General features: G+C 69.0%; 74 protein-coding genes and 2 pseudogenes. 26 read left to right on the plus strand and 50 right to left on the minus strand.

Annotated elements, in window-relative coordinates:
• The 4 genes and pseudogenes from AN216_RS23010 to AN216_RS23025 all read left to right on the plus strand — a co-directional run.
• On the plus strand, positions 1-467 hold a 467-nt coding region (locus tag AN216_RS23010; protein WP_070198633.1), incomplete at its 5' end, for an ATP-binding protein.
• Between the two features lie 195 nt (positions 468-662).
• Positions 663-848 (plus strand): annotated as a pseudogene (locus AN216_RS31150) (DUF2637 domain-containing protein); the annotation flags it as partial.
• 437 nt (positions 849-1,285) lie between these two features.
• Positions 1,286-1,630, plus strand: a complete 345-nt coding sequence (locus AN216_RS29440) for a plasmid mobilization protein (protein WP_079166888.1) — start codon at positions 1,286-1,288, stop codon at positions 1,628-1,630.
• Entirely contained in the window at positions 1,627-3,324 is a 1,698-nt protein-coding gene (locus AN216_RS23025) for a relaxase/mobilization nuclease domain-containing protein (RefSeq protein WP_070198635.1), read from the plus strand. The genes AN216_RS29440 and AN216_RS23025 overlap by 4 nt, the downstream gene beginning before the upstream one ends.
• A gap of 513 nt (positions 3,325-3,837) precedes the next feature.
• Here AN216_RS23025 and AN216_RS23030 read toward each other — a convergent pair.
• Genes AN216_RS23030 through queC form a run of 4 tightly spaced genes read right to left on the minus strand, consistent with a single transcriptional unit; the run spans position 3,838 to position 6,298 of the window.
• Positions 3,838-4,605, minus strand: a complete 768-nt coding sequence (locus tag AN216_RS23030; protein WP_070198636.1) for a GTP cyclohydrolase I FolE2 — start codon at positions 4,603-4,605, stop codon at positions 3,838-3,840.
• A gap of 2 nt (positions 4,606-4,607) precedes the next feature.
• Positions 4,608-4,964 (minus strand): 6-carboxytetrahydropterin synthase QueD, encoded by a 357-nt coding sequence (gene queD / locus AN216_RS23035; protein ID WP_070198637.1) that lies wholly within the window; start codon positions 4,962-4,964, stop codon positions 4,608-4,610.
• On the minus strand, positions 4,965-5,600 hold the full coding sequence (queE, locus tag AN216_RS23040) for a 7-carboxy-7-deazaguanine synthase (RefSeq protein ID WP_070198638.1): 636 nt from the start codon (positions 5,598-5,600) through the stop codon (positions 4,965-4,967).
• Between the two features lie 2 nt (positions 5,601-5,602).
• Complete coding sequence (gene queC, locus AN216_RS23045; protein ID WP_070198639.1) at positions 5,603-6,298, minus strand: 7-cyano-7-deazaguanine synthase QueC; 696 nt, start codon at positions 6,296-6,298, stop codon at positions 5,603-5,605.
• A gap of 109 nt (positions 6,299-6,407) precedes the next feature.
• Between queC and AN216_RS23050 the strand changes: the two genes are divergently transcribed.
• From AN216_RS23050 to dbpB (AN216_RS23065), 4 genes are read left to right on the plus strand one after another with little or no spacing between them, the layout of a single operon-like run.
• Positions 6,408-7,322 (plus strand): hypothetical protein, encoded by a 915-nt coding sequence (locus tag AN216_RS23050; RefSeq protein WP_070198640.1) that lies wholly within the window; start codon positions 6,408-6,410, stop codon positions 7,320-7,322.
• Positions 7,268-8,461 carry a DGQHR domain-containing protein DpdB gene (gene dbpB / locus AN216_RS23055; protein WP_244502609.1) on the plus strand — a complete coding sequence of 398 codons (1,194 nt, stop codon included), beginning with the start codon at positions 7,268-7,270 and terminating at the stop codon, positions 8,459-8,461. Before AN216_RS23050 ends, dbpB (AN216_RS23055) begins: the two co-directional genes overlap by 55 nt.
• Positions 8,458-9,681 carry a tRNA-guanine transglycosylase DpdA gene (gene dpdA, locus AN216_RS23060; protein ID WP_070198642.1) on the plus strand — a complete coding sequence of 408 codons (1,224 nt, stop codon included), beginning with the start codon at positions 8,458-8,460 and terminating at the stop codon, positions 9,679-9,681. Before dbpB (AN216_RS23055) ends, dpdA begins: the two co-directional genes overlap by 4 nt.
• A 47-nt stretch (positions 9,682-9,728) precedes the next feature.
• Complete coding sequence (gene dbpB, locus AN216_RS23065; protein ID WP_070198643.1) at positions 9,729-10,823, plus strand: DGQHR domain-containing protein DpdB; 1,095 nt, start codon at positions 9,729-9,731, stop codon at positions 10,821-10,823.
• Positions 10,824-10,889: 66 nt separating this feature from the next.
• Here the strand turns inward: dbpB (AN216_RS23065) and dpdD are convergent, their stop codons facing one another.
• Genes dpdD through dpdE form a run of 8 tightly spaced genes read right to left on the minus strand, consistent with a single transcriptional unit; the run spans position 10,890 to position 28,514 of the window.
• On the minus strand, positions 10,890-12,923 hold the full coding sequence (dpdD, locus tag AN216_RS23070) for a protein DpdD (RefSeq protein WP_070198644.1): 2,034 nt from the start codon (positions 12,921-12,923) through the stop codon (positions 10,890-10,892).
• Entirely contained in the window at positions 12,920-13,438 is a 519-nt protein-coding gene (dpdK, locus tag AN216_RS23075) for a phospholipase D-like domain-containing protein DpdK (protein ID WP_244502610.1), read from the minus strand. Before dpdK ends, dpdD begins: the two co-directional genes overlap by 4 nt.
• Complete coding sequence (dpdJ, locus tag AN216_RS23080) at positions 13,435-17,952, minus strand: protein DpdJ (RefSeq protein WP_070198645.1); 4,518 nt, start codon at positions 17,950-17,952, stop codon at positions 13,435-13,437. Before dpdJ ends, dpdK begins: the two co-directional genes overlap by 4 nt.
• Positions 17,949-18,635, minus strand: coding sequence for a hypothetical protein (locus AN216_RS23085; protein WP_070198646.1), 687 nt, complete (start codon positions 18,633-18,635; stop codon positions 17,949-17,951). The genes dpdJ and AN216_RS23085 overlap by 4 nt, the downstream gene beginning before the upstream one ends.
• Positions 18,632-21,724, minus strand: a complete 3,093-nt coding sequence (dpdH, locus tag AN216_RS23090) for a protein DpdH (RefSeq protein ID WP_070198647.1) — start codon at positions 21,722-21,724, stop codon at positions 18,632-18,634. The genes AN216_RS23085 and dpdH overlap by 4 nt, the downstream gene beginning before the upstream one ends.
• The gene (gene dpdG / locus AN216_RS23095; protein WP_070198648.1) at positions 21,717-22,649 is read right to left on the minus strand and encodes a protein DpdG; all 933 of its coding nucleotides are present in this window, start codon (positions 22,647-22,649) and stop codon (positions 21,717-21,719) included. The genes dpdH and dpdG overlap by 8 nt, the downstream gene beginning before the upstream one ends.
• Positions 22,649-25,246 carry a protein DpdF gene (gene dpdF, locus AN216_RS23100; RefSeq protein WP_079166889.1) on the minus strand — a complete coding sequence of 866 codons (2,598 nt, stop codon included), beginning with the start codon at positions 25,244-25,246 and terminating at the stop codon, positions 22,649-22,651. The genes dpdG and dpdF overlap by 1 nt, the downstream gene beginning before the upstream one ends.
• The gene (dpdE, locus tag AN216_RS23105) at positions 25,239-28,514 is read right to left on the minus strand and encodes a protein DpdE (protein ID WP_079166904.1); all 3,276 of its coding nucleotides are present in this window, start codon (positions 28,512-28,514) and stop codon (positions 25,239-25,241) included. Before dpdE ends, dpdF begins: the two co-directional genes overlap by 8 nt.
• A gap of 472 nt (positions 28,515-28,986) precedes the next feature.
• Between dpdE and AN216_RS27520 the strand changes: the two genes are divergently transcribed.
• Complete coding sequence (locus AN216_RS27520; RefSeq protein WP_244502612.1) at positions 28,987-29,349, plus strand: hypothetical protein; 363 nt, start codon at positions 28,987-28,989, stop codon at positions 29,347-29,349.
• Here AN216_RS27520 and AN216_RS23110 read toward each other — a convergent pair.
• Positions 29,346-30,329: an IS481 family transposase gene (locus AN216_RS23110; RefSeq protein WP_079166890.1), complete on the minus strand. Its 984-nt coding sequence runs from the start codon at positions 30,327-30,329 to the stop codon at positions 29,346-29,348. The two genes, AN216_RS27520 and AN216_RS23110, sit on opposite strands and share 4 nt — an antisense overlap.
• 46 nt (positions 30,330-30,375) lie before the next feature.
• Between AN216_RS23110 and AN216_RS28385 the strand changes: the two genes are divergently transcribed.
• A complete protein-coding gene (locus tag AN216_RS28385) occupies positions 30,376-30,621 on the plus strand; it encodes a hypothetical protein (protein ID WP_212732745.1) in 246 nt (81 codons plus the stop codon).
• 60 nt (positions 30,622-30,681) lie between these two features.
• Here the strand turns inward: AN216_RS28385 and AN216_RS30745 are convergent, their stop codons facing one another.
• Together AN216_RS30745 and AN216_RS23120 are read right to left on the minus strand one after the other, a co-directional pair.
• Complete coding sequence (locus AN216_RS30745; protein ID WP_275522482.1) at positions 30,682-30,810, minus strand: hypothetical protein; 129 nt, start codon at positions 30,808-30,810, stop codon at positions 30,682-30,684.
• Positions 30,807-31,079: a hypothetical protein gene (locus AN216_RS23120; protein ID WP_070198651.1), complete on the minus strand. Its 273-nt coding sequence runs from the start codon at positions 31,077-31,079 to the stop codon at positions 30,807-30,809. Before AN216_RS23120 ends, AN216_RS30745 begins: the two co-directional genes overlap by 4 nt.
• 929 nt (positions 31,080-32,008) lie before the next feature.
• Here AN216_RS23120 and AN216_RS23125 point away from each other — a divergent pair.
• The 3 genes from AN216_RS23125 to metG all read left to right on the plus strand — a co-directional run bounded on the left by AN216_RS23125 (position 32,009) and on the right by metG (position 36,077).
• Positions 32,009-33,349 carry a TrkH family potassium uptake protein gene (locus tag AN216_RS23125; protein WP_079166905.1) on the plus strand — a complete coding sequence of 447 codons (1,341 nt, stop codon included), beginning with the start codon at positions 32,009-32,011 and terminating at the stop codon, positions 33,347-33,349.
• Positions 33,350-33,383: 34 nt separating this feature from the next.
• Positions 33,384-34,031, plus strand: a complete 648-nt coding sequence (locus AN216_RS23130) for a potassium channel family protein (RefSeq protein ID WP_244502613.1) — start codon at positions 33,384-33,386, stop codon at positions 34,029-34,031.
• Between the two features lie 324 nt (positions 34,032-34,355).
• Positions 34,356-36,077 (plus strand): methionine--tRNA ligase, encoded by a 1,722-nt coding sequence (metG, locus tag AN216_RS23135; protein ID WP_070198652.1) that lies wholly within the window; start codon positions 34,356-34,358, stop codon positions 36,075-36,077.
• A 107-nt stretch (positions 36,078-36,184) separates the two neighbouring features.
• Here the strand turns inward: metG and AN216_RS23140 are convergent, their stop codons facing one another.
• From AN216_RS23140 to AN216_RS31160, 10 genes and pseudogenes are all read right to left on the minus strand, one after another.
• Complete coding sequence (locus AN216_RS23140; protein ID WP_070198653.1) at positions 36,185-36,685, minus strand: Pycsar system effector family protein; 501 nt, start codon at positions 36,683-36,685, stop codon at positions 36,185-36,187.
• 50 nt (positions 36,686-36,735) lie between these two features.
• Positions 36,736-36,948: a hypothetical protein gene (locus AN216_RS28390; RefSeq protein WP_244502614.1), complete on the minus strand. Its 213-nt coding sequence runs from the start codon at positions 36,946-36,948 to the stop codon at positions 36,736-36,738.
• Between the two features lie 500 nt (positions 36,949-37,448).
• A complete protein-coding gene (locus AN216_RS23150) occupies positions 37,449-38,474 on the minus strand; it encodes a recombinase family protein (protein WP_070198655.1) in 1,026 nt (341 codons plus the stop codon).
• A 190-nt stretch (positions 38,475-38,664) separates the two neighbouring features.
• The gene (locus AN216_RS29445) at positions 38,665-38,832 is read right to left on the minus strand and encodes a hypothetical protein (RefSeq protein WP_170843204.1); all 168 of its coding nucleotides are present in this window, start codon (positions 38,830-38,832) and stop codon (positions 38,665-38,667) included.
• Between the two features lie 67 nt (positions 38,833-38,899).
• Positions 38,900-39,208: a putative quinol monooxygenase gene (locus AN216_RS23155; RefSeq protein ID WP_070198656.1), complete on the minus strand. Its 309-nt coding sequence runs from the start codon at positions 39,206-39,208 to the stop codon at positions 38,900-38,902.
• 544 nt (positions 39,209-39,752) lie between these two features.
• Entirely contained in the window at positions 39,753-40,946 is a 1,194-nt protein-coding gene (locus AN216_RS23165; protein ID WP_070198658.1) for an alcohol dehydrogenase catalytic domain-containing protein, read from the minus strand.
• A gap of 470 nt (positions 40,947-41,416) precedes the next feature.
• Positions 41,417-41,974, minus strand: coding sequence for a type 1 glutamine amidotransferase domain-containing protein (locus tag AN216_RS23170; protein WP_070198659.1), 558 nt, complete (start codon positions 41,972-41,974; stop codon positions 41,417-41,419).
• A gap of 234 nt (positions 41,975-42,208) precedes the next feature.
• Entirely contained in the window at positions 42,209-42,574 is a 366-nt protein-coding gene (locus tag AN216_RS23175; protein ID WP_070198660.1) for a GlcG/HbpS family heme-binding protein, read from the minus strand.
• Positions 42,575-42,670: 96 nt separating this feature from the next.
• A complete protein-coding gene (locus AN216_RS31155) occupies positions 42,671-42,862 on the minus strand; it encodes a hypothetical protein (protein ID WP_070198661.1) in 192 nt (63 codons plus the stop codon).
• Between the two features lie 31 nt (positions 42,863-42,893).
• Positions 42,894-43,130, minus strand: a pseudogene (locus AN216_RS31160) (alcohol dehydrogenase catalytic domain-containing protein); the annotation flags it as partial.
• Between the two features lie 233 nt (positions 43,131-43,363).
• Between AN216_RS31160 and AN216_RS31330 the strand changes: the two are divergent.
• Positions 43,364-43,504 (plus strand): hypothetical protein, encoded by a 141-nt coding sequence (locus AN216_RS31330; protein WP_244502615.1) that lies wholly within the window; start codon positions 43,364-43,366, stop codon positions 43,502-43,504.
• Positions 43,495-43,668 carry a hypothetical protein gene (locus AN216_RS31335; RefSeq protein ID WP_244502616.1) on the plus strand — a complete coding sequence of 58 codons (174 nt, stop codon included), beginning with the start codon at positions 43,495-43,497 and terminating at the stop codon, positions 43,666-43,668. Before AN216_RS31330 ends, AN216_RS31335 begins: the two co-directional genes overlap by 10 nt.
• Positions 43,669-44,036: 368 nt before the next feature.
• Here AN216_RS31335 and AN216_RS23190 read toward each other — a convergent pair whose 3' ends face one another.
• The 4 genes from AN216_RS23190 to AN216_RS23205 all read right to left on the minus strand — a co-directional run bounded on the left by AN216_RS23190 (position 44,037) and on the right by AN216_RS23205 (position 52,050).
• Positions 44,037-48,137 carry a Tn3 family transposase gene (locus tag AN216_RS23190; RefSeq protein ID WP_070198662.1) on the minus strand — a complete coding sequence of 1,367 codons (4,101 nt, stop codon included), beginning with the start codon at positions 48,135-48,137 and terminating at the stop codon, positions 44,037-44,039.
• On the minus strand, positions 48,134-50,275 hold the full coding sequence (locus AN216_RS28395; protein ID WP_070198663.1) for a hypothetical protein: 2,142 nt from the start codon (positions 50,273-50,275) through the stop codon (positions 48,134-48,136). Before AN216_RS28395 ends, AN216_RS23190 begins: the two co-directional genes overlap by 4 nt.
• Positions 50,272-51,201: a hypothetical protein gene (locus AN216_RS23200; protein ID WP_070198664.1), complete on the minus strand. Its 930-nt coding sequence runs from the start codon at positions 51,199-51,201 to the stop codon at positions 50,272-50,274. Before AN216_RS23200 ends, AN216_RS28395 begins: the two co-directional genes overlap by 4 nt.
• 165 nt (positions 51,202-51,366) lie before the next feature.
• Entirely contained in the window at positions 51,367-52,050 is a 684-nt protein-coding gene (locus tag AN216_RS23205) for a Crp/Fnr family transcriptional regulator (RefSeq protein WP_070198665.1), read from the minus strand.
• A 205-nt stretch (positions 52,051-52,255) separates the two neighbouring features.
• Between AN216_RS23205 and AN216_RS23210 the strand changes: the two genes are divergently transcribed.
• On the plus strand, positions 52,256-52,552 hold the full coding sequence (locus AN216_RS23210; protein WP_070198666.1) for a glutaredoxin domain-containing protein: 297 nt from the start codon (positions 52,256-52,258) through the stop codon (positions 52,550-52,552).
• A 45-nt stretch (positions 52,553-52,597) separates the two neighbouring features.
• On the opposite strand, the gene AN216_RS23215 is transcribed toward AN216_RS23210, so the two are convergent.
• Positions 52,598-53,800, minus strand: a complete 1,203-nt coding sequence (locus AN216_RS23215) for a saccharopine dehydrogenase family protein (RefSeq protein WP_070198667.1) — start codon at positions 53,798-53,800, stop codon at positions 52,598-52,600.
• A gap of 383 nt (positions 53,801-54,183) precedes the next feature.
• Positions 54,184-54,840: a hypothetical protein gene (locus AN216_RS23220; RefSeq protein WP_070198668.1), complete on the minus strand. Its 657-nt coding sequence runs from the start codon at positions 54,838-54,840 to the stop codon at positions 54,184-54,186.
• A 627-nt stretch (positions 54,841-55,467) separates the two neighbouring features.
• Here AN216_RS23220 and AN216_RS23225 point away from each other — a divergent pair.
• Positions 55,468-57,324, plus strand: coding sequence for a S9 family peptidase (locus AN216_RS23225; RefSeq protein WP_070198669.1), 1,857 nt, complete (start codon positions 55,468-55,470; stop codon positions 57,322-57,324).
• Between the two features lie 186 nt (positions 57,325-57,510).
• On the opposite strand, the gene AN216_RS23230 is transcribed toward AN216_RS23225, so the two are convergent.
• The 4 genes from AN216_RS23230 to AN216_RS23245 all read right to left on the minus strand — a co-directional run bounded on the left by AN216_RS23230 (position 57,511) and on the right by AN216_RS23245 (position 62,043).
• A complete protein-coding gene (locus AN216_RS23230) occupies positions 57,511-58,437 on the minus strand; it encodes an SURF1 family protein (RefSeq protein WP_070198698.1) in 927 nt (308 codons plus the stop codon).
• 37 nt (positions 58,438-58,474) lie between these two features.
• Positions 58,475-59,695: a hypothetical protein gene (locus AN216_RS23235; protein ID WP_079166896.1), complete on the minus strand. Its 1,221-nt coding sequence runs from the start codon at positions 59,693-59,695 to the stop codon at positions 58,475-58,477.
• Positions 59,692-60,270 carry a SigE family RNA polymerase sigma factor gene (locus tag AN216_RS23240; protein ID WP_070198699.1) on the minus strand — a complete coding sequence of 193 codons (579 nt, stop codon included), beginning with the start codon at positions 60,268-60,270 and terminating at the stop codon, positions 59,692-59,694. Before AN216_RS23240 ends, AN216_RS23235 begins: the two co-directional genes overlap by 4 nt.
• A gap of 483 nt (positions 60,271-60,753) precedes the next feature.
• A complete protein-coding gene (locus tag AN216_RS23245; protein WP_070198670.1) occupies positions 60,754-62,043 on the minus strand; it encodes an aspartate kinase in 1,290 nt (429 codons plus the stop codon).
• Between the two features lie 459 nt (positions 62,044-62,502).
• On the opposite strand from AN216_RS23245, the gene AN216_RS23250 reads away from it, so the two are divergent.
• The 3 genes from AN216_RS23250 to AN216_RS23265 all read left to right on the plus strand — a co-directional run bounded on the left by AN216_RS23250 (position 62,503) and on the right by AN216_RS23265 (position 65,711).
• Positions 62,503-62,937: a hypothetical protein gene (locus AN216_RS23250; RefSeq protein ID WP_070198671.1), complete on the plus strand. Its 435-nt coding sequence runs from the start codon at positions 62,503-62,505 to the stop codon at positions 62,935-62,937.
• A gap of 720 nt (positions 62,938-63,657) precedes the next feature.
• Positions 63,658-64,092 carry a class F sortase gene (locus AN216_RS23260; RefSeq protein WP_244502617.1) on the plus strand — a complete coding sequence of 145 codons (435 nt, stop codon included), beginning with the start codon at positions 63,658-63,660 and terminating at the stop codon, positions 64,090-64,092.
• 326 nt (positions 64,093-64,418) lie between these two features.
• Positions 64,419-65,711, plus strand: coding sequence for a YeeE/YedE family protein (locus AN216_RS23265; RefSeq protein WP_070198673.1), 1,293 nt, complete (start codon positions 64,419-64,421; stop codon positions 65,709-65,711).
• 12 nt (positions 65,712-65,723) lie between these two features.
• Here the strand turns inward: AN216_RS23265 and AN216_RS23270 are convergent, their stop codons facing one another.
• The 6 genes from AN216_RS23270 to AN216_RS23295 all read right to left on the minus strand — a co-directional run bounded on the left by AN216_RS23270 (position 65,724) and on the right by AN216_RS23295 (position 70,031).
• On the minus strand, positions 65,724-66,308 hold the full coding sequence (locus tag AN216_RS23270; RefSeq protein WP_070198674.1) for a Uma2 family endonuclease: 585 nt from the start codon (positions 66,306-66,308) through the stop codon (positions 65,724-65,726).
• A gap of 159 nt (positions 66,309-66,467) precedes the next feature.
• Complete coding sequence (locus tag AN216_RS23275; protein ID WP_070198675.1) at positions 66,468-67,040, minus strand: Uma2 family endonuclease; 573 nt, start codon at positions 67,038-67,040, stop codon at positions 66,468-66,470.
• A 130-nt stretch (positions 67,041-67,170) separates the two neighbouring features.
• Positions 67,171-67,749, minus strand: coding sequence for a Uma2 family endonuclease (locus AN216_RS23280; protein WP_070198676.1), 579 nt, complete (start codon positions 67,747-67,749; stop codon positions 67,171-67,173).
• A gap of 56 nt (positions 67,750-67,805) precedes the next feature.
• Complete coding sequence (locus AN216_RS23285; protein ID WP_244502618.1) at positions 67,806-68,741, minus strand: hypothetical protein; 936 nt, start codon at positions 68,739-68,741, stop codon at positions 67,806-67,808.
• Between the two features lie 232 nt (positions 68,742-68,973).
• Positions 68,974-69,222, minus strand: a complete 249-nt coding sequence (locus tag AN216_RS23290) for a DUF397 domain-containing protein (protein ID WP_070198677.1) — start codon at positions 69,220-69,222, stop codon at positions 68,974-68,976.
• Positions 69,219-70,031, minus strand: coding sequence for a helix-turn-helix domain-containing protein (locus AN216_RS23295; protein ID WP_070198678.1), 813 nt, complete (start codon positions 70,029-70,031; stop codon positions 69,219-69,221). The genes AN216_RS23290 and AN216_RS23295 overlap by 4 nt, the downstream gene beginning before the upstream one ends.
• 118 nt (positions 70,032-70,149) lie before the next feature.
• Between AN216_RS23295 and AN216_RS23300 the strand changes: the two genes are divergently transcribed.
• From AN216_RS23300 to AN216_RS23310, 3 genes are read left to right on the plus strand one after another with little or no spacing between them, the layout of a single operon-like run.
• Positions 70,150-70,368 (plus strand): hypothetical protein, encoded by a 219-nt coding sequence (locus AN216_RS23300; protein WP_070198679.1) that lies wholly within the window; start codon positions 70,150-70,152, stop codon positions 70,366-70,368.
• Positions 70,369-70,426: 58 nt separating this feature from the next.
• Positions 70,427-70,654, plus strand: a complete 228-nt coding sequence (locus tag AN216_RS28775; protein ID WP_070198680.1) for a ribbon-helix-helix protein, CopG family — start codon at positions 70,427-70,429, stop codon at positions 70,652-70,654.
• Positions 70,651-71,085: a type II toxin-antitoxin system VapC family toxin gene (locus AN216_RS23310; protein WP_070198681.1), complete on the plus strand. Its 435-nt coding sequence runs from the start codon at positions 70,651-70,653 to the stop codon at positions 71,083-71,085. The genes AN216_RS28775 and AN216_RS23310 overlap by 4 nt, the downstream gene beginning before the upstream one ends.
• Positions 71,086-71,095: 10 nt before the next feature.
• Here AN216_RS23310 and AN216_RS23315 read toward each other — a convergent pair whose 3' ends face one another.
• The 3 genes from AN216_RS23315 to htpX all read right to left on the minus strand — a co-directional run bounded on the left by AN216_RS23315 (position 71,096) and on the right by htpX (position 73,816).
• Entirely contained in the window at positions 71,096-72,148 is a 1,053-nt protein-coding gene (locus AN216_RS23315; protein WP_070198682.1) for a baeRF2 domain-containing protein, read from the minus strand.
• Positions 72,149-72,256: 108 nt separating this feature from the next.
• Positions 72,257-72,844 (minus strand): PspA-associated protein PspAB, encoded by a 588-nt coding sequence (pspAB, locus tag AN216_RS23320; RefSeq protein ID WP_070198683.1) that lies wholly within the window; start codon positions 72,842-72,844, stop codon positions 72,257-72,259.
• Positions 72,845-72,907: 63 nt separating this feature from the next.
• The gene (gene htpX, locus AN216_RS23325) at positions 72,908-73,816 is read right to left on the minus strand and encodes a zinc metalloprotease HtpX (protein ID WP_070198684.1); all 909 of its coding nucleotides are present in this window, start codon (positions 73,814-73,816) and stop codon (positions 72,908-72,910) included.
• A 139-nt stretch (positions 73,817-73,955) separates the two neighbouring features.
• On the opposite strand from htpX, the gene AN216_RS23330 reads away from it, so the two are divergent.
• A complete protein-coding gene (locus AN216_RS23330; RefSeq protein WP_070198685.1) occupies positions 73,956-74,861 on the plus strand; it encodes an AraC family transcriptional regulator in 906 nt (301 codons plus the stop codon).
• Entirely contained in the window at positions 74,858-75,274 is a 417-nt protein-coding gene (locus AN216_RS23335) for a VOC family protein (RefSeq protein WP_070198686.1), read from the plus strand. Before AN216_RS23330 ends, AN216_RS23335 begins: the two co-directional genes overlap by 4 nt.
• A 64-nt stretch (positions 75,275-75,338) precedes the next feature.
• Here the strand turns inward: AN216_RS23335 and AN216_RS23340 are convergent, their stop codons facing one another.
• Complete coding sequence (locus AN216_RS23340) at positions 75,339-77,018, minus strand: catalase (protein ID WP_070198687.1); 1,680 nt, start codon at positions 77,016-77,018, stop codon at positions 75,339-75,341.
• A 268-nt stretch (positions 77,019-77,286) separates the two neighbouring features.
• Positions 77,287-78,633, minus strand: a complete 1,347-nt coding sequence (locus AN216_RS23345) for an MFS transporter (protein ID WP_070198688.1) — start codon at positions 78,631-78,633, stop codon at positions 77,287-77,289.
• A gap of 43 nt (positions 78,634-78,676) precedes the next feature.
• Between AN216_RS23345 and AN216_RS23350 the strand changes: the two genes are divergently transcribed.
• Positions 78,677-80,095, plus strand: a complete 1,419-nt coding sequence (locus AN216_RS23350) for an ROK family protein (protein ID WP_079166899.1) — start codon at positions 78,677-78,679, stop codon at positions 80,093-80,095.
• Positions 80,096-80,190: 95 nt separating this feature from the next.
• On the opposite strand, the gene AN216_RS23355 is transcribed toward AN216_RS23350, so the two are convergent.
• The 4 genes from AN216_RS23355 to AN216_RS23370 form a co-directional block, all read right to left on the minus strand.
• Positions 80,191-80,862 (minus strand): DUF5063 domain-containing protein, encoded by a 672-nt coding sequence (locus tag AN216_RS23355; protein ID WP_070198690.1) that lies wholly within the window; start codon positions 80,860-80,862, stop codon positions 80,191-80,193.
• Positions 80,855-81,454 carry a recombination mediator RecR gene (gene recR / locus AN216_RS23360; RefSeq protein ID WP_070198691.1) on the minus strand — a complete coding sequence of 200 codons (600 nt, stop codon included), beginning with the start codon at positions 81,452-81,454 and terminating at the stop codon, positions 80,855-80,857. Before recR ends, AN216_RS23355 begins: the two co-directional genes overlap by 8 nt.
• Positions 81,455-81,645: 191 nt before the next feature.
• Positions 81,646-82,005 (minus strand): YbaB/EbfC family nucleoid-associated protein, encoded by a 360-nt coding sequence (locus AN216_RS23365; RefSeq protein WP_079166900.1) that lies wholly within the window; start codon positions 82,003-82,005, stop codon positions 81,646-81,648.
• Positions 82,006-82,141: 136 nt separating this feature from the next.
• Positions 82,142-83,140: universal stress protein (locus tag AN216_RS23370; protein WP_139140981.1), on the minus strand; the 999-nt coding region annotated here is incomplete at its 5' end.

Consider the following 83,140-nt stretch of genomic DNA (forward strand, 5'->3'; position numbering starts at 1 on the left):
GCCGCAGCCCCGGTGGCACGCCGGGCATCGCCCACGGCCCGTCGCTGCTGATCGCCGGACCCACCGGCACCGGCAAGACCCACCAGGCCTTCGGCGCCGTCCGCTCGCTCCTAGCCGCCGGGGTCCGACTGCGCTGGCAGGCCGTCACCGCCGCCGATCTGCACGCCAGCCTGCGCCCCCCGCCCGGTCACGACCCCGAGCGCGAGCTCCAGGCCCTGTGCCGGTGCCCGCTGCTGATCCTGGACGACCTGGGTGCGGCCAAGCAGTCCGAGTGGACCGAGGAACTCACCTACCGGCTGATCAACCGCCGGTACACCGAGCTCCTCCCCACCCTGATCACCACCAACCTGCCCACCGACGAGCTGCGCGCCGCCGTCGGCGACCGCGTCGCCTCCCGCCTGGCCGAGATGACCGACCGCGTGGTGCTCAGCGGAAACGACCGCCGCCGCACCGCAGCCGCCAAATAACAAGCCCTGGCGCCCACCTTCCGCTCAACCCGCGCGCCACCCTGCCGGCCGCGGCGCTGCTTCGGAGACTCCTCCATGACGCAACTCGCCCTGCCCGCACACGAGCCCGGTCACCGCGTGACCGGATGGGACCGCGCCGCGGTCACCGCTCTCGGCACCGCGGGCTTCGCCCTCTCCTACGATGCCCTGCAGCAGATGGCCCTGGCCGTCCACGTCCGCGGAGTACTCAGCTACCTCTTCCCGCTCCTGATCGACGGGTTCATCGCCTACGGCATCCGGGCCCTGATCCTCCTGCGCACCGCCGCCTTCCGGGCCCGCCTCTACGCCTGGACGCTCTTCTCCGCCGCCACCGTCGCCAGCATCTGGGCCAACGCCCTGCACGCCGTCCGCCTCAACCAACGGACAGCACACGGCGGGGTGCACCTGGGCGACGCCGCCGTCGGAGCCCTGTCCACCCTCGCCCCGCCCGCCCTCGCCGGCGCCGTCCACCTGTACATCCTCATCGCCCGCCAACCCTCAGGCGGACACCGCTCACCCGCACCGGCCGAGCAGCCGCTCGGGCCGACCGACTTCTGCTCACCCGCCACCGTCCCTGAGCTGTCCGGTGAGCAGAACGAGCACGGCGACGACGAACCGGGAACGCCAACCGGCCCGTCTGGTCAGCATTCCGATCAGCCCCTGCTCCCGCTCACCCCTGCCGTCCGGGAGCTGGAGGCGAGGTGGCGGCGGCCGCCGACTCGCCGCAGCCCGGTGCGTCCGGGCGCAGGGCCAAGGGCACAGCGCGTCTCCGCGATCGCACCCGGCGGCCCGCCCACAGCGTGCGCCTCAACGAGCGCGAGCACGCCCTGATCACGGCTGCCGCTCAGAGCGCGGGCATGAGCGTGGCCGGTTTCCTCGCCCACGCCGCGCTCGTCGCCGCCCGCGACCGCTCCCGCACCGCGGCCGCCGTCGCCACCGAACGCGAAGTCCTCACCGAGCTGTTCGCTCTACGGCGGCAGCTTGGCCGGGCGGGAAGCAACCTCAACCAGGCCGCCCGTGTGCTCAACTTCGGCGGCGACGCCGCCGACATCAAGGCCGTGCTCGACGACGTCCACAGCGCTGTGGACAAGGTCCAGCAGGTCACTGATCGGATGACCACCCCCGGCGAGGGGAGGTCCACTTGATTCCGCGCGTCCACCAGCAGGGCAAGCGCACCGCCGGACTGCTCCACTACCTCTACGGGCCCGGCACCCACGAGGAGCACATCGACCCGCACCTGGTCGCCTCCTTCGACGGCACCGCACCCGACCCCGGCCGCGATCCCGCCGCCACCCGCATCGAACTCAAGAAGCTGCTCGACCAACCCCTGCACCTGCTGGCGGAGGACCAGCGGCCCGAACAGCACGTGTGGCACTGCTCCGTGCGCGCAGCCCCCGGCGACCGCACCCTCACCGACGCCGAGTGGGGCGAGATCGCCCGCCGCACCGTGGCCGCGACCGGCATCGACACCGGCGACGGCGCCGGATGCCGCTGGGCGGCCCTGCGGCACGCCGACGACCACATCCACATCGTCGCCACCTTGGTCCGCGAGGACGGCCACCGCCCCGACCACCATCGATCCGGCAAGCGCGCCCAGGCCGAGTGCCGCCTCATCGAAGCCGACTACGACCTCACCCCCGTCCAGCCCGGAGACGGGACCGCCGCCCGCCGCGCCACCAGCCCCGAACGCCACAAGGCCCAACGACAGGGCCGGGAGCGCCCCGTACGCGAGGAGCTGCGCGAAGGCGTCCGCCGGGCGGCTGCCGGTGCCGGCGACGAGGCGGAGTTCTTCACCCGGCTCGCCGAAGCCGGATTCCGGATCCGCACCAAGCAGGGCACTTCCGGCGACACTCTCGGCTACGCCGTCGCCCTGCCCGGCGACCGCAACAAGGCCGACCAGCCCGTCTGGTTCTCCGGCTCCAAACTCGCCCCCGACCTGTCTCTGCGCCGCATCCAACAGCGCTTCGCCCAGGAGCCGGGCCAGAATTCCCCTTCCACAGAGGAGACCACCCCGCGCATGCGCCCCGCGGCCGCACGCCGGATGGCCGGCGACGCCGCCTGGAACACGCTCCGCGGATTCGAGACGGTCGAGGACCGCGCCGCAGCCGCGCAGATCTCCGCCACCGGCGAAGTTCTCGATGCCCTGGCCACCACCAGCGCCGCGTCCCACCGCACCGAACTCCGCTCAGCGGCTGCGGCGTTCGAACGCGCTTCCCGCTCCCACACCCGCGCCGCCCACCAGCACAGCCAGGAGCTGCGCCGAGCCGCCCGCGCCTTGGCCCACAGCGGCCCCGCCTTCGGCCGCGGAGAGGACGGCGGCGCCACGGCGATGGCGCTGAGCACGCTGGTCTTCCTGACACTGGCCGCCGCACGGTGGCACGCCCAACGGCAGCAGGCCCAACAGGCCGCCGCCGTGCAGCAGGCCGCCCAACACCTGCGCGACGCCTACCGCGTCACCGCCACTCCCGTGCTACGAGCCCTACACGACCACGGGAAGCAGCTGCCGCACACCGTCCACGAACAGCTCCGCGAAGCGGTGCGCGCCGCCCTGCCCCACCTCGCTGACACCGTCCTCAGCGAACCCGGCTGGCCCGCCCTGGCCGCCACCCTCACCGAAGCCGAACACGCCGGACACAGTCCCAGCTCGGTGCTTCCGGAGGTCGCGAACCAACGCGAGTTGCACAGCGCCGACTCCACCTCCGACGTACTGGTCTGGCGCATCCGCCAGACCACCGACCTACCCGCCGCCCCCGCACGGCCCAACACCAAGCCCGGACTCCCCGCGGCAGCAGCCGCAGTCCAGCCCGAGCAGCGCCACGCTCACAGTCGCCGCCGATGATGCAACAAGAGAATGATATGGAATGGTGGTTACGTAGTTGCAGGCCAGGGCCGATGCGCAGGACCTGATCGCCTGGGAGGTGTCGGTCGACTCCACCGTCGCCCGCGCCCATTAGCACGCGCCCGGAGTCCTCAAAAAGGGAGACCTACCGCGGGAACCGCCCAGTGGGCTGCACGCAGAACCAGACGACCACGGACTCGGACGCTCCCGCGGGGGACTGACCACCAAAGTCCACCTTGCCGTCGAGCCCACCCAGCGGCCCATGACGCTGGTGATCACTGCCGGGGAGAACGGGGACTCCCCGCAGTTCCAAGGGGTTCTCGAGCGCATCCGGGTACCCGGCTGGGGAAGGCGCGGCCGCGCACCCGGCCGTCCAAAGTGCGCGCGGACAAGGCCTACAGCTCCCGCGCAAACCGCGCCTGCCTGCGCCGACACGGCATCGGCTGCACCATCCCGGAAAAGCGCGACCAGATCGCCCACTGCCGTAATCGCGGCTCCCGCGGGACTGGGTGGCTAACCAGAGATGAAGGCGATGGCATCGTGGCTGTGGATGCTCTCCAGATTGCGGATACTCACCGCGTGCCGAAGGCCTCGATCTCGGCAGGAGGCACTGACCTCACGGGCCATGTCCTCGACGAACACCGGACTGTCGTACGCCTGCATGGTCAAGACACGCTCGTCGGCGCGCTTGACCAAGGGCACCACTGGCGCCGAGGCGGAGGACGACAGCAACCGCACGGCGCCGTGAACCGGCAGGGGGTAGGGGGTGTCGCCCTGGCTGGTCACGGTGAGCATGACCTTGCTGCGTTGATTGTGTGCGCCGTAGTCGGAGATGGCCTTGGAACACGGGCAGAGGCTGGTCACCTCCGTGGTCACGGCCGTCTGGACCGTCACGTTGCCGTTGTCCCAGTGCCCTTCGATGCGGATGTCGTGCACCTGCTTTGACTCACGGCCGCTTGCGGGGGCGACCACGGTCGTGCTGACAGGCATGGCCATCGCCACGGTGATGGCGGGCGCATCCAGCAGATCCGCGCCGGTCTTGAGGACAGTAGGCAACCGCCGCGGGTCGAACCTCTGCAAGTGCTCATGCACGAGGGCGACCATGCGGCTCATATGCGTGCCGCGCCGGTCGCTCTGGAGGCGCACCGTCACCTCGAAGTTCGCGATGCCCTCCTGGCGGAGGTGGCCGTCTTCGAAGGACACGGGGTATCGGACACCGTCGATACCGACCCGGTCGAGTTCGATACCCCGGGAGTCGGTCTCGTTTTGGATGTCGTGCATGCTCACTCGCCCCGGTACGTGCAGCCCGACGTGCACGTCTCACGGACCGTCAGGGCCGAGAGCCCCGACAGGTTGGGCTGGAGGCGTTCCCAGATCCAGCGGGCCAGGACCTCGCTGGTCGGGTTCTCCAGGCCCTCGATGTCGTTCAGGTAATAGTGGTCGAGTTGCGACTCGATCGGCTTGAACGTCCGCTTGAGGTCACCGAAGTCCATGACCCAGCCCGCCTCGGGGTCAACCGGCGCCTCGACGTGCACGATCACCTTGTAGGAGTGGCCGTGCAGCCGGGAGCACTTGTGGCCTTCGGGGACGTTGGGCAGCCGGTGCGCCGCCTCGAAATTGAACTCGCGAAAGATTTCCATTTACTGAATTCCCAGATACTTGTGCGTCTGGAGAGAGAGAATCCAGCGCGGGTTTTTCATGCAGTAGTCGACTGCTGCACGGGTGTTGGCCTCCAAGTCGGGGCCATCCATTGCTTGAAGGCGGAAGAACCTGAAGTCCAGATTTTCAAACTGGGAGGGAATTCCGCCCAGTTGGGGGTAGACCAGCTTCAACTCGTCGCCCTTAGTGACCACAAGTTCGGAACCAATCTTGGGGCTCACACACAGCCAGTCGATGCCCGCCGGCGGCACACGCGTGCCGTTGGTCTCGACCGCGACCTCGAAGCCCCTGGCATGCAGGGCCTCGACGGCCGCCTCGTCGAGTTGCAGGAGCGGCTCGCCGCCAGTGCACACAACAAAGCGGTGGTCGGCGGACTCCGAAGGCCAGGCATTCTCCACGGCTTGGGCGAGGTCCTCGGGCGTGGCGAACCGGCCGCCGCCTTCGCCGTCGGTGCCCACGAAGTCGGTGTCGCAGAACTGGCAGATGGCGCGGTGGCGGTCCTTCTCCAGGCCCGTCCACAGGTTGCAGCGTGAGAAGCGGCAGAAGACCGCCGGGCGGCCTGCATGGCTGCCCTCGCCTTGGAGGGTGTAGAAGATCTCTTTGATCAGATACGTCATTCTCAGGCGTCCTGGTACCGCACGGGGTCGGTGGAACCGGCCTCGGCGAAGCCCTTCAGGCGAAGCAGGCAGGTCTCGCAGCAGCCGCAGGCACGTCCCTGCTCGTCGGGGTCGTAGCAGCTGGAGGTGATGGAGTAGTCCACACCCAGGCGCAGACCCTCACGCACGATGTCGGCCTTCGACATCTCCACGAGCGGCGAGTGGATCTTGAGCTGCTGGGTGCCCTCGACGCCGGCACGGGTCGCGAGGTTGGCCATCTTTGCGTACGCGTCGATGTACTCCGGACGGCAGTCCGGGTAGCCGCTGTAATCGACGGCAGTGACACCGGTGAAGATGTCACTCGCGTTGACAGTTTCGGCGTATGCCAGCGCGAACGACAGGAAGATCGTGTTGCGTGCAGGCACATAAGTGATCGGCACGCCGCCCCCCTCGGTGTGGTCCAGAGAGTCGTGCTTGGGCACCTCGATGTCAGAGGTCAGCGCGGAGCCGCCGAAAACTCGCAGGTCAATGTCAGCAATGACGTGCCGAGCCGCGCCCTGGGCCTCGACCACGCGCTTCGCGGCCTCGAGCTCCACGCTGTGGCGCTGGCCGTAGCGGAAGCTGAGGGCGTACGGCGTGTAGCCCTGGTCCTTCGCGATGGCCAGGACCGTGGTCGAGTCCAGACCGCCGCTCAGCAGAACGATCGCAGGACGTGCCATGCCTTACTCCCTAGTTAGGCCGGTGTGTATGCCTGAAGCCTAGCGTGGAAACTGACAGGTAGAGTAATCGCCAGCAAGTACGAGTTATGACTGTCGGGAGTCGAACCGCGTGGGGCAACTATCGCTGGTGGTTACGTGCACTGACCGCAAGGTCGAGAGGCCGGACGCGGCCCTGTGCGCCAGGAACCTGCCGGAGGGCAGCGTGAAGCAGCGCTCCGACAACTGGCAGGAGCGCCTGCGGGGGGCGACCGCCCACGGAGGGCCCTCTCTGCACTCCCTCTCGGACCTCTACCGCGGTGATCATTGGACTCGGTCGCGCCGACTAGTGACGACGGCCTCGGCCGCGGGTTACCAGGCGGAACTGTGGGTGGCCTCGGCCGGGCTGGGCCTGCAGCAGGTGGAGCCCGAAGTGCATAAGGCACCCGTCTATGCGGCAACGTTCAGTACGCGGCACGCCGACGCCGTTGCCACGTCAACGGAGGAGAACGCCCGGTGGTGGGGTCACCTTCAGGCGAGAACCGGTCGGGTCACGCTGCAGGAACTCGGCCGCCGGGGGCCGGTGCTGATGGTGCTGTCCGAGGTCTATGCGGGCGCCATGGAGGAGGAACTGCTGGCCCTGGGGGAGCAGGGCGGTGAGGCGCTGCTCATCGGGGGCGTGCGCGAGATTCCCGGGGTTCACCGGGTTCGGTCCGACGCCGGACTGAGCCATGCGGTGGGCGGCACGTTGACGAGCCTGAACGCGCGCATGGCCTCGGCGTGGCTCGAGCACGCCGGAGACCATGCACTCACCTCGCCGGAGGCGCAGAAGGCGTGGAATGCGTGGTCGGCCGCCACCACGAAGCCGGTGCAGTACAACCGGGAGCCAATGTCGGATGATGACGTGATCACTTTTATCAGACGGGAGACGGCGAAGGTGCCGGACATCTCCCGCACCCGGCTGCTGCGGGCCCTGCGTGACAGCGGCCGAGCATGCGAGCAGAGCAGGTTTGCCAGTCTGTACAAGAGGACCATGGGGGAGCGGTGACAGAAGACGTCCTCAAACGCAGGGCACTGCGGATCGAGCAGAATCCGGGCATCCCGCTGTACGTGTTCGCGCTCGAAGCGGGTGAGATTGACCGGGTGGCCGATGTCGCACGGATCTCCCGGGACGAAGCGGGCAAACTGTTCGGGTACCAGAGGCCCGAGAAGAAGCAGCACGTGAAGCAGATCCTGGAGTACCTCGACAGCGAGGATGTGCTGTTCCCCAACGGCCTCATCCTTGCCCTTCCGACCTCGGTGCGGTTCCGAGGCAGCCGCGGGCCGAACAGCACGGACGGTCTTTCCACCATCGGGACGCTGGAGATCTCCCTGCCCGAGTCGCCCAGCGCGCCCCGGCCTGCCTTCATCGTGGACGGGCAGCAGCGGAGCCTGGCGCTCGCGCGCACCCGCAGATCCGGGCTGCCCGTCATGGTGGCCGGCTTTGTCGCCGAGGACATCGAGGTGCAGCGGGATCAGTTCCTGCGCGTCAACACGGTGTCGCCACTGCCCGGCAATCTGGTGACGGAGCTTCTCCCCGAGGTGCACACCAAACTCCCGACGAAGCTGTCCGCGAAGAAGCTCCCTTCAGTCCTGGTGAATGCTCTGAACCAGGACGCCGATTCCCCCTTCAAGGGACTGATCAACCAGGCGTCGACCATCACGGACAAGCGATCCAGCGCCGTGGTGAAGGACAACAGTCTGATCTCCGCTATCGAGGAATCCCTGAAGCCGTCGGGCGCTCTTTTCCCGTACAAGAATCTCTCGAACGGGACGGTCGAAACCGCCACGATCCGCAGCATCCTCATCACCTACTGGAGCGCGGTACGGGACACCTTCCCTGACGCCTGGGGCGTATCACCGACCAAGAGCCGCCTCATGCACGGCGTCGGTATCCGCTCGATGGGGCGACTCATGGACCGAGTCATGGACCGGGTCCTCGCTGTCGCCGAACCGGGTTCGCCCGAGGCCCACGAGCAGGCCAAGGCCGAGTTGGCGCTCATCGCTCCCCACTGCCACTGGACCAAGGGGCGCTGGCCGGAACTCAACACCCCGTGGGACGAACTCCAAAACACACCACGGCATATCAGCACCCTTTCGAACCTTTTGATTCGTATCTACTTCCAGTCAAGGACCAGCGCGTCGTGAAGTTCTATTTTCCGGACAGTCAGGACCAAGTCAGCCCGAGTTACGACTTTTTTAGCGATGAATACTCCGACTTTCGTGTCCGGCAACGCGATGACCGCTATGCGCACCAGGTAGTCACTCCCGCCCCCTACAAGGGCATACTGGTCAGCAAGGCCATCGTTGACGGCTCTGTTAAGGGTGCCGGAAAGTACACCGCTCCCCAGCGTCAGCGGCTCTACCGCCTCGGCGTCCGCGACTTCTTCCGGCTCCCCGAAGGAATGGACAGCCTCGGAGACTGCGGCGCATTCAACTATATCGACGAGAAGATCCCTCCGTACTCAGTTGAAGAAGTTCTCGATTTTTATGAAGAATGCCAGTTCGACGAGGGCGTCAGCATTGACCACGTGATCTTCGGCTACCAACCGAAGGCCACCGACACCGAGGTCGATCCGGCGTGGGCCGAGCGCCGACGCATCTCGCTTAGGCTCGCCGAGAAATTCCTTGCCGGCATCGAGGACCGCAAGAGCAAGGTCATCCCCTTCGGTGCCGCCCAGGGATGGAGCCCGGCCAGCTACGCAGATAGCGTGGCCCAACTCCAGGACATGGGGTACAAGCGCATCGCCCTTGGCGGCATGGTTCCCCTCAAGACCCACGAGATCATGGCCTGCCTTGACAAGATCGAAGAGGTCCGCGACAAGGACACCACCAAACTGCACCTGCTGGGCATCACGCGCATCGGCAGCATGGAAGAATTCTCCAAGCGCGGCGTGGCCAGCTTCGACAGCACTTCTGCCTTCCGGCAGGCCTTCATGGACGAGCGCAACAACTTCCACACCGCCAAGGACACCTACACGGCCGTCCGGGTCCCCCAGGTCGACGGGAATCCCACTCTCAAGAGGCAGATCCTGGCGGGGGCGGTCTCCCAGTCAGCCGCCATCAAGGCTGAGCGCGAATGCCTCCACGCCTTGCGTGCGTACGGCAACAAGCAACTGGAACTGACCGAGGCCATGGCGGCGTTGGAGACCTATTTGACTCTCGTTGACGAGAAAAAATGGACCAAGTACCACGATAAATACAAGAAAACCCTGGATGACCGTCCCTGGGAGGACTGCTCCTGCCTTCTCTGCAGGGACCTAGGCGTCGAGATCGTCATCTTCCGCGGCACCGAACGGAACAAGCGCCGCGGATTCCACAACATGACCGTCCTCCAGGCGAAGATGAGCCAGCTCAACTTCACGTGAACACCTGAACCGCCCGATGTCTACGAACTGCCCACCTAGGAGATGATGTGGCCGACCGATACGCGTTGCGACTCCCCGCCCTGCAAGTAAATCAAGGCGACAAGCAGATCTACTGCTTCGCGGTCGACGGCAAGGAGTTGCACGACTTCACCGCCGTCTCGCGCATCCGCCGCGATGACGAGAAGCAACTGCAGGGGTATCAGCGGCCCGAGGCCCTCAGTCACATCCGGGCAATCCGCCGCTACCTCGAGTCCGACGGGGCGATGCTGCCCAACGCCCTGGTCTTTGCGTTCGACGACCGGGTGGAGTTCGTTGCGGGCCGGCCGACCAAGGGCATCGACTACGCCGTCCCGGGCGAGTTGGTCATCCCCGTCGACGAGTCGCTCGCCGAGCACGAAAAGCCGGCCTGGCTCGTGGACGGCCAGCAGCGCAGCGCAGCAATCCGGGACGCCAACCTGGCGGAGTTTCCCGTCGCCGCGGTGGGATTCATTGCCTCCCAGGAAGAGCAGCGGTCGCAGTTCATCCTGGTCAACTCGACCAAGCCTCTGCCCAAGGGCCTCGTCTACGAACTGCTGCCCGAGACCACCGGTCAGCTGCCGCGCTCGTACGCGCGCCGTCAACTCGCGGCGAAGATCATGGTCCTGCTGAACATGGGGGATGGCCCCTTCAGTGGAAGGATCAGCAGCCCCACGTCGCCCGGCGGCAACATCAAGGACAACAGCGTTCTGAAGATGCTGGAGCACAGCATCTATGAAGGCGCCCTGTACCAGTACCGCAACGCCGAGGACGGTACCGGCGACGAAGAGGCGATGCTGGCGCACCTGCTGTCCTTCTGGACGCCTGTGGCGAGCATGTTCCAGGATGCGTGGGGCAAGCCTCCCAAGGAGTCGAGGCTGACCCATGGTGTGGGTATCCAGGCCATGGGGTTCGTCATGGACCGGCTCACCGCGGACGTCCACTACAGCAAGGTCAACTGGGACAAGGTCCGCAGCGCCCTGCGCGGGCTGGAAGGCCATGTGGCCTGGACGTCGGGCAAATGGATGTTCTCGGATGGCCAGGAACGCAACTGGAACAGCCTCCAGAACACGGCCGGCGACGTGCGGCTGCTCAGCAGCCACCTGCAGGCCTGCGCCGACAAATAGCCACATCTCCCTGCTCACCCACCGATGGCCTCCTCCCCGAAAGCGGGGGGGAAGACCACCGGTGGGTCAGCGGCCTCCCGCAGCAGAGCGCAGGCCGGTGACCGCCGCCCGCAGCATGGATGCCGATCCGCTGCCGTCCGCATAGAAGATGTGCTGGGTACGCGCGTGCTGCGTGATGAATCCGGTAGCCGCGTGCTTCGCACAGCGAGTCGCGATGACGACCAGATCAGCGGAGCGAGCCTTCTGCCGGAGTTGCGCACTGCCGACGTGGTCGCTGGATCGGGCGGCGTCAACCCCGGGGGCCAGTTGCTTGATCTCTTCGACGCAGCGCGTGAGCACGGCTTCGTCCAGGGAATACAGCAGCACCTTCATGGGCGGAAGGTCGGAGAGCGGCAACTCCTGGTCGCCGTCGGAGGCAGCCCGCTCCTGCCAGGAGAACGGGACGTCCATTTCTCCGGAAAGACGCTTGGCGAACGCCAGGTCTGCTTCGTTGAGCCGTTGCTGGTGACGCCACAGCGGTTCCAGCAGGTCGTAGGCGAGCGTGGCGCGGGCCTGCTGGTCCGGGCAGGCCGCCAGGAGCAGCCGATCGACAAAGTCCAGCGCAATTGCGGCTCGTTCGGGGGAGACCCATCGACTGCGATAGGCGCCGATCTCATCGAGCAGTTCTGCGTAGGTCTGTGCGGAGGGGGCGGCGCGCAGTGCGATCTCCGCCAGTGCCTGGAGCGCGGCGAGGTCGCCGGGGCCGAACCGGTCGAAGGCGACCGCGTTCCGGACGAACGCCTGGGCCGTCAGGCCGGCAGGGGCCGCATATCCGACAGCTTCGATGAACGCCCCGACCGCCCGCCAGGCCGCCTCGGCGGCCTGATTCTCCAAACCGTCCAGCAGGTTGGCCAGTACTGCATCGTGGTCGGCCGGCGGGGGCCATGCGCTCCAACTGCGCTCCTCGATGGCTGCGGTGCCCTCGCTGCTCCCCACGGCTACGGCGGCGAGGAAAGCCGGCCAGGAGTCAACGCTCTGCCCGGATTGCGGCGTGTTGTCGGCAGCAACCTGGGGCCCGGGATCCGCATCGGCGCGAGGCTCTGCGGCTGCATCGCCGTCGGCCAGGACGCGCTGGGCTTCCTGCCACAGCAGCGGGGGCAACGCATCTGTGCGGGCTTGGCCCTGCACGGCATCCGCGAGACGGCGCAGGGCAGGGAGGTCCCCAAGGACGGTGGCCGCCAGCAGAAGCGCGGAGAGGGCCGGGGTGCCGAGGTCGCCTACAGCGGTGTGCAGCAAGGCAGGGACGAACCGTCCCCTTTCCTCCAGCTGTGCCCGCGCAGCTGGCAGATCGCCCTCCGCCAGGGGCTGTTCCAGCGCCGTGTGTACGGCGTTCAAGATTGCTTCCCTGACCGGGAGAGGAAGGTCTTGCTGGACGACGTCGGCCAGTTCGGGGAGTTGGAGGAGTTCCTCGCTGCGGCCGAGCCGGTCAAGCCGCTTGATCCTCAAATTGGCCAGGTTGGCCGCCGTGACACCCGCCGCTGCCAGATGGTCGAGGACCACGCTCGAGGCGGTCTCGGCTCCCGCGGACAGGGCAGCGTCGAACTCGGCCAGAAGCCGGCCGATCGGCTTGGCCACCCGCCACATCCTGGGTGGACGGCGCGCCTGGGTCCTTTGCATCAATTCCAGGGCCCCGGCCAGATTCCGGCGGTGCTCAAGGGTGCGCCCCGTCTCCAGACGGAACGTGGCCCGCTCACCGGCGTATTCGCGGATGGCCTGCTCGACGGGGTCAGTAGGGTCGAGCCAGACGGGCTGGATACCTACCTGCTCGTCATACGTGATGTAGGTGGGGCCGGCGAAGGCACGGATCAACTCGGCTGTCTTGGCCCGTTCCCCGGGTTCCCGCGCGATGACATAGACAACGAAGCGGTCGCGGTCCGTATAGGCGCGCGGAAGTACGGCGGGGGCATCGTCGCCGCGGCGAAGGGCCTCGACGAACGGCAGGGTGCGATCCTTGAAGCGGTGGTCCGGATCGAGGTCCGGCCAGACGCCGTTCCCTGCACCGAAGAAGCGTTGCAAGAACGCTTCGAGGGCCTCGTGCTGCTCAGACTGATTCTGCGTCACGCGCCACTCCTCCACCGCTGTGCCAGGTCCAGCCGCGCCTGGCCGGCGTCCGGCCCGCCCACCTTGTAGGTGACCAGTTCATCGTTCTTGGCCATGCCGCGCACCGTGTAGTTCATCGACCCGGTGAGAATCCACTCCTGCCCGCACAGGGTCTTCTCGTGGACGTCGAGGTCGCGCTGGATATGTACACGCTCTACGCCGGGTGCGCTGATCCGACGCAGGAAGGCATCGTTGTGCGGGTCCGGGCGCGTGATGACGTGTACATGGGCGCCGGCGCCGGCGATGCGCAGGAGGGTGTCAGACAGCCGCCATCCGCTGGGTGGGATGTCGCCGAAGAAGGCGTCGTAGGTGCCGTGGCTGTTGTCGATCACCTGAATGTCGGTGATCCACGGCGAGACCAGCCACAGGTCGTTGCTCGGGTCGAGTATCTCGGCCATCAGCACAGCGGACAGTGTCGAGTCGATGCGCAGCCCTGTGCGGGCGCTGGTGCGCACGGTTCTGGTCAGCTCGTTCACTGGGTTGCCTCCCGCAACTCCACCCGTACACGGAGTTCGTCTCGATGCCTGGCGTAGCCGCGGATCTCGCCGTGGACGACCATGACGTCCCGGTGTATCGGGAGGGCCGGTACGCGCACCAGGGCCTTGGCCAGGGAGTGCGAGGCGTCTGCGGGACAGATGAGGTCGGCTGCGCCGCTGTCGGACATCGCCTGTTGGTAGGCCAGTTCCCAGCCGTTGGTTGTGACGTCGACCTGGGGCAGGCGGTCGCTATGCGCCGCGCGCACCAGGAGGCGATCCAGGACCGGCGCGTCAGCGTAGGGCTGGTAGTGCTGGAGATCCTGTGTGCGGGCTTGGCGTCCGCGTGGCCAGAGCACGCTGAAGGCCTGGTCGGCCGTCAGTTGCTTGGTTCCGCCGGCGTTCAGTTGCTTGTCGCCGACGGCGAAGGCGATGACGTTTGCGTCGACTTCGACTCCGAGTCGCTGCTCCAGTGCGCTCCACGCGTCCACCATGGCCAGGGCCTGAGCATCGGTGTCGGGTCCGGCGCCCGGCCGGAGCAGGCGGGTGGACAACGCTGATACCGCCGTGCGTCGGGGGCGGCCGTCCAACTGCTCCCATGCGGCCAGCAGAGTGTTCAGGGCCTCCTGGGCCGACTCGGCATCGTCGGCTGCCCGCAGGGCGCGCATGGCGTCGGCGGCATCTCCTTGGGGCTCGTCGGCCAGGTGACGAAGCAACCGGGTGAGGGTGGCATCTACGTACTCGTAGTCGCTGGGGGCGAACGCGCTGGTGACAAGCGCCCAGAAGCGGCGGGGGTCTGCTGCGTAGAAGCGCGCCAGGCTTTCGACGACGCCCAGGCCCCCGATGGAGGTCTCGCTGAGCCACACGACAGCCGGTTCACCGGAGGCAACACCTGGCACCACGTCGACAATCAGGTCCCCGTCCTGGGCGTCGGGGCAGGCGCGCTGCGCGGCGGCGAGGATCGCCGCTGCCACGGTGTCGCGATAGGTGCGCTGTGCCAACTCCTCCGTGCGCGCTGCGATTTCCGGGGCGACGAGGTGTTCGGCCGCACGGTCGACGGCGGCGACAACCCGCGCGTCGCGCAGCAGGTCCGTGAGTCCGTCGACCAGCCGTGCGTTGTCGAGGGCGTGGTCGGGGTCGTTGGTGTCGCGGTAGAGGACGCTGAGGATGCGGGGCAGTTCCCCGGTCCATGCTCCGTCGGCGAGCGAGGCACGAATCTCCCGGGCGGTCTGCGTTTGCTTGAGGCCCTCGAGCGCGAAGGCGGTCAGGTAGACCTGGCCCAGCCACGCGCGCTGGAACTTGTTCGCGATGTCATCGAGGGCAGGGTCTTCGGCCAACGTCTGCGAGAACGCCAGGGACCGCCATTGTGGTGACGACAGGTACTCCCTGACCGCGGGATCTGCACTATCCAGGGGCCGGAGCAGGATCTGCACGGCGTCGACCCCCAGCCGGAAACCGAGTGCAGCCGGTTTGCCGTGCAACTCGTAATGGATCTTGCGGTTTTCAACTTCCCCGCGCTCGAGCGCCACCTGGCAGTCGGCGCCGACGGTCATGCGCCGCATCTCGATGGGATTGCCGGCGGCATGCGTGCCGAAGCGGACTGCCTGCACGCGCTCGTGCCACAGCGAGGGGGTGGGAATGTCTGCCGGGGCCGGCGGCGCCTCCTCGGACACGACGATCTGTGTGCCCCAGAGCGGAATCCCCTGTGATCGGTCCGAAATTTCCGGGCCCGGCTGCTCCAGGTTCAACTGGGTGGGACGAAAGACCTGCAGCCCCTCCGGTGCGTGCCCCTCGGGATGCCAGGTTCCTTCGGGATCGGCATGCTGCACGATCTGGGGCAGCGCCAGGGTGTCGCTGCCGGCGGGCGGCACCGGCAGCCAAGTGCGGTGTTCGTCACTGCGGTGTCCAAAACGCCGGCTGACGCGCCCTGGGACAGCCTCGCGCAGCGCTCGGGCAATGGGCAGTTGCTCCAACGTGTCGTCCGTGGTGAACGGCAGGAGCAGTTCGACCTCGGGCAGGTTCAGCGGTTCGAAAAGGGAGCGCGTGATGAACTCGGGAAGCAGGGAGCCTTCCCTGGCGTCCGGCTCAGTACGCTGGAACGACCAGTCACTGCGCAGCCGGCGCAGCGACGTAGGAACAACCGACAGCAGCAGCGATCGAGGCTGCTCCCACAACAGGGCCTGCACCTCGTCTGCACTGATCTGCAGCGCCCTTCCCAGGTGCTGGGCGAGTTCGTCCTGCAGGTCTGGCTTGTCGAGTATGGCCTGCAGCAGGGAGGTCAGCATGTCGTGACCCGGCCGGTCCGCGTCGCGCACGGTATAGCCGGCGGGGGCCTTGAGTATCTTGCGGGGGTCGGCCCACAGCTTCTTCGAACGGAGCTTGCGGCCCGCCCAGTCCAGTAGAGACTGCGTGGCTTGGATCTTGAGAACGAAGCGGTTGCCGATGGGCAGGCTCCGGGCAGACACCTGCGGCGCGAAGAGGGTCTCGTAGGCCTGGTAAGCGAGCCGGTCCCGGCCGTAGTCCGAGAGGGTGACCACCGTCATCGGCCGGGTACCGCGCTCCCGACCGGCGCGCCCGCGCCGCTGGATGAACGAGGCCGCGTCGCGCGGCGCTTTGTGCTGGAGCACCAGGCCTACGCGCGGATCGTTGAAGCCGACTTCCAGAGACGCCGTTGCGACGGTCAAGTTCGCGTGGTGATCGACTCCGACGTCCTGGGAGGACGTCCGGCCGACGTGCAGGTGGTGGAGTTGCAGGGTGGGGTCGAGGTCATGGCCGATCTTCTCGGCGATGTCCCAGGACTGGCCGTCCAGATAGCGTGCGGCATGCTCGTTGCGTTCAGAGGAGCGCAGGCCCGCAAGGACGGACTTGCGGCCAGGACCGGGCCGCCCGTTGCGCCGGCCGGCCCGGTTCTGGCCGCCTTCGGCATCGCGCAAGTCGTTGTAGAAGCGGTTGGTGACATCCAGGTCGTCGGTGAACAGGAAGCCGGTGGAGCCGTACAGGTATTGCCTCGTGTCCAGGTCGAGCATGCGGCCGTGGAGCATGGCCGTCTGGATCGAGGTGGACAGAAGGCTTGCTCCGGACACCGGGTCGCCACGCAGGGCGAGGGCGTATTCGCGGCCCTCGGACTGCATGGCCTCTTCGGCTGGTTCAATGGGGTCGACGTCGCCCGGCCGCAGACCGACCAGTTGCGCAAAGAATTTGTCCGCGCCGCGCAGAGTTGCCGACAGGCCGACGAACGTCATGGGGCGCCGGGCGGCTTCACGCCAGCGGCGCAGAAGCAGTGCCACCTGCGCGCCGTGCAGGCCGCTGTAGGTGTGCACCTCATCCAGCAGCACAAGAGAGGGAGCCGAGTGCCTGCCACACCAGCCCAGCAGCCACTCCAGATAGCTGTTGCCGCTGGATTGGTTCAGCATCTCCGTCGTGGTGAACAGCAGATCCGGCGGGTTCCTCTTGAGTGATTCCCGGGTGAGCGCAAGACGCCCGTCCTGCAGGGTGTAGCCGCACCGGGTGCAGGTCAACTGCTCACGACCGCGCCTGCGGTCCTCGTCGGTCCACTGGAGTTCCCCTGTGCCGCAGGACGGGGTGGGGCAAGGCAAGAACGGGCACACCACGCCATGGGGAGTGCGCTTCCAGGCAGTGCTCAGCCGGGAGTCCGGCTCGAGTCTGCCGTCCCGGGCATTCCACGGGGTGTCGCCGTAGAGCGCACCGACTCTGATGGGACGGCGCCGACTTTCGCGCAGCGCCTGCTCGACGTCGTCCGCCGAGCGAACCGACTCGCGAAGTTGGTCACGCAAGAGTTCCTTGCGCGGATAGAGCGCCAGGGTGTGGACGCGCTTTGCCGACCCTGGGTGGGCATGTTGGGCCATCGCGGCGAAGGCCGGCAGGTAGAACGCGAGTGTCTTGCCGCTACCGGTACCGGCGCCGACGATGATCCCCTTGGACCGGTCGGAGTCGAGTGAGGTTAACACCGATCGGGTGGCCTCCAGTTGGAAGCGCGCCAGCTTGCGGCCCTGCAATTGTGCGGTCGCGACATGGCTTTGCACCTCCCCCCAATGGGGCAGCTGAGACAGTTCGCTGAGGGCGTCGGACGCCGGGATATCCCGGTGGGGGTAGCGTCGCGGAGCTACGTGCAGCCGGTAGTCGGCGACCAGACGGCGTTGGTGCTGCCACCAGCCGGGCTGTTCCTCCCGCGCCCAGCCGCCTCGGGCAAAGAGCTGCCGGAGCCCGGTGGTGAGCCTGAGCGACTCCGCCAGGCGGGTGCGATACCGCGGCGGCGACGTCACGGGCACCGGCACCTCGAACAGCAGGGCGCGGAGCAGGAACTCCTCCAGCACGGCGTCGGCAGACATTCCCTTCGGGGCGGCGTCGTGGCTGTGCAAGAGGGCGTCGACGGTCTCGATCACCTCGGCCCTGGAAAGGGCAGTCTCCGTGACCCCCCAGTTCAGCAAGGGGAGTTCGTGGTCCTCGAGGTGGTTAAGGAGTTCGTTCGCGAAGCGAATGTCGAGCTGATCGGTCACGCTCCGCTCCTCTGCATGGTGATGTGGATGTCCATCTCGAACCGGCGCAGCAGCGCAATGTCGCTGTCTGTGATGTCGCGGAGCGTCGGGCTGGGGCGTTTTTCCAGCACGTCCAGGAGGTCCAGCAGCTCGCCAGGGGGATCGCTCTTGTCGTGCAGGGACTCTGCGAGGAGGGCGTACGTGCCGGTGAAGAGGGTGAGGTCCGCCTTGGACAGGTTCTTGGTCGCAACGGCCTGGCGAAGGTCCTTCTCCCGGGTGCGCGCAGCTTCGCGTTCCCCGCGCGGCAGGATAGGGATACGGGCCAGCGGAAGAGCGGCGACCTGTTCGGTGGCCCAGGCGGCCCACGCCGCGCCGCTCTCCGCCTTCAGTTTGCTCGCTGCTTCCTGCACCTTCTTCCTGGCCGTGTTGAAGACCGCGTCACTAGGCAGTCCGTTGAGAGCCTTACGCTCGAAGGCGGAGCGCGCGGCGTCGATGCCGGACAGGTCGGGCTGGTGCGCCGCGCCCAAGGCGGCCAGCGCGTGGCTCAACTCCACCTGGGTCCTGAGTTCGGCCAGGCCCGCCCGCAGTTCCCTCGAGCGGCCCAGCACGCGAGCCGCCTCCTTCTCCCCGACGGCACCCGCCGCGATCTGGCGGGCACGGTTTTGCAGCTGCATGGCCTTGTCATACACGGAGACGTTGGTCACCGGTCCTCCCCATCGTCTGTGGCGGACGGGACAACTGTGAGTGCCTGCCACTCCGCACAGATTCCCCCCACGTCTTCTGCCGCACTGTCGCCCGCCGATCCACTGGATCGTGACTGCGCGCTGGCCAGCGCCGTATCCAGCCAGTCGTCACCGGCCACGAGTAGTTGTTGAATCAAGATGAGCGAGTCGCCACGGTCCTTGACCGCTGCAACCACGCCGGCCCTGGGCACCGTTGCGGAGTCGGAGGCGGCCTCGTCGGCTTGGGCCAGGTCGTCTTCAAGCGCCGAGACGGCCTTCCAGTCCGCGCCCTTTGCTTCCTGCAGGAGCGCGTCGAATCGGCGTGTCTGCTCGGCTGTCAGCGGCAGCCCGACATCGCGGGCCGCAGAAAGAGCGTCTCGGAGCGCCGCCATGGTTTGGACGCCGGTGGTGCCCCGGAGTTGACGGCTGCGGATGGTGTGGAGCAACTCTGCGTGGCTGAGCAGTTGATCTTCAACGACGGTCATCCAGGACGCGAACCCTGTGACCGCCGGACGCACCCACTTGGGAACATCCAGCGCCTGAAGATCCCAGTCCCATACAGAGGCGGCCTTGTCGAGCAGAGGCAGAACACGGGTGGCATCAACCATGTTCACGCCGCCGATACCTTGGGCGATGCCGACGGCATGGCGCAGTTGCCGCACGAGATCGGGCCGCGTCTGGAGGTGACCTTGGAGCAGGTCCATCCACTTCTTTGGGCGGAGCCCGCCGTCCTCACGCTGCCACTCCTGCCCCTCGTCGAGCGCTGCGGCAAGGAGTTGAGAAGGGGCCATCCCGGGCCAAGCCGTGCCCGCCAGCGCCGCACCGATCAGCGATGCGCGGAAACCCGCAATGAGGTGACCGTCTGTGATCTCCATGTGGCGCTGTAGCCGCGCAGTGAGATCACGTCCGTGCTGTTCTGCCAGGAACGCCAGCCGCCGGATGTCCTCAGCTCGCGCCGGGAACTCCCGATCCGCTCTGAGCAGGCTGTCAAAGAACCAACTGTCCTTGGGACGACGCGAGAACGTGATGGGGGCATTCTCGACACCGACCAGGTTCTCCTTGGCCCCCTCAATGGACACGACGGTTGCCTTCGTCGGCCACGCGGCCCGACGCAACTCGACGCTGCCCACTTCGCGCATTAGCGGTGCGTTCCACTGATAGCGCTGCAAGACGGCGGCGGAGACGACGGTGCGGATCCGGTTCGCGGTGGAGGTATCCAGGCCGCCTTCGAGGGTTACCCAGTCATCCACCGTCTCCAGCATGCGCTGCAGTTCACCGGGAAGCGCGTCGCGGCGGTTACTGCCGCCCGTATCGGGCTTTGGCGCAGTGTCGTTGGCCGGCTTTGGGCCGGGAGCAGCAGAGCGACGGCGTTGGTCTGTTTCACCGCCCAGGGGCTCCAGAGAGAAGGCCTCCAGGATGGTGGGATGGAGGTCAGTGGCGCGCTCCGGGGCATCTCCCCAGAACTCGAGCACGAGGTTGCGTCGCTCCGCAGAGGCGGGGTCGTGCTCGGCCACGTAACCGAGCACGTCACGGCTCACGGGCCGGTCGAGCTTAGTCGGCCGGAAGCGTTGCCGGAACGCGGGATCGGGGAACTCGCCCTGCCGGAGGGCCGTGGCGTGTTCGACCAGGACCGGTCGCACGACGCTTCCCAGCACGGCACGGGGGTTGAAGGACCAGGGTTTGTGCTGGTCCGCTGTTGAGTGGACCGCTCTGACGAGAGAGGACTCGTTGAACGGGTACAACCCGAAGCCTTCATCGGTAACCCCGAACGCTGCGTGGCATTCGGTCCGAAACGAGCAGCTCAGGCACTTGTTGGGGACCTCGCTGTTGTGTGCGCGCTCGAGTTCGTCGCGGCCCACCCGCCCGGCGTTCAGATACCGGCCAACGAATGAGGCGATCTCTGTGCGTCCCGTCTCCTCGGGGCTGAAGGGCACATCCAGGTGATAGACGTAGCCGGTGCCGGCCTGAATACGGGTCAAGGCGGTCTCGGCCAGAGACTGGAAGTAGCCGGTCGTCACGGCCATGAGGGTGCGGATAGGTGCGAGGGCCGTCTTGCCTTCGCGGTGGGCTGCTTCTACGACGGCGTCCAGGAGGTCTCGCTGGACTCCTTGGATAAGAGCGAAGTCCTCGATGAGAAGGACGATCTCCTTGCCCTGGCGGTGATACTCCTCGCGCACCTGAGTCATCGCGTCGAGGAGCCGGCCCGCTCCGAGGTTCGCGGCGCTCTTGATGGCCGCTTCGAGGTGCTTGTTGAGCAGGTCGACGGCGATGCCTTGCAGGTCGCCGCGGGTGCTGATGGCGCCGAGCAGTTTTTGGGCCATGCCTGAGGCGGATTGGATGTCGCGGATATCGAGGGGCAGGTCGCTGACGCTGAAGCCCTCGGGACGGTCCGTTTGGCCGTCGCGGCGATTGTGGATGAGTTGGTGGGCCAGTTCGGGCACGAAGTTGCCGGGTGCGAGCAGTTCCGCCCGGACATGGGGATCAAGGAGTACCGCTGCCAGCTTGCCCGGGCCGACGAGCATGCGGGCCAGTGGGCGTGATTCCGATTGGGGAGGGGTGGCTTCCAGTGCCTCGCTCAGCTCATTGAGGATGCGCCGTGCCAGGGACTCCTCGTCGATTCCCTCGGTGAATCTGTTGATGTCGTCTTTGAGCTGCGCCAGTTCAGTGCTGTCCGCCTTTGCGATGAGCGTGCTGACGACAGCCTTGAGGCTGGTCTTAGACTTCTCGAGGTAGATGACCTCGCGCCGGTTTGCGCCCTCCTGCATCACGGCCAACTCTTCGCGCACCCATCGGACAAGATGCGACTTGCCCGAGCCGGAGTCGCCGACGACGGGCATGAGGAGTGCGCCGCTGTCCGCGCGGAGCGACATGAACTCTGTGAGGACGGCGCGCTCCCCGATCGGGTCGCCCTCGATGGCAATCTCCTTCCCGTCCAAGATCCGGGCGCGCTTGATCCGCAGCGGTGCGTGCGTGGCCAGGAAGACGGCCCTCGAAGGGCTGACTGCCTCGGTGTTGATGGTGGAGGCTGCCACTGCCGGGTCCCAGCAGAGCGTTCCGCGGAAGTCAGCCATCGATGGGCTCCAGGATCGTGATGTCGCTGATGGGCCGGGGGCTTCCGGGCCGTTCGGGATCGTGCAGCAGGAGGATTTTCCGGGCGTCGTCGTTGTGGTCGAGTCGCAGCCACTTCTCGTCGTGGCCGCGCAGCAAGGCAAAGGACAGCGCGGTGCCTGCCACGCTGTCACCCGGACTGGGAATCCCTACCGCCAGTGAGTGTGCGCCGCCAGGTAGGACCGGCAGGAGTTCTCGCAGCATCTGCAAGGCCTCGACGGCATTCACCCGTTGGCCCGGCTGCCACAGCTCAAGCACGGATTGCCTGAGGGCAAGCGTGCAGTCCGGAACGAGCGGGCCGCGGCCGTCAGTGCGAAAAACAGGTGCGGCAGCCAGCCCAAGAGCGGTGGCCCAGTACCCGAACCGGGGCCAGCGAGTGTCATTGGCGAAGAGGGGAAGTACCCCTTCCTTCAGCAGTTTGCGGTCCTTACCGCCCTCCTGATCCAGGAGTTGCTGTGCAGCAACCCAGTCGATCGCTCGTTCCATGGGGTCGTGCATCAGGAACCAAGCCAGCGCACGGGTCAGGTCCTTAGGCCCTGTCGCGTCGTTGTCGGCGCCGAGGTCCTTGTTGTACTCCGCCTTGAGGACGGCGCGACGCAGGATGCGGGTGTAGGTCTCCAGATCTTCGCTGCTGGCCAGATCTCTGGTCGGTCCGGTCAGCGAGAGTCCTTGCTGACCGGCATCGACCTGCGCCAACTCCAGGGCCTGGAGAGAAGCCACGGCACACTCGAAGGGAGGCCTGGTCGAGGTGTCCTCTGTGCGCAGGGGCGGGGGACTGAGCAGCGCCCGCGCCTCCTCCACGGCAATGCTCTTGCCCCAAAAGGTAAGTAGACGCACAAGTGCCCATGTCTGGGAGGGGATGGCTGCGTCAACGTTCAAGAGCGTCATCAGAGTTCCTCCAGGGCACGGCGGATCGACAGGTTCGCCGGGTGGACATCGACGAGGGGGGTGCCTCGGCGTTCTGGATGCTGCATGCTCCGGGGGTGGATCAAGTAGGTCGGTGCATCCCAGGCGAAGCGTTGAGTGATCTGCGGCCCTGGGCGGTCTGTGAACGGATCGGCCATCCATATGACGGGGCCGGCCCAGTCAGAGAGGAGAGCGCCGTCGTCGTCGACGATCACTGTGCGGGTGCGTGCTGTTGCCTGGAGTTGGTTTCTCAGGCGGCCGTGCAGGCCCGGTCCTCCGACGACGCAGATCCTGCGGCGTACGAGGCTTTCCACTAAGCGTGCCGCCAGGGCCTGGTCGTCGGCATCTTGCCACCACAGGCTCAGGCAATGCCGGTTCCCGAAGTACGGCAGCAAGGGCAGGCGCATGCGTACCCCGGGAGTTGGGAGCGGCGGGCGCGGCTCCCCGCCGAGTCGGTAGAACCCCGCGGGAAGGGGTTCGGCAGTGGCACGACAGTACGGGCACCCCCGGCAGGTGACCCCGGTGCGGCGGAAGCCGTCGCCGTGTGCGATTCGGTAATACGCTCCCAGTACATCGCCGATGCACTGATCACGCCGCAGGGTGGCCTTCAGTTCGCGGAGGGCCGATTTCCGCCCATCCAGCAGTTTTTTACGCTCAGCCTCAAATCGCGCAGCAAATTGCTCGGGATTCCTCGCGTCGGAGTCGAGGAGTTGCACGTCTGCATAGCTGTCAGCGCTGGCGTAGAAGAGATCAAGGCGCGCCTTCCACGACGTATCCGACTCGCCCTCATGGATGGCGGGCGCTTGCGGAGGATGGACGGCCAGGAGCCCCGATCGCATCATGAGGTTCAGGATCCGGATGTTCCATTGCCGGTTGCGTTGAAAGCCCTCGTTCATGTCGGAGGGGTAGGAATCAAGACTCACCCGGTGACGCTCTTGGACGGTCTCTCGGGTGTGGAACATCGCCTCCCACCGCTGCCATGCGCGCGGGGCGCCGATGACCGCATCATCGCTCATCCGATTGGCGATGTTCTCGTCGCTGCGGGCGGTGGCCAGGTAGGCGAGGGAAGGACTTCCATTGCGCCCGGCCCGGCCCACTTCCTGGTAGTAGCGGTCCACTGTTTCCGGCAGACAGGCGTGCACCACTGTCTTGACGTCGCCGAGATCCACACCCAGGCCGAATGCAGAGGTGCCCACCACGACGTCGTATCGCGTCGGCGCATCGCCCTCTGTGGTCCTGCCGATCCATCCCTCCAGGGCATCGCGCCGTTGCGGATCGGTGGACTCACCCGTGACGCTGACGACGCGGCGAAGACCGCGGCCGCGCAGCCGGCCCGCCCATTCCTGCGCGTCGATGACCTTGGTCGTGTAGAGAATCATCGGCTTTGGCAGGTACGAGACGGCCTCCAGGACGGCGGCCTGACGGTCTTCCTCGCTCTGGAAGATGTCGAGGTAGTAACTCGGCTCGTGACGGAGTTGAGAGGCCCACACGATCTCCGCCTGCTGCGGCGAAGCGAACAGAGTATCGAGCGTCTGCACCTGCTGGCCCGTGAGCGTCGCGCTCATCGCCACGGTCGACGGCTGCCGGCCTTCCGGTGCCTTGCTGAGCCAGATACGGCGGTGAGTGGACATCGTCTGGAACTCGGTGCGGAAAGTATTGCCCCACTGCTCGACCAGATGGGCTTCGTCGATCACGAAGTAGTTGAACAGCCCCGCCTCGGCCGCGTCCTCCAAGGGGCCCTTGAGACTCTTCGTCAGAGCCTCGGGCGAGGTGAACACCAGCCGTTGGCGGCCCGCGGAGATATCCTCCCGCATGAGCCGTTGTTCTTCTTCGGACAGCCCGCTGGTGTAGGCGTACCGGCGCGTGGGGCTGTGCGGCCCGTGCTCGTCTAGGATCTTGAAGGCGCGCCGCTCCAGGTCGGCTGCGAGAACACTCGTGGGTACCACGACCACCGATACGCCCCGGCTCTTGCTGGCCAGGAGCACGGGCGCCATCGCTACGGCGGTCTTTCCATGCCCCGTGGGAAGGCAGATGATCGTGGTGCTTCCCGGCTCGGCCAGCGCGATGGCCCTGGCGGCCTGCCGCTGGCCGGCCGAGACATAGCGGCTGTGGTCGTCACCGAGGGCGGTGGTGAAGAACGGGTCGGCCGGGTAGGAGTCGAGCTTGCGGCGGTGGGGGGAGTCCTCACCGAGATAGACCTGACGAAGGTCTTCTTGCGCTGCCCAGCGGGAAACGGCGTCCGGCACGGGTGGGTGCCACGGCAGCGCGCTCACCCACACGTTGGTGCCGCCATCGCGTACCGCCGTCTGGCAGTGCATCTCCTCCCATTGCTCGCGTGTGGGCAGCCATGGGAGCAACGGAATCGTGAAGCCGGAGGTGTTTTCTCGCGCTTGAGCCTCGAGCAGGATCTGCCGGGTGAGTGAGGCCAGGTCCCGCCACCCGCCGGGTTCGCCGGTCAGAGCGTCACGAAGCCTGCGCAACGTACCTCTCGCCCAGGGAACCTCTGGGAGTTGCTGGAGGCCTCGGTGCTGGGAGAGGTGGTCGAAGAGCGTCTTGGCGCCGGTCCAGTTGTCAGTCACTGCGAGGGATCCTCCTGAGCCCCTGCTTCACCAGGCATGTCGCCGCCACGAGACGGACCGTCGGATTGCTCAGTCCCTGCACCAGCGCGTCGGTGATGGCGACATCCAGCAGGTAATTCTCCGTCTCTCCCAGCAGCCGGCCAGCTGCCTGGCGGGCTTCTGCCTGGGCCTTGGCCACAGACAGGCGCTGGTGTCCCTGCTGCTGGGCCACAGCGCACCTATCAGCCAAGTTCGTTACCCGCTGGAGTTCTGCGCGAGCCACTGCCTCGGCCCCCCGCGCGGATGCCGCATATCCGGCCTGTCCGTCGAACAGTTCCATCAACTCGTGGATGTTCTTAAAGTTGTAGTTGTGGTCCGTGGCGCTGTAGGGGTCCTGCAGCCACCTTTGGATGTTTCCGTCCGTCAGGGCTGCGGATGCTCCGGCCGGTACCCATACCTTCAGCGTGAACGGCGGAAGGAGCCGCTCGGCCTGGCGCCGCAGCGCCGTTTCCGCGTCGCGGGACTGCTGAACGAGCGGCAGCGTCAGCGTGAGCGCGGAAGAAATGTCGGCTTCGACGAGGTAGTCAAAGCCGAAATAGGGCTCCGGCTCTCCGCGGTGTGCCGCCTCCGCGCGCCAAAAGGCCGTGGCCTGACCGCGGTCATCGCACCAGACCACGCTTGCTAGTGTGTCGACCAGCCGGTTTCCGATGCGGAACACCCGGGTGCCGGGAGCCTTGAGCGCCTGCGAGCGACTGAACGTGCCCTTGGCCATCTCCTCCGTGAGGTTCGCGCGGTCATAGAGGTGGGGGGAGATTAGAGGGCGTGACTTCAGGTCGAAGACCTCGCACATCACGTCATTGATCTTGCGCACGGTATGGCGGAGCTTGATTCCGTCCGAACTGTCCCGCCCGGTGTAGCCGAGCAGGTCATTGCGGGTGGCGGCCCAGTCGGCGTCAAAGGTGGCCAGTCGTTCGGCGAAGTCGATGTCGTGCGGCGATGTGTCGAAGATCGACTCCAGGGTGTCCATGCTGTCGATCTCACGGCGAGCCCTGGCGAGTTGCTCCTGCACCGCCTCGGCGAAGTCCGACAGGCCTTCCGGCCCGTGCTCGAGGGCCTGTGCCCAGACAGCGGCGAGGCCCTCGGCGATGGCATCCTGCAGCGTGGACACCGATCCGTCGAAGATGCGATACCCGCCGGTGAGCAGCGAAAGCCACTCGTGGCTATGGGCTTCAGCGTCCGTGAGAACGTACTGGCGGGGTGCCTGGCGCTGCTCGTTGGATTCGACGTATCGGTCGGTGCGGCCCAGGCGCTGCTCCAGTTGATTGGGCGACCACGGCAGGCGCACGTGGACCACGGACCGGGCTTCCTGGAGGTTCAGGCCATCCTCCGCAGAGTCGTCGGCGATAAGAACAGCAGCGCCTACGACGGGCCTTCGCCACGAGGAAATCGCCGTTTCAGACGCGTCGGGGCCTGCGCTGCGGGTGTGCTCGAAGAAGCTCACCTTGGGAAAGCGGGTTCGCAGGCGTGCGGTAAGCGTCGAGGCAAGGGAGCCGGGGCCGCAGAACACAGCGATGCGGCCCCCCTTGCGCAGGGCGGGAAGAAGGGCGTCGATGAGTTCGTCGACTTCCCGGGCTTCCTCTCCCGCGCTTTCTGACTCGAGCTTCTCCAGAATCGCCGCCTCGTGCGGCGCCACGGGCACGTTGGAGAGGTACTTCTGCTCCCGGGCACTCAGCCCGGCACGCTCAGCGGTGCCTTCGTCACGGCGCACCCGCCATCGTAGGGCGTCCAGATAGTCGGCGGATGAGCCACCGAGTCGAGAGGCGAGCACGGCAAGGGCCAGCGCGTAGTCGGCGCGTCGGTTCTCCAGGCCCTCGTCGAGGAGGTGGCCCCACAGTTGGGTTTGCCACGCCAGGAGGCTGTCGGCGGCCGGGGAGTAGGACTGGGCCATCAGCTTCCCGGGCTCGGCACGGCCGCGGACCTCGTAGGCGACGGCTGCCGAGTCGTCATTCTGGCGCAGGACGTTCGACCTGCGGTTTCTGATCACTCGGCGGTGCAGTCGGTAGGTCTCGCTGATGTGCGCCCGAAGAGCGGTCACCATCGTCTCGAGATCCGGCATCCTCGCCTCGTCGCGGAGCCCCTCGTACTCGTCCAGCAAGTCGAGCACGTTAGCGGCAAGGTGCGTGAAGCGGGAGTCCTCCGGGGGTAGCAGTTCCTTGATCATTTCGATCGTGGACGGCAGCAGAGGGTGGAACTCCGCGTCGAGGCTGAGGACGTGGTTCGCCAACTCGGCCCGGTGTTGGTAGCGCCGTGCGAACTCCTCTCGCTCGCTCCACTTGTAGACGTCCGGATCGAGCAGGTGTAGTAGCCCCAGGTGCGTGGTGTGGCTGGAGGTGACGGGTGTAGCGGAGAGCAGGAGGAGCCTTGACGCGGAATGCGCGAGATCCCGCAGTACACGATAGATGGGGTCAGTGTCATCGCGGTCCTGGACCAGTTGGTGGGCTTCGTCTACCACTACGAGATCACTGCCGTGATACTGCTCCCACCGGTCGGGACAGTCGTGGGAGATGATCTTTACGCGCCTGGGGAAGTCATCGGTGAAGAACTTCGTGCGCAGTTCGGTCACCCACTGTCGGCGTAGGGCATCGGGGACGAGGAACGTGACGCGCGCCTGCGGATTGTCGATCAGGGTCTGCAGCGCCACGTACGAGGCTTCGATCGTCTTGCCGAGTCCGACTTCGTCGGCGAGGAGATACCGCTGGACGGGGTCGGAGAGCACGGTCAGCGCGGCGCGGACCTGGTGCGGGTAGATCTCGGCGGCGGCCGCCAGGAGAGCGGGGGTGCTGGCGCTGGCCGCGCGCTGAGCGACCAGGTTGTGCAACATGGGGAGGCGGGCGTTGTACAGGTGGCCGGATTCGTTGCCGCCGGACACGAGGACCTCAAGAGGATTGCGCACCGGCTTGTTCCAGCGGACCCGGAGTTCGGTTTCGGGAACCGGCATGTCGTAGTCGGCGTTGGGGAACCGGACGAAGTATCCGTCGGGGGCCGCGTCCAGGATGCGGCCGGCCATCCACTCGCCGGTGCTCGGATTGTGCCGGAATGTCCGCGTCTGGGCCGCCAGTCGTACCCGCCTGCAGGCCGACGCAGGAACGATCTGGGACTCGATTTTGGGCTCGGCCGTGGACTCGAAAAAGTCCACGCGCAGCGAGCCGTCGATGATCGCTCCCACCCGTCCGATTCCAGGGCCTCCCCGGAACTCGACGAGGTGTCCTACTGCGAAGCCCGAAGACATCAACTGATCGCCCCCCACCTGCTCGTATGACGGCGCTAACGAGCCTAAACGGAGGCACTGACAACGGCCTCGAAGATGGCGAACATGAATTCGTATATGCATACGATGGTGGCTGAGATCTTTCGGTAGTCCTGCGCTCGCCACACGACAGACCGCTCTAAGATCACTCAAAGTGGGTGAGATAGAGGCACAGGTGTGCATAGGTTTGCATATTACTATGGCTCATTTTCGTCCCGGGCGTGGCAGGTCCGCACGAGCGCAGCCGACCCCGAGACGCCCAGTCAACCCCTCTGCAAGGTGCCGATCGAGACGATTCCGTCCGTTCCATCGGGGCCGAAACAAGAAGCGCTTGACCTGCAGTTCTTCCGACCACCCCGCCAGCGTCAGTGGCATTAGTTGTACTGTCTGGACGCCGTCCGCCTCGTGTCGCTCAGCGCAGGCGGGCCGGTCTCCTGTCACGACAAGAAAGAAAATGATCGTGAACATCCCTGCTCCTGCCGGAATCGCGACGCTCGCCGCCTACATCGCCACCATCCCGGCCGTCACTCACATCGGCGCCCTGCCCGTCGGCTTCGGCTATGAAGCCCCGGCCGGCGTCTACATGGTGGGCCTGGCCCTGGTGCTGCGCGACCTCGCCCGTGAGGCCGCGGGCCGCCGTGCGATCCTCGCAGCGATCGCCCTCGGCACTGTCGTCTCCTCCTGGCCGACCCGGCCCTGGCCTTCGCATCGGCCGCCGCATTCGCCGTCGCGGAGACGATGGACTTCGCCGTCTACGAGCCGCTCCGCACACGAGGGCTCCTTGTCGCCATGCTCGCCTCGAACGCGGTGGGACTAGGTGTATGAGGCGATGAGGTTGGTGACGCCTGTGTGGAGTCGGGAGGCGGGTGGGTGGTTCCCGGCGGCAGAGTGGGGCCGATGGTAGTTGTAGTGGACGTTCCAGGTGCCCAGGGCGTGGGCCCGCTGGCTTTCCGAGGTCCACACGCGGGCGTAGAGGAACTCCTCGGCCAGGATGCGCTGGTAGCGCTCGACCTTGCCATTGTACCGGGGTGTGTAGGGCGTGATCCGCTGATGCCGGGACCCGTTCAGGGCTCGGGCGAAATCGCTGGCGCGGTAGCACGCGTCGTTGTCGGTGACGATCCGCTGGATGTGGTCGATGCCGTGGGCGGCGAAGAACGCTCGGGCCCGGTGCATGAAGCCGACTGCGGTGGTGGCCTTCTCATCCGGCAGTGCCTCGGTGTATGCCAACCGGGAGAAGCCGTCGATGGCTGAGTGCAGATACACATAGCCAGGCCCGTTGCCCCGGGTCTTGGTGCGGGCGACGTGCTTGGCGTGGTCGCTGCCGCGTCCGTGGGCCCGCCATCCGCCACCGTCGGGGATACGGCCGGTCTTCTTCACATCGAGGTGGACCATGTGCCCGGGCCAGCGGGCGCGGATGGTGCGGGGTGTGCGGTTGATGCCGCCGTCGGGGTCGATGAAGCGGCGGCGATTGAGTCCGAGCTGGTGGCGGGTGACGGTGCGGCGGCTGATCACCGTGCCGTCAGCTTGCAACTCGAAGGTGATGCGGGCAGCTGACCACTTGTGCTCACGGCGCATCGACTCGATGCGGGCCACCGTCTGGCTCGGTGTCCGTGTGGGCTGGCGCCGTGGAGTGCTGGGCCGGTCGAGCAGGCCGAGGTCGCCGTGGCGGCGGTACCGGTTGACCCACTTGCTTGCGCAGGCCCGTGAGATGCCCATCTCCGCAGCGACGTGGGTGATCGGACGGTCCTGGCATCGGCGGACCAGACGACGACGTCCTTCAACGGACAACGGGGGCATTATGGTGGGATACCCAAGCGGGTCCTTTCGCCGGCGGATGGGTGACTTGGCAGTTCTCATCCTGCCGCCCAAGGACCCGCCCCTTACTTACCGGCCCCAGCGCCTACAACCTCATGACCCGCAACAACTAGTCGCCGACAGTCTGATCTTCCTCAGGATGGCCTTCGGCTCCTTGGACTTCCTGCAAGGGCAGATCCTCGGAAAGGCGTGGATGACGCTCGGGGCCGTAGCGGTCCTCGCCTTCCTACGCCGCCGGAAGCTCACCGCCGCAGGAGCCCTACCCCCCGTATAATGCTGCAAGATCGGCAACTCCAGGCGGTTCGCCGTCCTTTGACTAAAGGAACATAGGACCTTAGGTCTTCGACGTCACTGCCGCCAGCCCGAGCCGGGGCACGATCTGCTTGGCCTGCAACGACGCAGGTGCGTCGTCGACCACGTCGACGATGTCGCGGTAGACCGGCGGCAGATCCACACTGGTCATCCCTCCTGCCACACGTGCACCGTCTGCACCCCCACCACCTGACCCCCGCCCACCGGCTCCGCCGACGGCGGAGCCACCGCGGCCGCATCGACGGCGATCCCCTCGGCCGCGAGTTCGGCCAGCGTCTCCCGCGTCACCGTCAACCGCGCCAGCCGTTCCCGTTCAGCCTCCAGCAGGGCCGTCAACGCCACGATCTCCTCCTCGAATTCTGCCACCCGGGAGTGCACCTCCGCCTGCCGTGCCTCCAGTTCCCCGATCGACGAGCCCATCCGGCACCGCCTCCTCTACCCGCACGGTAGAGACACCACCACCCCACCACACCCCCGACCAGCAAAACCCCGGCTCACCCTTCCCCGGAAAGGAACCGCACCCGTCCTTCTTCGGCCCCGAGGGAGCTTAACCATGCCGGGATAGGTCGTCGTAGCAGATGGCGATGGCCCAGTGGCCTGTCTGACGGTGATCAGAGTGTCCGGCGCCGGCGAGCTGCGGTCACCTCAGAAGCGACCTGTGGGAGCGCATCGCTGATACATGCTTGGGAGCCACATGGGAGCCGACCGGCTCCCCGGGGCCGCCCCGGGCAGCCCTGCACCAACCGAGGGCAAGCCCGTGACCAGGGCAAACGCCATCCGCGCTGGCAAGATCAGTAACCGAACCTCATTCGGGACGAAGAGGCCGTGGGTTCAAATCCCGCCACCCCGACTGATGAAACACCAGGTCAGGGGCCTGATCCGCATCGCGGGTCAGGCCCCTGACGGGTTTCTGGAGATCGTTCGAGAGCCGTTCGGGAGCCGAGCCCCGGATGCGGCTCCCGGGGACTTTGCGACGAGCGGCTCCGGAGGGGAACTGGGCCAGTCGGCGCGGAGTGCTTCCACAAATTNCGTTTCCGGGTCCTTTGGCGACATCCTGGCGCGGCTCGCTGCTTGAGATCCCAGCCGATCCCGCGACTTCACGGCGCGTCAGGCCGGGTCTGCGCTTCCCTCCCGGCCTGGCCTGCCGTCGTCCCGCGCGGAAGGGGACAGAGGGCGCGCCGTTCAGGGGCGTACGGCGCGCCCGGTCCAGCGCGCCCGGTCAGCCGCGCCCGGTCCGGCGCGGCTGCGGCCCGCCGGCGGAGGCCCGAGCCGAGACCGTGCGGGCGTTGACTATCGTCTTCACGCACCAACATTCGTGGTGCCTGCCCGCGGAGCGGAGAATCGTTGTGGTGACTCGTCAGTGGCCGCGCTTTCGACATCCGGCGCAGGTGGTCGTGGCGGGATTCGCCACGGCGATCGCCATCGGGACCGGTCTGCTGATGCTGCCGGTGGCCCGGTCCGGGCCGGGCGGCGCCGGTGCGCTGGAGGCCCTGTTCACCTCCACCTCCGCGGTGTGCGTGACCGGCCTGATCGTGGTGGACACTCCCGTCTACTGGAGCGGCTTCGGGCAGGCGGTGATCCTGGGGCTGATCCAGGTGGGCGGCTTCGGCATCATGACCTTCGCCTCCCTGTTGGTCCTGCTGGTCTCGCACCGCATGGGCCTCAAGACACGCATGACCGCCGCCGCTGAGACCAAGACCCTGGGGCTGGGCGACGTCCGTACGGTCGTGACCGGAGTGGTCAAGGTCAGCCTGCTCCTGGAGGCGATCACCGCGCTGGTGCTGGTACTGCGGTTCGCCACCGCCTACGACGAGTCCTGGCCGCGGGCGGTGTGGCTGGGTGTCTTCCACGCCGTCTCGGCGTTCAACAACGCCGGGTTCGCGCTGCGATCCGACAGCCTGATGGGTTTCGTCACCGATCCGTGGATCTGTCTGCCCATCGCGCTGGCGGTCATCGCCGGCGGGCTGGGCTTCCCCGTGCTGTTCGAGCTGCGCCGCCGACTGCGCAGGCCGCGCGGCTGGTCCCTGCACACCAAGATCGTGGTGTGGGCCACGGGGGTCTTCCTGCTCGGCGGCACCGTCTTCATCACCGCGGTCGAGTGGTCCAACCCGGCGACCCTGGGTCCCCTGAACACGCCGGGGAAACTCCTGGCCGGCTTCTTCCAGAGTGTCATGCCCCGCACCGTCGGCTTCAACAGCGTCGACATCTCCCAGATGAACCCCGCCAGTTGGCTGGGCATGGACGTACTGATGTTCATCGGCGGCGCCAGCGCCGGCACCGCCGGCGGTATCAAGGTCACCACCTTCGCCGTGCTGGCCTTCGTCATCTACGCCGAGATCCGCGGGGAGGGAGCGGTCAACATCTTCAACCGCCGCCTGCACGGTGACCTTCAGCGTCAGGCCCTGACCGTGGTACTGCTGTCCGTGGCCGCCGTCGCCACCTCCACCATGGCCTTCATGGTCGTCACCGAGTACAGCCTGGACCAGTCGCTGTTCGAGGTCATCTCCGCCTTCGCCACCGTGGGACTGTCCACCGGCATCACCGCCGACCTACCGTCGGGCCTTCAGCTGCTGCTGATCACACTGATGTTCATCGGCCGGCTCGGCCCGATCACCATCGCCTCCGCACTCGCCCTGCGAAGCCGAGACCGCCTGTACGACCTTCCCGAGGAGCGACCCGTCATTGGCTAGGAAACCCCGCCCCGGAAAGCGCCACGCGAGGCCCGTGGGCTCCATCGTCGTCATCGGCCTGGGCCGGTTCGGCCACGCCCTGGCCCTGGAACTCGTCGACGAGGAGACGGAGGTCCTCGGTATCGACGAGAACACCGAAGTCGTCCAAGCCCTCGCCGGCTCCCTCACCCACACCGTGCGGGCCGACTCCACCAAGGAGGACGCCCTGCGCCAGCTGGGTGTCCACGAGTTCGACCGCGCCGTCGTCGCCATCGGTACCGACCTGGAAGCCAGCATCCTCACCGCCTCGCTGCTGATCTCCTTCGGTATCGAGAACGTCTGGGCCAAGGCCACCAGCGAGGCCCACGGTCGTATCCTCACCCAGCTCGGCGTACACCACGTCGTCCACCCGGAGCACGACATGGGCCAGCGCGTCGCCCACCTCGTCCGAGGCCGGATGCTCGACTACATCGAGTTCGAGGACGACTTCGCGATGGTCAAGACCAAGCTCCCCGCCGACATCATCGGTCGCCCGCTCGCCGACAGCGCCGTACGGTCCCGGTACGGCGTCACCGTCGTCGCCATCAAACGCCCTGGTGAGGGCTTCACCTACGCCACCCCGGAGACCGTCGTGGAGGCGGCCGACACCGTCATCGTGGCCGGACGCACCCGCGCGACCGAACGCTTCAGCGAACTCCAGTAGGGCCCAAGGCGTCTGAGGCCGAGCCATCCGCTGGGTCGAACCATCCGCCCAAGCTCTCGCGTGCCGTGTGCCCGCTCGTTCCTCCACGCACAGACGGCCCGCGCGGGCCCGGGACGCGGAAATCCGCTTCGGGGGCGACACCGGGGAGTCGTTAGGATGGGGGCAGCCCGTAGTAGCGCGCCATGACGAAGAGTGCACGGCTGCTGGACGCGTCGTACGTGCCAGTGACGTGTTCCAGCGACGTGGCTGGCGCCCTCGGGACTCGCCCGGCCGCACCCGTCGTGGCACCCACCGGTGCCGCAAGACCAATTGGAGCATCCGAGGATGGCTCGACACCTCATCACCAGCGCGCTGCCGTACATCAACGGGATCAAGCACCTGGGAAACATGGTCGGGTCGATGCTTCCGGCCGACGTGTACGCACGCTATCTGCGCCAGCGCGGTCACGACGTGCTGTACATCTGTGCCACGGACGAGCACGGCACGCCCGCCGAGCTGGCGGCGGCCGAGGCCGGGCTGCCGGTGGCGGACTTCTGCGCGCAGCAGTACGACGTGCAGCGGCGGATCTACGAGGGCTTCGGCCTGGCCTTCGATCACTTCGGCCGTAGCTCCTCACCGCAGAACGTCGAGATCACGCAGCACTTCGCCCGGCAGCTGCACAAGAACGGCTTCATCGAGGAGCGGGCCGTGCGGCAGATGTTCTCCGCCGCCGACGGCCGCTTCCTGCCGGACCGCTACATCATCGGCACCTGTCCGCACTGCGGTTACGACAGGGCGCGTGGCGACCAGTGCGAGCACTGCACGAGGGTGCTGGACCCCACCGACCTCATCGAGCCCCGCTCGACGATCAGCGGCAGCACCGCGCTGGAGATGCGCGAGACCAAGCACCTCTTCCTTCTCCAGTCGAGCCTGGAGAGCGAGGTCAAGGAGTTCGTCGACGCCCACACCGACGAGTGGCCGGTCCTGTCCTCCTCCATCGCCCACAAGTGGCTCACCGAGGGCCTCCAGGACCGCTCCATCACCCGCGACCTGGACTGGGGCGTTCCCGTTCCGGCGGACACCTGGCCGGAGTTGGCGGCGGAGGGGAAGGTCTTCTACGTCTGGTTCGACGCCCCGATCGAGTACCTCGGCGCGACCAAGGAGTGGGCGGACGAGCAACCGGACGAGCGGGACTGGAAGTCCTGGTGGTACGACGTCGACGACGCCGTGCGCTACACGGAGTTCATGGCCAAGGACAACGTGCCGTTCCACACGGTGATGTTCCCGGCCACCCAGCTCGGCACGCGCGAGCCCTGGAAGAAGGTCGACTTCGTCAAGTCCTTCAACTGGCTCACCTACTACGGCGGCAAGTTCTCCACCTCCCAGAACCGCGGCATCTTCACCGACGCCGCCCTGGAGCTGCTGCCCGCCGACTACTGGCGGTACTTCCTGATGGCCGCCGCCCCGGAGTCGGACGACGCCTCCTTCTCCTGGGAGTTCTTCTCCTCCCAGGTCAACAAGGACCTGGCGGACACCCTGGGCAACTTCGTCAACCGCGTGCTGTCCTTCTCCCGCAAGCGCTTCGGTGACAGCGTGCCGGAGGGCGGACAACCGGGCGAGGCCGAGGAGAAGCTGGGACGGGACATCGCCGAGCTGCTCACCGAGTACGAGGAGCACCTGGACGCGCTCCGCTTCCGTAAGGCGGCGGCGGCCCTGCGCGCGCTCTGGAGCGCGGGGAACGTCTACCTGGAGGAAAAGGCTCCCTGGCTGGAGATCAAGACCGACCCGGACGCCGCGGCCCTGACCCTGCGGACCGCGATGAACCTCATCCACCTCTACGCGATCCTCTCCGAGCCCTTCGTCCCGACCGCGGCCAGGACCATGCGCGACGCCTTCGCCCTGTCCGAGGACACGGCGACGTGGGTGAGTTCCGACCGGGCCCGGTCGCTGAACTCGGTGCCGGTGGGTACGGACTTCACGGTGCCGCCGGTGCTCTTCCAGAAGATCACCGAGGACGACCTGGATGCCTACCGCGAACGCTTCGGTGGGGAGCCCGAGTCGGACTGACCGCTCTCGGTTTCCCGACAGCTGCCACGGCGGCCAGCGGCCCGCCCGCCTCCTCGCCCGGTCACGGTCCGCGTTCGCCCTCCTCGGCCCGCCGCCCCGGCGCCGGCTCAGTCGGGCCCGGCCGAGCCCGTGACGAGCGCGAAGCCGAGCACGGCGATCGCCGGCAGGAGCATCCGGACCGCGTGCCGTATCCAGCGGTTCTTCGTACGGGCGATGCCGCTGGTGTCCGCCAGGGCGCGGGCGAGCCGGGGCCGCGGGTCGGCGCTGCCCTCGCGGAGGCCGGCCGTGAGTTCGGCCCGTCGTTCCGCCCGTACGACATCCTCGTAGTAGGCGAGGACATGCCGGCGCCGCTGTGCCCTCCCGTGCTGTGCCCTACCCCGCCGGGGTCTCCCCTGCCGGGGCAGCAGGGCGAGGAGGAGGAAGAGGAGCGCCACGGTCGTGGAGACCGTCGCGGTCCACCACAGGAGGTCGTGCCAGGAGGACGCCCCTAGCGGGCCGCGCGGAAGCAGCAGCGCCAGCAGCGAACCCGCGGTGGCCAGCAGCACGGTCGCCTTGCCGTCGGCCCGGCCGATCTCCAGGTGGTTCTGCGCGATCAGCTCCCGGGCCATGGCCGCGACCTCCTCCGGCGCGCCGGCTCCTCGACGCGCGGCCCGGCCCCTCACCACGGCTCCACCGCGCCGTTGACGGGGTGGCGTACGCCCGCGCCCGTGCCCTCGGTCCCGCCATCGTCCCCGATCCGGCGCAGGACCTCGTCCCCGTGGGGCACGCCGATATCGCTGAGGACCTGTGCCAAGTGGACGCCGACGAAGCTCCGGTCCTCCTCGGTGAGCCCCTGAAGGGGTATCGCCGAGGTGAGCCCAAAAGGGGCCATGGGATGATCTTGAACAGGGAGCCGGCCGTGGTCCAGCGGGACAGCCAGTAACGCTAAGCACCTGTCGGCGGGGGGCCACCGGATCGCGTAGCCGTCACACACCAATGTCCGCCGAACCTGCCCATTCGCGCTTCCTCCAGGCCGCCGTCCGGCAGGTGCCAGAGCAGAACAGCTGGTCAGAGCAGGTGAAAAATACCCGGGAGCAAGACGGCGTCCGCACGTCCGGCAGGCGGGTCCCGTCCCGATCGTGTGGACGGCCATGAGGTCCAAGCCACGGCCGTAACGGCGGTATTGCCGGAACCAGGCCGACTTGCACGCGGTCGAGCAGTACCGCCGCCGCGGCGCCGAGCCCGAAGGCAGCGGCCCGTGGCACATCGCGCAGGCCCGCTGGGTGCCAGCCATACCTCCGGTCTACGCCCATGGCCGTCCGCGCGCCACTTCTGGCCTTGGAGTGATCTTGAGTAGCGGAGGGCCGTGATCGAGGGCTTTGATCAGCACGTTTACCGGGTTTTCACGGTCTCTTCGGTGCTGAGGACACGCTCCGGGCGGGGTCGAGGGACGTCGCCCGCGGCCTTCAGGGCGGCGAAGTCGGCGTGCGCGGCCTCGACGGCTTCCGGGTACGCCTCGCGTTTGGCGTGCTCGGCGAGTGCCCGGTAGATGCTGGCCACGGACGGGTTCTGGCCTTTGCGCTTGCCGGTGGGGATGATCAGGTCGGGCTGGATCTGCTCGACGGATTCGCCGCCTGCGCGGCGCCGGAGCACGGTGTGCAGCATGTCGTCGGTGATGACCGGGGGCCGGCCGCCGTGCTTGCCCTTGCGGGCCGCGGTGTCGAGCCCTTCCAGCGTCGACTCCCGGATGTTCTCCCGCTCGGTCTCCGCCATCGCCGCGAAGAACGCGAACAGCAGCTTGCCCGGGCCGGTGGGGTCGTAGATGCCGGGCAGAGGCCCGGCGAGCATCTCCAGCACCAGGCCGTGCGCGGTGAGGTGGTCGGCGAGCGCGGTGAGTTCGGCGGCGTCACGGCCGAGCCGCTTCATCTCGTACACGGTGAAGATGACCCGGCAGTGCGGGGCGTGCGCCTTGACCTCCCGCGCGGTCCGCAGCGCCTTCTCGAACTGGGGGCGGACCCGGACCCGGGTGCTGATCTTCTCGCTGAAGATCTTGTCCCGGGGGATGCCGTGCTTGGCGAGCGCGTCGAGCTGGGAGTCGAGTTCCTGCCCGAGCGTCGAGCACCGCGCGTACCCGATGCGGATGTCCGCGCTCGGCAGATCCGGGTCGATCGGCGCCGGCGGCGGGGTGCCCGGCCGCCACGGCCGGCCGGGCCCGCGGTCGGCCGGGGTCGGCACCCTCAGCGCCTTCTTCAGCCGGGGCACCATCGTGAAGCGGCGGGTGTGGTAGGCGGAGGCGACCGCGCCGCCACGCGAGCGGCAGGGCGAGCCGGGCTGTGCGTCACACTTCGGACAGGTCTGCTGTTCGACGTCGTCGGCGTCCGACCGGTCGGTTGGGGATGGCTGCTGAGGGTCCGTCATAGGCCCGGATCTTCGCACAATGCAAGTCTCAGAAGGGGGTCCGTCCCGCTTTTGAGTGAGAACGAATTCTGAGAACCGAACCAAGATCCATGCGGGCCCGGCGGCCTATTGTCGATCTTGCTCCGGCAAAGGACCGTTTGTGAGAGTAACCTCGCGTGCGGCTCTGGCCCTCGCTCACGCGCGGAGAAGATCACCAGCGGGGTGCGGGCACGGACTGGGCCATCTGTTCGAGCTTCGCAAGAAGCAGCTTGCAGTCGGCGACGGCATCGTGCGGGTCGCCGAGCGGCTGATTGCGGTAGGCGCCGCGCTTGACCGACCACAGCCCGCGCCACACCGCGTCCGCCCGCGTCCTGCTCACCGTCGGCGAGGGCGGCACCGCCGAGGGCCAGCTCCTGGGCCACGCCGCCCCGCGGGTAGCACCTGCTCTACGCGGGCTGCTTCTCCACGACGACATCGAGCTGCTCGATCGTGGGCTCCTCGAAGAGCTCACCCGTGTTCTCACCGAGCGCTTCCGCGACCTCACCCGACAGATGCGCCTGGCGCCCGTCGTCGTCGGGAAAGGCATCGAAGATCCCGAACGACGAGGGTCCGAACTGGATTCCGAACCACCTGACGGTCTTGGGCTCCCCCTCGACGATCGACAGCCCCTGGTTCAAGAAGTCGCGGACGTCGTCCTCCCTGCCGGGCAGTGCTTCGAGACGTACCAGAAGCGCTTTGCTGACCTGCGTTGCCATCTTGGGTCTCTCTCCTCTTCTTTTGCTCGGTTCGCGTTGTCGCGATGATCAGAACGCCGCTACGGCCGCCTCGACGACCGTCTGATCCTGCTCGCCGCTGCCCCCGGCGGGATACCGTTAGCGAAGATCATCATCCGGCCCTGGTTGGAGCCCCGGACGCCGTAGAAACCCCTCGTCGGACTGTCGAAGACACGCGCTGTGAAGGTCTTGTCGATCGAAATGTTGACGCTGCCCACCCACGCGTGTCCCCCGCCCATGTGGGAGACGAGGCCGCGTCCCACATGGGCATGTGCTCGATCTCGAAGCCCTCGTCGCAGAGGAAGTCGACGGCTCGCTGCGCCTCGCGGCGGAGTCATAGGCCGCGATGGAGCGCCCGAGCTTATGCGCGGGCGGCGCTGTGGTGGGTCTGGGGGCGCGTCCATTCGTGCTCCTTGCCCATTGTGTCGGCCGCGGGATGGCGCTCGCAGATGCGCCAGCAAGGCAGGGGTCCGGCCCGCAGGCTCCCCGAACGGGGACTGCGGGCGGGAGTGGAGGGGAGCGGGCCTCAGGCGGGAATGAGGCCGTGGGGGTCGATGACGAACTTCTCGGATACTCCCGTGTCGAAGGTCGCGTAGGCGTCGGGGGCGTCGTCGAGGCTGATCACCTTCGTGTTGAGCATGGCGCTCAAGTAGGGCATGCGGTCCCACAGGATCGCCATCATCAGCTCGCGGTTGTAGTGCATGATCGGTGCCTGCCCGGCGGTGATCCGCGGCGACTTGATCCATGCCTTGCCGAAGTCGATCGGGTACGTTCCCTCTTGCTCGGCCTTCGACTTCGCGAGCGGGTCGGGGCCGTAGACGCCGATGACTCCGGTGGCTCCGCCCGCGCGGGTGGCGTCGATCACCTGGTTGAGGGCGTAGGCCGGGTCCATGTCCTCGGCCTCGCGGCCGATGCCGTGTGCCTCGGTGCCGACGTAGTCGACTGCGCAGTCGACCATGGGTTCGCCCAGGATGGCCTCGATCTGGTCGGTGAGCGCTGCGTCCTGGCTCAGGTCGATCGTCTCGCAGCCGTTCTTCTTCACCAGCTCCAGGCGGTCCTTGTGGTAGTCGCCGACGATGATGCAGGACGCCCCGAGGAGGCGCGCGGCTGCTGCGCCGCAGCGGCCGACCGGGCCGGCGCCGGCGATGTACACGGTCGAGCCCGGCTTGGCACCGGCCTCCATGAGACCGTGGAACGCGGTGGGCAGGATGTCCGAGAGCAGCGCCAGGTCTCGGATCTTCGCCATGGCCTGGTCCCTGTCCGGGAAGCGCAGGAGCTGGAAGTCGGCGTACGGGACGAACAGGTACTCGGCCTGGCCGCCGGTCCAGTCGCCCAGGTTGAAGCCGTACGCTCCGCAGGACACCTTGGGGTTCGTGGTCTCGCAGACGTCGGTCCGGCGCGCCCTGCAGTTGCGGCATCGGCCGCAGGCGACGTTGAACGGGACGGAGACGAGGTCGCCCTCGCTGAGGAACTCGACGTCGGGGCCGACCTCGATGACCTCCCCGGTCATCTCGTGCCCCATCACCATGCCCTGGGGCACCGGGAAGGACCCGCGGTAGATGTGCAGGTCGCTCCCGCAGATGTTGGTGGCCACGATCCTGAGGATGACTCCGTGCGGGGCCTTCTTCCCGTTCGGCATCTGAAGCTTCGGGAAGTCGAGAGACTCGACGCGCATGTCTTTCGGGTTCTGGAAGGTGACGGCGCGGTTGCTGCTTGCCATGATGATCTCCTCTGATGTCGGGGAACCTGGTCGCAGGAGTGCCGGGGGGTCGGTCCGGTGGCTTCGCGACCTCGGCTCCGCCCGACGTAGGCCCATCCTTCAACGTGGGGCTGCCACCCAACGTAGGCACGCCGGAATCGGACCCCTCTATGCCCTGAATGCCAACCCACTAACGCTGCGTGTCACGCTCCCGGCCAAGCACGTCATACCGGGGTGGGTCGTCGGCGGCTTGTCGGGGCTGAGTACCTCGCCCGTCTCGAGCAGCGCCCGGGAATCGCGCAGAGCCCGGCGGACCGGCCCGCGCGGGTCCTGACCCTTGAGCCGGCCGCGGCGCCTCTGATGCGGCTCCCTGAAAAAGCCCACTCCATGCTCGGGGGTGACCCCACATCTGCTCAGTGGATCTCTCCCCCCACAGGCCACCTGATCTGCGAATGGGCGCCACAAGGGATCCCGGGTGGCTGGTGAGGCAGTCAGGCGGGCTCCAGGGCGCGGGTGAACTCGTCGACGACGGCGGCGCAGAAGGCTGGGAGGTCCTGGGGGCCGCGGCTGGAGATGAGTGACCCGTCGATGACGACCTCCTCGTCGACGACTTCGGCGCCGGCGTTGCGGAGGTCGGTGCGGACGCTGGGCCAGGAGGTCAGGCGCCGGCCGCGCAGGACGTCCGCCTCTGCGAGGGTCCACGGCCCGTGGCAGATCGTGGCGACGGGCTTGCCGCTGGCCATGAAATCTCGTACGAAGGCGACAGCGTCGGGGTCGGTGCGCAGCTGGTCGGGGTTCATGGTGCCGCCGGGCAACAGGAGGGCGTCGTAGTCGTCGACGGACGCGTCGCGGACCTTCTTGTCGACGGGGAAGCTGCCCGCGGGGTCGATGTCCATCTGGCGGGCGTTGATCTGGCCGTCGTGCGGGGACAGGAGTTCGGTCTGGGCGCCGACGCCGTGCAGCGCGCCGCGGGGCTGTTCGAGTTCGATGCGCTCGACACCGTCGGTGGCCAGGATCGCGATGCGGTGGCCGCGTAGTTCTTCCGTCATTTCTGTTCTCTCCCCTGAGGCGATCACCGACTCGTGAGGCGGTCAACGCCGTTCGTAGCGGGTGGGCGGGTAGTCCGGGCGGTCCTGGGATGGGGCGCCGGCCGAGGTGGCGGCACATCCGCCCCCCGGCGTCCGCCTGTCATGACGACTCCTCTCCTCGGCTCTCCTACACGGCTTTCGCACGGCTCCTGCGCTCCCCTGCGCGGTGCGCGACGCGGGCGGGATACGCGGGGGTCACAAGCCTGCGGCAGCCACCTGGGCGACGCTCTGGTCCTGGTCCCCTGACCCTCCACTCACCCCGACGGCACCCACCACCTGTCCGTTGCGGTGGAGCGGCAGGCCGCCGGCGAAGATCATCACGCGACCCTGGTTGGAGCCGCTGATGCCGTAGAACTGCTGCCCGGGAGCGGCGTGCTCGGCGAGGTCGGCGGTGCTGATGTCGAAGGCGCGGGCGGTGAAGGCCTTGTTGATGGAGATGTCGACGCTGCCGAGCCATGCGCCGTCCATGCGGGCATGGGCGACGAGGTGGCCGCCGGCGTCGACCACGGCGATGTTGCTCGGCTGCCCGAGTTCCTGCGCTCGTTTCCCTCCCGCGTCGATGACCCGCCGAGCGTCGAAGGGAGACGGTCTCGATGCTGGTCATGGTGCGAGCTCCTTCCTGAAGTCGCTTCCCGGGTTATGGGCCGCGCCGGCGCTTCAGCCGCCGTCGGGGTGGAGCAGGACCTTGGTCCAGCCGTTGTCGCGCTGGTCGAAGTGCTGGTAGCCGTCGGGGGCCTGATCCAGTGGCAGTTCGTGGGAGACGATCCAGGACGGCTTGGCCTTCCCCTGCTCGATGAGCCCGCTGAGCTGCCGGTTGCAGGCTTTCACGTTGGCCTGTCCGGTGCCCATGGTCTGGCCCCTGAACGGCAGACTGATCCATGTCCCCGACCCGGACCTTGTCCACGCCGGCGCCGACCTCGACGACCTCGCCCATGTTCTCGTGACCGAGAACGCGGCCGGTCTCCATGTCGGTACGGCCTTCATACATGTGCAGGTCCGAGCCGCAGATGTTCGTCGTGGTGATCTTCACCAGGACGTCGGTGGGACGCTCGACACGCGCATCCGGTACGTCCTTCACCTGCACCTCACGGGGCCCGTCGTATACGAGAGCCTTCATCGGTCTCCCTCGCTCCCGGTAGATGCTGGGCATGCTTCGGCAGTGAGCTGCAGGTGGGCGCGATGCCGCCACCGGGCAGAGCCACATATCCACACTCCCACACCCAAAAACCATGTCAAAAGTTGTGATAGCGACATATCGACGCGACTGTACGGGAGACCCGGTCCACGCCAACCGATCACTGCATTACCCGGCCGCTTCCGGGCGGCCCAGCATCGGAAGGGAGCCCCCTCATGGCCGACATCAACGGCGCACTGCACGTACAGGTCAGGGCCCTGCCCGGCAAGGAGGAAGAGGTCACCGCCTTTCTCCGCGAGGGCCTTGCCCTCGTGCAGGGGAGCCCGGCACCGTCGCCTGGCTCGCCGTGCGCCTGAGCCCGTCCACCTTCGCCATCTTCGACGCCTTCCCCGACGACGACGCACGCCAGGCCCACCTCGCCGGCCGCCTGGGCAGCGCCCTGGCGGAACGAGCCGGAGAACTATTCGCCCAACCGCCTTCCGTCGTGCAACTCGACGTCCTTGCCCACAAACTCCCCTGACGACCAGGCGGCGCCCTTGACCCGCCGGCACGGCCCGCACACTCCACGAGCGGGCGGCCCCGGCCGACAACCTCCGAGACGCTCGTTGAACCTCCCCAATCGCTTGAGCGACGGAGCAAGTGAGGCGACGAGCGGCCCTGGCCGATTTCAGTTCAGAGATCCTCATCACCCCGGTCCCGAAGGCACGGGACCGCGTAGGCGGGCGGGCTCTCTTGGATGATCCGCTCTAACGGCCGCGCCGACCCCGAACAGGGCTTGATCAAGTTCCGTGGGTGTTCGGGTTGGAGATGATGCCCAGGATCGGGAGTGCTCGTCCCGGGTCGTCACGATGACTCGGGTGGTCTTGGCGACGACCCGGCCCCGGCCTATCAGGCGGCCTGACCGAAGCCGGCCGCCGTCGGGTCCTGCTCTCGCAGCGGGGTGAAGTCCACGTCCAGCTTCGGGTCGTACGCCTCCGGCTGGATAACGAGCTCATGTGTGGAGTACTCGCCGAACCGGTTGATGTGCTCGGTCAGGTACGGGGAGATGCACGCCAAGTCTTCCGGCTCGATCGTCCAGCCCTCCTCCAGCAGTTGCCGGACGATCTCGGCGATGTCCAGGGCGTTGTGAAAAATGACCGTGTTGGTGAGCAAAGCGTTGAATTTCATCGCCTTCTCCTGCTCGACAGGGTCGTTCTCGGCGATGACGCCGCGGTTGCCGAAGCCGATCCACTGCGAGAACCGGTTGAAGGACTCGACCTTGTTGGTCGCCGCCGTCACCCGTCGGCGAAGCGGGGCATCCGAGAGGTAGCGCAGCAGCTGCACGGTGCGGATCACCCGGCCGACCTCGCGGAAGGCGGTGTAGGTGGCGTTCTTCTTCGAGCCCGACCGCAGGCGCTTGAGCAGCGTGGCCGAGGAGATCGCGCCCTCCCGGACGGAGACGGCCACCCGCATCAGGTGCCGGAACTGGGACTCGATCAGGTCCCAGTCGATGACGTTCTTGCCCGGCTCCCCGAACAGGGCGTCGATGTGCTCGTACTCGGTCTGCTTGCTGGGCCGGTAGAAGACCGAGTCCTTCCAGTTCCTGATCCTGGGCATCAGGTCGAAGCCCAGCAGATGCGCCAGCGCGAACACCGGGTAGGACTGGCCCTGCGTATCGGCGTGCACCGTGGTGGGCTTGACCTCGCTCGTGTTCTTCAGCAGGCCCTCGATGATGTAGACGGCCTCCCACACCCCGCACGGGATGAAGTGGGTGAACAGCGCGATGTAGGTGTCCGAGACGTGGTGGTAGGCGATCCCGCCCGGCTTGCCGTACCTGACGGAGGTCTCGGCGAGCAGGTTGTCGAGGTAGGTGTCCATGTGGGTGCCGTCGGCGGCCACCGCGGTGCCGTCGCCCCACGCCTGGGAGATGTCCAGCTGGGCGTGCGCGTTGACCAGGTCGGCGATCGCCTCGTTCAGCAGCACGGTCGAGAAGTGCCGGTTCGCCGTATACGACAGCTCATGCCCCGAGACGCCGGGGATGTGCCGGGCCGCCTCGTAGGGGCCCATGTTCGTGCCCTTCACGAAGACCGTGATCACGTAGCGGCCGAACGGGTCGGTGAGCTTGGGCTCGTTGCCGGAGGCCGGGCCGAAGCGCCGCCACCACTCCACCCAGTACGCGGTGCGGGCCAGGATCCCCATCAGCGACCGCTCCGGCATCCTGGCCTTGATCTCCTCCTCCAGCCGCCTCGCCGAGGCCCGCTGGCCCTCCGAACGGTGCGGCTTGAGCGAGGGGATGCCCGTCTCGGGGTCGATGACCAGGCCCTCGTTGTCCGGGTAGCCGGCGTCCGCCGCCGCGGCGGCGCTGCGCAGCTTGTCCTCCAGTTGCCGGCGGAAGAACTGCGCGTCGAACTCGGCCCTCTCGCCCTCCTCGGCGAGGCCGACCTCCACCAGGTAGGCGCCCAGCTTCTCCTGCACCGCCTCCCAGGTCAGCAGCTGCTTGGACCAGTCGGCGAACTCCTCCGAGCCGACCACCGCCACGTCGCCGGTGCGCAGTTCCTCCGCCAGCGCGGTGAAGACCATCGCTTCGAAGTGCTTGCGCACGAACTGCCCCGGCCGGGCCTTGTCCAGCACGGCCCGGCGCCAGTTCTGGGTGGCGAAGGAAAGATCGACCTCCCGGCCGTTCTCATCGAAGGCGGTGATGTACTCGCCGCGTGCCGCCTGGTGGCGCTGGGCGTGCGCGAGCGCGTCCAGCACCCGCCCGTCCTCGCTGGTGGCGGTCAACTCCAGCGTGTCGGCCAAGTCGAACATGGTCGCCCGGTCCCGGCCGATCTGCCCGTACAGCAGCACCTCCCAGAAGTTGCCGTGATGGGCGGAGACCTTCTCGATCTGCTCGTACTGCTGAGCGAACCCACCGGAGCCCTCCACGGCCTGGGTGACCGCCCCGAGCCCGCCCGCCTGCACCACCAGGGCCTTCGCCAGCGCGAGGAGCGCCGGGGAGACCTCCCCGTCCAGCCGCCTGGCCACCTCATCCAGCGGCGCCGCCTCGTCCAGGCCGTCCAAGGCCGCCCGGGCCTCGGCGGTCATGGCCGCGGCCTTCGCCAACGCGCCCTGGGCCGGGCCGTCGACGTCGATGCCTTTCAGCACGGTGCGGTAGTTCCCGATCAGGGCCTCGACGATCTCCCGCTCGGCCAGCCGGATCTCCTCCAGCTCCGCCTTCGCCTTCTTGATCTTCGACGCGACGCGCTTGCAGAACATCGTCGCCAGGTCGTCGCGCACCCGCATCCGGGCCTTGTGCACCAGGCACGCCACCAGCGCGATCCGCTTGACGGGCTTGTAGTCCCGCAGCTCCGCCACGTCGGCGGCATCCGCCTCCCCGGCGAAGTCGGTGATCTTCCCCGCGGCGACACCCTCCATCCACACGTCCGTGTCACCCAGGCCGTCGACCCACTCCAGACGGCTGGTCAGACGCTTGAAGTGCGACCAGCTCGGCCCCTGCGCCGGCTTCTTCAGCCGGTTGAACAGCGTCGTGCCGTCCGCATCGCGTTCCTCCAGCAGCCGCGCCAGACCGGCCAGCTCCACCAGGCTGATCCTGCCGTGGATGCCGTCGCAGATCGCCGTGTTCACCTCGCGACGGATCTTCGAGGCCATCGCGTCGAAGGTGGAGAACGCCGGCAGCTCCAGCCCGGCCTCCACCACCTTCTCCAGCGCGATGTTGATCAGGTCCGCCGGGCGGTTCTTCGCCGCGGCCTCCTTACGGATCGACTCCTCGGCGATCCGCCGGGCCTCCGCCTGGTCGTAGAGCACCCCGACCCGCTTGCGCACCAGGCCCCGGTGGTTCTTGGCGGTCTTCTCCGCCTGGTACACCGGCAGCGTGCCCTCCGGCAGCTCCACCTGGCGCCGGACGAACTCCACCACCGTCTCCGGGACGTCCTCCAGCTTCGGGAAGCACCCCATGCGCTGATACGACTTCAGCATCAGCAGCAGGGCCAGCAGATGCTCATCGCAGTCCGTGGCATCCGACGCCCACTGGAGCTCATCGCGTGTCGGAGAGAAGAACAGATACAGCTCATGCGCGGTGATCAGCCGCTTGAACCGCGGATACGCGGTCCGTTCGATCGAGGTCACAACCCACCCCAGGCCCCAGACGACGGTCAACATCACCACCAACGACACTGAGCCGAATGGGTGACGGGCCGGGGCTCTCGGATTCAAGATCATCCCATGGCCCCTTTTGGGCTCACCTCGGCGATACCCCTGAAGGGTCGCCGCGAGTGAGCTCTCCCAGCCGTCCCGGTCAGTGAGTTCCCCACGGTTCGCCATCGTCCACTCCAGCACCTCCCTGGCCTGCTCGGGGCGTTGAAGGAGCCACAGGGCGGCCAGCCCCACCGGGCCGCCGGCCACCACCTCGCGATAGAAGTGGTACGCCTCCCGGTGGGCCTCGCCGAAGCCGGCCGGCAGGGGTGGTCCGGCGCCGACTCCGGAGGCGGGAAGCAGGGCGGTCGGCGGGTCGAGAAACCAGTAGGTCAGCCCGGCGCCGTCGATCACTCGTGGCCGACCGGGCGGTTCGACCTGTGCGGTGCCGTGCTGGGACGGGGCCTGCCGCAGGGGTTCGGCGGCCTCGGGGAGGGTCGCGCCGGCCCCGAGGTGCCGTGTGATGAGCCGCGGTACGGCGTCCGAGGTGACCTGGCTCCTGGCCGCGAGCACCGGGTTGCTGACCCGCCAGGCCACTTCGTAGCGGGCCCGCTGCGCCGACGCGTGCCGTTGGATGTCCACCGAGCACCGGCGTTCCGTAAGGGAGACCCACTGGACGTCGAAGAACTCGCCGTTGCGTATCTCAGCCACCGTGGGGCGCGGGTACCCCCAGACGTCCTCGCCGCGCGGCGGCTGGAGTTGGTCCTGGCCCTGGTCCGAGAGGAACACCAGCGCCCGGTCCGTACGGGTGCTGAGGCGCTGGCGCCACAGGTGGCGTACCGGCGCGGAGGTCGCGGGGGAGATGAGCGGTCCGGTCATGACGAAGCCCTCCCTGGTGTGGCGTGCCCTTGTGTGCTGTGGTGCCGGCGATGACGGCGGAGTAGGTAGCGCGCCACTCCGCGATGGTCGCGGGCGGAGCGGGACAGGGCCCACAGGAACTGGTCGAAGGACGCGCCCGGATGGCCGGGTCCGGGCCCGGGTCCGGACCCGGCGCGATCGTCCTCGAGCAGGCGCAGACCTTCGGCCATCGCCTCGTGGGTGGCCGCGGTGTCCAGTGCGAGGACGACGAGTTCCAGAGCCTGTCGCGGGTGCGCGACCAGCACCTGGGCGAGGGTGGTGCGACTGGCGCCGGGCCTGCCGGGCGGCGGGAACGTGGCGGTGCTCATCGCCCCCAGTACGTGTCCGGCCATGGCCTGCCGCGACGTACCCGGCCCCGCGGCCAGCCAGTCCGCCACTCGCTCCAGTACGGCGGGGTGGTGAGCCTCCTCGCTGAGCAGCGTGCTGAGGGCGAAGGAGACCGCGGCACGCAGGCCACGTTCCAGCTCCGGCTCCGCACCCTCCAGGACCGTGTCCAACAGGCGCAGGGCGGCCTCCGGACGCGCCAGGCCGTAGCTTCCCGCGCAGGTCTCGGCGACCGTGCAGCGGACAGGGCCCGAGGGGTACCGACTCCACTGCCGCAGCAGTTCCCTGACCGCGCCGGCGACCGGCGGATGCTGTACCAACTCGCCCAGGGCCACCGCGACGAGCCGGCGCCGCCAGCGCTTCTCGGAGGCGGCGAACGGCGCCAGTTGACGCAGCGCACGCGGCCCGGTCGCGTGGGCCAGCACCCGGCCGACGGACTCGCCCGCCGCCAACTCGACACCCGGTTGGTACGGCAGCCCGTCCAGGGCCTGCCACAGGAGATCCGGTACGCCCTCGTAGTCCAGCCACAGTTGTCTCAGCAGCGTCTCGGCACGGTGTCTCCCGGAGAAGACGACGGGGCGCACCCGGTAGCGGTACCGGCCCGTGGTGGCGCCGTACGCCGGGAGCAGCCGCGCCCCCACGGCCTCCAGTCGGTCCTCGAACGCCGGGCCGAGCACGTCCCGTTCGGCCGCGGCGGCGACGCCCGGCTCCCCCGGACCGGTGGCGCGTGCGCTGAGCAGGGGCCGCAGCAGCGCGGCGAACTGCTCGATCACCGTCCGGTCCTGTCCGGGCAGCAGGGCGACGGCGGCCAGGAGGGAGAGGTCGTCGGCACTGTGCCGGGCCTGCCCGAGCGCCGTGCGGGCCGCCGCCGGGCTGCCCGCACGCAGGCCGTCCAGGACGGAGGCGGCGGGTTCGCCGGTGACGGCGGAGTCGTACAGCCCCGACGCGAGGTCGACCGCGTCGCCGGGCAGCGGGTGCGTACGCAGGTGGTCGGCGAAGTCCGGGGCGTCGAGCTGACGAAACGCCCGGGAAAGCTGTGCCTCATCGAGACGTCCGGCCTCGGCCATGCCGCGCAGCCGACCGGCCGCCACCTCGCGTGCGGACGGCGGCACGTGCGTGACCTGCCAGCGTACGGTCTCGGCGGGCAGCCGGATCTCCTTGGCCAGGGTGATGACAAGGTGGGCCCCGGCGTCCCGCAGCAGCTCGGCGAGGCCCGTGAGCAGCACGTCGCTGAGTTGTTCCGCCGTGCTCCTCGGCGGGCCCTGCAACAGATAGCCACCTGTCCGCTTGGGACGCCAGGCGGACAGGTCCTGCTGGGAGTCCAGGCCGGTGACACGTCCCCCGCCGGCCTTCTCGGCGAGCAGGGCGAAGGCGCTCGTGCCGGCGCCCGTGCCAGGGGCGGCGCGCAGCACGAGGATCCGGCTGGCCAGCGCCCGTACGCACCGATCGTGGGAGGGCGGTGGCACGAAACCGTGCAGGCGGGAGCGCACCTCGTCCGCCGGGTACAGCCCCTCGCGCAGGCGCGGCTTGCGGACGCGGTCGGACAGTTCCTCTTCGAGGGGGTCGGCAGCGAACACGTTGATGATGTCCCTGGCCCCGCCCATCAGCGCGAGGCCCTGCCCCACCCGCTGTCGGTTGTCCCGGAAGGCCGTCGTCTCCTGACCGGCGCCCTCGTGGGGGGCTTCGCCGGCGCCCTCGTGGTCGCCGTCGTGGGGGGCTTCGTCCAGCCGCTCCCCCGCGCCCGTCGCCCGGGCCGTGGCCGCCGCCGCGCTCACCGGTCACCCCCGTGCCCGTCGACCCGCTTGTCGCCCGTGACGTTGTCCCCGCTGCCCCAGTGCTGGTTGGTGCCCTCGTACGAGGTGCTGCGCCCGGTGTAGGTGAAGTCGCCGCCGACGCTCCCCATGACCGCGGCGCCCTCGCCCACCTGCTGGGAGTTGCCGGTGTACCGGGTGCCCGGACCGACCTCCGCCGGCTGCTCCTCCCGTACACCGGAGGAGGAGTCCTCGTCGGCTGACTCCTCCTCCGCGCCCGCGGCACCGGGTGCCCGGAGGCCGGCCTGGACCAGGTTCCCGGAGGGGGAGGGGACGTACAGCCAGGCGCGCTGCGCGAAACTCTTCCCGTCCACCGTCGCCGGCACCTCGACGCACCGGTCGGGGTGCAGGCCCGTGTAGGCGCCGAGTACGACGTCCTCGTACACCCGCTCGGAGACGATCGCCACGAGCTGGGTGACCTCCTCGCTCGCGGCGGCGAGGATCGCCTTGACCGGCCGCGAGTCGAGGAGCCGGTGGGTGTCGTTGCGGGCCGTGCCGTTGCCGTCGCCGGGTTGGTCCCCGTCCGGCAGCGGGCCGACGTGCACGCTCGCCCGAAGCCGGATACGTGGGCCCACCGACTGGCGGTTGTAGTCGCCGAGCACCTCGTCCAGCACGCCCAGGAAGGGCCAGAGCACGAACGGCAGGTGCGCCGGGTCGTATCCGAAGACGACGCCGTCCCCGGTGTTGGCCGGGAACCGCTTGGTGTCCCGCAGCTGGCGCAGCCCGGCGCGTTCCAGGGCGTGGTCGACGAGCCGCGGGATCAGTTCGCTGACCGGGCCGTGCTGCGCCGCCGGCAGGCCGGTGAAGTCCTTGGCGTCCACGGCGAACAGGGCACGGTACGGCGGAAGGGGCCGGCTCTCGCCGTACGGGGCGGAAAGGGGCGCGGGCATGTCTGTCTCCTCGCGGCAGTGGGGCGTCCCGGAGCCGTTGTCCGGCTGCCTCGAGAATCCGACGGTGCCCTCCGCGCGAGTGCACACCACTGGGCACTGGCACCGTGGCACGGGTCACAGCGCCGGAGCACCGCCGGGTCACGGCACCGGGCGGGCCAACGGTGCTCACCCCTCGACGGAGGCCCAGTACCGCAGCGCGTCCATGTCCCGGATCACGATCATCCGCCGGGCCGTCTCCAGCGCGCCGTCCGCCCGCAGCCGCCGCAGACCGGTGATGGCCGCGTTCCGGGTCACGCCGATCGCCTGGGCGATCTCCTCCTGGTTCAGCCCGGTGAGCCGCACTGGTCCCCGCGACGAGCCTCGGTCGCCCGACGAGTCCCGATCTGTCGACGCCGCCTCCGTGGCGGTGAGTTCGGCCAGCCGCAGCAGTGTCCGCGCCAGTCGGGCGACCAGCGGCAGGGTCCGCAGTTCCGTACGGTGCGCGTCCGACTCCCGCAGCCGGTCCAACGCCTGCCGCATCAGGTCGACGACGAGTCCGCGCTCCTGGACGAACCGGACGAACCGCTCGGCCTCCAGCACCACCGCCGTACACGGCGTGAGGGCGACCACCTCGGCCGTACGCTCGGTGCCGTTGAACACCGAGACCTCCCCGAGGAGGTCCCCCGGCCCGCGGAAGGCCAGCCAGGTCACCGCGCCCGTGGGCTCCCGGAACACCACCTTCGCGAGGCCTGTGGTCAGGGCGAGGAGATGGGTGCCGGGGGCGCCCTGGCGAAGCAGCACGCTTCGCTCGGGGAAGCTCCGTGACCTGCCTTGACCCCGCAGTTCGGCCCATACATCATCGGACAGCACTCGTCGCCCTCCCGGCACACTCCTCGTCGGCGGGCAGCACGCTCCTCTTCTTGTACGCCGTTGGCGGCGCTCCCGCTGAATACGGGGGGATAATGGCCGAAACCAGTCGCCGGCGGCGCGCGGTTGGCCGTACGCGACCGGGACGGCCCGGCGGGCGGAGGGCAACCGGGCGGGGCACGGTGGCACGCGACCAGAGAGGAAGCGCATGACCGAGGGAGCCGAGGGAGCCGAGGGAGCCGAGGACGTTGTCCTGTACTGGCGGCCCGGATGTCTGTTCTGCATGAAGCTACGCGCCCAACTGCGCTTCACCGACCTGCGGTTCCGCAGGGTGAACATCTGGCGAGACAGCACGGCGGCGGCGTTCGTACGTTCGGTGGCAGACGGCAACGAGACCGTGCCGACCGTGAGCGTGGCGGGGCACGCCCTGGTCAACCCGTCGAAACGCCAACTGCTGGACGCCATCCGGACGTACGCGCCGCACGCCCTGGAGAAGGAGAGCTGACCGTCCGGGCGCCAGCCCTCCGTCCGCGGCACCGCCCGCGCGGTCTCACCCCACCGGCGCGCCCCGGTGGGTCAACCGGAACTGGAGGCCGGCGCGCACCAGTCGGTCGGTCAGGGCCTCGCCCATGGCTGCTGCCGGAGTGACCTGGCCCGAGGTCTCCGGCAGCTTCTCGTCGTACGCCAGGCACAGCGCGGACTCGGCGAGCATCTTCGCGGTCTCGTCGTAACCCGGGTCGCCGCCGGCCACCTCGGTCGCCACCCGCTCGCCGCCGCCCCGCGCCAGGAAGCGCAGCGAGAAGCTGCTCCGCGCCCGGCGCTCTTCACTCGGCCCCTCGCCCGCGGTCAGACGACTGGTCATCCAACGCCGTGCGGGTGGGAGTTGGGCGAGCCCCAGCGCGCCGGCCGCGCCCGCCACGCCGCCGACCGCGACCGGCAGATGGCGTACGAGGGCCGCGTGCCGGTAGCGGAACTCGGGACCGTACCGCTCCAACGCGGCGGCCGAGCGGCCGATGATCTGCGGGTCGATCGTCGGCAGTGGCACCGCCCAGCCGTTCAGCAGCGGCACCCTGCGCAAGCCGCTGACGGGCAGCGAGACGCAGCGGTCGGTGGGACGCTCCTCCACGCGGCGCCGCTCCCGCGCGGCCTCCAGCATCTGGGGCCCTCGAGACAGCGCGTCCAGGGTGGAGGCGAGCGTGCCGCCGGAGGGGGCCGCGTCGACGGTGACGTACCCGTCCACCCACAACGGCACCCCGGCCGGGAGCTGTTGGATGGTGTAGCGGACCCCCAGGTCGTACGGCACCGAGTCGAAGCCGCTGGCGTGCACCAGCCGGGCACCGGTGCGCTGGGCCGGCGCGTGGTAGGCGAGATACATGCGGTCGACGAACTCCGGCTCTCCGCTCAGGTCGAGATAGTCCGTACCGGCCTCCGCGCAGGCGGCCACCAGCGGCTCGCCGTAACGCATGTACGGGCCCACCGTGCTGATCACCACCCGGCTGTCAGCGGCCATCCGGAAGAGCGCGGAGGGGTCCGCCACGTCGGCGTCGAGCAGCGGCAGTCCGGCGCACTCCGGTCGGAGCGCGGCGAGTTCGGCGCGTACGGCCATCAGCTTCTGCCGGTCCCGACCGGCCAGCGCCCAGCGGCAGCCGGGCGGCACGTGTTCGGCGAGGTAACGCGCGGTCAGCCGGCCGGTGAAACCGGTGGCGCCGAACAGGACGAGGTCGTGGGCTCGAGGGGCGGGCGCGGGGGTCATGCCTTCTCCTTAACTCCTTGAGCCGCGCTTCGGAACGCGGGACACGCGGCTTGCGGGCTCGCGGCTCGTACCGCGGACAGCACGGACGTGAGGGGCTCCGTCCCGGCCACCCTGCCACCCCAGCACTCGCCGCCACCGCAGCATTCCCGTGCGTCGCACGCGTCGCGTTTGTCATGCGCGTCACGGGCGTCACGGGCAGCACAGCACGGTGCGGCTGCCCAGCGATGTGGACAGCCGCACCCGCGGGCGCTCCCCGGCACGGCCGACCCCCGTACGGCCACTCCGGAATGCTCCACCCGCGCTGGGCCGGTCACGTGCCCGGCCCCGTCCTCGCCGGCCCGACACGGCGTCACCCCGCGCCGGGCGCGTCCCTCACGCCCGTGTCACTTCCGCGCCTTCCAGTACACCGGCTCCTTGTCGAAGTCGCCGGTGTACTTCACCACCGAGGGACTCTCGCCCTTCGGCAGCAGGAACACCTTGCAGTTGGTGTGTGTCGCGCCGGCCACCAGTTCGTACTCCTCGACCTTCGGGCACTCGGACACCTCACCGGCGACCGTGACGACCGGATCGGCCTCCTCCCCACGGCTGTCCCGCAGGCCGGTGGGGGTGTCGTAGGCGGAGATCGTGGTGTCACCGACGTTCTCGTAGCGGACGGTGACGTAGTACGGCTGCATGCTCCGCTGCTCGGTCTCCAACTCCGCCTCGCCCAGGTCCTGCTGCGAGCCCTTCTGCACGCTCCGCGCGGTGAGTCGGAGGGTACCGGTGCGGTTCCCCGCACGCTTGTAGTCGACCGTGGTCGACTCGCCCAGCTTGAGCGTACGGCCCAGGTCCGCGTCCACGTCCTGGCCACCGGGCTTCGCGGAGGAGTCCGGCTTCCCCGAGCCCTCCGGCTTCCCGGAGGAGTCCGGCGACGAGGTCGACCCCTCGCTGGGCTTGTGGGAACCCTTGTCCTTCGGCGCGGCTCCGTCGTCCTTACACCCGACCGCCGACACGGCGAGAGCGGCGAGGCAGACGGCGGTGGCTGGACGGACTCTGGGCATCGTGCGCTCCTCGGGGACCCTGGGCGTAGGGCAGTTCGAACTGCCCGGACCCCCTCAGCATGCGAGCCGACGATCGGCCGAGGCCAGGGATGTGATCAGCTGCCCATCACCCCGGTACACCGCTGTGGCATTGCAACACCCGAGCCGGGGGTTTGTTGCAGGATCCCGCGCGGCGCCCGTGCCCGATGCCGCCCGTACGCACGCAGCCCCCGGCACGGCGAATCCAGCGTGCCGGGGGCTGCTTCCGGAGGTGCGGATGCCGGTCGAAGGAGGGTGGAACCGACACCCACACGCGCTGCCGTCCCCCGCACCACGGCCCACGAGGGACCGCTGCCAGCGAGGGGCGAGCGCCCGGGCCACAGAGGGGGTCGGTGGCCCGGACGGTCCCGCGTGCAACGAGGCCGAACCTGAAGTGCCGCGCTGCCGGCGCTCCCTGCACAACCGCGCACGAGGCGGAAGGGTTCCGGGTACTCACCCGTTCCGGCCCGGTTAGCACCTGTACGGGCGTATTCGTCGCCGGACCCGTTTCCTCTCCGTTCCGCGCTCGTGCCCGTACCGTGCCCGTCCGCCGCCCGTACCCGGCCCGTACGGTCGCCCCCTCCCGAAGCCGGCACCGTACGGCGGAGAATGGTCCGTATGACGACGAAGAACACCACGGGGACCGGCGACGGCGCCGGCAACAGCGAGGGCGACACCGCACACGGCGTGGACGCGAGCATGCCGGACTGGGAGAGGCGCTTCCGCGCGCCGCGCGTGAGCCTGCCGGAGTGGGCGGAGGACGCGCCGGACCGTTCGCTGTTCATCTCCAACACGACCGGCACCTTCGAGCTGTACGCCTGGGACCGCGCCAGCGGCGGACGGCGACAGGTCACCGACCGCCCGAACGGCACCACGGACGGGACGCTCAGCCCGGACGGCGAGTGGATCTGGTGGTTCTCCGACACCGACGGCGACGAGTTCGGGGTCTGGTTGCGGCAGCCCTTCGCGGGTGGCCCGGACGAGCCGGTCGCCCCCGACCTCGCGCCCTCGTATCCGGCCGGCCTGGCACTCGGCCGGGACGGCACGGCGGTGATCGGGCGCTCCACCGACGAGGACGGCTCCACCCTGCATCTCGTACGCTCCGGGAGCGCGCCCGTGGAGATCTACCGGCACCCGGAGTCCGCCGGAGTCGGCGACCTGTCACACGACGGGACGCTGCTGGTGGTGGAGCACACCGAGCACGGCGACGCGATGCACTCCTCGCTACGGGTGTTGCGTCCGGACGGCACGCCCGTCGCCGAACTGGACGACTCGGAGGGCGGCACCCGCGAACTCGGCCTGTCCGTGCTGGGCTTCGCCCCGGTCGACGGAGACTCCCGGATGCTGGTCGGGCACCAGCGGCGCGGTCGCTGGGAGCCGATGATCTGGGACCCGCTGAGCGGGGAGAGCACCGAGCTGGCGATCGACCTGCCGGGCGACGTCAGCGCCGAGTGGTATCCGGACGGCAGCGCGCTGCTGGTCGTCCACAGCCACCAGGCGCGCAGCGAGATGTGGCGGTACGACCTCGGCACCGCGGAGCTGAGCCGGGTGCCCACCCCGGACGGCACCGTCGCGGGCGCCACCGCCCGGCCGGACGGCACGGTGGAGTACCTCTGGTCCTCGGCGGCGCTTCCGCCCCGGGTCCGCTCCACCGCCGGCTCGGTGGTACTGGAGGCACCGGGACTGCGGGCGCCGGAGTCCGTACCGGTGGAGGACGCATGGGTGCCGGGGCCGGGCGGCACCATCCACGCCCTGGTGCAGAAGCCCGCCGGGGACGGGCCGTTCCCCACCGTCTTCGAGGTGCACGGCGGCCCGACGGCACACGACCACGACGCGTTCGCCGCTCAGCCGGCGGCCTGGGTGGACCACGGCTACGCGGTCGTACGGGTCAACTACCGCGGCTCGACCGGCTACGGCCGGGCCTGGACGGACGCCCTGAAGCACCGGATCGGCCTGATCGAGCTGGAGGACGTCGCGGCGGTCCGGGAGTGGGCGGTGGCCTCCGGGCTGGCGGACCCGGAGCGGCTGGTGCTGACCGGCGCTTCCTGGGGCGGCTACCTCACCCTCCTCGGGCTGGGCACCCAGCCGGAGTCCTGGACCGTGGGACTGGCCGGCGTGCCCGTGGCGGACTACGTCACGGCGTACCACGACGAGATGGAGGCGCTGAAGTCCCTGGACCGTACGCTGCTGGGTGGCACTCCTGAGGAGGTGCCGGAGCGGTACACCGCCTCCTCCCCGCTGTCGTACGTCGACCGGGTGCGGGCACCGGTCTACATCTCGGCGGGCGTCAACGACCCCCGCTGCCCCATCCGACAGGTGGAGAACTACGTGGAGCGGCTCTCCGAGCGCGGTCACCCGCACGAGGTCTACCGCTACGACGCCGGGCACGGCTCACTCGTCGTGGAGGAACGGATCAAACAACTCCGCTTGGAGATCGAGTTCGCGTCCCGTCACCTGGGCCGCTAGACCATGTCGTGTCCCTAGTGGATCAGGGAACGGGGTCTGGTGTGGGGGTCTGCCCAGGCCGAAGGCCGAGGGAGGAGAGCGCGGCGGCACCGCGTGATGAGACGACAACGCGGCAGACGTCAGTGCCGGACAAGCGCCGCCGCCAGAGCGATCCCCGCGACCGGTCCGAACGACGCGGCTCAGCGATCAAGAGCGGTACGCCGGCTCGGCCTGCTCCGCGGGCTCGGCCGGCTCGGCCTGCTCCGCGGGCCGATCAGACGGGTCGGGCTCGTCCGACGAACCGGACGCGCCCGGCTCCACCGGCGTGCCCGGCCGCTCCCCTGCCTGGCCCTGACCTTCCGGCCCACCCGGGTCCTCCGGCAACAGCCCCAACTCGACGTCCTTCGCCAGCTCCGCCTCCCGCCGGAACAGCCGGAACCACATGAAGACCACGAAGCCCGCGAAGACGAACCACTCGGCGGTGTAACCGAGGTTCTGGAAGGCGTCCGCGTCCAGCCCGGTGTTGGCGGGCGCCACCGGCGGCACCGGCTTCATGGGCCGCTGGCTGCGCTGCTGGGTGATCCAGCCGTCGTACACGTCGTACGGCACCACGTTCACCAGCGCCGCCGCGCTGATGACGCTGAGCTGCCCCTTCGGTACCGCCGGACCGCCGCTGGCCTCGCTGCGGGTCTCGGACGGTTGCAGGGCGCCGGTGACGGTCACCTCGCCGCTCGGCGGCTCGGGCACCCGCGCGGGGTCCGCGCTGCCGGGCAGCCATCCGCGCACCACGGGCAGTGCCTTGCCCTGGTCCGTACGCAGCAGGTTCAGGACGTAGAAGCCGCGCTTCCCGTCCAGGCGCCGCTCCGGTACGAGCAGGGACTCGCCGATGTCGTACGTACCGGTGGCACGGGCCGCCCGGCCGCTGCTCTGCTTCGTGACCGGCAGCAGGCGCTCCAGCGGCTCGGCCGTCGCCTCGGACGCGCGCTCCGCGCTCTGTTCCTGCTCCTTGTGGCTGTCGACCCGGTCCTCGAAACGCGACAGCTGCCAGCTGCCCATGAAGAGGCAGACCGGGATCGCGAGCACGGCGAAGAGGTTGATTCCCCACCAGCGCGGGGTCAGGAGGAACCGGTACACACCCCAACCGTACGGGGCGCCGGCCGCACCGGTGGCGTCAGCCCCCCGCGAGCACGCCGGTGCGGTACACCGTGCCGGCACAGGCGTTCGGCAGCACCGTGTCCGCCACCGCCGCCTCCGACTGCTCCGGCACATGGCTCAGCGTGACGCTCCCGGAACCACCGCCCGAGTCGCCCTCCCCGCCCTCATCAGGAGGGGTGTCTCCGGCGTCGCCGGAGGTGCTCGGATTCGGCGTGCCCGCGCCACCCTGGACACCGCCAAGCTCGGGGCCGTCCCCGGTGGCGCCACCCGAGGCGTTCGGCGGGGGCGTGTCGGCGCAGCCGCCGCTGGCTCCGGTGCTGTCCGGCACCCAGGAGAACTTGACGACGTACGCCGAACCCGGCTCCAGCACCAGCTCCGCCGGACCCTCCGCCGGCGGCAGCCCGGAAGGGTCGCCCGGAGTATGCCGCATGACCTGGACCCCGCCGGCACGGCTGGTGCCCTGTGGGCTGGCCCCTATGACGCCGTCGCCCTCGACCTGGCAGCTCGTACCGGAGACGTTCACCACCCGGAACGACCCCTGGACCCGCCCCAGCTCGTCCGGTGCGCCGACCACGGTCGAGCCGCCGCCCAGCTGTTCGCTGCCGCACGTGGCCGCCGCGGTCACGGTGCTGTCCACGTCCGGCCGCGGCGTCTCGTCATCCGAGGGCGCGCTCGGGTCGTCGTGGTCCGGGTCCCGCCCGTCCTTGCCGGAACTGCGCTCCTCACCCGGGGAGCCGCCCTCCGTACCGCCGTCCTCGCCCGTCTCCACCGTCGGCGACTGCTCGTGTCGCTCGTCCCCCGCCCGCACGGAGCCGCTGCCGCCGCCGGGCACCAAGTCCCCCTGGGACAGCGCCGGCACGGCGGCGGCCCCGACGACGACGGTCGCCACGGCGCCGATCAGTACCTGCCGCTTACGGGCACGCCGCCGCGGTACGGCACGCCGTAGCTCGTCCAGGGCCGCCGGAGACGGCTCCAGGCCCAGCACGCTCTGCCGCATCAGCTGGCGCAGCGACTCCTCGTCGGGTCCGGTGCCCGGATCGGGGTCGGCGTCGGGACGCTGGCCGTCCGCGTCCGGACCATCTGGGCCGACCTCGGCCCCACCACCCGTTCCCCCGCTCAGCTTTCCCCCCGCACGGGTCTGTTCGCGGTCCTGTTCGCGGGCCGAGGCGCTGCTCGGTCCCGCCTCCTGCTCGGCGTCCGGACCCCGGTCCGGTGTGTCGTCACCACGGGCGCTCATGACGGGTCCTCCATGGCCACTCTCAGGGCGGCGATGCCACGCGAGCCGTATGCCTTCACGGAACCGAGCGAGAGCCCCAGCACCTCGGCGACCTGTGATTCCGTCATGTCGGCGAAGTAGCGTAGCACCAGCACCTCCCGCTGCCGGCGCTGCAGTCCACGCAGTGCCTTCTTCAACTCGTCCCGCTCGATGCGGTCGTAGGCGCCCTCCTCCGCGCTCGCCATGTCCGGCATCGGCTTGGAGAGCAGCTTCATGCCGAGAATGCGCCGGCGCAGCGTGGACCGGGAGAGGTTGACGACGGTCTGCCGCAGGTAGGCGAGGGTCTTCTGCGGGTCGCGCACCCGCTTCCGCGCGGAGTGCACCCGGATGAACGCCTCCTGGACGACGTCCTCGCAGGACGCGGTGTCGTCCAGGAGCAGCGCCGCGAGTCCGAGCAGCGAGCGGTAGTGCGCCTGGTAGGTCTCCGTGAGGTGGTCGACGGTCGTCCCCGCCTGAGCCTCTCCGTCGGCGCTCTCCCGTGGAGCTGCCACGGAGCCCGCCTGGCCGGTGCCGGCCGTGGACCATGGCGCGATCACGGGCAGGCCCCCGCTGCCGAAGCGTAGGGCGTGCCCGGGAACCGTCGCGATCTCGAGTACCTCTGCCACGCTTGTTGGACACACGGCACCCGCACAGGGTTGTACGCGTCAACGGCCCGCCTCGACCAGATGTCGAATGCCGCCATGCGTACCTCTCCTCCCGAAATGTCCTGAATTTCGGGGCAGCTTCGTACCCCGAACGGACTCAGCGCTACCAAAGACGCCCTCCCGCCGGACACCGGTTGCAAGCAGGAAGAGCGGATTCTCGCCCAGCATACGCAGCGACATCCAGTGCCCGAGAGCCAACCGGCTCCCGAGGCAAGGGACTTGCTGACTCCGGGGCGAACTGGTCTCCGTACCGGGAGTGGGAGGAGCAGGAAAGGGAAGAGCGGGGGGAGCGGAAGCACGCGCCGTGCCGACCGCCCGGGGGTCGGGCGTCCGGCGTCGGGCGTCCGGCGCGCTACGGCACGGCGGACCTACGGCCTAACGGCCGGTGCCGCCGTAGACCACCGCCTCGTCACTGTCACTGTCCAGTCCGAAGGCGGTGTGCACGGCGCGCACGGCCGCGTCCACGTCGTCCTCGCGCGTCACCACCGAGATCCGGATCTCCGAGGTGGAGATCAGCTCGATGTTCACGCCCGCGTTGGACAGCGCCTCGAAGTACGTCGCGGTGACCCCTGGGTTGGTCTTCATCCCCGCGCCGACCAGCGAGATCTTCGCGACCTGGTCGTCGTAGCGCAGCGAGTCGAAGCCGATCTCCGCACGCGCCTTCTCCAGCGCGGCGATCGCCTTGCGTCCCTCGGTCTTGGGCAGGGTGAAGGTGATGTCCGTCAGCCCGGTGGTCGCGGCGGAGACGTTCTGCACGACCATGTCGATGTTGATCTCGGCGTCCGCGATCACCCGGAAGATCATCGCGGCCTCGCCCGGCTTGTCGGGCACTCCCACGACCGTGACCTTGGCTTCCGAGGCGTCATGCGCGACACCGGAGATGAGTGCCTGTTCCATCGACGTTTCTCCCTGTCCGCTCTGACCGCCCTGCGGTTCGTTCCCCACCCAGGTGCCCGGCTTGCCGGAGAAGGACGACCGTACGTGAATCGGCATGTTGTACCGGCGGGCGTACTCCACACAGCGGTGCAGCAGCACCTTGGAACCGGAGCTGGCCAGTTCCAGCATGTCCTCGAACGAGATCCAGTCGATCTTACGGGCCTTCTTCACCACCCGCGGATCCGCGGTGAAGACACCGTCCACGTCGGTGTAGATCTCACAGACATCGGCCTCCAGAGCGGCGGCCAACGCCACCGCCGTGGTGTCCGAGCCGCCACGACCCAGCGTGGTGATGTCCTTGCTCTCCTGCGACACGCCCTGGAACCCGGCGACGATCGCGATGTTCCCCTCGTCCACCGAGTCCTGGATACGGCCCGGGGTCACGTCCAGAATCCGCGCCTTGTTGTGCGCGGAGTCGGTGATCAGACCGGCCTGACTGCCGGTGAACGACTGTGCCTCGTGCCCGAGGGATTTGATCGCCATCGCCAGCAAGGCCATGGAGATGCGCTCTCCGGCGGTCAGCAGCATGTCGAACTCGCGACCGTCGTTGACGGGGGAAACCTCCCCAGCGAGATCGATCAGCTCGTCCGTCGTGTCACCCATCGCCGAAACCACCACGACCACCTGCTGGCCGCTCTTCTTGGCTTCGACGATCCGCTTGGCAACGCGCTTGATGCCCTCGGCATCGGCAACGGAGGAGCCGCCGTACTTCTGCACGACAAGGCCCACGTGTGCTCGCTCCTCGTAACTCTCACCGGGGCCCTTTTGGCCGGGGCCCCGCGTTCGGCCCAGTTTAACGAGCGGCGCGGGCTTCACCGGCCGCTCGCTCGCCCTGTGAGACGGCTTGTGCCGTGGTTACGGCGCCTTCCCCGCGCACAGTGCGGTGACAGGCGCCCCTTCGCACCCACCCAGCGGCACGTCTGCCCCGCACCCGGGCGCGGCACACGAGAACGTGCGGCAGCTCACACGCCGCACGCGGCGGCACACTTCCGCCGCGCCCGCCTCCGGAACGGTCGGTCGCGCCACCGCGCGGGGGCCGTACGACCTCGCACCCACCGCCCGGTGGCCGAGCACGGCAACGCAGGTCAGCCGCGGACATTCACCCGAACGGCTCTACCCGGATGGCTCACCGACTCGTACGAGCGAACGGTGGCATTGGAGTGAAAACCCGAGATCCGGGAGGTTCCCATGCGTTTCCGTATCGCTGTCGCGACCGGGGCGATCGCCGCGGTCGCACCATTGACCATGGCGGGCGCAGCCGTCGCCGCACCGGGCGCGCCGGCGGCGCCCGCCGAGAAGGACTGTAAGGACTACGACTCCCAGAAGGCGGCACAGCAGGCCTTCGACTCCGACACCTCCGACCCCAACCGCCTCGACCACGACAAGGACAAGAAGGCGTGCGAGAAGTGGCCCCCCGGAAAGGGCAACCCGGCCAACGCCGACGAGGGCGAGGGAGAGGACGGAGCCACGGCGCCCGACGGATCCGTGGACGCCGGTGGCGGCGGTACGGCACAGGATCCCGCCGACGTCGCCCTGCCGCTGGGCATCGCCGCGGGCGCGAGCCTGGCCGCCGCCGGTGGCGTACTCGTCGTACGCCGACACCGGGCCGACTCGGAGTCCTGAGATCCGGCGACGTCAGCGGCTCCGCGCCCAGCTCCCGCAGCAACCGGCCAGAGCACGCGCCACGGTCGGTGCGGTGCTGTGTGCCTGCGTGCTCGCCGTCCCCGCCCGCTGCCGCGCAGGCGGGGACGGCGAGCACGCAGGCACACAGCACCGCACCGACCGTGGCGCGTGCTCTGGCCGGTTGCTGCGGGAGCTGGGCGCGGAGCCGCTGACGTCGCCGGATCTCAGGACTCCGAGTCGGCCCGGTGTCGGCGTACGACGAGTACGCCACCGGCGGCGGCCAGGCTCGCGCCCGCGGCGATGCCCAGCGGCAGGGCGACGTCGGCGGGATCCTGTGCCGTACCGCCGCCACCGGCGTCCACGGATCCGTCGGGCGCCGTGGCTCCGTCCTCTCCCTCGCCCTCGTCGGCGTTGGCCGGGTTGCCCTTTCCGGGGGGCCACTTCTCGCACGCCTTCTTGTCCTTGTCGTGGTCGAGGCGGTTGGGGTCGGAGGTGTCGGAGTCGAAGGCCTGCTGTGCCGCCTTCTGGGAGTCGTAGTCCTTACAGTCCTTCTCGGCGGGCGNCGGGACAGGCGGGCGGCCTGCTGGACAGCCCGGCGAGCGCCGGCAGCGCGGACAGTCCCCGGCTGGCGCGAAGTCCGAGCACGGTGCCCACGACCCCGCCGCGCGTCCCGAGGAACGCGCCGCCGACCCCGTACGCCTGCGGCTGCCCAGCCTGGACGTGAAGGCGGCCGTCGACCCCCTCAAGGTGAACGCCGAACGCGAACTCGGCACCCCCGAGGACCCCGCGCACACCGGCTGGTGGCGCGCCGGCCCGGAACCGGGCGAGGAGGGCCCGGCCGTGGTCGTGGGGCACTACGACTCGGACACCGGCCCCGCCGTCTTCTACGACCTCGAGCGGCTTGAGGGCGGCGACCCCGTACGGATCCAGCGCGCCGACGGCAGCACAGCCACCTTCCGCGTGCGCACCGTCCAGAGCCACTCCCAGGACGACTTCCCCACCGAGCGGGTCTACGGCGACACCCACGGGCGGGCCGCCCTGCGCCTGATCACCTGCGGTGGCGCGTACGACCAGGAAGCCGAACGCTACGAGGAGAACGTCGTCGTCTACGCCACCCTCCACGACGTCCAGCAGCGGGACGGCGGCGGATCGTGACGGCCCGCTCCGGGGGCAAGCGCTGGCAGAGAGGCCGAAGGGCCGTACCTCGGCATGACAACCGGACCCCGGACGCACGTGGGTCCCGTACGTCCCAGCAGCGATCCCGCATGGCGAGACGAAGAATAACCAGATCTTATTGAGCCCTATAATGCTACGCATGTCTCCATCGGTCGCATCGCTGTGCTTCGCGTTGTTCGCGCACTCGACGTGCTGCATCGACGACGGGCTCTGTCGCCGCCGCTGGCACGCCCCACGCCGGCAGCGCGCCCCGCGCCGTCGACAGTCAGCGCCACCGGCCTCTCGCACCGCTCTGGAGAACCCCCGTGACCACCGCGCCGCCCGCGCGACCGGCTGCCCCGCCGCGCCCCCTTCCCGCCCTGCTCGCTCCCTCACCCACCTCCGCATCGCGTCCCCAGGCGCCCCCGTTGCCACCGATACGCCGGACCCCGCTTGTCGTGGCCGGGCTGCTCGCCGTGGTCCTGACCGCGTACGTGTGGGCCACGCACGGCACCAAGCCGGGTGTACTGCTCCTGCTCGGTCTCGGACTCGGTGTCGCCCTGTTCCATTCCAGGTTCGGCTTCACCTCCGCCTGGCGGCAGCTCCTGGCCGTCGGGAACGGCAGCGGGCTGCGGGCCCACGCACTGCTCCTCGGGACCACGGCCACGCTGTTCGCGCTCCTGATCGGCACCAGTACCGGGCTGTTCGGCACACAACCGGCGCCGTCCGGCGGGACGATCGGGCTCGGACTCGTCCTCGGCTCGCTGCTCTTCGCCATCGGGATGCAGCTCGGCGGAGCCTGCGCCTCAGGCACCCTCTTCGCCGTTGGTTCGGCACAGACCTCGGTGTTCCTGACCCTCGGCGGATTCATCGTGGGCGCCACCCTGGCCGCCTGGCAGTTCGACCTGTGGAAGGACCTCCCCGCCTGGGAACCGGTCGTCATGTCCGAGCACCTGGGCTGGTTCGGCTCCTGGGCGGTGACCATCGCCGTACTGACGGTGGTGGTCGTCGCCACTCGAGCCATCCAGGCCCGTCGTAACCCCCCGCCCCTCGGAGCCGTGCCCTCGGCCCGCACGACGGCGGCCCGGACCCTGCGCGGCTCCTGGCCGCTCGCCGTCGGTTCCCTGGCGCTGGCCGTGCTCGGCGCCGGCGTACTGCTGGTGTCCGGCGGAGCCTGGGGCGTCACGAGCGCCTTCAGCCTGTGGGGCTCCGAAGTCGTCGGCGCGCTCGGCGGCGACCCGGAGAGCTGGACGTGGTGGCGGCAACCCGGAAACTCACAGTCGCTGGCTGGCCCGGTGCTGGCGGACAAGACCAGCCTCACCAACATCGGCATCATGATCGGTGCGGCCATCGCCGCCGCGCTCGGCGGCAGCTGGACCCTTCGCCGCGGCGTCCCCTTGCGTACGGCCCTCGCCGCGGTACTCGGCGGCGTACTGATGGGAGTCGGCGCCCGGCTGGCCGGCGGCTGCAACATCGGCGCGTACCTCGCCGGTATCGCCTCGGGCAGTCTCAGCGGCTGGATCTGGGGGGCGGTCGCGCTGGTCGGGACCTGGCTCGGGCTCAAGCTGCGCCCGCTGTTCGGCCTGGGCAACCCCAAGCCGGGCGACGGAGTCTGCTGAACGCGACGTGGGTCAGCGCCGGAGCATCTCCTCCAGATCGATGTCCACGTCGAAGGGCACGGTCACCTTCAACTGCCCGTGGTGAATCCCGGTCACCGCGTACGTCTTGGTCGCCGGCTCCAGCTCGAAGACGTACACCACCGGCCGGCCACCGTCCTCCTCCACCCGCCAGTAGTGCGCGATGCCAGCGGCGGCGTACTTCCGGGGCTTGGCGTCCCGGTCCCGGTCCACCGAGTCCGGCGACACCACCTCCACGGCGAGCAGCACGTCCTCGGGGTGGAAGGATGTCTGCCCCGGTCCGGTGTCCGCCTCCCCGCGCACGACCATGACGTCGGGCTCCGGCCGGTTACGTCTGCCGACCGTGACGGTCATCTCCCGGACAACCTCAAGGTGTTCCGGAACAACTCGGCATAGGTTGCTCTCCAACACGCGCATGGCCCGCATGTGGAACTTGGTCTGTGGACTCACGAAGACGAGGCTCCCGTCGATCAGCTCCGTGTGCGGAGGGAGATTGGGGAGCCGGTCCAGGTCCTCGGCGGTGTATCCGCCCACCGGCGGCTGCGGCCACGCGTACTCGTACTCGGGCTCGACACTCATCACTGCTCCCATGAGCTAGATACTCGCCGACCTTCTCAGGCTACCTTTGGTTTTCCACAGGGGATCACCCACACGAGCGATGCGCCCGGCGCGGCGCTCATCCACGGTCCAGGTGAGCAGCACGGGAACCCGAACTCCCCACCAGCGATAGGGCGGGAGTCATTGCGCGTAGTTCTTGAGTTTCTCCGTCTCCAGGGTGATCCCGACCGGCTCGGGAAGCTCGACGAGCTCGCCGTAGGCGGCGGACCTGCGGCTCTGGTACGTGCCGTGCGCCGGCTCGGAGTACGTCGTGAGAGTGCAGGACTCGCGGTCGATCAACAGGTAGACCGGGATGCCGGCCGCCGCGTAGCCGTCCCGCTTCTCCCGGCGATCCCGACGGTCGGTGTCCGGATCGTGCGAGGTGATCTCCATCGCCATCAGCACGCCGTCCGGTGCGGCCCACTCCCCCTGGCCCGCGAAGTGGTCCTCGGGTGCCAGGGCACCGTCCGGCCGGGCCCGGCCCTTCCGGTAGCTGCCGACCTTCAGCCCCTGTTCGGGATACATCCGCAGGTCCGGACGTTGCTGTAGACACCGCTTCAGCAGCCACATCGCGATGGCTCCGTGATCTCCGTCCCGTCCCGGCTTGACCTCGAGCTTTCCGTTGATGAACTCCAGCGTCACGGTTTCCGGCGCGGAACGTGCCAGCGCCTCGAAGTCCTCGACGGGCATCTGGGGATGGTATGTGATCTTCATGGCCGGGCATCTCGTGAGTACGGGCAACGGCTCGGAGTCGACGGGCGCGCGTGCGTCTCAGCAACCAAGGACCCCAGCAGACCCGATCGTCAGCGCGCTGAACCATGCGCCCTGCTCCGAAACAGCCTGCTCAGCCCGAGAGTTCTTTGAGTTCTTCCGTATCGAGAGTGATCCCGATCGGGTCCGGAATCTCGACGGCGGCACCGTAGGAAGCGGAAACGAGACGGCCGTACACGCCATCCCGCGGCGCGGAGTGGACGCTGACCATGCAACTGTCCCGGTCGATGAGCAGATACACCGGAATACCCGCGGCGGCGTAACCGTCACGCTTCTGCCTACGGTCCCGTTCGTTGGTGTCCGCGTCGTACGAGGTGACCTCGACCGTCATCAACACGCCCGCGGCATCGGACCACTCGCCATGGCCTGCGAAGAAGCGTCGTGGCGCGACGGTGCCGTCCGGCCTGGCACGACCGTTCCGGTAGCCGCCGATCCGCAGCCCACGCTCGCGATAGAGCCGAAGGTCGGGACGTGATCCCAGCAACTGCTCCTGCACCCACAGAATGATCTCGTCGTGGTCCCCGTCGGGCACGGGCTTGACACCAAGCTTTCCGTTGATGAATTCCAGCGTCACGGTTTCCGGAACCGTCCGGGCGATCTGCTCGAATTCCTCGACCAGCATCTGAGGGTGGTCCGTGGAGCCTGGTGTCATGACGTCGCCTCCTCGACCCCATGGTGCCCCAGCCAGCGGTGGCGCGTACTGGACTGTCATGTGCGAGTCCTCTCACGAGTACGGACGAGCGCTCGGAGTCGGCCGACGTGCGCGTGCACTTCGTTGACCGTGAGGCCGCTGCCGGGCGGTGGTGGCGCCTCGTTTCGGCAGGGGGCACAGATGCCGCCGGGGAGCGCTTCGGGTCTGCCAGGGGCGCCGCATACGGTGCACTCCATGATCCGTCGCGGTGCGGGTACGGGTACGGGCTCGGGTGCCAACGTCTCCGGCGGGACCTTGTCTCGCAGCCGGGTGCGGACGAGGCCGCGCGGGCTGTGGATCTCGCGTGGCAGCCCGGCCAGAAGCGCCCGTACGAGCTGTTCCTCGGTCGCTCCGCGCGTGAACCACTCGGCGGCCAGGGGCTCCAGAGCCGTGCAGTCGGCCGCCGACAACGCCAGTCGGGAGTCCGTACGGCCGAGGGCGGCGAGGAGGTCGTACGCGCGGGAGCGGCGGCGCGTCGGTGGTCTGGGCGACGAGGGCGCGGGGCGGGGCGTTGGTTCCGGTTCGGCGGCGGGCTCCACATCGGAGACGCACTCCGGCTGCGGCACCCGGCCGGCCTGGACCTCGCCCCACCACGCCTCGCTGCGGGCCGTACGGGAGAAGTAGGTCACCGAGACCCAGCGCGAGGCGCCCGGCCGTACGCGTGGCTCCCGGAAGCGACGGAGGTGACCGGCGTCCGAGAGGCGGCGCAGAGCGGTCAGGCAGGCGGCCTGGCCGTAGTGCGGATGGACAGAGGCGAGGGTCTTGCCGTCGATGGCGGCACCCTCGGGCAGCCGGTCGATCAGCGCGGCGATCGACGCCTCACGGGCGGGCAGGTGTGCGAAGTCGGTGCCCGTACGCGGACGTTCGTACGGCGCGTGCCGCTTCCCGTAGCCCGAATTGGCCATCGGGTGTGCGTCGGCGGCGTGCGGGGCGTTAAGGTCGGTGTCAGCCAAGGGATCGAGTCGCTTTCGATCTTGTAGGTAAGACCCCCGGCCGGTGTTGTCAGCACCGACGGGGGTCGTTTGATGTCTGCGGCGACGCTAGACACGGATAACCCAGCGTGTCAAAGCCGCGACCATTAGTCATACTTACGGCCGTGTGCGAGCAAGGGTGGGCGGGTGGGAGAGAGTTACCACCCATTCCGTCAAGACAGCGCTCGACTCTCGAAGCCCGTCGCTCGAAGCTTCAGCTCCGAGCGGAGAGAGCCACGAAGGAGGCCCACGCGGCTGCGGAGAAGGCGAGTTGGGGGCCTGAGACCGTGTCGAGCTTCGAGTCCCGGACGTGCACGGTCTCGGGGCAGGCCGCCACCTCGACGCAGGCCCCGCCTTCAGTGTTGCTGTGACTCGACTTCCGCCAGGACAGCGCCACTTCGAGACAGTTGCTTCCTTCGCTGTCGCTGTAGCTTGACTTGACCCATTTCGGCTCTTCGTTCATAGCTCATCCACCATCCGCTTGATGAATCGCTCTGACTCTTCAGCGCTGAGAGCTTGCATGCGGATCATGCCATGCCGCTGAGTCAGCGTGTTCACCTTCTCCGGATCGCTGATCAGCTGACTCATTGACTGCCCCTCCACGAAAGCAGGGCGCTCGAAGTCTCGACTCTCCAGGAGCACCATCGGGCCACTCAGCGCGGCGGGAACCGCACGCTCAAAGGGCAACACCTGGATGGACACGTTGCGGCGTGCGGACATCTCGAGAAGGTGGGCAAGCTGACCCTTGTAGACAGCAGTGCCACCCAGAGGGCATCGCAACACAGCCTCGTAGATGACAAAACTAAAGGCCGTTGGTGGTCTCTGCCCGAGGATCGACTGTCTCTCCAAGCGAGCGTTCACACGCTCCTCAACGGTCATGTCATCCAAAGGCGGACTGTGACCTCCGATGAGTCGCTCGGCATACGCTCGCGTCTGCAGAAGCCCTGGAACGAGCGACACCTCGTAGGACCACAGGCTTACTGCCGCCGCCTCGTACGCCATGAAGTCCTGTGACCTCGCCGGGAACTTCTCCCGTCGCAGGTACTGCGTCGCCGCTCGGAGCTTGCCGCCCGCGCACAGCAAGTCATCGGCCGCGTCCAGCAGTTGCGGTGTCGGCATCCGCGCGCCCTGCTCCATGGACTTGACGGTGTCCGGCGAGTACCGCGCCGCCTCGCCCAGTTGCTCACGGGTCACGCCCGCGCCCGTACGCCACAGCTTGAGCTGGTTGCCGCAGTACCGCCAGGCGACCGGCGGCTGACCGTTCTGTTCCACCCGCGCACCACGTCCTCCCTGGGCCACGGGTGCTACTCGCCCGGCACGGACGGCGACAGCATCGCCCGTAGCACCCTCGTGGCTCCCCAGAGTAATCGAGAGGCGACACGGTGTGCGTATGAACAACCAGATCCCCCGCCGCGGTTCGTACGCGGTAGACACCCGCACCAACGTCGTCGGCGAGGTCATGGACAGCAGAGGCCCGTACGTACAGCTGCGGCCACCGGCCGGAGGCAGGGAGTGGGACGTACCGCTCGAAGCCCTGCGCCCCGCCCGCACGCGGGAGGAACTGAGCGCCCGGGTCAGCGAGCTGAACCGGAACAGCCAGCTGCCGTAGGCAGGGCAGACGGCAGGGGCGGAAACAGAATGGTATCAACGCTGGTATCATTGACGGTATGGCATGGACGATGCGACTTTCCGAGGACGAAGAAGGCCAGCTCACCAGACAGGCCATGACCGAGGGCCGGTCCAAGCAGGAGATCACCCGGGATGCCCTACGTATGTACCTCGACCGTAACCGCACGTGGGACGAACCGTTCCTGACGGACGAGGAGACCTTCGACCTCGGGGGGCCGGTCACCAAGGACGACATCCGCGAATCCATGCGGCAGCGCTCCGCATGATCGTCATCGCGGACACCTCCGGCATCCTCGCACTGTTCAACCGAGCCGAACCGGAGCACCGGGCCGTCCGCAAGGCCGTCGACGAAGCGAGTCTGCTGGTGATCAGCCCGCTCGCGCTCACCGAGGTCCATCATGTGGCCAGCGTGCGGGCGAGCCGTAAGGCAGCCGACGGTATGCTGCGGCTCCTCGCCGACCGGGCCTCCGCGCTGCGCGTCACGCTGGCCGACACCACACCGGAGATCCTCGGCACGGCGGTCTCCGCACGGGCTCGTTACCAGGACCTCGACCTTGATTTGGTCGATGCGATCAACATCGCGCTGGCCGCCGTGTACGACACGACCGCGATCCTGACCCTGGACCGCAGGGACTTTCGGGCACTGCGCCCGCTGACCTCTTCCCCGGCGTTCCGCGTCCTGCCCGACGACCTGTAGCTGGCGCGGGTCAGCCCGGAGGGGTGGTCTCGTCCAGCGGGAAGCGGAGCAGCGCACCCACGCCGTCCGTCATGCCGGTGCCCTCTGGTACGAGCGCCAGCGCGGAGCCCGTCTCGGCGCCGACCCGCAGCAGGAACTCGGCGCGCGCGGCCGGGGCCTCGTCCTCGAACAGCAGCGTGCCGACCGCCCCCATCTCGGCCGCCTTGGCCACCGCCTCGCCGCCCTGCGCGGCCTGCCGGTGCGCCAGCCCGTGCTGGAACTGGTCGGCCTGGAACTCCGCCTCCATGGCGCTCTGTTCACCGGCGATCCGCAGCGTCTCCTCGGTCAGGGCCTGTTCCGCGGCCTGGTCCTCCAGGCCGCCCCGGCCGGTCTCCACCAACAGCTCGCTCAGCTCGACCGGCAGCACCTCCCGTACGGCCGTACGCGCCTGCACCTCGCCGGCGAGGATCAGCACTCGGGGCTGGAACGCCTCGGCGGCCTGGGTGAGGAACGCGGCGATGTCCCGGGCGTTACGGCTGACCGCGTTGTCCGCGCGACGCTGGATCTGCTTGTGTGAGAGGGCCTGCCCGCGCGGCTTGTGCGGCCCCTCCAGGCCACTGCCGGTGACGGACTCCTCCGCCACGGTCTCGGGCTTGTGCTCCTGGGCCACCACTTCCTGTCGCACCCGGGCACTCTCCTGGTCCACGATCGCGACCAGCACTCGTACGGAGCGCGCGGCCTCCCGGCCGTACGCGCTCAGCTCCGGGAGCCTGGTCCAGTGCGCCTCGTCGCCCGCGCCGAGGGCGGCGTCCCAGCGCTCCTCGAGGACCACGCCGTCCGCCGCCGAGGCCACGAGCACCCGGCCGTTGGTCTGCTCCTCACCCGCGATACCGGAGTACACCTGCTCCTCCAGGGCGTCCACGGCAGCCGCGTCGGCGTCCTCCGCCTCGAGGCGTTCGCGCAGGGCACGCCAGCGGAGGCGTACCTGCTGCGCGGCGTCCTCACCCGGGGAGCGGCCTTCCAAGTACACGGTGGCGAAGGGTCCGGCGTGTTCGTAGACCGGCCGCAGCCTGGAGAGATCCATTGTCGGCACCTCCACATCGGGTACTGCCTGGTGAGGCGGTTAACCCACACACGCGTACGCAAACGTGGTCCGGCTCTGGCACCGGCGTGCGTCGGTGCCGTCGCCGCACTAGAGACCCGGGGCGCCCCATACGGGGAACCAGCGGTTGAGGTCCTCCTCCACCCGCAGGTCGTTCTCGATCGTGCCGCGGATCTGTAGCTCCAGCGCGTTGTCCCGCTTCTCGCCACGGCCCGGGAGCGGGGCGAAGGGATAGAAGGTGCCGCGCTTGTAGAGGTACACGAGGGCGAGCGCTCGCTCCCCGGAGGCGTCCCGGAAGCCCATCAGCGAGCAGAGCAGCTGTGGTCCGAAGCCGCCATCCTTCAGGAGGGTGTTGACGGCGTGCAGGTCGTTGACGGTGGACTCCGGCTCGTCGTCCGCGTGCCGGGAGAGCAGCCAGGTGTAGCCGTACTGGTCCTGGCTGAACTCGACCGGTATGCCCCCGCGTTCGGTGTCGGCGTCGAGCAGCGCGCGTACGTCCTGCTGGAGCTGTGCGAAGGCGCCACCCTCGACGGTGGCGAAGCACACCGAACCCAGTCCGGTGGGTCGGAAACCGGCCGCGGCGCGCAGGGTGACGGCGGCGGACGGGAGAGCGAAGAGCTGGTCGAGGTCGGGGCGGGCCGGTTTGGACCGGCCGAGCAGGGTGTCCAGGAAACCCATCCGGTGCTCCTGTTCGGTTCCGTTCCGGAGTGGCGTTGTGGCGGCGGCGTTACGGCAGTGGTGTCACGGCCGGCCGAGTTGCTGCGAGATCCGGCCCAGCTGGTCGAGCCGCTGCTGCAGGGTCGGGTGCGAGGAGAGGACACGGCCGAGGCTCTGCCGGCTGGAGAAGGCGGGGGCGAAGTAGAACGCGTTGAACGGCTCGGCCTGCCGCAGGTCCCGGGTCGGGATGCGGGACATCTGACCGGAGATCTTCGTGAGCGCGGCAGCGAGCGAGGAGGGACGACCGGTCAGCAGAGCGGCGGCCCGGTCCGCGGACAGCTCCCGGTAGCGGGAGAGCAGCCGGGTCAGCAGGAAACTGATGACGTACACGACCGCGCTGACCAGCGGGATGACCAGCAGCAACAGCCCGGTGCTGTCGTTCCGTCCGCCGCCGCGCATCAGTCCGGACCACATGGCGATCCGGGTGATCGTGCCGGCCAGGATGCCCAGGAAGGAGGCGATGGTCATGACCGCGACATCGCGGTGCGCGACATGGGACAGCTCGTGCGCCAGCACGCCCTCCAGTTCCTCCGGCTCCAGGCGCCGCATCAGCCCGGTGGTGGCGCAGATGAGCGCCTTCTCCTGGTTGCGACCGGTGGCGAAGGCGTTCGGGATGTCCGAGTCGGCGATGGCCACCCGTGGCTTCGGCATGTCGGCCAGGGCGCACAGCCGGTCGACGGCGCCGTGCAGCTCGGGTGCCTGCCGTGGCGTGACCTCGCGGGCGCCCATGCTGTACGCGGCGATCTTGTCGCTGAACCAGAACTGGACGACGAACATGCCGCCCGCGACCAGCACGATCAGCGGCCAGGCGCCCTTCAGCAGCGCGATCAGCACGCCGACGAACACCACGTAGAGCAGCCCGATCAGGAACATGGTGCCGACCATGCGGCGCGTGAGCCCGCGGTCGGGGTTGAATCGGGACCGTGCTGCCATGGAGCACCTCGCTTTCCCGCTCGCCTGGCAACAGCCCTTTGTTATGGACTGTACTCCTTGCCTGAATAACGTCGTATTGGCCGCGAAAATGCCCTGGGGCACGGTGGCACGTGTCACCCGGGGGCGCATACTGGCCGGCATGAGTTCCAGCAGTGCCGAGCACGGGGGCTGGGACCAGTTCGTACGGGCGCCGCGTACGCCCGCGCTCGACGGCCTGGTCGCGTCCGCGATCGGCTACCGGACCCGGGACCGCCCCGTGGCCCTGCATCGCGGGGTGCCCTCGCCGTATCTGCCGCTGATCTTCTCGCTGCGCGAGCCGATCGTCACCGGTGAGACGGCCGAGCAGGTCAGCGGCATGACAGCGAGCCGGAACGAGATCATCCTCGGCCCCCTGCACCAGCGCCCGGTCTTCGTACGGCAGGAGCGGGAGGAAGCCGGCATCCAGCTGGCCCTGCATCCGCTGGCGGCGCGTCGGCTGCTCGGCATGCCCGCCGCCGAGCTGACCCAGCTGGCCGGGGACGGCGCCGAGATCCTCGGCAGCCGGGCCGCCGGGCTGCGCGAGCGGATGTGCGAACTGGAGGACTGGGACACACGGTTCGCCGAGTTGGCCGGGTTCCTGCTGCGGCGCGCGGAGGACGGTGCGGGCGGCGGCCCGGCGCGGACCGTACGGGCCGAGGTGGTCGAGGCGTGGCGGTGGTTGGCCTGGCACCGGGGTGCCGGGTCGATGGACGGGCTCGCGACGCATGTGGCCATGAGCCGGCGGCAGCTCGGCACGCTCTTCCAGCGGGAGGTCGGCATGAGCCCGAAGCAGGTCAGCCGACTGATGCGGTTCGAGAACGCGCGGCAGGTCCTGGCCCGGGACGTGCGGGCGGGCCGGTCCCCCGACCTCGCGGGGGTCGCGGCGCGCTGCGGTTTCTACGACCACTCGCACCTGGTACGCGACTTCCGGCAGTACACGGGGCTTAGCCCGAGCGGGTGGCTGTCCGAGGAACACCGAAATATCCAAGCCGGCGGGCACCACAACGGCGAAGAGTGGGACCCATGAACGCACAGGACACGAACGCGGGCGTCCCCGCGCCGACCGTTTGGCCGACACTGCAGGCCCATGACGCCCACGCGCTGATCGACTTCCTGGTCGACAAGGTCGGCTTCCGCAGGGCCGCCGTGTACTCCGACGGGGACCGGGTGGCGCACGCCGAACTCAGCTGGCCGGAAGGCGGTGGGGTGATGCTCGGCTCCTACCAGCCCGACTCCGAGTGGTCCCGTAAGCCCGGCACGCTCGGCGCGTACGTCGTCAGCGCACGGGTCGACGAGCTGTACGAGCGGGTCAGCCGGAACGGCGTGGAGATCATCCAGGAACTCACCGACCAGGACTACGGCAGCCGGGAGTTCAGCATCCGTGACCCGGAGGGCAACCTCTGGAGCTTCGGCACCTACCGGGGAGCGCCCGTCGACTGAGTCGCGCGGCCGCGGGCGTTCCGGCCCGCCGCTCCGTCCCGTACGGGCGGCGGGCCGCGGCGGATCACTCGGGGAGGGTGACCCGCTCGTTGTGCACGCAGTGCGTCATCGTCAGGCCGTCGACGTCGCGCGGCCCGTTGTCGCCGAGGTGGGCCAGGCGTTCCCGCTCCGCGCTGGTGAGGGTCTGGTACGGCAGCGGCTCGAGGTGCGCGACGGCCGCCGCGTCGATGCCGAGGCCCTCGCCGACCCGGTTGCCCAGCTCGTCCTCGACCAGCAGCAGATGCCACACCATCCGCTCCTGGACGTCCCGTTCGCACTGCGCGAGCTGGGCGATGAAGTTGTGGATCAGGTCCGTACGCTCCCACTCCTCCATCAGCCGGAAGCGCTGGCCGGCCTGCTCGTAGTCGTTGGTGCGCGGGATGCGCTTACGGGTGAGCCGCCCGCTGAGCTCCGGACCCTCGTCGTCGGTCGTCGGGTACTGGCCCTCCCGGAGCCCGCCGTGCAGCGAGGGCTCGTAGTTGACGTGTGCGTTGACGCCTTCGCGGTCGCTGTCGCGGTCGCTGTCACTGTCGACGGCGTAGGCCATGTAACCGTCCCGCTGGTTGGTGCGGACCTCCGTCTTCGCCTGGTTCACCGGCAGTTGCAGATAGTTCGGGCCGACCCGGTAACGCTGGGTGTCGCTGTACGAGAACGTCCGGCCGACCAGCATCTTGTCGTCGGAGAAGTCCAGGCCGTCCACGAGCACGCCGGTGCCGAAGGAAGCCTGTTCGTTCTCGGCGAACTGGTCCTTCACGTTACGGTCGAGCACCATACGACCGACCGGCTTCGGCGGGAAGTCCTGCTCGGGCCAGGTCTTGGTGTCGTCCAGCGGGTCCCAGTCCAGTTCGGCGTGCTCGTCGTCGCTCATCATCTGCACCCGCAGCTCCCACTCGGGGTAGTCGCCGCGCTCGATGGCCTCGCGCAGGTCCTTGGTCGCGTGTCCCAGGTCGCTCGCCTGCACCCGGGCGGCGTCCGCCTCCGTCATGCTGCGCACACCCTGCTTGGGCGCCCAGGTGTACTTCACCAGCCGGGTCTCGCCACGGTCGTTGCACCACTTGTACGTGTTCACGCCGAAGCCCTGCATATGCCGGTAGTCCGCGGGGATGCCACGTGGGCTGAACAGGTTGACCAGCATGTGCATGCACTCCGGCGTCTGCGACATGAAGTCGAAGATCCGGTTCGGGTCCTGCCGGAAGGTGACCGGGTCGGGCTTGAGCGCGTGGATGACGTCCGGGAACTTGATGGCGTCCCGGATGAAGAACACCGCGAGGTTGTTGCCGACCAGGTCCCAGTTGCCGTCCTCGGTGTAGAACTTCACCGCGAAGCCGCGCGGGTCACGCGCGCACTCCGAGGAGTCGCGCCCGCCGATGACGGTGGAGAACCGTACCGCTACCGGGGTGCGCTTGCCCGCCCGCTGGAAGAGCTTGGCGCGGGTGTAGCGGGAGATGTCGTCGTCGCCCCACTTGCCGTACGCCTCGAAGTAGCCGTAGGACGTGGTGCCCCGCGCGTGCACCACCCGCTCGGGGATGCGTTCCCGGTCGAAGTGGCTGATCTTCTCGAGGAACTGGTAGTTCTCCAGGGTGGCCGGCCCGCGGGCCCCGACGGTGCGCTGGTTCTGGTTGTCGTACACCGGATGGCCCTGGCGGTTGGTCAGGACGGGACGCTCGTCCCCCGGCTGCGGCCCCTGGCTCGATACGTCGGTCATGCTGCTCCGTGCCACCTTCGCTGCCTCGTGCTGCCGCCACGACGGGCCGCGGCGGTCGGCCCGTGCCGGGCCCCAACCCTTGCGCCGTACCACACGTGGCGCGGGTGATATCCCGATTCCTCCGGGTTCACCTGCACGACCGTCCCGGGTGACGCGTACGGGGCGGGCCGGTGCGTGGTCGGTCAGGTCCGTCCCCGACCGCGGCTCCTCAGACCCACGCCTCGCCGGCGGACGCGGCGCCACCGGCGGCGTCCGTACGACGGTCCGGTTATCCGGTGGGCGTCCCAGCGGGCGTCTCGGCGGGCGTCCCGACGGACGGGCCTTGGCTGCCGCCCGTGCGCGACGGGTCGGTGAGCCGGCGCACGGCGGGCGTGCCGACCACGGTGATCAGTACGGCCATCACGCCCGGAATCACCAGGGCGACCGGCAGCGAGGTGTGCTCCGCGACGTATCCGAGGACGGCCGGGCCGAGCAGCAGCCCGGTGTAACCGCACGCCGTGACCAGGGAGAGCGCCCGGCCCACCGCCCTGCCGGACGCCCCCACGGAACTGAACAGCACCGGCACCACCGTCGCCAGCCCCACGCCGGCCAGCGCCCAGCCGGCCCAGGCGCAGACCACCTCGAGCGTCTCCCCGGTGAGTGGGGCGGCGAGGATGAGCACGTAACCGGAGGTGGCGTGCAGGCCAGCCAACTGGATGGTGCGCGCGGAGCCCAACCGCGCCCGGATCGGATCCCCCAGGAGCCGTACGGTCGTCATGGCCACCGCGAAGACGGTGTACGCCAGCGGGGCGATCGCCGGGTCCACGTCCAGCACCCAACGGGCGTGCACGGCCGCCCAGTCCATCGCGGCGCCCTCGCTCATGTGGCCGGCGAACGCGCACACCCCGAGGAGCGCGACAACGCCCCAGCGCAGCGGGGTGTACGGGGTGGCGGGTGACGCGGCGGGCCGCTCTGCCGGCCCCTCGGCCGACGCGGGCTGGGCCGGCCCCCCGGCCGACACGGGCGCGGACGGTTCGGCGTCCGTGGCGGCGGGGAGCAACAGTCGCGCGGCGGGGAGGAAGGCGAACGGCACCAGCACCGCGACCGCGACCAGCAGCATCTGCCCGTCGATCCCGATCCGCAGCACGCCCGCCGTGATTCCGCCGGCCACGGCGCCGCCGAGGCTCCACACTCCGTGGAAGGCGGACACGATCGGGCGGCCGTAGCGGTGCTCCACCTCCACCGAGTGGGTGTTCATGGACACCTCGATGATGCCGATACCCAGCCCGAACAGCATGGCGAAGACGGCCAGCGTCGCGTACGAGCCCGCCAGCGCGGGCCCCAACAGCACGGCCGCCGAGATCGGCCCGGCGAACCGGCAGATCCGGGCGCTGGACCAGGTGTCCACCAGCCGCCCGGCGACCAGCATCGAGACCAGCGCACCACCCGAGACCAGCAGCAACACCGAGCCGAGACGTCCGGGCCCGAGCCCCAGACGTTCGTCGAGGGCCGGCAGCCCGGAGGCCCAGACGCCCATCACGAAGCCGTTGAGCGCGAAGTGGCAGAAAACGCCGAAGCGTGCTCGGCTGGCGATCCGGTCAGGGTGACGTGTGGTCAGACTCCCGGTTATGTTCACGGCACGATCATAATCGCGGACGAGGAACTGCGAAAATGGTGCGGTGACCCGACGTGCTGCGAGACCCGACGAGGAAGCGAGCACCACCGACCCCCGTGCGGAGCGGCCGGGGAGCGACCCCGAGCCCCGTACGAGCGGCGGGTTGCGCGCCCATAACCGCGTACGACTGCTGCGCGCCGTGCACGACACCGGCGCACGCCGTACGCGCTCACAGCTGACCCGCACGCTGGCGCTCAGCCGGGGCACGGTGTCCGTACTGGTCGCCGGTCTCGCCGAGGACGCGTTGTTGGACGAGACGCCGACCCAGGAGCACACCAGGGGCCGACCCACGGGTATTCCCGGACCGCACCCGTACGGGCCGCTCGCCCTCGCCGTCGATCTGCGCGAGGACTCCTGGGATCTGGCGGTCTGTGAACTCGGCGGCTCGGCCACGATCGTGCGCTCCCGCACCCACGACGGCACCCCGGAGGGCGCGCTGCTGCCCCTGGCCGCGGCCGTACGGGAGCGGCTCGGGCCGCGTACGGTCGGCGTCGGGGTGTCCGTGGCCGGCCCGGTGCGGGCTGGCGGTGTCATCGACATCCCGCATCTGGACTGGTGGGACGTCGATGTCGCGGCGCACATGCGGCTGGGGGACGTTCCGCTGCACATCGCCAACGACGCTCGGCTCGCCGGCCTGGCCGAGGCTCGTAGGGGGCGGCTGCACGGGGTGCGGCTCGGAGTGCACCTGCATGTCGCGTTCGACCTGGGGGGCGCGCTGGTGGTGGACGGTCGTCCGCTGTCCGGCGCCTCCGGCACCACCGGCGAGTACGGGCACATGCCGCTGGGTGGTGGTCGTGCGCGCTGTCGGTGTGGGGCGCGAGGGTGCTGGGGCATGGCCGTCGGGGGGAACGCCCTGCTCCGGCACCTGGGCCTGGCGGCCGGCGGGGGGCGGGGGTGGGATGTCGCGGAGGGAATCCTACGTGAGGCTGCGGAGGCAGCCGGGAGACCAGCTGCGGAGGCAGCCGGGAAACCAGCCGATGCGGGCACGGACGCCCGTACGGGCTCAGGCGCGGACTCCCGTACGGGCTCAGGTACGCCCCCGGCCCTCGATCCGGCAGCCGCGCTGGCTGCCGTGCGGGCCAGCGCACACGCTTTCGGCTCCGGGATCGGCGCGCTGGTCAACGGGCTGGACCCGGACGCCGTCACGCTGTCCGGGCTCGGTGTCGAACTGCACTCGCTGGCCGGGGACACGCTCCACGCGGCCTGTCAGGACAGCCTGATGGCATTCCGCCGTAGTCGCCCCGTACGGGTACTGCCCTCGTCACTCGGCCGTCGCGGTCCCCTGACGGGAGCGATGGAGGCGGTCTTCGACGGCTTCCTCACCACCGAGGGCCTCGGCATCTGGCAGCGTCCGCCGGAATCGGCGACCGCGTCGGACTCGTCCGCCAGACCTGGTCGACCCGCCACCCCGGCGTCGTACTGACCGCGCACCGCCCGCACCGACCGGCGCCGCACCGCGCCGCGACCGACCGGCGCCGATCGCCCTCGGCTGATGCCGCTCAGGTCACCCGGCGGCCGTCACGCGCCCCCGCCCGGCCGCATGCCCAGCGGCTCGGCGATCTCCGCCGCCATCACCGCACCGGCCTCCGCCTCGAGCTGACCGTCGTCGCTCGTCGCGCCGCTGTCCGTGTCCAGGCCGTTCAGGGCGTCCAGCGGGGTGTCCAGCCGTACGTGCGCCACCAGCGACTGCAGGGCTCGCAGCGCGGCGGAGGCGGTCGGGCCCCAGTTGGAGAGATAGGAGAACTGCCACCACCACAGGCCCTCGGTGATCCGGCCCGCGCGGTAGTGCGCCAGCCCGTGCCGCAGGTCGGTCACCACGTCCGCGACGTCGTCGGAGATCCGGCAGGCGACCGGGGCGCTGCTGGACTGGTACGGATCGAAGACCTCGGTGTAGACGTCGATGGGTTCCAACAGCGTGGCGAACCGCATCCGCAACTCGTCCACGTCCGGCTCGGGACCCACGTCCGGTTCGTACCGCTCGTCCGGCAGGATGTCCTCGTGCGCGCCCAGTCGCCCGCCCGCCAGCAGCAGTTGGGAGAACTCCAGCAGCAGGTACGGCACCGCGCTGTCCGGGTCGTCGCCCTTGGCGATCTCGCCGACCGCCAGCAGGAAGCTCTCGATCTGGTCGGAGATCTGTACGGCGAAATCATCAGGGCTGTTCGTGATCGAGTTCAACGTGGCGTCAGACATCCAGCGTTCGCCTCCCCTCGAAGGCACGCCCAAGCGTGACCTCGTCGGCATACTCCAAATCTCCCCCGACAGGGAGACCGCTGGCCAGGCGGGTGACCTTCAGGCCCATGGCGGAGACCAGACGTGCCAGATACGTCGCCGTGGCCTCGCCCTCGAGATTGGGATCGGTTGCCAGGATCAGCTCGTTGACACTACCGTCCGCGAGCCGCGCCATCAGTTCACGTATCCGCAGGTCGTCCGGGCCGACTCCCTCAATGGGGCTGATGGCACCGCCCAGCACGTGGTACTGCCCGCGGAACTCCCGGGTCCGTTCGATCGCGACGACGTCCTTCGGCTCCTCGACCACGCAGATCACCGAGGCGTCCCGTCGCGGGTCGGCGCACACCCGGCAGCGCTCCTCCTCCGCGACGTTTCCGCAGACGGCGCAGAACCGGACCTTCTGCTTCACCTCGGTGAGCGCCTGCGCGAGACGCCGTACGTCCGCCGGCTCCGCCTGTAGGACGTGGAACGCGATGCGTTGCGCGCTCTTCGGACCGACGCCGGGCAGTCTGCCCAACTCGTCGATGAGGTCCTGGACCACGCCCTCGTACACGCCCGCGTTCCCCTCTCCACGAATTCCGGTGGCCGGCACGGATTCCGGTCCGCCGGCTCTCCGTACCGTAGTCGCCGGAGTCCCGCACGGCGAGCGGCTGGCGGAAGCGTGCACGGAGCGAAGCGGACCCGAACGGTCCGGGGTTGCCCGCTGTCAGACCGGGGGACGTCAACCGCCCCCGCCCGCGCTCGCTAGAACGGCAGCCCCGGCATGCCGCCGCCACCGAGCCCCTGCGCCAGCGGGCCCAGCTTCTGCTGCTGCAACTCCTGCGCCGCACCGGTGGCGTCCCGCACGGCGGCGACGACCAGGTCCGACAGTGTCTCCGCGGTCTCCTCCGCGGAGGCGTCGGCCGTACGAACCGCCTCCGGGTCGATGACGAGCCCCTGGAGTTCACCCGAGCCGTTCACCGTGGCCTTCACGAGACCGCCGCCCGCGGTCCCCTCGACGGGCGTCTCGGCCAGCTCCTGCTGCGCCTCCGCCAGGTCCTGCTGCATCTTCTGGGCCTGCTGCAGCAGCTGCTGCATGTCAGGCTGCCCACCACCGGGAATCACGACTTGGCTCCTGGCTCGTCGACGACGTGTACGTGCGGTTCTGAGCCTACGCGGTAGGCGTCGCCATGGCCCGCGGCGGGCGGCTGGGCTTCCCACCGCCGGGGCCCGGAGGAACCCAGCCGGTCGTCGTCCCGGGTCAGTCGTGTGGGACCACCGCAACCGGACAGGCCGCGTGATGCACCGCGGCTTGCGCCACCGGACCGATCCGCGGCCCCAGTGAGGGCCGGTCTCTCCTGCGCCGACCGACGATCAGCAGGTTGGACCCGACCGCCTGCCGCACGATGGCCCGTGCCGGGCTCTCCAGCCGCACCCGTCCCGTCACATGGACGTCCGGATACTCCTGCGACCAGGACTTCAGCACGTCCGCCAGCTTCTGCTTCTCCTCCTCCGCGATCTCCTGGGCGATATGCGGCACCACCGATCCGGTGGGCGCGTACGCCTGCGCCATCAGCTTCCGGGCATGCACCACGTACAGCTGGTGGCCACTCACCTGGGCGCTCCGGAACGCGAAGTCCAGCAGGCCGTGATACGAGCCCTGCAGGTTGACGGCCACGGCGATGCCACCACCGCCCGTGGCGCCCTCTTCCGCTTCGGTCTCCTCCGGGACGGCACGCAGCAGGATCACCGGCCGCTGGGCACGGGCCACGATGTGCAGGCCCGTGTCGCCGAGGAAGAAGCTGTGCAGTCGGTCCACGCCGTGCGAGCCGATCACCAGGGCGCGGGACTCGCCCGCCGCCTTGACGAGCGCGTCCTCCGCCCGTTCCGTCAGCACCTCGGTGGTGATGGACAGCTCCGGGTACTGCCGCCGAAGCTTGCCCTCCGCGTCCGCCAGGAGTTCCCGCGCGCTGTCGCGCTGGCTCTTGCCGGCCTTGTCCTCCGAGAGCGCGTGTACGAGACGCAGCGGGTAGCCGCGGCGTACCGCCTCGCGGGCCGCCCAACGGGAGGCGGCGAGGCTCTCGGAGGAGTGGTCTACTCCGACGGTGATGGTGTCCTCGTTACTGATCGCTGCCTCCACGATGCCGCCTTCGTCGGGCGAGTACTTCTCCGCGGCCGGGTAACCCACAGCGGCGTACCTATGCCTCCGTATCCGAATCCGGGCAGCGGGCTGCCGGCACACTGCCGCCGGCAGCCCGCT

Origin of the sequence: Streptomyces oceani, from assembly GCF_001751245.1 — a bacterium.
In the GTDB taxonomy this organism is placed as follows: domain Bacteria; phylum Actinomycetota; class Actinomycetes; order Streptomycetales; family Streptomycetaceae; genus Streptomyces; species Streptomyces oceani.

Excerpts from the sequence above, each read along its gene's own strand:
- AN216_RS23030 (WP_070198636.1), bottom strand. The coding sequence starts at position 4,605 with ATGCACGACATCCAAAACGAGACCGACTCCCGGGGTATCGAACTCGAC.
- queD (WP_070198637.1), bottom strand. The coding sequence starts at position 4,964 with ATGGAAATCTTTCGCGAGTTCAATTTCGAGGCGGCGCACCGGCTGCCC.
- queE (WP_070198638.1), bottom strand. The coding sequence starts at position 5,600 with ATGACGTATCTGATCAAAGAGATCTTCTACACCCTCCAAGGCGAGGGC.
- queC (WP_070198639.1), bottom strand. The coding sequence starts at position 6,298 with ATGGCACGTCCTGCGATCGTTCTGCTGAGCGGCGGTCTGGACTCGACC.
- dbpB (WP_244502609.1), top strand. The coding sequence starts at position 7,268 with ATGCGAGCAGAGCAGGTTTGCCAGTCTGTACAAGAGGACCATGGGGGA.
- dpdH (WP_070198647.1), bottom strand. The coding sequence starts at position 21,724 with ATGGCTGACTTCCGCGGAACGCTCTGCTGGGACCCGGCAGTGGCAGCC.
- dpdG (WP_070198648.1), bottom strand. The coding sequence starts at position 22,649 with ATGACGCTCTTGAACGTTGACGCAGCCATCCCCTCCCAGACATGGGCA.
- dpdE (WP_079166904.1), bottom strand. The coding sequence starts at position 28,514 with ATGTCTTCGGGCTTCGCAGTAGGACACCTCGTCGAGTTCCGGGGAGGC.
- AN216_RS27520 (WP_244502612.1), top strand. The coding sequence starts at position 28,987 with ATGATCGTGAACATCCCTGCTCCTGCCGGAATCGCGACGCTCGCCGCC.
- AN216_RS23110 (WP_079166890.1), bottom strand. The coding sequence starts at position 30,329 with ATGCCCCCGTTGTCCGTTGAAGGACGTCGTCGTCTGGTCCGCCGATGC.
- AN216_RS30745 (WP_275522482.1), bottom strand. The coding sequence starts at position 30,810 with ATGACCAGTGTGGATCTGCCGCCGGTCTACCGCGACATCGTCGACGTG.
- AN216_RS23120 (WP_070198651.1), bottom strand. The coding sequence starts at position 31,079 with ATGGGCTCGTCGATCGGGGAACTGGAGGCACGGCAGGCGGAGGTGCAC.
- metG (WP_070198652.1), top strand. The coding sequence starts at position 34,356 with ATGGCTCGACACCTCATCACCAGCGCGCTGCCGTACATCAACGGGATC.
- AN216_RS23140 (WP_070198653.1), bottom strand. The coding sequence starts at position 36,685 with ATGGCCCGGGAGCTGATCGCGCAGAACCACCTGGAGATCGGCCGGGCC.
- AN216_RS28390 (WP_244502614.1), bottom strand. The coding sequence starts at position 36,948 with ATGGCCCCTTTTGGGCTCACCTCGGCGATACCCCTTCAGGGGCTCACC.
- AN216_RS23150 (WP_070198655.1), bottom strand. The coding sequence starts at position 38,474 with ATGACGGACCCTCAGCAGCCATCCCCAACCGACCGGTCGGACGCCGAC.
- AN216_RS23155 (WP_070198656.1), bottom strand. The coding sequence starts at position 39,208 with ATGGCAACGCAGGTCAGCAAAGCGCTTCTGGTACGTCTCGAAGCACTG.
- AN216_RS23165 (WP_070198658.1), bottom strand. The coding sequence starts at position 40,946 with ATGGCAAGCAGCAACCGCGCCGTCACCTTCCAGAACCCGAAAGACATG.
- AN216_RS23170 (WP_070198659.1), bottom strand. The coding sequence starts at position 41,974 with ATGACGGAAGAACTACGCGGCCACCGCATCGCGATCCTGGCCACCGAC.
- AN216_RS31155 (WP_070198661.1), bottom strand. The coding sequence starts at position 42,862 with ATGGGCACCGGACAGGCCAACGTGAAAGCCTGCAACCGGCAGCTCAGC.
- AN216_RS31330 (WP_244502615.1), top strand. The coding sequence starts at position 43,364 with ATGGCCGACATCAACGGCGCACTGCACGTACAGGTCAGGGCCCTGCCC.
- AN216_RS23190 (WP_070198662.1), bottom strand. The coding sequence starts at position 48,137 with ATGACCGGACCGCTCATCTCCCCCGCGACCTCCGCGCCGGTACGCCAC.
- AN216_RS23200 (WP_070198664.1), bottom strand. The coding sequence starts at position 51,201 with ATGCCCGCGCCCCTTTCCGCCCCGTACGGCGAGAGCCGGCCCCTTCCG.
- AN216_RS23210 (WP_070198666.1), top strand. The coding sequence starts at position 52,256 with ATGACCGAGGGAGCCGAGGGAGCCGAGGGAGCCGAGGACGTTGTCCTG.
- AN216_RS23215 (WP_070198667.1), bottom strand. The coding sequence starts at position 53,800 with ATGACCCCCGCGCCCGCCCCTCGAGCCCACGACCTCGTCCTGTTCGGC.
- AN216_RS23220 (WP_070198668.1), bottom strand. The coding sequence starts at position 54,840 with ATGCCCAGAGTCCGTCCAGCCACCGCCGTCTGCCTCGCCGCTCTCGCC.
- AN216_RS23225 (WP_070198669.1), top strand. The coding sequence starts at position 55,468 with ATGGTCCGTATGACGACGAAGAACACCACGGGGACCGGCGACGGCGCC.
- AN216_RS23235 (WP_079166896.1), bottom strand. The coding sequence starts at position 59,695 with ATGAGCGCCCGTGGTGACGACACACCGGACCGGGGTCCGGACGCCGAG.
- AN216_RS23250 (WP_070198671.1), top strand. The coding sequence starts at position 62,503 with ATGCGTTTCCGTATCGCTGTCGCGACCGGGGCGATCGCCGCGGTCGCA.
- AN216_RS23270 (WP_070198674.1), bottom strand. The coding sequence starts at position 66,308 with ATGAGTGTCGAGCCCGAGTACGAGTACGCGTGGCCGCAGCCGCCGGTG.
- AN216_RS23275 (WP_070198675.1), bottom strand. The coding sequence starts at position 67,040 with ATGAAGATCACATACCATCCCCAGATGCCCGTCGAGGACTTCGAGGCG.
- AN216_RS23280 (WP_070198676.1), bottom strand. The coding sequence starts at position 67,749 with ATGACACCAGGCTCCACGGACCACCCTCAGATGCTGGTCGAGGAATTC.
- AN216_RS23290 (WP_070198677.1), bottom strand. The coding sequence starts at position 69,222 with ATGAACGAAGAGCCGAAATGGGTCAAGTCAAGCTACAGCGACAGCGAA.
- AN216_RS23300 (WP_070198679.1), top strand. The coding sequence starts at position 70,150 with ATGAACAACCAGATCCCCCGCCGCGGTTCGTACGCGGTAGACACCCGC.
- AN216_RS28775 (WP_070198680.1), top strand. The coding sequence starts at position 70,427 with ATGGCATGGACGATGCGACTTTCCGAGGACGAAGAAGGCCAGCTCACC.
- AN216_RS23310 (WP_070198681.1), top strand. The coding sequence starts at position 70,651 with ATGATCGTCATCGCGGACACCTCCGGCATCCTCGCACTGTTCAACCGA.
- AN216_RS23315 (WP_070198682.1), bottom strand. The coding sequence starts at position 72,148 with ATGGATCTCTCCAGGCTGCGGCCGGTCTACGAACACGCCGGACCCTTC.
- pspAB (WP_070198683.1), bottom strand. The coding sequence starts at position 72,844 with ATGGGTTTCCTGGACACCCTGCTCGGCCGGTCCAAACCGGCCCGCCCC.
- htpX (WP_070198684.1), bottom strand. The coding sequence starts at position 73,816 with ATGGCAGCACGGTCCCGATTCAACCCCGACCGCGGGCTCACGCGCCGC.
- AN216_RS23330 (WP_070198685.1), top strand. The coding sequence starts at position 73,956 with ATGAGTTCCAGCAGTGCCGAGCACGGGGGCTGGGACCAGTTCGTACGG.
- AN216_RS23335 (WP_070198686.1), top strand. The coding sequence starts at position 74,858 with ATGAACGCACAGGACACGAACGCGGGCGTCCCCGCGCCGACCGTTTGG.
- AN216_RS23340 (WP_070198687.1), bottom strand. The coding sequence starts at position 77,018 with ATGACCGACGTATCGAGCCAGGGGCCGCAGCCGGGGGACGAGCGTCCC.
- AN216_RS23355 (WP_070198690.1), bottom strand. The coding sequence starts at position 80,862 with ATGTCTGACGCCACGTTGAACTCGATCACGAACAGCCCTGATGATTTC.